Origin of the sequence: Pelotalea chapellei, assembly GCF_018531195.1 — a bacterium.
GTDB classification, from domain to species: Bacteria; Desulfobacterota; Desulfuromonadia; order Geobacterales; family Pseudopelobacteraceae; genus Pelotalea; species Pelotalea chapellei.
The window spans coordinates 1-115,343 of sequence record NZ_JAHDYS010000003.1; the positions used below are offsets into that span (position 1 = coordinate 1).

The following is a 115,343-nucleotide window of genomic DNA, read 5'->3' on the forward strand; positions in this document are numbered from 1 at the left end:
AAGCCCAGAGGGCAGTCGTGCTGCCATGTCCCGTGCACCGTTGTTAAGGAAAACCATACCCTCTACCTCTGAATATACAAGGGTTAGGGAGAGGGGGAAATATGCAGCCGTCTACCTCTCCACCGGCCAGTACTTCGGAAGCTGCTCCAGAACATTCCCTGCAAACTGCTGAAGTTTGGCTGCCGCGTTAGTAACCTGATCATCAGGGACCTGCATTGAAAGCTGCACAAAAGCTCCATCATTCCTGTTGCGGAGCAACCGGCCCCTGATGCGTTCGATGTTCTGTCCAACTCCGGTGGACAAGACTTTGGTTCCCGACGTCTGATACCAATGCAGCATCACGGTGTTGAGCCCGTCGCGACGCGCCTGCACATAATTGACCTTGTCAGCCGTGGTCTGATTGGAATGGGGAATCATCACGGTACGCGTGTCAACAATAGCCCAGCCTGCTCCTGGAAGGCAGGCATAGGGGTTATGACCGGTGCGCCCCCCTTTGGCCGTGCCGTAATATCCGACATACAGACTAAGGGGAGTACCGGCATCAGCCCGGTAGTGACGGTAAATGGAGATATCCGCGTTCAGTTCCCGGGTCACCTCTTCCGGAAAACGATCTTCAATCGCATGATAACCGGCCAGATTCAGCGGCAAACGCTCCAGCCCGGTTTGTACGACCGCAGGTTCTGGACGGGCAAAGACCAGACCCACAAGGGCAATGGTCGTGAGCAACATAATGACCGAGGCCAGAAAACTTTTACGGGAGATCATTGGCTTCCCCCTTGTTCAGAAAATGGAACAGACTGAAAAGCAGTGCGAATCCGAATATGAAAATGACGATTCCGGAAAATTCATGCAAAAACCCCTTGGCGACCTTGTCCCCAAAATAATGTGCCAGCACACCGGTACCGGTAACCCGCACGATATTCGCAGCAATGGCGATGGGAATTGCCGCCAGGATGAGCGAAATCTTGCGCCACCATCCCTTGCGGGACATAAAACAGAACACCAGGCTGATCATGGTCAGTGACACTATTGATCTGATGCCGCTGCAGGCTTCCGCCACCTCCAGCTGGGTCTGTACGAAATAAAGCATATTCCCCTCCCGATATACCGGTATGGCGCACTGGGAAATCAGCTTTTCCGAGATATGAGTGGCCATGAGCTGCAGCCTGCCTGAAACAAGGCTCAACAGCGAATAGGGAATAGGCACCATGAACAGCAGAATGCCGAGCGGGAAGGCCAGGAGCCTGACCTTTTTACCCCCCAGGCAGAACCAGGCAAGGCCTGACAAAGAGGCAACCATGGCCAGGCGTGCTGGAAAAGCAAGTCCCCCTGCGCTGCTCACCACGTATGTCAGCAAACTGGCTGCAAGCAATGCCCCGCCAAAGGGAGAACTGACGGTAGGAGTCTCATGCAGAAGTTCCCTTTGCTGCCAGACCAAAAACAGCGAGATGAACGGCACCAGAAAGGCGTGGGAGTTATCGGAATTGGCAATCCAATCCCTGACAAGTTCAGGAAAGAGCGGAGCAAAAGCAGCACACCATAGGATGATCAACAACAGGATTTTCAAGAGATCCTCCGTCGACATGGGGTCAGTAACTGTTCTTCCGTGAATGAGATGGCTGATCAATGTCGTATCGCGCGTGGACACATGGGAGTGAAGCGGCAGGGAGACAACCCGTGCAGCTGTTTCCGTGGCCACCGGATAGCTGCATTCTCCATCGAACTGGTCGGCCAGCTCTGGAATCCGGTCGATCGATTCAGGATATCCCCCAGATATACCCAACCCGAGTTCATCGCTTCTGCTGACGATCATCGCCTTTGTCTCCGCATCCTTTGCCAGAACAGGATACCTGAGCAGGTCCGGAACTTCGGCAGTGGAGGAGGAAATCAGCGGAATGTCCTCTTCAATAAAATCCTGAATTTTACGCCGCCTCATCTGCTTAAGTCCGGCAATCCTGGACTGCCACCCAGAAGCAAGTCCTGCCTGAAGCCACGACAGCCTGGCCAGCGAAAAACCGGTATCGAATTCGGTCCGGCCTATTTTCAAAAACGGCAGGGATCTGGGCAGCCAGTAGAACCACGGGTTAGTCAGCACCATCAAGGCAACTGCGTACAAAGCAAGTTTCAAACACCCTGCAGCATCATATGCTTGTGTTTCTGCCATCTGCCGAGCGATGGCTCTTCCAATCGGTTCGTTATCCGTCAGGATGACGCCCCCTTCTACCGTTGAGAAGCATTTGCCCCTCCCCAGACTGAACAGCCCCACATCACCGGATGTACCAAGTTTTGTTCCGTTCCATTCATTTCCCATGGCCTGGGCGGCATCTTCGATAACGAAAACTCCGCTCTGCCGCGCCATGTCTCGTACCTTGTTCACATCTGCCGGCACGCCATAAAGATGTGTAGGAACAACCGCCAGGAGCCGTTCGTTATTCATGAGCCTCTGAAGGTGATCATGATCGAAGTCAAAGGTCCCTGGCGCAAGATCGCACAGCCTTACCTTGAAACCAGCCCGCACAATTGCCGATGGAACCGAATAACAGGTGTAAGCGGGGATCAGTACCTCGTCCCTGCCGGGCTGGAGATCGTGGAGCGCCCTCAGGATCAGCACCATGGCTGTTTTCCCTGAAGAGACAGCACAACAATGACTTACCCGGAAATATTCCCGTAGCTCCGACTCAAAGCGGTCTACAGCGCCTTCCCCTTGAAAGATTGCAAAGAGTCCCCTGAGCAGGTCCCGAACGCCGAGCGCTACTGCAACTGGTGGAAGGGTCCTGCCGATACGCGGAAGACTGATATGGGATGTCGAATGAAATTGTGATTGCAATACTGGCAATAGAATCTTCCAGGGAGTCCCGACAGGCTCCATAGGTGGAGTTGATCAATTGCAGAAGTATTTCACGTTTGATGCCACACTGGTAAATCGTTGGTTATCAGATATTTAGATGGATTCAGAGGGACTGGAGCATGTTACAGCAGATGATTCGTAAGCGGATGCAGGTCAGTAAAATGCTGAACTGACAGGGATGTGGAGTGATGTTAAGAATTTTACGAAGTTAGATTTGTGGCTAATTCAATTAACTCTTTTCATATTTCAAGAAAAAGAAGCCAAATTTTCTTCGAACAGATGATGCCAGATTCCCAGTGAATCGAGCAGCAATTCATCCTTGAAAGGTTTTTTTGAGCAGAAGGAAATCAACTTTTTCAGTTTTCTTTTGGCGTATGGAAGTATTCCAATAAAATTTTTCTTATCCAGATTCCAGGGTTTTTCACTCCCTATGTAATGAATCACTTTAACAGGCCGCCTACCCCCTTTAATTGCATAACCAAACTGTCGGTACCTATCCAGGTGGCAGTGGAACATGTTGTAGCCATGGTCGAGATGCAATTCCTGGCAGCCATCCCAATCCGGATAATATGCCTGAAGAAAATCCTGATCTCCCCCTTTCTCCACATTCTCTATCTTTCCAACCTTCCCCAGCATGTCACGGTAAAGTTCACATGAGGGTTCAATAACCATCAAACCGGAGTTCAGCCCGGTCCAGTGGCGATATTCCGGGAGCATTCCCCCTGCGTTTACCGCAGACATGTGCGGCTTATCAAACAACTCGTCGATGTTTTTTACAATCAGCATATCCGCATCAAGAAAGACAATTTTGTCATACTGGGTCTGGCTGAAAATATCCAGTTTTGAGTAGGTGAAGGCCCAATGATCGTCTTTTGCTATGGCTGTCGGATTTTCAATGGTGCACTGCATCAGCTTGTACTCGATGCCGCAGTTGCTGAGCACCTTCCGTGATTCTTCGGATACCGAGTCGCTGATCAGGAGCAGAAAAGGATAGTCGGTACCGGTGCGCATCAGGGAATGATAGAGCACCATAATCCCATCCAGGTAACTGTCGGTCGATAACACCGAGATGTAGCAGCAATTTCGTTGTACAGAATTATCTACTGAAATCAGGCATGGTTGAGGGTACATGATGATCTCCGAAAAGCGTGCAGTCCCACCCTCTCACTTGAAGGAAAGTGCTGCAGGCGAATTAGGTATCTGTTGAGAAACTCAGGTTGTTCAAAAATAGTCAGATCGTCGCACCCGGAGAACGCCCCGCGGAGGCAGCCCCCTCTCTATCTCTCCCCCGCTGGGGGAGAGCATGCCTTGTCCTCTCCCTGTGGGAGAGGGATTGGGTGAGGGCAGCAGCGCTACGTCGCACAAGGTGGCTTTCGAGGACGGCGGCGAGATGGCTGTTTTTCAACAACCTGTTAGATCACGGAATGTTCTTCACAATCGCCGGTCCCAAAATCTTTGTCACCGGCACAGGCAACTGCTGCCAGAGTTTTACCGCCATCCGATATTTCGGGTTGGAGGGATTGAGCTCAGGCAACTGTTGTCCATCCTTGAGCAGGTATTGCCAGTAGAGCGGTACCGGTTTCGCACCCCATTGTTTCTTGAAACAAAAGGTACCCTCCCCCGGAGTTGACCTGCCGAAGTCGAATCTTTGTGCCCCCTGGGCTATGGCAAATTTGATCGCCTCCCAGTAGAGCAGATTGTTGGGACATTTATTCTTGTAGTCGCTGATCGAGGATGCCCAGGGCACCTCCAGAACATCCCTGTACCAGGTCATCAGACCCGCAGCTATCGTTATGCCGTCACATTTGACAATAATGATACGGGTCGTATCACGAAAGGTTTCCAGGATGGTCTGAAAGAAATTCCTGCCATATACAGGGGTTCCGAGATCTCTCATGTTGCGGCAGAACACTTCGTAAAACTGGTCCAAAAGCTCGCTGCCGCCAATCTCTGTTGTCAGACCGCTTTTTTCAGCCTTGCGAACCTGGTTGCGAACCTTGCTGTCCAAAGCCTTCCATTGATTATCTGCTGTTTCATGTAGATCAAGGACCATGCTGACCTTGTGCTGCTTTGTTTCGGCATCCATTGAGCATTCCGTGTGGCGGAACTCAGCAAAATCCGCATGCTGCCCGGCCATAAGCAAACGTGACTCTGCTACCAGAAGGCCAGTCGCATCTTCATTATCACTAAGCATACCGCCATAATTGAAAAAGGGCAGTGAGATCATGAAATTTCCGAAAAGCCTGCTTTTCATGTGAACAAGGGGCAGAATTCCGCAAATCTCGTTGTCACCTTTCATGGCAGCCAGATAGTAGGTCTTGTGGCCGAAACTTTTCTCGATAACCTCCCGCCAACCATAGAGGTGATAATTACTGCTCGCCTTTTGTGAGGTAACAAAGGAATCCCAGGCAGATCCATCCTTGTCGTAACCTTGTACGCGTATCTTCATTGTGATCATCCATCCTGCCGCAACCCGCCAGCCTTCATCACAATGGGGGGAAGCAGCGGCATTTTCAGAAATTCAGGCCCGAACGCAACCTGTTAAGCACACGGGCCATGAAAGACGGCACGCATGACTTGAAAAGTTCCAGATAAAGTTCGCTGTGGTACGGAAAGGTGCGAATCAGGGAGGCAGCCTTGCGGCGGGCAAGAGTGTGGTGACCCTGCTGACGGTAATGATGGGGCAGCGAGCGGCGGAGTTGATCCAGCCGTCCTCGAACCAGGTCGGCTTCCGCTCCCGACCCTTGAAGAAGCGTGTGTTCCTCCACAAGCAACTCAAACATGCGAATCATGGATTCGGTCATCTCCACATGATTCTTGCTGAGGCTGCCGGAGCGCCAGCGATACATTGCCAGAGGCTCAGGTATGTACCCCACGGCATAACCATTCAGGGCGGCTCGGATCCAGTGCAGGTAGTCTTCGGATTGATGAAAGCGGGTATCGAACCCGCCGGATCTGTCATGGCAGCTGCGACGTTCCAATACCGTAGGCACCTGAATTGCGCATCCTTTGAGCAATGCTTTGAGACAGTGCCCGCTGACTGCCGCATTTTGCCGAAGCTGGTACCAATTTGGCTGTATGGGGTTGTCCTGCTCATCAATAATGTACAGGTCACTGTGCACCAGGCCACACTCCGGATGCAGGTCAAGGAATGCCACCTGCTGCTCGAGCTTGCCCGGACACCACATGTCATCCGCATCCAGATAGGCGATAAACTCTCCATTAGACCTGGAAATACCGAGGTTGCGTGCTGCCGATGGCCCCGCGTTGGACTGGGACAGGTACGTGACCTTGCCTTTCCAGCGCTCAAGCAGGGCCGCCGTTTCATCCGTTGAACCGTCATCCACAACTATTATCTCGAGATCGCTATAGGTCTGATCCACAACTGACTGAAGAGCGCGCTCTATGAAAGATGCACAGTTGAATGTGGGTGTGATTACCGAAACACGTGGCATAACGATTCTCCGGAGTGGCTACTTCAGATCTGGAGTCAGTCGAGCTGCAAACAGGCTCTGCTTGAACTTTCTCAGTTTCTCGAACAGCCAGTCCGGCATTGAGAAGATGCAGAAATAAAGGATATCTTTCGGACAGTACGGATATTTTTGAAGAGCCTCCAGCATCAGGCTTTTTGCCTTGCTGCGGTTGGTGGCCGAAAAATAATATTTGTAGGCAAAACGCTTCAAAGTGTTGTGGATGTTGAAATTAAAAGCTTTGCAGAAATCCTGGTCAGACAGGCGGGCTTCCTTGATATGCTGGTAGATCAGCTTGTTAAAAACGTAGAAATTGGCTTTGAGATGTTTGTCAAGGTTCTGGGAAATGCCTGTGCCTCGGACCCGGTAGCTGAACAGACTTCCCTCACAGAAAAGCACTTCACCGTTGCATGCTATCCGCAGCCAGAGATCATAATCCTCACAGGAAATGCACTCCCTGCTTTCATCAAAGTAGCCGACGCGTGAGAATATTTCGCGACGTATCAAAGTGCCTGAGGGAGAATTGATCCGGTTGCTCTTCAAAAAATCCAGATACACCGAACCGCTGGGGAACTCCCGGGGGCCCTGATTGGGAATCAATGCTCCCTCTTCATCAACCAGCTCCGGGTATGAATACACCAGGGCGCACTCCGGATGTGCCTGCAGCAGCCTGACTTGTTCAGCCGTTTTGGTGGGATGCCAGAGATCATCGTCATCAAGGAGAGCAATGACATCTCCACGGGCAATACGGATCCCATGATTTCTGGCTGCCGCCGGGCCACCGTTTTCCTGCCGTACATATTTAACTTTGGGAGCATAGGGGGCCACGATGGAGCGTATGTCCTCCCGAGAACCATCATCGACCACGATTATTTCCAGCAGTTCGTAAGTCTGGGCCAAGGCCGATTCAACTGCCTGGGCCAGGTAACGGGTTCCGTTGTAGGTCGCGATTACTGCAGATACTGTCAGCATAGCCGTCCTTTCTAGCCTCTTAAGTGTTGTCTCTTCAGCTGTTCAGTGTTTTGAACAGCCTCGTCCGGGTCTGGCTGGCCAAGGTGCCCTTGAAAAGGTTGATCCAGAAATAGGGATGCCATGATATGAACAATCTGAAGACTGCCCTGAACCACACAGGAAGCGCCCCTTTCTGATCCGGTGCCCCACCCTTGCCCCTGAGCGCTGCCCAGACCCCTTCAAGGCATGCATTAAAAATTGGCTTTTCCTCTTGATCGTAAAAATATTTCAGATGTCCAATCATCACGCTCAAGTAATGCCAGAACATCACCATTCGTCTGAATCCGCTGAGGTGGTCCTTCCAGAGGAAATAGACGTTGCGCGTCATCAGAAAGACATGGAAAGGAGAACGTTTTCCGGATGTCTGTGATTCCTTGTGCAGAATGTGCGCATGCATCAGGACTCTGGTTTTAAAGCCGGCCTGGAGAGCACGCAGGGAATAGTCGAAATCTTCCTGGTAGGCAAAATACCGCGCCTTCAGGAAACCTATTTTTTCGATAACACTCTTTCTGACAAACAGCGCAGTGCCGTACAGGATCAGAAGCCGCTGCATCTGTGGATCATCCAGCTGACAGGGATCTGTTACCGGATTGATTTCAAAGTTGGCAAAGTCAGGGTAAGCACCGATATACTGGACCTTCTCCGGATCATCGTAGTACCGCACCAGCGGGCTGATCAGACCGACTTCGGGAGATGATTCAGCCTCAGCGACCAGTTTTCCCAGTACATCAGGATCGACAACCGTATCGTTATTAAGCAGCCAGACATAATCGGCCCCGTGCTGCAAAGCGTGGTACATGCCAACATTGTTGCCCCCTGTGTACCCGAAGTTCTGGTTGTTTTCGATCAGCAGCACCCACGGAAAAGCACGCCGGATGGTTTCGACCGAACCATCGGAGGAACCGTTGTCAACGACGATAATTTCATAATCCGGATAGCTCAATCGTGAGAGAGACTCCAGGCATTCAATTGTGTGGGCAACACCGTTCCAGTTAAGGACAATGATGAAGACCCGCGGCATGGCTGCTGTTTCCTTCATTGTGTTCTGCATGCCGAGAGACCGGTTCGGATTCTTCGGTTGATGTAGCCATTCATGAATGCCAGCTTCTCCCTGATTTTCATCTTTTTCGCCGGAATGCGGGATATCCGCTCCACAGCATCAAGCATGCTTTGTCCCACCTGCGCTGAGGTGTACCGCTCTTCAATGGTCTGAACAGCATTACGGCGGATATCGGCATGCAGATGCGGATTTTCGAGCAGTTCGATCACAGCATTCGCAAAGGCTTGGGGAGACTCGGCAACCAATATGTTTTTCCCATTGGTCAACCCCATCCCTTGAACCCCGACAGGTGTGGAAACCACCGGCACCCCGTGTGCCATTGCCTCGCCAATTTTGCCTTTCATGCCGGCTCCGAACCTAAGTGGTGCTATGGAAATATGGCTGCGATGTAGATATGGGGTTGTCTCGGGTACATACCCTGTGACAGTGATGTAGTCATTTGCCAGGGACCTGATCCGGGGAGGAGGGTTGCTGCCGACAATGGTAAGCGTAATTTCCGGCTTCCTTTGCCTGATCAACGGCAATATGTCTTCGCAGAAGTGCAGCATTGCATCCACATTCGGTTCATGAAGAAAGCCTCCGACGAAAATGAGTGTGTCCGGTATAAAAGGATCATCGCACAGGCAGATCTGGTGGATGTTTGACACAATTTCACAGTTTATTTTGGGATCAACTGTGCGAAGTGAGGCGGCATCATCCGCGGTAACCGTAATGACGGCATCTGCTCCGCGATACATGGCCAGTTCCCGCTCCCTGGTACTCAGATACTCCTCATTATCCTCCGGAGCTCCCGACAGCTCATGCTTCAGCTTGAGCCTCAGGAAATGCACATCCACCGAATCGATCACCACCCGGCACTCCGGTTGAAGTATCCGTATCCGATCCAGGTAATATTCCGCGATCATATAAAACTCAAGTATCGCCAACTTGAATATTTCATTCCTCAACAGTCGCTTGAGAGACAGTTCTTCAATAAAAACTTTAATGCCGAGCTGTTCAAGTGCGGCAATGTGGCCCGAGTCACCCGCTCCAACTCCCTTGGCAAAAAAATAGAGTTCATACTTCTTCGCCAGTATCCCGAGCATGGCAAAGAGACGGACATCGCCGGAGTTCATGTCAGGCCGTGGCACAGTTGGTGAAATGATCAGAATCTTTTCCCGTATCTCTTCTGGTTGGATACTATTCAAGTGCTTTCTCCCTGCCCCTGCCCGATGTCATTGGAGCAAGTGATCTGTGGTATTTGACCCTGCCGTTGATAAAGCCGAGCGTTTTGCACATAAACATCTCGTCAAGAAAAATGTTCTGCTTGCGCCGCATCGTGTCTTTTGCAAATCCGACTACGGTTGTGAAGGCATCTTTGACCATATAGTACGGGACCCCCATCAGGTTGCGATGCGGGTAATGCCCCATCTGAATTCCCTCCAGTTCGCCTGCATCAAACATCCATTTACGAAAATAATTCTTCTGCATCCTGTTTTCATTGATGCAGTGCTGCACCACGATCTCAGGCAGGTAGTAGACCCCTTCGCCCTGTATGATCAGATTCCGGATCAGCTCAATCTCTTCATTCCCGTAAAGCTTGCCCCCGGTTCGGCCGAGAGAGACATCGAACAGGCCATATTTTTTGAACATGGATTTTCTGATGATCAGGTTGGCGCCCCACAGCATCGGCTCGGTCATCCGCTTCTTTCGGTCTCCCAGATCCAGCAAGGCCAGGTAAGGATGCAGCTCAGGCGTCAGCCATGGCGGGCATCTTTTTCCCCACCGCGGAACAATGCGGCCACCGGCACAGGAGATACCCTCATCCTGGAACGCGCCGTGTATTTTGATCAGCCAATTCCAGTCAACAAGTACATCGTCATCTGTAAAGGCAAGGACATCTCCCTCTGCCGCCTCTATGGCGGTATTCAGTGCATATGACTTTCCCTGCCGCCCTTCGAAGAGATACCTGATGTTCCCCTCAGGACCGTTAATGAAGTTTTCAACAACCCCTCTGGTGTCGTCACTGGAGTTGTTATCCACCACAAGTAGTTCACATTCGCAGGATGCACGCGGAATGAGTGCAGCAAGACGCTCCATGGTTTTTTCAAGACTTGCGCATCGATTGTAGGTGCAGATAATGATGCTTATTTTCATGGCAATCCTTGTCCCCAGGATTATGAAGCTGTTGGAAAACTCAGGTTGTTCAAAAATAGTCAGATCGTCGTCCCCGGAGGATGCCCCGCGGAGGCAGCCCCCTCTCTATCTCTCCCCCGCTGGGGGAGAGCATGCCTTGTCCTCTCCCTGTGGGAGAGGGATTGGGTGAGGGCAGCAGCGCTACGCCGCACAAGGTGGTATTCGAGGACGGCGGCGAGGTGGCTGTTTTTCAACAACCTTTTATTCGAAGATCTCGTCTCTGATGGTTTCCAGGTACCCCATCCCGAATTTAAGATCAGGTTCCAGATAATTTCCTTCCGCCCACTCATTCCATGACTTGATAAAAACGAGCCGGTGATCCATTGGCCGTGCCTGAACGTGCCGTATGGAATTTTTCAATGGAATTCTGAACAGATCCGGAGTGGAGCCATGAAGTACCATGCCGTTTACTCCGCTTCTCGGAGTGTTGTCCCAGTTGGGAAGAATGCAGGGATACTCCTGGAAGTCATAGGTGTCCTTGTACATCCAGGCCGAAAGTACTTTTTCATAGTGATGGATGGTGGGCCTGCCGGTTATATGCTGATACTTTCTTTTCAACCGGTTAACTGTCTCAAACCTGGAACGATCATCCAGTCTCAACAAAGGCAAGCGGTCCTTGGGTGTCGAAGCATCAAATCCGATTTCTCTTGGGTCCCAGCCGGTTTCCCTCGACATTGCCACGAGGTAGAGCCCCTTGAGTCCTGCCTCATGGGCCAGCTCCCGCCAAAAATCGGTCAACATCAGGATGTCCGGGATGTTGGTCGGGTCGTAGATCATAAACAGCGGCTTTCCATCAACAGTTGCGTACCTGCTGTCCGAGAAGGCTTTCAAGAGCGTGAAGAAATGCGCCCGATGATCTTCAAGCCCTGGATAGACCTGTTCAATCAGGGTCCGCCCCGGGGCTCCTGCCCAGATCCCGGTCCAGGAATGGTTTGCCCAGCAGAGACAGAATGGAAAATCAGGTTCCCCGGACGCAAGTACCTCATTGAACGGCCTTTCCAGAATCCTCTTGCCGCCGAACCAGTAATGGTAGTAGCAGAACGCTTCTATTCCATGTTCACGAGCCATTTCCGCCTGGGCGGCCCGTGTGTCCGGCACGCGCAGATCGTAATAGCCGAGATCAGCCGGAACATGCGGTTGGTAATGTCCCCGGAACATCGGTTTCGCCCTGCCGACGTTAGTCCACTCGGTGAATCCCTTGCCCCACCAGGCATCGTTTTCAACTGTTGGATGAAATTGCGGTAGATAAAAGGCTATCAGGCGTGCTTTTTTCTGCTTTCGCTTCATTTTTCCATGGGGCATTTTGTACTGACTCCATTACAAAAAGTGGCGGCACCATGACGAACCGTGGTCCACGATCTGCGGACCAGCTTGGCCATGCCAATCAGATAAGAAACACAGGTGTCTGAAACAAGTTTCCAGGTAGGCAGTTCCCCTCGTTTCCTCCCCCGCGAGCCATGACGGAGAAGGCACAGAAAAAGTTTGCAATCGATCTTTGGTGACAGCCCCAAAGATCGTGCCAGGCGAAAAGTGCTCACCAGGGGATCCTCATTGATCAGCGCGGAAAACGCTGTCCAGTAACCGGAATAAACAGGGTCTACATGTTCCTGCTCATGCAGCGAACGTACGCGATGAACATCGGGAAGCTTTTTCTGGATGTCGGCAAGATAACGCGCCCAGCCTGTTCCACAGTGATGGGAACGGACGGATCGGGAAAATCTTTCTCCACACTTAAGACGCTCTTCCCGGTTATTCAGCAGCAGGTGAATGCGCTCCAGATATGTTGATATGTCAGCTGCCCTCTCGAACAGATCCATTGCAATACCGTCTGTTGTGAACGGAGGAGGACAGGCGACCGGCGGCAGAATGCACGGCAGACCTGCCAGCGCCGCCTCGAGGCACGCTGTGGTCGAACCGAAGGGGAAACCCTCCAGGTAAAGGTCTGCGGCCTGGAAAAACACCGGCATGGCTATATCCCGCTGCTTTTCAACCAGTATGAAACGCCCCCCCGAATGTTTCCGAAGTTCCTCCCAATGGGCATTATCCTGAGGACCGACAACCACCAGAAATGCATGTTGGTCAGCCTCAAGTACGGACCGCATCAACTGGATGAAATTCGCACCTTCAAGCGGAGTATATTTGTTGCCTATTCCCACACTCAGCATCACCGGAGCATCCAGCGGAATATTGAGCGAATCTCTGAACTTGCGGGCTTCTTCCGCCTTCTGTGCCAGGCTGACATACGGCTCTGAAAGAGGAAGAGGAAGATGCATGATTTTGGACACACTACGGTGTCTGACGGTCCATTCGTCTTCCTTTTGTGAAACCCGGCAATCCAGGACCACATCCGCCACCGAAACACCTACCCAGAAAATGTGGGCTGCATGGTTGACCAGCAGCACAGGCGGCCCGCCTGCCTGCGCTAGAGCAACAGTCGGCGTGATATCCCAGGGATGGGTATGCAGCACGACCACATCGGCATTATTCATCACGAGATCCCGCAGCATCCCGGCCTTGGCGGTTATGGTCTGATTACCGTCTATTTCATGTATTTCGCCATTACGGGAGCGGGTTAATTCAGACAACAAAGAGGGTACCGGCACGGTCTGTGACAAAAGTGCGATACTGTGGGCATTCTGCTGCGGATCGTGCTGAATCCACCTTTTAAGCATGGCACTGTGACCCCCGTCCTCGCGGACCTCTGTGAGCACATGTAACCACCTTCTTGGTAGACCCGCCTTGAAAACTCTCTCTGGCGTTTCCAATTCAGCACCAATTTCCACAAGCTGCTTTTCAAGTTCCGGAGAAACCAGGGGAACACACTCGCAGGCCATTACGCGGGCCGAGAGTTGATACCATTGCAATGCATCCTCAATGCGCCCGCGCCTTCTGCAGCGTGCTGCATTACGCATGCACCACGTGGCAACAGCACCATTGATTTTCAGCCGTTCTTCAGCAAAACGCATTAACTCTCCCGGTCAGTACCGCTGGGCCACACGCAGCATATCTACAGGACCATTTCCACGTATCATGCCAAAATAAATTATCTGTACTTTCAGACACTTAAGTTTGAAAGCCATTCTTTGGCGAGGTAAAAATTTTAAAGGCTCGGATTAGTGATTTGAGGAAAAAACCATGAGTAATGGCAGGGATAAGGCAGTTCGCAAAAATGTTACCGGTGTTACTTTTAAAACTATGAGTCTTTCGATGACTCGCTTCAGGTTTCTTGGCGGGGGCATGCAGAAAGTATCTGTCAGAAGCGGGGAATTTATCAGCAATCTGGCCCGGCTCTTCGTTGAGCCGGGCCTTTCTTTTTAACGAGTTCCCAGCGGAATGAACTTCACATCAACCCAGTAGTTGGAGCTGTTTAAGCTCCGATCAGGAAAAACGCTGTCTGAACCATAGGCAAAAACGCCGTTGCCACCTGGTGCGCCATCGGTTAAAGCGTGCAGCGGAGGATTATCTACCCCTTTGCCGGCGAAATAGAACCGGTCCCTGCTGTAATGTCCCATATTTGTGTGATAGGAGGCGACATAGACAGTGTTGGCAGCAATCGGCACTGGTGAGGCAAAGGTGACCTCCTGCCAGCCCGAGGGGAATTCATTGGTGAAAGTGGAACGGGCCAGCAGTTGACCGGTGTTGCTCCACAGGCTACCGGTGTGAGTTCCCATATTAATGGGAGCTTTATAAAAACGGATGCCGCTGATATACCCCTCCTTCTCCGAAAAGAATTTCACTCCCACCTCTATCGGTTTGTCCTTTCCGGCATCGAGCTCGCCGGGAATAGCGGTTGCTGCCCAGATGGTGGAGGAGGAACCTGTCTGCACCGGAATGGTAATTATCACCGTGGCACTCTTGGCGGCCGACACGTTGCCGGCCGCATCTTTTGCCCAGGCATAGAGTATTTTGCTTCCGGGAGAGCCAAAGGTGTAGGAGACGGGGGCTGTAGCAGACCATCCGCCGGCGGATGGAAGAGGAGCAGTGGATGATTCTGTGACCAGGTAAGCGGTAACGCCGGTGTTATCTACGGCAGTCAGAGTCGTAACCGGTACGCTCAATACTGCAGAATTAACGGGAACTGCAAAGGAGGTCACTACGGGAGCAGTTGTATCAGCGGATGTGGTCGTTGCGCTGAAAACCACATCAACCCAATAGTTGCTGTCATTCCATCCGTTTATTGGAAAACTGCCGGGAGGGCCGTAAGCATACACGCCATTTGCTCCTGACCCACCGCTCGGCAGCGCATGCAGCGGCGGAGAATCCTTGCCGCTGCCGGTGAAATAGTTCAGGTCGTAGCTGTAATGCCCGTTTGCCGCATGGTAGGAGGCGATATAAATGGTATTGGCAGTAACCGCCACCGGGGTGGCGAAATCAGCCTGCTGCCAACCTACAGCAGTCTCATTAGTGAAGCTGGCAGTGCCGAGCAGTGTACCGTTGCTGCTCCAAAGACGGGCAGAATGTGGACCGATGTTTGTTGCTGATTTGTAGAAACGGATCCCGCTGATGCTCCCACTGGAATCTGCACGGAATTTAACCCCCAGTTCTACCGGGCTGTCGGGCCCGTCATCAAGAACAGCCGGGACAGATGTGGCAGGCCATAGTGTCGACCCGCTTGCAGGTAACGCAATCGCCTGCACTGTCAGATTGATGCCGGATATGATTCCGTCATAACTGGCGTAAATGACCGCGGTGCCGGGGGTGATTGCCGTGACGAGGCCGGAGCTGCTCACACTGGCCACTTCTGGCCCTGAAGATGTCCAGACTGCATTTGTGATAGTCCTGATACTGCCATCGGCGAAGGTGCCCCGTATCGTCATCTGCTGACTCTTCCCGACAGTGAGAACGATATTTTCCGGTGCCGGTGCCAGGGAAACGATTTTCAACGGCGCAGGGCGTTTGATAACGACAGTTGTGCCGCCGTCGTGGCGCACCCGCAGCACCTTTGATTCAGGATCGAACGTCCAGCCCGCCTGATCGAGCTCTTGGCGCTGTTGAAGTGTCCCGCCGTCAAGGGTCACGGAAAGCGGGGTGAAATTGATTACCAGTGTCTCCGTGGAAGCACTGTCGGCAGTTGTGTAGGTAATCCCTGAAACCTCATATGCAATGGAGCGGATCAGGGATGTAGTCTTTACCAGGTGGTTCTCCCCTTTCGGCGCCCATTCAGGAACAGCTCCAAGACTGGTCATGAAATGGCGAACGTAGTCGCCGTAACCGTCGGTGAACCACTGGTTGTTGACTTCCGGGCCATCGATAACCACACCATCCGGCCGGGCCATGTAGGTGGACCAGTTGAGTGCGCGGTATGCTTTATCCCTGGCCTGGAGATCTCCGGTTGCAGAGTACAGAAGAGCATTGACCGAAGCGTAGCGTGAGGTGTGGCTGCCCATGGGGTGATGAAAGATCATCTGCTCGGAAATGCTGTTGGCGCCATAGGCCGGCTCAGCAAACATCTGTTCCACCCAGGCGATCAGGTCCCGGACGTGGTGTTCCCAGTCGGCATCATACTCCGGATGTTCCAGAAGATAGCGCGCCGTCATCATGGCGCTGTACTGGTCGAAATTTCTGTTATCCGGCTGGATGGGATCATCCTCGAAATAGTTTGACCAGATATTATTCTGCATCGGGAAATTCATCATCCAGTTCCAGGCGCTGTCCCTGGCGCTTTGGTAGGCGGCGGTGTTACCGAGTCCGAGTTTGATCAACCCGTCGAACAGCCTGATTGGACCGATGACATTGGCGTTATAATTCTCGCGCACTTCCCCGGTCTGGGCATAGACCCGGTGGGGCCAGGGAGAGGTATCGGCAGTAGCGGGGCGGATATTGCGGGCAAGTGCATCGGCGGCACGGATTGCCGCATCACGAAAATCGGCATTGCCGTCAAAGCGGTAAAGCTGCAGCCAGGCAAACCCAAGTTCACCCACCTTATCCGGCTGAATAACTCCCTGGCCGTCCCCCTGGCCGGTGACATTGCCGTAGGCGGCACCCCGGTAGACCAGGGAACCGGCATCGCCGCTAGCGTAGGGAACATTCGGCCAGACCCAGCCGTCGGGGGTCATGCCGTTTTGAAGATGGGCTGTTGCAACATCACGGGCAATGTTCATCGGTCCAATGTTCCCGGAATAGCCGTAATATTTGAGGGCCGATTCGATGAGCATGCCATACAGCCCCGCGGGATTATGGGGCCAGGGATACGGCTGCTGGGTATCCGGAAGCAGGTAACTGTAACTGTAGTAACACGGCTTTCCGTTGCTGGCCGTGGGAACCCGGTTAAGCAGGTAATCCCAGGCCAGATCCATCACATGGCCATATGCCTGTCCAGGCTCTTTGGTCCAGGGGATAATCTTACCGCTTGCATCAAGTACGACCGCATGGCCGTTGAGTACATCTGCCTTGGCCTGTGGCGCATTTCCCGCACATGCCGTGAACAGCCCGAAGATTACTATTAATACTGTCATCATTTTGCGCATGTTTCCTCCCTTAACCTTACCGGCTAAAACCGGTGCCTGCAGCCGCTCTCCCGGGGAAAACGGGCATGTAAGTGGGCATCATTTTTTTATCCGCTGCCAGCTCAGATCCTGTCGGCAGCCATGGTGTACGGTGCGGGTACCATACGGGCCATTCCCACCGTTGCGGTGGTTGTGGTGGTACCGGTAACCCCGTTCAGAGTGGCCGACACAATGCTTATGCCTGGAGCATGGGCTGTGACAAGACCTGTGCTGGTGACGGTAGCGATGCCAGGCTCGGAGGAGTTCCATGACACCTGATCGCTGACGTCTTTCGTGCTGCCATCGGAATAGGTAGCCGTGACGCTGAACTGCTGGCTGGTGCCGACTGCTATCCTCTGCCTGTCCGGTACCACCTTTATTGCCGTCAGTACCGGTTCAGCTGCCTGCGGAGCGCCGGTGAACGATGAACCGCCAAAGATCATCTGACCTGTTTCACTGAAAACCACATCTACCCAGTAATTGGATTGGTTCCAGCCCTGATTGGGAAAGGTGCTGCCCGATCCATAGGCGTACACGCCGTTTGAGCCGGAAATACCATCGGCCAGAGCATGCAGCGGAGGAGTGTCCGTTCCCCTGCCCTTGAAGTAATTGGAGGTAACGCTGTAATGCCCGCCATTGCAGTGGTAGGAGGCCACGTAAACCGTATTGGCCGCTATGGCCACCGGAGCAGGGAAATTTACCTGCTGCCATCCTGAAGATGATTCTCCGTTATAGGTTGCTGTTGCCAGGCGGGTACCATCGCCTGACCAGAGATTGGCGACATGGGTGCCGGTGTTTGCAGCAGACTTGTAGAAGCGTATTCCGGTGATGTAGCCTGACTTATCGGAGCGGAATTTGAACCCCAGTTCCACTGGATCGTCAGGACCGTCATCAATCGTGGCCGGTACAGTGGTATCGGGCCATATACTCGTGGCACTACTGGTGGCAAAACCGGCTGTTGTAAAGCTCCAGACCGTGGAACTGCCAAGGCTGTTACCGGCAAGGTCTCTCACTTCTCCGGTTATGGTGACGGTATATGTGCTTCCGGCGGCGAGGGGAGAGGACGGACTAAGGATCGCGGTATTGGTTGAGCTGATGTACTCCACCGTTGCCGTTACAATGGCAGAGGACGGACCGCGCAGAACAAAGGAATTTCCATGAATGGTCGCCGGATTCATGGGTTTGGTGAAAGTTGCAGTGACTCCTGAAGACAGCTCTACATCACGTGCGTCCCTTGGTGGCGTTACGTCACTGATTTGAGGAGATGCGGTGTCTGAAGAATAATTAAGCTGATAACTTCCGTTAGCTGCAGCAAAACTGGCGTACTGTATTCCTTTGACCACAGCTATGGAAAAGGGAACCGAAGAACCGGATCTGGTTACGCTGGTCACGGTCCGGCCAAAGGGTACAGGAGCCATGGCGGTAAGTCCGGTGGCACCGTTTGCCGCATTGATGGTAAATCCGAGTGTGTTTCCGTTCCAGGTTATGCCGTCGAATGTGGAGTCGTTGCGACCGTTGATCCATGTGAGAAGCTGGCGACTGGATATAACCGGGATCCCGCGATTGCGGGCTGAATCGATGACCGCATCCGAAACGCTGGACGCATCCACATCCGTGTGTGCGTTGACCACAAAAGCACCGTAGAAACCATCCGGCCCCAATGCCCTGTCAAGCAGGGCATCCACAGTAAACGGATAACTCTGCCCCGATTCATCGGTCATCTGACTGGCCGCCTGGTACACGTCGATCATGGTACCGTCTGTATCGGCAAAACGCATGGGCATGCCCGAACCGGTAAAGAAGCCGGGATTGTTGGCAATCCATTGGGACGGCCAGTAATAATAACTCGTATCCAGCCTGATACCATGAGCCTGCTCAACGTAGGCTTGTGACACATAATCGCTCCAGGCAATGCAATGAGTTCTGTTGGTGACAGGAGAAGGCAGGCCAGGGTACTTTGCACTGAAGCCGGCAAGCTGATTAGTGTAGAAGGAACTCAGGGAGGACGGAGTCCAGTTGGCACAGTTGCTGTTAACATGCAGCCCGATCTCGAAACCGGAGTTATTGAGTGCCGAAGCCTGTGAGATTGTCATGGGGTTGGTGTTAAAAACATATGAAGTTCCCCGGATGCATTCCCAGTTATCGACCGAACATCCGGGCGTACTAATGGACTGATACGAATTGAATCTGCCCCTGGTCCCTCCCCAGGTAGTATCGCCATGGTCATCGCCGGTCATGATCACCGCTGCCGGGAGACTTCGTGGCAGATACCAGAAGCGGGGGAGCGGTTTCTTGGTCATATTCATCTGAATCATGAGATTGGCCAGCAGACGCTGCTGCTCATCGGCCTGGGGAATGGCAACCTTGCCCAGATCGATCCAGTTGGGCTGTGGGTCGAAACTCGCGGGACCATAGAAAAGATCGTCGGAGCGTATTACTGCATCCCCGTCCCTCTCCTGCCCGGCCCAGGCCGGATTGCCCTGGCGGGTGTAGACAACGGAGCTGGCAAGATCATAGGTGAACGCCGCCGCCTGCCCGCCGTTTGTACCCACGCTATGCAATGTCACCGCTGGATTGGAGGTTGCCGATGACGCCGAAGAATAAATGGTTGCCACGCTGGCTGCACCGTTCAGACCATACAGGTCTGCCCTGCCGTGGTACTGCATTGTCTGTCCGGTAATTCCGGCACCCGGTGCGGCGGAAGTATTCACCAGTAGATACCCATTGGAAATGATTGACGCCTGATCGATCAGTCCAAGCAGCGATGCCAGCTTTTTATCGGGACGCATGGCAATCAGCTGCCCTCCTCCGTTGACCCAGGTGGTAAACAGGTTCACCTGGGAAGCAGTCAGCGTCATCTCGCCCAGAATAACCAGATCATGACCAGCAAGCGTGGCTGACGACACGGAGGATATATCGACCTGGTTAAATGCATTGAATCCTTCAGTTCTCAGAATTTCCGCATAGTATCCGCTGAAAGGATTACTGGCGGACGAAATCAACAGTATAGTTCCACTTGAGGGCGGGGCGCTAACCGTCACCGGGGCGCTCTTGCCAGCAGATACATTGCCTGCCGCATCCCTGGCCCAGGCGTACAGGATCTTGTTGCCCGGGCTGCTAAAAATGTACGAGGTCGGCACATTAACCGACCAGTCGCTGCTTGACGCAGAAGGTTGAGTAGAGGATTCGGTTACCATATAGCCGGTAACCGCGATGTTATCGGATGCAGTAAGGGCGGAGATCGCAACCGCGATGGTTGGCGACGATGCAGGCAGCGTGAAGGTTGTGACTGTCGGCGCCAGGGTATCGCCGCCCCCCGTGCCTGCATCGAAGACAACATCGACCCAGTAGTTTTTCCCTACTCCGCTGGTTGGAAAACTGCCGGCAGGACCATAGGCAAACACGCCGTTGGCACCGGAGACACCGTCGGCCAATGCGTGCAGCGGCGGATTATCGGTCCCCTGTCCGCTGAAGTAGTTGTAATTGTAACTGAAGTGACCTGTCGAAGTATGGTAGGAGGCCACATAAACCGTATTGGCGCCGATTGCTACAGGTGAAGGAAAATCAGCCTGCTGCCAGCCGGAGGCAGTTTCATTCGAAAAATTTGCAGTCGCCAGCAGTGTGCCGCCGGCACTCCAGAGCCGGGCAGTATGGGTTCCACTGTTGGCCGCTGCTTTATAGAAGCGGATGCCGCTGATGCTGCCGCTGGAATCGGAGCGGAATTTTACACCCAGTTCCACCGGATTGTCGGGACCGGAATCGATATTGGATGGGACAGTTGTGGAAGGCCAGATGGAGGCACCGGCGGGAGTGACACCGGAAGGGGTGAAGGCCACGTCCACCCAATAGTTGGTGCCATTCCACCCGCCGGATGGAAAGGTGCCCGCGGGGCCGTAAGCGAATACTCCGTTGACACCGGAGTCACCATTTGCCAAAGCATGCAATGGAGCATTATCAACTCCGCTGCCGTTGAAAAAACCGGGGCTGTAGCTGTAGTGACCGTTGGAAGTATGGTAGGAGGCGATGTAGACTGTGTTGGCGCTTACTGCCACTGGTGCGGAAAAATCCGCCTGCTGCCAGCCGCTTGCGGTTTCAGTTGCAGAGTTGGCCGTGGCCAGCAGATTTCCACTGGCGTTCCAGAGCCGGACTGTATGGGAGCCGCTGTTGGCTGCGGATTTGTAAAAGCGGATGCCGCTGATAGTGCCGCTGGAATCGGAACGGAATTTCACCCCGACTTCCACCGGGATGTCGGCGCCGGCGTCAACCACCGCCGGAACCGCACTGGATGGCCAGATGGTAGCTCCGCTAACGCCGCCTCCGGAAGAAGAGGCGGTAAATGCCACATCCACCCAGTAATTAGTTCCTTTCCAGCCATTAACCGGGAAGGTGCCGGCTGAACCGTAGGCAAACACACCATTGACACCGGAAACGCCATCAGCCAAGGCATGCAGCGGAGGATTATCCACCCCGCTGCTGCTGAAATAGTTTGAGCTATAGCTGTAATGACCATTCGAGGTGTGGTAGGAGGCGGTGTAGACCGAATTGGCATTAATTGCCACGGGAGCGGAAAAATCTGCCTGCTGCCAGCCGGAAGCAGTTTCATTTGCGGAACTGGCAGTGGCCAGCAGAGTTCCGCTGGCGTTCCAGAGCCGAACCGTATGAGTGCCGCTGTTACCTGCGGCTTTATAGAAACGGATGCCACTGATAGTGCCGCTGGAATCGGAACGGAATTTGACTCCCACTTCAACCGGATCGTCGACACCCCCGTCAACAACGGCCGGAACCGCGGTGGACGGCCAGATGTTTGCTCCACCAGTGCCGCCGCCACCTCCGGAAGAAGATGCGGTAAATGCCACATCAACCCAGTAATTGGTGCCTTGCCAGCCATTAACCGGGAAAGTACCGGAAGGTCCATAGGCAAACACACCATTGACGCCGGAAATGCTGTCTGCAGGAGCATGCAGCGGCGGATTATCAACTCCGCCGCCGTTGAAGTAATTCGAGTTGTAGCTGTAGTGACCGTTGGTAGTGTGGTAGGAGGCGATGTAGACCGTATTGGCGCTGACTTGTACAGGGGGATTGATCTCAGCCTGCTGCCAGCCGCTTGCGGTCTCACTGACTGAGTTGGCCGTAGCCAGCAAAGTACCGCTGGCGCTCCAGAGCCGCACAATATGAGGACCACTGTTGGCTGCCGATTTGTAGAAACGGATTGCGCTGATGGTGCCGCCGGAATCTGATCTGAATTTGACTCCCAATTCCACCGGACTGTCGGCTCCGGCGTCTGTTACAGCTGGTATGGTGGTGGATGGCCAGATTGACGCACCAAAACCTTCCGGAGGACTTATGGTTGTTAAACCTGTAACAATGGATAACGCAGTAACTATCTGTTTCACGACCATTTTCAGCCTTGCCATGTATGCTCCTTAGTTGAAACACTGATGGTTTCACTTATGAAATAACCCTCCCCTTTGTTAAGAGGAGGGTTTGATGGTATGACACTGCACATAGCTTGGTTACATCTACGGCACAAACTCCACATCCCTGAAGTAGTTGGTGTTTTTCCAGACGTTGGTTGGCATGTCTCCCATAACATCGCTCCACACGCCAGCGCCTGTTGGCGCATACAGATGACCATTCACTATCGGGGCATCAAAACCGTTAGTTTCTGCGGCATAATTCTGGTCGCTGCTGTTTGACACCGCCACTATGTAATCGGTATTGGCAGAAATCTGCAGCGGTGCCGGAAGTGTAAAACTTTTCCATCCCGCACTGCCTGCAGCAAAATCCCAGGCAAAGGGACCAGCCACGACTGCGCCATCCTGAACCCTCCAGATACGTACGGTGTGGTTACCTCCTTCGAATGCATCGGTAAAGATTTTTACCCTGGTTATCTGACCACTGACATCAGCACTGAATCTGGTACCCAGTTCGTACATCTGATCATTTTCATATGTTGAAGGTGTCTGGCTGGTGAAAATTGATCCATTCTGCTGTGGCGTAACACCCGCCTCATAGGCAATCTGCTGAAACATCGATCTGGCTGCACGGTAGCGATCCTGGGCCGCAGTTCGACTGGTAGTGAAAAAGGAGCTCCAGGCACCTCCCGGAGAGGTTCTCTGCAGCAGGCCATCCATCCAGCTGACATAGAATTCAGCATCAGCCACGCTGGCCCGCACCGGTTGATTGGCCACTGATACAAAAACAGCACCAGTGTGCACATAGTGCCCTTCACTCCCCATCCTGCGTGCTGCCAGCCAACCACTTTTCGGGAAATTAACAGTCGCGTTCAAGCTATTCGGAGCGCCTGGTGCCACTGTGGCCTGCTTGGAAGCGATCACGACACCGTTATGGACCAATTCAATGGCACCACTCAGACTCTGACCTGCTGTCCATTGCACTGATACCTGCACGCTTGCAGGGCCTGCCAACTTGATTTCATCCCCAGGTCCGGCACTGCCGTTTACCATGAAATCCAGAAACTCGTTGTGTCCATTCCGCGAGACTACCGTCCTTCCTTTCGCGATTCCCTCAATCCAAGACCGGTAGCTCAATTCTCCCACAGGCTTGACATAGGTCAGCAGAGCTCCCAGCGGTTTGCTTTCGGTGTCGTTGCAGGGATAATCGGTACCGGCTGCCAATCCCGGCCTGAACCCGCAGTTGAGCAGCCGGTAATAGGCCTGCATTGCGCAGTCCGGGCACATGAAAGAGTAGCTGGAACTGACATCCATCACATCTTCGGATATGAAATCGCTTTCTCCGAGAGCAACTTCCACCGGGTATTCGACGGGAGTGCAGCAGTTCAAGGTATCGGGCAAGCCATTGTTATTCAGATACTGCATGTGCGCAAAGCCGGCGATGCCGTTTTGCTGATGGGCCCAGTTGAAGACGGGATAGGTGTATTCCTCCCAGATCTGATGAGCCTCGGACAGCCCCAGAGCAACAACATGCCCACCAAGGGCCTGGTGAGAAGAGCCCTGGTAATTTGCATCCCAGTGCCATTCGGTGTCCCAGTGAATTATCCGCCCGGGAGCGGACGATGGATCATCAGAACCGTTGATCCTTGGCAGGTCCTCCGGAGCAATCTTGACCTCGGCATTGCCACTGTCAGCGAGCAACGAAATAACGGAAAGATTGTGAGGAGCCATCCCTGGCAAAAAATCATCAAGGGTTTCCGGGGGGCCACCGCAACTGCGGTGAACATGCATGTCGCCCGTGTACCAGCCCGGCGGCTCAATCCCTGTAAAAGGAGTGCCTGAACCACCCGGGGAGAACAGCACATCCACCCAGTAATTGGTGCCATTCCATCCACCTGCCGGAAAGCTGCCCGCCGGACCATAGGCAAACACACCGTTCGCACCTGACACGCCGTCTGCCGGAGCATGGAGCGGCGGATTGTCAGCTCCGGATCCGGAAAAATAATTTTTGGTGTAACTGTAGTGACCTGTATCGGTATGGTAGGAGGCGATATACACACTATTGGCGTTGATCGCTATCGGTGTGGGAAAATCAGCTTGCTGCCACCCGGATGCGGTCTCATTTGCAAAGGTTGCAGTGGCCAGCAGACCACCGCTGCTGTTCCAGAGCCGTGCCGTGTGAGGACCATTGTTGGCCGGGGATTTGTAAAAGCGGATGCTGCTGATGGTGCCGTTCGTATCAGCTCTGAATTTCACCCCCAGCTCTACAGGGCTGTCTGCTCCTGCATCAATGTTGTCCGGGAGGGCAGTGTATGGCCAGATGGAAGTGCCGCTTGCGCCCGCAGCATATACGACATCAACCCAATAATTTGAACTTTTCCATCCGGAAGCCGGAAAGGTGCCGGCCGGACCGTAGGCATACACCCCGTTTGCACCGGAAATGCCATCCTGCAGCGCATGAAGCGGCGGACTATCCACCCCTGTCCCTGAAAAGTAATCATAATCGTAACTGTAATGGCCAGTAGCAGTATGGTAAGAGGCGATGTAAACCGTGCTGGCAGTGACCGCCACTGGTGCAGGAAAATTGGCCTGTTGCCAGCCGGAAGCTGTTTCACTTGCAAACGTCGCAGTGGCCAGAAGCTGTCCGCTGCTGCTCCACAAGCGCGCCGTATGAGGGCCGTTGTTGGCTGCTGATTTGAAGAAGCGAATTGCGCTGATGCTGCCATCAGAATCGGCACGGAATTTAACACCCAACTCCACCGGGCTGTCACCTCCTGCATCAACGTTAGCCGGTAAGGATGTAGAGGGCCAAATTGATGCAGCATGTACATCCAGCGGCGCCAGGATCACAATGCAGGTTACGATTGATAATATTAACTGTTTTAGTATCCCATACAGGGTTTCCATTAAAAATCCTCCCTTTTTAATCAGCTATTTGTAATCTAAATCATGAACCATAACTTGAATCATTCGTCAGCCGTTCAATACTCAGGTTGTTCAAAAATAATCAGATCGTCGCAACCGGAGAACGCCCCGCGGAGGCATGCAGTGGCGAGATGACCATGGCCGTTAGCAACACTGACAAGAAAACGCATACTCTCTGGCTTCTTTAGTTATTCTCCTCCAAGGGGTAAAGCAACATCCATACCAAGCTCTATAGTCATAAATTACAGCTATTTACAGTTTCAGATCAGATCTGAAAGTAAAGTATTTTTTAATTCAGTGAATATTTTTTTGTTTTGGGAATTATTTTGCATTAAAAAATAACGCCCGCCATCTTACTCAGAGAGAGGAAAACGACGGGCGTGAAGTAACAAGCTGGAAGAGATATTGCGACTGACTTTGAAGTAACGAAAAATCTTCAACAGGTCCACCTGAAGTTACTGATGAAACTCCAGGCGGACCGTCTGCTTCACCCACGATCCATACTGCTCTGATTCTCGATTTTCCATGCAGGCACAATATGAGCCACTCCATCTGTAGCCTGGCTGCTGGTGCTGCCGGTTATTCCATCCAGTGTCGCCGAAATGTTGCACATACCGGCTCCATGGGCGGTCACCAAGCCGGAACTGCCCACTGTGGCAATCTCAGGTGCCGAAGAGCTCCATGAAACCTGCTTGGTGATGTCTTTCGTGGTACCATTTGAATACGTTGCCATTGCTGTAAACTGCTGGCTCGTACCTACGGCTATGCGCTGGTTGCTCGGTTGAACTGTGATCATGGCAAGTACCGGTGCGGCTGACTGAGATGCATTATCCACCACAGCACCGTTGATCGCCTGCGGGGACGATGTGTCGCTGAAAACCACATCTACCCAATAGTTGGTTCCATTCCAGCTCTGATTGGGGAAGTTGCTGCCCGAGCCATAGGCAAACACTCCATTTCCTCCGGAAGCACCATCCGGCAGCGCATGCAGCGGTGGAGAATCAACTCCGCCTCCATTGAAATAACCGTAATTATAGCTGTAGTGCCCGGAATCGGTATGGTAGGAGGCTGTATAGATCGCATTAGCCGTTATCGCCACCGGAGGCTGAAAATTGACCTGCTGCCATCCGGTAGAGGATTCGCTGCTAAAGGTTGCTGTTGCGATCCGGGTGCCGTCGGCGGCCCATAGATTGCCAGTATGGATACCGGTGTTGGCGGCAGATTTGTAAAAACGCAAGCCGGTGATGTAGCCATTCCTGTCGGAGCGGAATTTCACTCCGAGCTCCACTGGGTCATCAGGTCCTGCGTCCACTACTGCCGGTACGGCGGAGGCTGGCCATATTGTCCAGGGACCAGTGGATACAGCGGCAGTTGTAAAGTTCCAGGTGGTAGCACTTCCCAGACTGTTACCGGCAAGGTCCTTTACCGCGCCGCTGATTGTAACTGTGTATATGGCTCCATTGGCAAGGGAAGCTGACGGTGTCAGGATAGCAGTCCTGGTTACGGTGTTGTAAACAACCGATGCAGGTACAATCGCAGAGGAGGAATTGCGGAGGACAAAGGAACTCCCCGTAATGGTGGCTGGATCAACAGGCTCGCTGAAGATCGCAATTATCTTATCTGACGGATTGACATCTCTTGAGTCGCGAGCCGGAGTAACGCTGGTTACACCGGGAGGTATGATGTCTGCAGCATAAGTTACCTGGTAAGCTCCGCCTGTTGTGGCAAAACGAGCGTAATGCACCCCTTTGATCACTGCCATTGAAAAGGATACGGGAGAGCCGTTCCTGGTCACGCTGGTCACTGATTTGCCTTCAGGAACCGGGGCCATTGCAGTGAGGCCTGTGGCGCCTGTGCCTGCATTTACTGAGAAACCGAGTGTGGTTCCGTTCCAGGCCAGGGAAGTAAAGGTTGAGGAATTGCGGCCGTTAAGCCAGGCGAGAAGCTGCTTTGCCGATATCACCGGAACTCCCCGCTGCAGGGCCGACTGGATAACTGAATCGGACACGCTGGAAGTATCAAAATCCGTATGGGCATTGACCACGAAAGCGCCAAAGTACCCCTCAGGCCCCACTGCCCTGTCCAGCAGTGCATTTACAGTAAAGGGATAGATCTGTCCCGATTCGTCTGTCATCTGGGTAGTTGCCTGATATACATCTATGATCGTACCGGATGCATCGGTAAAACGCATGGGCATGCCGGAACCGGTAAAGAAACCGGGATAACTGGCCATCCAATGGGGGGGCCAGTAGTAATAAGTGGTATCCAGTGTTATTCCGTTGGTTTTTTCTACAGTGGCTTGTGTGGTGTAATCACTCCAGGCAATACAATGGGTCCTGTTCGTCACAGGCTTGGGCAAAGAAGGAAATCTTGCGCTGAAGCCTGCAAGTTGACTGGAGTAAAAATTAGCAAGCGACGTGGGGGTCCAGTTGGCACAGTCGGTACTGACATGCAGGGCGACTTCAAAGCCGGCGTTATTGAATGCTGTGGCCTGTGAGCTGGTTATGGTGTTGGTGGTGTACAGATAGGAGGTACCCCGGATGCAGTCCCAGTTGTCCACGGAACAGCCGGGTGAGCTCATATTCTGGTACTGGGTGAACCTTGCAGCAGTGCCTCCGTAACCATTACCGTGATCATCCCCGGTCATGACAACGACAGCCGGCAGGTTTCGCGGCAGATACCAGAAACGGGGAACAAGCTGTGAGATCATATTCATCCGAATTATAAGGTTAGCCAGCAGGCGCTGCTGCTCATCAGCCTGAGGGATGGTTACTTTCGTCAGGTCGATCCAATCTAGTTGGGGATCGAAGGTGGCTGCTCCATAAAACATGTCATCGGACCGCAATACAGGCTCTCCGTCCCTCTCCTGCCCTGCCCAGGCCGGGTTTCCTTGACGAGTGTAAATAACCGACCGGGCCAGGTCATAGGTAAAAGCCGCAGCCAGACCGCCGTTGGAACCTACGGTATTCAAGGTGACAGCCGGATTCGAAGTGGCTGAAGAAGCCGAAGAATAGAGGGTTGCCAGACTGGACGCACCGTTAAGACCATAGAGATCGGCCGGACCGTGATACTGCATGGTTTGGGAAAAAATTCCCTTTCCCGGAGCCGCAGCAGGATCCACCAGAAGATAACCGTTAGAAAGGCTTGCTGACTGATCGTTCAGCCCAAGCAGAGCGGCAAGTTTCTTGTCCGGTCGCATGGCGATCAGTTTGCCTCCTCCGTTGACCCATGTGCTGAGCATGGTCACCTGGGAAGCGGTAAGGGTCATTTCACCGAGGATCACCAGGTCGTAGGCTGCAAGCACTCCGGCTGATACCGAAGCGATGTCGTTCTGGTCAAAAGCATTCAGCCCTTCCGTTTGCAAAATTTCACCATAGTAGTTACTGAACGGATTAGTGGCGGAAGAGATAATCAGGATCGGTAATTTAGCCGTAATAACTGTCACCGGAGCACTTTTGGCGATGGATATGTTGCCGGCGACATCCTTGGCCCAGGCATAGAGGGTCTTGCTGCCCGGGGTGGCAACCGTGTAGGAAGTTGGGGGGGTAGTTGACCACCTGCTGTCCGATGCCAGAGGGACAGTGGATGTCTCGGTGACCAGGTAACCGGTCACAGCCGTATTGTCAGTGGCGGTCAGTGCGGTGATCGCAACGCTCAGGCTGGAAGATGTTGCCGGAATGGTAAAGGTGTTCACCACCGGCGCAACGGTATCGCCGGTTGTCGATGCGGTAAAGACAACGTCAACCCAGTAGTTGGTCCCAAACCAGCCGCTGGATGGAAAACTGCCGGACGGGCCGTAGGTAAAGACGCCATTCACCCCGGAAACGCCGTCAGCCGGGGCGTGCAGCGGCGGAGCATCCCTGCCCGTCCCGCTGAAATAGTTCTGGTTGAAGCTGTAATGGCCATTGGCGGTATGGTAGGAGGCGACGTAGACCGTGTTGGCGGTAATTGTGACAGGTGCCGGGAAGTCGGCCTGCTGCCAGCCTGATGCGGTCTCGCTTGCGGAACCGGCTGTGGCCAGAAGGGCACCGCTGGCGCTCCAGAGCCTGACTGTGTGGCTGCCATTGTTGGCGGCAGCTTTGTAAAAGCGGATGCCGCTGATGGTGCCGCCGGAATCGGAGCGGAATTTCACCCCGATTTCAACCGGGTCGTCAGGTCCGCCGTCAACAGTAGCCGGCACGGTGGTTGATGGCCAGAGGGTTGAGCCTGTCAATACCGGAATGGTCACTGTCACCGTGGCACTCCTGGCGGTGGAAACATTGCCGGCAGCATCCTTGGCCCAGGCGTACAGGGTCTTGCTGCCCTGGGTGGTAAACGTGTAGGAAACAGGGGCAGTAGCCGACCACCTGCTGTCCGACGCCAGGGGCGCTGTGGATGTCTCGGTGACCAGGTAACCGGTCACAGCCGTATTGTCAGTTGCTGTCAGTGCGGTGATTGGAACATTCAGCGTGGAAGATGTTGTCGGAATGGTGAAGGTATTTACCACCGGCGCAATAGTATCGCCGGTTGAAATTGTTACTGTCACCGTGGCACTCCTGGCGGTGGAAACATTGCCGGCAGCATCCTTGGCCCAGGCGTACAGGGTCTTGCTGCCCTGGGTGGTAAACGTGTAGGAAACAGGGGCCGTAGCCGACCACCTGCTGTCCGACGCCAGGGGCGCTGTGGATGTCTCGGTGACCAGGTAACCGGTCACAGCCGTATTGTCAGTGGCGGTCAAGGTGGTGATCGCAACGCTTAAGCTGGAAGATGTTGCCGGAATGGTAAAGGTGTTCACCACCGGCGCAACGGTATCGCCGGTTGATGATGCGGTAAAGACAACGTCAACCCAGTAGTTGGACCCAAACCATCCGGTTGTTGGGAAACTGCCTGGAGGACCGTAAGTATAGACGCCGTTAGCACCAGAAACACCGTCAGCCGGGGCATGCAGCGGCGGAGCATCCCTGCCCGTCCCGCTGAAATAGTTCTGGTTGAAGCTGTAATGGCCATTGGCGGTATGGTAGGAGGCGACGTAGACCGTGTTGGCGGTAATTGTGACAGGTGCCGGGAAGTCGGCCTGCTGCCAGCCTGATGCAGTCTCGCTTGCGGAACCGGCTGTGGCCAGCAGGGTACCGCTGGCGCTCCAGAGTCGGGCTGTATGAGTGCCGTTATTGGCACTTGCTTTATAAAAGCGAATGCCGCTGATGGTGCCGCCGGAATCGGAGCGGAATTTCACCCCGATTTCAACCGGGTCGTCAGCCCCGCCGTCAACAGTAGCCGGCACGGTGGTTGATGGCCAGAGGGTTGATCCTGTCGATACCGGAATGGTCACTGTCACCGTGGCACTCCTGGCGGTGGAAACATTGCCGGCGGCATCCTTGGCCCAGGCGTACAGAGTCTTGCTGCCCTGGGTGCTAAACGTGTAGGAAACAGGGGCAGTAGCCGACCACCTGCTGTCCGACGCCAGGGGCGCTGTGGATGTCTCGGTGACAAGGTAACCGGTCACAGCCGTATTGTCAGTGGCTGTCAGAGCGGTGATCGCAACGTTTAAGCTAGTGGATGTTGCCGGAATGGTAAAGGTGTTCACAACCGGCGCAACGGTATCGCCGGTTGGTGATGCGGTAAATACAACGTCAACCCAGTAGTTGGACCCCAGCCATCCGGTTATTGGGAAACTGCCTGGAGGACCGTAAGTATAGACGCCGTTAGCACCGGAAACACCGTCAGCCGGGGCATGCAGCGGCGGAGCATCTCGGCCCGTCCCGCTGAAATAGTTTTGGGTGAAGCTGTAATGGCCATTGGCGGTATGGTAGGAGGCGACGTAGACCGTGTTGGCGGTGATTGTGACAGGGGTAGTAAAGTTTGCCTGCTGCCAGCCTGATGCAGTCTCGCCGGCAGGGCTTGCCGTGGCCAGCAGGGTACCGCTGGCGCTCCAGAGCCGGGCTGTATGAGTGCCGTTATTGGCACTTGCTTTATAAAAGCGAATGCCGCTGATAGTGCCGCCGGAATCGGAGCGGAATTTCACCCCGATTTCGACCGGATCGTCAGGTCCGCCGTCAACAGTAGCCGGCACGGTAGTTGGTGGCCAGATTGAAGCGGCACGTAGATCCAAAGGTGCCACGATTGCCATACATGTTATGACAAATAATGCTGTTACTACCTGTTTCAGTGTCATGCTGTTGCTTTTCATGCAAGCTCCTTCCTTGAATCACCCGGATGCAGGTTTTTTAACCTGCTTAAGTCATTCCGCCTGCTCAGCAACATCCATTCCAACATTTTATTTCAATAATTAGTAATACTTATAAAAATTTATCTTTCTTAGAGGTAAATAATTTTTTAACTTTGGAAATATTTTTGGACTTTTAGTGGGGTTTTACAGGCTAGCCTGTGGCAGGTTGATACTGATCAGGCTGGATTTTGACTCCATCTGCAGTGATTTCCTTAAGCACCCGCGCCGGGCTTCCGGCGGCAATGACCTGTTCCGGAATGTCTTTAAGAACAGCCGATCCAAGCCCCACCAGGCTCCCCGCTCCGATGGAAACATGCTCCCGCATCCTTGATCCCGATCCGATATAGCATCCTTTTCCCATATTTACAGATCCTGACACGGATACATTTGAACCGATGCAGCAGTAATCGCCTATGACGCTGTCATGGGAGATAACCGTATTGGGCAATATTACACAGTGATTACCGACAGTTACGTTGCTGCTGATGAACACGTTGGGCATGATGATGCAGTTGAAACCAATCCTGCAATCAGGGGGCAATTGCACGGAAGGATGAATGATCGTAGCAAACCTGCTTTCATCGACCGGCAGGCCGGTTATGACCTCTGCTCGCTTTGCATAGCTCGTAGGACTGCCTGGCACTGCCAGCAGAAAAGCATCCGGCTCGACCCCCAGCATCTCCCTGCCACCCACAACCGTAATGCCGCAACACTCCTTGCCGTGGTTTAATTTATTATCGTCCAGAAACCCGATTACATCCCACGCTTCTTCCTGTTGCTGTTCATTGATTGCCAGAACCGACAGCAGAGCTTCGCGGGAATTCCCCCCGTATGGGAAAAGAAACAATTTTTTGGACATGTGCCGCTCCTTTTATGATTTCTTCCACCTGGTCTTCCTTCATGCCATTGAACATGGGAAGCATGATCACGTCATCCCGCGCTTTTTCAGCTTCAGGTTGTGAAACAGAGCCTGCATAGGGTGGTTCCTGATGTGCATTCATAATCCCGCGGCGGCTGGCGATTCCCCGATCAAGCAGCTGCTGCATGAGACCATCCCTGCTCACCGGACTGTGGGCAAGCACTCTGACCGGATAACTCTGCCAGTTTGTCCTGCAGTCGGAAGTATCCTGAAGCGGTTGCAGCCAGGGGATTGCCCGCATCCTGTCGCGGTACCAGTCGGCAATCTGCCGTCGTTCTTCCACGAAAGAGGGCAGCTTCTTAAGCTGTTCAATACCTATTGCTGCCTGCAGGTCAGTCATCCTGTAGTTGAAGCCGGTGGTGACATACTCTTCAAAAACAACTTGCTGTGCACTGTGCCGCACCGTATCGGGGATGCTCATGCCGTGCTGCCTCAGAAGCCGCAGCTGCCGGTCGTATTCGGGATTACGCGTGGTAATCATTCCGCCATCGCCAATGGCTACTATCTTGCGCGGATGAAAAGAAAAACAGGCCAGGTCGCCATGGGGACGGCCGATTCTTTCCCATCCATCGCGTGTCCTGATCTCGGAACCAGCGGCGCAGGCTGCATCCTCCACCACAGGCAGGCCGAAGGCGGCGGCGATCTCCGTTATGGCAGCAATGTCGCAGGGCATGCCCATCTGGTGCACAGGCATGATGGCAGCAACACGTCCTGCTCTAGCAGGTTGTTGAAAAACAGCCATCTCGCCGCCATCCTCGAAAGCCACCTTGTGCGACGTAGCGCTGCTACGCCTCCGCGGGGCAGTCTCCGGTTGCGACGATCTGACTATTTTTGAACAACCCGAGTTTTTCAGATTACTGGTAGGTTTTTTGCCGCTCTCATCAGGATAGAAGGCACGCAGAGGAGATTCACCTACTGCAAGTCGGGCCGCATTGCGGTAGTACAACACTCCGTCGCGACTCTCACACTCTTCTGTCAGACATTTGCGCAGAAGTCCTGGAGACATGTTGTAGGTCATGGGATCAATGTCGATGAAAACCGGTTCGGCAAAGCAGTAACGAATGGAATTTGCCGTAGCGATGAACGAGTGGCTGACAGTGATCACAACGTCACCAGGTTTTACGCCGGCAACGAGCAGCGCCAGGTGCAGAGCCGTTGTACAGCTTGAAACGGCACATGCATGGGGTGCGCCGACGTAAGCGGCAAAGGCTGCTTCGAATTCAGCCACCTTTGGCCCCTGGGTCAGCCAGCCGGACATGATCACTTCCCTTGCTGCCGCTGCCTCCTCTTCACCGAGGAGTGGTTTTGCTATGGGAATCATTTTTGTACCACCTCACCATTTCATTTCTTCTCTCATCAGGAAAGACAGGAACATCAACAGGTTGTTGAAAAACGTGATGAGGAAGGTCAGATGCAAGGCGTACGGAACGGAGCAGGCGAGGCATAACTGGTAGTTAGCCGAGCTTGCGAGTACCGCGCAACGCAGCAGATGGCCTCCGCAGTAGTTTTTCAACAGCCTGTTAGACAGCGCTTGGGATTGTGCTCATTATTTCATTGGCCAATACCGCTTGAGCCGGCATGGCAGCGGCGGCCCGGACCTCTTTCCGCCATTCAATCAGCCCTCGCAATCCATCCTCAACACCGACTTTGGCCTTGAATCCCAAAACATCCCGCGCCTTGCGTATGTCGGCCAAACGTCGCGGAACCGGATTAACGGCACGTTCCGGCAGGAATTCGGGCTGAAGGTCGGAGCCCATCACTCTCAAAAGAGTCTGCAGCAGTCCCAGCAGGCTTGTTTCCGTACCGCTGGCCACATTGAAGACTTCATCCGTGATGTCTGATTGCATGGCCAACATGATCGCATCGATCACATCGTCAATGTAAACCATGTCCATGGTCTGCAAGCCATCCCCGAAAATGGCCGGACGCTCTCCAGCCTCGATACGATCAAGCCAGCGGATGATCACTTCAGTGTATTTGCCGTCGATATCCATGCGGGGGCCATAGACATTGAAAAAGCGCAATGCTGCATACTTGAGTCCGTACATTTCGGCAAATGAACGCACCATCCCCTCACCGGCTATTTTTGCTGCTCCGTAATAGGTGCGGTTGTTGTAAGGGTGGTGAGTTTCACTGGTGGGAAAACTGTCTGCCATGCCATAGATCGAGGCGGAGGAAGCATACACCAGCCTGCCCACATTCTGCTCCACCACGGTCTGCAGCACATTATGGGTGCCGGTCATCATGACTTCCATGGCTTCGCGGGGATTCTCGGCGCAAGCTGTGATTCTGATGGCCGCCATGTGAAAGAGGCCATCAATTCCCTTTGCCAGCTTCATCAGCAGGTTTGAATCGCGAATATCTCCTTTTACAAGCTGAACGCGCGGATCTTGCACAACATTGAAGATATTATGCATGCTGCCCCGCACGAAATTATCCAGAAGCACGATTCTCGCCGCTCCCCCGGCCAGAAGCCGGTCGGCAATGTGAGATCCCATGAGACCGGCACCACCTGTTATAAGAAAGCTGCTTCCACGTATCTGCATGCTGTCTCCTTTGTTCTCCGTGGCAATAGGGCGAAGCACGATAATGCCGTGCTATCGCCCCTACAAAAAACGGTATACCTTCGTGGTTAAAGCTTTCGGTTCTATGCAGCTGCCACAGCACCTATCATCGGTACATCCTGCTTGGCTTCAACCTTGGCAGGAGCTTTGTGTGATGCATCCACCAGCATCTCGTGGGAAATTTTACGCACCGCTTCCACGACAACATCCTGCTGGGCCACGCTCATTTCGGCAAACATCGGCAAAGAGAGCACTTCATGGGCAGCAGCTTCCGCCTGGGGGAAATCTCCGGCACTGTAGCCAAGATCGGCATAGGCCGGCTGGAGATGAACAGGTATCGGGTAATGGATTCCCGACTGGACACCGCTTTCGGTCAATGCCTGCTGAAAAGCTTCACGGCGGGGTACCCGGATGGCGTAGATGTGATAGACATGCCGATTGAAGGAAGATTCCACCGGAGTAGCTATGCCACTGTTCACCAGCAGCTCGTCATAACGCCTGGCGTGGGCGCGGCGTGCCAGAGTCCAGGCTTCCAGGTGGCGCAGCTTGACCCTCAGGATAGCGCCCTGCATGCCCTCCATGCGATAGTTGTACCCCTTCATGGTATGACGGTATTTGTTCTCGGCTCCCCAGTCGCGCAGCATCCGGATGGTGTCGGCATATTTCTTTTCGTTGGTGGTCACCATGCCACCCTCGCCATAGGCACCGAGGTTTTTGCCCGGATAGAAGCTGAAACAGCCAAAGTTGCCGATCCCCCCTACCCTGCGCCCCTTATACTCAGCGCCATGGGCCTGACAGGCATCTTCAATCACTACAAGTTTGTGACGTCTGGCGATATCCACGATCGGATCCATGTCTGCTGCCTGTCCATGGATATGGACCGGCAGAATTGCCTTGGTAGCCGGCGTGATGGCAGCTTCGATTCTGGTCACATCAATAGTCAGTGATTTCGGATCAATGTCCACGAAAACCGGTTTGGCGCCTGTGTACACTATCGCAGCAACTGTGGCCACAAAGGTAAATGGAGTGGTAATGACCTCATCCCCCGGGCCGACTCCCGCTGCAAGCAGCGCAAGGTGAAGTGCGCTGGTGCCGGTGTTCACTGCGATCCCATGGTCTGTCTCCTGATAGGCGGCAAATTCTTTCTCAAATTCAGCCACTTCGCTGCCGAGAACAAAGGAGCAGCTTTCAAGCACCTTGTTCACCACAGGCAGAATCTCGGCCTTGATCGATTGATACTGGGCCTTCAGATTGAGAAAGGGGACCGGCCGCAGGTTTTCCTCCGATGAGGCACCGGTTACGCTGCGCACAAAGCGGGCCGGCACTCCAGCTACCACGGCATTGTCAGGAACATCTTTGGTAACAACACTGCCTGCACCGACTATGGCGTTTTCTCCGATGGTGACGCCGCAGAGCACTGTGGTACTCGTACCGATGGAGGCGCCTCTTTTAACCAGGGTTGGAATGCATTCCCAGTCCGCTTCGGTCTGCAGGCCGCCATTTGCAGTGGCGCGAGGGTATTTGTCATTGATGAAGGAAACGTTGTGGCCGACGAAAACATCATCCTCGATGGTCACCCCTTCGCAGATGAAGGTATGGCTCGATACTTTCACATTTCTGCCGATCTTCGCCTTTTTCTGCACTTCCACAAAAGCGCCGATCCTGGAATTGTCGCCAACCTCGCATTCGTAGAGGTTTACGAAATCCGCCATCCTCGTGTTCTCTCCCAACTTCACGTTCCTGATGCTTTGTTTGGTGTAATCACTCACAGTTTGATCTCCTTTCCCCGATGTTTTATAGACATCTCCGAAGCCTCAAGTATTCTGACGACATTCAGGCCGCTGTTTCCATCCGTTATGCAGCGGCGTCCTGTCTGTACGCAGTCGATAAACTCACCAGCCATGAGACGCAAGGCCTCGGTCTGATCCAACCGCGGGGCCCACATGTCGCCCAGGCGGTATGAAACCCGGGCATCATGGACTCCTTCGGTGGTATCGATATCGACCCCACGGTCGTAGATTTTTATTTTTTCGCTGACTTCCATATCATCGTAATGAATCGTTTTTTTGCTGCCGCCAACCAGCATGGTGCGCACCTTGACCGGTGAAAGCCAGTTGTTGTGAAAGTGGGCAATCATCCCGCTATTGTAATAGACAGTAAGATAGGCCACGTTCTCATGCCCGTTTCCCACATGGCAGGCACCGGTAGCACAGACACTGACCGGACGTTCCTTGACCAGGTGTTCCAGGATCGCGATATCGTGGGGAGCCAGATCCCAGAGCACGTTGACATCCCGCTGGAACAGTCCCAGATTGATGCGCACCGAATCCAGATAATAGATTTCCCCCAACTCCCCCTGGTCCACCACCTCCTTCATTTTGCGCACTGCACCGGTATAGATGAAGGTGTGATCGATCATGTAGGTAAGCTTGTTTTTTGTTGCCAGCTCTACCAGTTTTTCTGCCTCTGCGGTGGATGAAGTGGCTGGTTTCTCCAGCAATACGTGCTTGCCGTGTTCAAACGCCTTACGAGCAAACTCATAGTGGGTTGCCACGGGAGTGGCGATGACAACAGCATCGACAGAAGGGTCCTTGAGCACATCGTCATAGCAGCTGGTGGTTCTCATGGATGGATATTTGGAGGAGACCTGCTTAAGGCGCTCCGGGTTCATGTCACAGCAGGTCACCACTGATGCCTTGCCTGACTCCTGAATATTCCTGACGAGATTGGGTCCCCAGTAACCGTACCCTGCAACAGCGACTTTAATCATGGCAGCAGACCTCCTGTGATGAACCTGGATTTATTTTTAGCAGTCCCGTGGGCACGGACCACTCCGCATCTTCATGAAAAACCCCGAAATGGGTGCTGAAGAGATGATGCCGGACATGAAAACGTAGCCCCTTCTGAAAACAGTATGGACGCTGGAAATCCTTGTCCCACACCAGGACGTGGACTTCATAGGCTTCGGACACGAGTTTGAGCGGTGGCGTAATGACTTCAAGGATGCCTTCCCCGGAAAGAGTTGGGATTGAATACCCGTCCAGGGCGGTGCTGTAATTGCAGCAGGCGACATCATCCGACCTGATCAGAGCAACCACGAAATTGGGATTGTGAATGACCTGCGGTGTTGTGTAATGCAGGCGAATCCGCATTCTTTCGCCGAAATCGAAAATGGCCCTCTCTTTACCAGATTCATCGAACAGTTCCACATCCGTGATGCTGATCGACACATCACCTTCCGACGAAGAAGAACTGCTCGTCGAACTTCCCTCTTTCTCGAATTGCGGAATAACCTCTTCCGGAGATCCATCGGTCAGCAGTTTCCCGTGGGAAAGGTAAAGGACCCTGTTGCAGAGCGCCTTGACGCTGAACATGTTGTGCGAAACCAGCAATATTGTTGAGCCGCTCTTTTGCAGCTCCTCGGCGTAGTTGGTGCATTTCCTTTGAAACTGCAGGTCACCAACGGACAGCACTTCGTCTATGATCAGAATTTCAGGGCGCAGATGAGCAGATACGGCAAATGCCAGGCGAACGTACATCCCACTGGAATAACGCTTGACCGGTGTATCGATGAATTCCTCTATTTCTGCAAAATCCACGATCGCATCAAACAGCCGGTGGATCTCTTCCCGTTTCATACCGATGATGGCGCCGTTAAGAAAGATGTTCTCCCTTCCGGTTAGTTCCGGATGAAAGCCGGTGCCAACCTCCAGCAGGGAACCCACGCGACCGTAAATCCTAACTCTGCCTGAGGTCGGTTCCGTGATGCGGGAGAGGATCTTGAGCAGCGTACTTTTACCTGCCCCATTGTGCCCGATTATGCCGAGCGCCTCTCCCTTTCTGGCTTCAAAGGAGATATCCTGAAGTGCCCAGAAATCTTTTTCCTTCTCGCGCCGATCTCGACGGAACGGAGATTTCAAGGTCTCCGCAAGCTGGTGATACAGCGTGTCATGGCGATGGCTGCCAGGTGTTATTGTGTACCGCTTGGAAAGTTTTTCCGCCTGAATGGCAATATCACTCATGCTGTCTCCATTAATGTGTTACTTGAAGTAAGCTGTATTAAGTAACCTGATTAAATCAATTTTCCGCCAAACACTAATATGACAGCTCCTCCCCCCAGCGGGGGGAGGTTGGGAGGGGGGCGGTGGAGTTTTCAGTCTTTTCCCTCTCCCTGACCCTCCCCCGCTGGGGGAGGGGATCTGTGTAAAATGATTATCCTTAGATAAGATCGGCAAATGTCTGTTCAGATTTTTTAAAGTACACAATACCGCCGAACAACAGGAGCACCACTACTATCGAACTGACCGCCATAACAGCCACATCCGGGAACGCCTTCCCCAACAGCGCCCACCTGAACCCTTCGATCACGCCAACCAGCGGATTCAACCCATACAGCAGCTGCCACTTCTGCGGCACCATGCTGACGGGATAGGCGATAGGAGATCCGTACATCCAGATCTGAATGATGAAAGGCATGATGCTGCCCACATCCCGATACTTGACGTTTAAGGCCGCAAACCAGAGTCCCACTGCAAGCGCTGTCATAATGGCCAATACGATGAAAAACGGCAGTGCCAGCATGCCCCAGGTGGGCGTAATCCTGTACCAGGCCATCAGTACCAGCAGAACCGCAAAGGAGAAAATGAGGTCAACCACCGGTGCAATCGCAGCGGAGAGCGGGATCAGCAGGCGGGGGAAATAGATTTTTGTAACCAGGTTGGTGCTGCCGACAACGCTGCCGGAGGTACGTGCCAGCGCTTGGGAGAAATAGGTCCAGGGCAAAAGAGCGGTAAACGCAAAGACAGGATAAGGTATGCCTTCAGAAGGAAAACGGGCGAGATTCCCGAAGATCACCGTAAAAATTATCATGGTGATCAGAGGCTGCAAGATAACCCAGCCGGCACCGATAGCGGTCTGCTTGTACCTGGTGAGAACATCCCTCCACACCAGAAAGTACAGCAGCTCCCGATGCTGCCACACCGCAAACAGATCCAGATGCAACAGCCCTTTGGTTGGCTGAATGTCAACCATTGGGATACTTCCTCTGTTTTCTTGCATCAACTCCATTTAATCACCTCTTGAGCAGTTTTTTGCTTCAAAAATCCCGCACCGACCTGATCCTCCGGTACGCACGCAGGGCGAATGTCGGCAAGTACATCCCTCACGGAACCGAAATGAAGCCTTTCCAGCAGATGGTGGATCTTGTGCTCCATTCCTTGCAGATTCAGGTAGTGCCTGAACCGTGATTTTAGCCCGGAGCGAATGCGCGGTTGGGATGGGTCGATCTCCCATGGGTGGAAGTACACCACCACCGGTTGTTGCTCCCGGAGATTGATCCGCTGGATGGCCTCCCTGATCAAAGCTACCGGGAACAGCCGCAGGTATCCACCACCGGCAATCGGCACCCTGGGCCGCCAGCCCCCCAGCTCAAGCAGAAACGTTGAAATGGGGAATTCCTTGATAGCTCCTGCCATGGTTTTGATCTCATGGGGAAAGCGTTTCCCCCCGGGTATGCCGTAAATGTCGTGATTGATCGGGAATATGCTGGAATCGTAGGAAAACCCCTCCTCCACCAGGATATCCAGAGCCCAGAGGGACCTGGCTGTTATGGAGTAGCTGGGGGCGCGGTACCCGCGGACAGCTTCCCCGCAGATATCTTCCAACACCCTCTTGGCCGTAAAGATATCTCTGCGAAACTGCTGTGGAGTAAGGCGGTACACCAGCTGATGCATATGACTGTGGCAGGCGATTTCATGACCGCGTGCATGAATCTCCCGCACCAGACGCGGACAGCGCTGGGCTACCCAGCCAAGAACAAAAAAGGTGGCTTTGACTGAAAAGCCGTCAAGAATATCGAGAATCCGTTCCGTATTATGTTCCACCCTCAAGGGGTAGGAATCCCAGTCGCCATAAGCAACCTGCCGCTCAAAAGCGGTCACATGGAAGTAATCTTCAACATCTATGGTCAGTGCATTTATCATGGGCACCTCAAAATTGTTTGGTAACCAGCAGCGTCACCCGGTTCACCCGTCGATTGTCCGCATCGTTGGCAGGCGAGTAGGAATTCACATGGATATGCGAAAGTCCGACAGTCAGCTTTTCCGCCAGCAGGTAACTCAGGCCGTAGTCTAAAAGGAGGAGGCGGGTGTAGGTATCCAGCAGCTTGTCTTCATACTTTTCCGCCGTAAAAGCCAATGCACCGGTCAGGCGGTCGGTGAACTGATATGTGCCTTTCACGGCTGCCCCATACTTGATTGTCTCCAACCTGTCGGTATCTGCTTTTGTAAATTCGGAATAGTAAAGGGAAAGACCCAACAGGCCTGTTTGCAGACGTTTTTCAACCTTGCCGGCGACAAAGGTCTCCTGACTGATATTATGCAGCGGATCATCGTCATACCTGACTCCGGTTGTCACGGTGGCAGCAACATTTCCAAAATCATGGGTAGCGCCGGCATCCCAGAACAGGCCGTTCAGCCGCCGCCCACTGTCATAGTTTGTCCAGGTGTGACCCATCTGGGCAAACAGGTAGGATTTTTCCAGGTATTCGTACCTGAATCCTCCTGCTGCCTGATGCTGGTTGAAATCCTCGAGTTTGGACAGTTCGCGGGTAAAGGTGTATTCCGCCGTCAGGCTCCAGCGGGCAGACAGCTCGTGTCGTGCCTCCAGAAAACCAACATGATCAGTTTTATCTACCGCGGACGATTGGGAATAACGGGTGTCGATAAATCGGTACCCAGTGGTCAATGTGGTCCTTTGTCCCGGGCGAAACTCAAAATACGGGGCTGCGGTTATCAGGTTTCGATCGGTCTGGTCCAGGGTCAGACTTTCCCGTGTGACATCCCGGGTCACGTTAAGTGAGGATCGCTGGTAACTTTCACTTGCTTCAATGTAGAAAAAGTTGTCCACCACCGTCAGGTTTCCCTTTGCCGCCAGATCGTGGGTCAAGTCGTTCTTGCGTTTGTTCCTGGCGTAATAGCGGTAGTCAAGCACGTACCCCAGATCCGCCATGAGGTTCGGCGCCTTGTATTGCGCAGCTACGCCGGGAAGCAGTCGGGTGATAAATTCCGAGACATGGTTGTCTTTGGTTTCATGCACATTGTCCGTAAATTCCTCACCAACCGTAAGGGAAGGAATTATCTTGAAATCAGCACCCTGTGCACTGCCTGCGACAGCACATATGCCTAATGTGACTACAGCCTTCTGTAATCTGGACATGGTGGCCTTTCCTGAAGCGTCAATTTAAAATTCACTGCATTGCACCCTCCCCCAACCCCTCCTTTAGGCCCGCGGGTCCATCAAAGGGAGGGGAGCTTAAAATCCCTCTCCCCTCGTGGGAGAGGGTGGCCGAAGGCCGGGAGAGGGGCAAATTCGGCACCTTCACCCATTCCCCATCAGCGGGATATATTTGTGCAGTCTCTGCAGGATCGATCCGGTCTTTTCCTGGTGGGATTTTAAGGATTGTTCCAGCGAGGCGATTTTGGCTGTCATTTCCTCGAACATCTTCTGGTTGAATATTTCCGAGTCCTTACCCATCGTATCGAGACGTTCGTTGATGTTGCTCAAAGCCGATGCAAAACCAGGAGTTTCTCCGGAAGGTGCAGCACGCTCCGGAGTTGTCTCTCCACCCCAGAAGTGATTATCAAAATCCAGATCACCGATTATGTCCTTCACCAGAGCCACATCAATGATGGTGGTCTCTTCGGCAAAGGCCGCCAGCAGGATGAAATCACAGATTATGTTGATCAAACGCGGAATGCCTCTGCTGTAGGTGTAGATGATGGTCATTGTTTCAGGAGAGAAGCTGACGGCATTGCGGCCGCCTGCCTTTTCCATGCGGTGCATGATGTACAGCTCTGTTTCAAGCTGGGTGAGGGGCTGAATATGACAGTTGATGCTGATGCGCTGACGCAGCTGGATCAGCTCCGGTGAAGCCAGCGTCTTACGAAGCTCCGGTTGGCCGACCAGAATGATCTGCAGGAGCTTGGCACTGTCGGTTTCCAGATTGGACAGCATCCTGATCTCTTCCAGAATGTCCTGGGACAGGTTCTGTGCCTCATCGATAATCAGCACCGGCCTGTTACCCTTCATGTACTGCTCAATCAGGAATGTGTTCAGGTCCCGCAGCATGGTGATCTTGTTCTTGTCCTGAACCGGCAGGCCAAAATCGTCATTGATCATTGCTATCAGTTGTTCGGAATTGATTCTGGTGTTGAAGATCTTGGAGAGAACGACATTGCCGAGATGTTTTTTGATAAGATTTCGAATAATTGTTGTTTTTCCCGACCCGACTTCACCGGAAAGAAGGATGAAACCGGCCCGTTCACGAATGCCATAATCAAGATAGGACAGCGCCTTCTTGTGCGATCTGCTCATGAAGAGGAAGTCAGGATCAGGCAGCAGATCAAAAGGCTTTCTTGTTAGATTAAAAAAGGACTCGTACATGCTTTACCTCGGAATCATGGATTGGCGTAGCTCTGCCGGTAATAGAGATGGCTGTCGCTGTGGTATTTGGCCGCCTCGTTGTACACGACGCCAAGGAGAGAGGTCCCTTTCAGGCAATCCATTGTTTCCGATATTTTCTTCAGCGACACCTCCCCTTCTTTCACGACCAGCACGACGCCATCCACCACACTGCTCAGGGAGCGCGTCTCTGCAAACGGCAGGACCGGCGGAGTATCTATAATGATGTAACGATCGGGATACCGGTTCTTCAGTTCCAGGAAGAATTCCTTGACCCGCTGGGAGGAAAAGACTTCTGCTGGATTGCGCACTTCGCGCCCGGCTGTCAGAAGGGAAAGTTTCCCGATTCCGGTTCGAATGATCGCATCCTTGACGTCAACACCATCCAGCAGGCATTCCGTAAGTCCGACCTTGTTCTCTATCCCCAGATACGTATGTATTGATGGTTTCCTGAGATCAGCGTCCACCAGCAGAACAGTATGATCAAATTCCTGCGCCATGCTGAGAGCAAGATTGAGAGCCGTGATGCTCTTCCCCTCGCTACCGATGGAACTGGTCACCATCAACATGTTGCTGAAGCTGTCGCTTTTGGTGAGCCTTACTATTGCTGATTTCAGCTTGCGGTATTCTTCTGCTGCCGGCGTATTGAGATCACCTGCCGAAACAAGCAGCTGGTTGGTCACCTTCAATGCTGCGCCGGCAACGGGCGGAGGTACATGTTGCATGTGGGGCTTTTTCTTTTCGTCTGCCATCGGAAACATGCTGTTGCGCAGCTTTTCCGCTTTTTCAAGGGCTTCTTCAATTCTGCTCATGGGATATCCTCTCAACTATCACAATGATTATTTTAAGGTCAGGTTCTTCATGTGACTCAGACCTTGCTTGATCGATGCGGCATCCAGAGGTACAAATGAAAGGTCACGCATCAGCTCAAAGGGGAGTGTCGCCAGAATGCAGAGAAAGTAGGCGCCGGCTGCAATGTAAAATCTGCGGTCGCGCCTGCGCTGCAACTCGATCTCCTGGAGGTTTTCTATCGTCGGCACTACGGCAAGAATACGAACTCCGAGCGATTTAAGGGTATCGAGACTGCGCACCGAGCGATCCATACGATCCCATAGAATCAGCAGCGCCAGACTGCCGAAGAGACCGCCTGCAATTCCTAAAAGGATCAACCGTATCCGTGGCTGGCTGATCGGTTTAATCGGAATAACTGCCGGATCAACGATTCTGAAGGTATTCGATTTATCCTGCACCTCCATCTGCTTTGAAACCTCGGACTGCCCGTGCCTGGCTATCAGCTGTTCATAGAGGTTCTTCTGACCGTTCTTTTCGCGTTCCATTTCCTCAAGCTTGGTCCTGGCAGCCGGAATGCTCCTCAATATCCCCTGTTTCTGGGCAATCAGGCGCTGCTGATTCCGCTCTGTGTCACGCAGCGAATTCAGTTCCATCCTGATCCGTTCCTGCTCAATTGATGGATTTGCTGCCATTTCGGCTCGAACCTTGCCTGATTTCATCTGCTCTCTGACCGAAGCGATTTCATTTTGAACTCCCACCAACTCAGGGTGCTGATCGGTGTAAACCAGACTGAGATCCTGCTGCTTACGCAGCAGTCCGCTCAGCTTTACCTGCAGCGGATCGTTCTTCCTGGACAGGGTCAACATGCTTTCCAGTTCACGACGCTTGATACTCGCCTCGTTCAGCTTTTCCTGTGCATCACTGATATCGCGCAGTACTCCTTCTTCACTTTGTCCAAGAATCCCACCCTGGGATCTTCTGAAATTGTTTGAAACAGCTTCTGATTCTTCCAGTTTTTGTTTGAGCGTTGCTATCTGTTCCCCGATAAAACGGGTTGCACCGTAGGACTCTTCTCGCTTTGACGAAGTGTTGTCCTCTATGTAGCGTCGCACGAGGGTATTGACGTAATCACGCGCAAGACGGGGATCGGTGTGGGAGAAGGAGATAATGAACAATCCTTCTTTATCCTTGAGTTTGACGTCAGTCATGCTCTGGAACGCCTTGACCATGTTTTCCACCTGGTTAGGATCGTTCTTGTTGATGTTCAGGTCCAGATCGTCAAAAACCTTGAGCAGAAGGGTTCTGCTTTTTATGGAATAGGACAGGACCCTGATACGTTCTTCAATTGAAGGAGTAACGGCAATACCCTTGACAAGATCGCTGATTACGCTCTTTTCAATAAAAACCGTGCTCTCCGCCTGATACCGCTCGGGCTGCAGATAACTGAAAATAACCACTGCGGTCATGATCACCAGGGCAGTTATAACGAAGAGATATTTTTTCTTAACGACAAGCTGAAGATATTTCCTGTAATCAAAATCTGAAGATTCATTCATGCGACACCCCGCTCGAATTTTTAAAAAATGCGGTCATACCAATGACAACATCTCTTCTATTCAGAACATACTTTCCTTGACCACAACATAATCGCTGGGCTGCAACTTGATATTCTGAGTCAGGTCGCCGTCGCTCCAAAGATCCTTGGCCTTCACCGGAATGATGACATCCTTGCCGTTTTCCTTGCGATATATGGTGGTGTTATTCTGCTTGGCAAATTTGTTGAATCCGCCAGCTTCCAACACAGCTTCCATGACGGTCATCCCTTCGCGGTACTCGATATACCTGGGGGCATTGACCGCTCCCAGCACGTACACGCTCTTGTCTCCCAGCAGCGGAAAATAAATTGAATCATGGGATTCAATGACGATATCCTCACTGGTGTCCCCACCTATGAACAGTTTGTGGAAGTTGACTTTGACCATCTTTCCCTCACGCATCACGTAGGCGCGCTTGAGATCAGCCGACCTGACATCGCCTATGGAACAGAGCAGCTGAAGCAGAGTGGTGCGCCGGGTCAAGTCGTACACCCCGGATTTGACCCCGCCGCCGAACACATACACCTTGCTGTTGGTAATTTCCCTGACACTCACGGTTACGTTGGGAGACTTGACCAGTTGTCTAAGCTTGTCAGCGAGAGACTTCTGCAGTTGCGGGGGGGTCTGACCATTGGCTTTGACATCTCCGAGACCGGGGATAGTTATCTTGCCGTCAGGACGGACTTTGGCTGATAAATTGAGTTCCTTGACCCCCCATACAAAAATATCCAGAACATCCCCCTCCCCGATTACGTAGTCGGCGGCCCGGACAAGACCGGGAAAAAGAATAATTCCAACCAGCACAGCCAATAATGTTCTTCTCATACCTTTCTCCTTTGCGCGTTCCATGGTTCGTGATGATGATTGGATTGTCGTTTTAACGTGCACCCCGTCTGAACAGAACAACCTGGATTGTTTCCAGAATGATCATCAAATCAAAGGCCAGGGATATATTCTTGATGTAGTAGAGGTCGTAACGCAGCTTTTCAACGGCATCTTCCACGGAAGCGCCGTAGGGATACCTCACCTGGGCCCATCCGGTGACCCCGGGTTTCACGAAATGTCGTTCCGAATAATACGGAATACGTTCTTTGAGCTTTTCTACGAATTCGGGACGTTCGGGACGAGGACCAACCATGCTCATATCGCCTGAAAGCACGTTGATGAATTGCGGTAGCTCATCGATTCGGCACTTGCGGAAGAAGGCTCCCAGGCGAGTAATGCGGGTATCATTCTTTTGTGCCCACACTGCACCGGTTCCGTTCTCGGCATCGGCTCTCATTGTTCTGAACTTGTACAGAAAGAAGTGCTTCTCTTTCTCGCCGACACGTTCCTGCCGATAGAAGACGGGACCAGCTGAATCAAGCTTTATGGCAAGCGCGATCAAGGGAAGAAATGGAAGGGTCAAGATGATGCCGATGAGAGCACAGATCAGATCCATGGCACGTTTCCCCCCCCTGAGCCATGAGCTGACCTTGAAACCGTCGGAAAAGATGATCCAGCTGGGGTTGATCCCCTCTAAAAAGAGCTTGCCGGTCACCTTTTCGTAAAATGATGGTGCATCGATCACTTCTACCCCGCTGAGTTTGCACGCCATTACCTCGTGAAAAGGAAACACACCGCGTCGTTCCGAGAGCGACACCACGATCTTGTCCGCTTTTTGCTGCCTGACTGTTTCATACAGCCCCCCCTTGTTTTCCAGAACCGTTCCGACAGGAACCTGTGAAGCTTCGTTAGAACAATTGACATACCCTGAGAGCACGTAATTTTCGTCTGTCGAGGGAATAATCGCTCCCACATGATCCGCCAGGGGTCCAACACCAAGGATCAGTATCCGTCTGGCAAAACCCTTGAAGTTCACATAATGGCGGTACAAAAAGTGGCAGATGAACTGAAGCATGCCAAAGATTACCAGGGAGACTGCGAGGATGCCGCTGCCCTGGCTCCCGGCTGGCAGCGTATAGGTGAACAGGGCCAGAACATAGGCGGAGAGACCAAGGGAAAAGGCTATCTTAATAGCCATGTCACTGGCGAACATCTCATTGTGGTTTCTGTAGAACTCAACCAGAAATGAAGAAAAGACCACAATCGTAATGTAGACAACAATCACTCCATAGCCCAAGCCACGCACGTCTCCAATGGTCGGTATGGTCCGGTTTCGAATGAGCAGTGCCACCGGCAGTGAAAGCAGTGCGGATACAATGTCGCCCATAACCAGTAGAATCATTCTCTTGTGTAATTCCACATTGCTCCTCGTTACATACTTTTTGAAAAGTGATCAGTTCAATTCAGTCAGCAGATACCTGGCTTGCCTGGCATCAGAGAAATCTTGGGCATCCAAAGCCTTATGCAGCCGTAAAACGGCCTGACTCTTTTCACCTGCAGCCTTATGGGCCAGAGCGAGATGATAATTTATGGCAGGATCTCCAGGCTTGATCGATTCAGCTTTAACAAGTATCCGGACCGCCTCCTGGTGATTGCCGTTTTTCAGGTGTGCATACCCGAGGGTATCCAGAATCCCCGGGTTTCCTGGCTCCAGGGCTGCTGCTCGAGTGGCCAGCCGTAAAGCTTCATTCCGGGTGCCATAGCCTTGGGCGTAGAGATAGGCCAGATTATTCATGGCCAGGGCATAATCCCCCGAGAGCGTTATGGCCGAACGGTAGTTGTGAATTGCCTCCCGGAACTTGCCCTGCTGTTCGTACACAGTGCCCTGGCTATACCAGGCGGGTGCAAAATTAGGGAACTTCTGCAATGCATCGGCACTGATTTTCAAGGCCTGGTTGTAATCCTTTGTTTTGGCGTGCAACGCCACCAGCATGAGGTACACCTGGGGATCATTTCCGTTACGTAAGATTTCTTTTTTCAATTCAGTGACTGCAAGATCGATTTTCCCCTGCTCCTGGTAAACAGAAGCCAGCAACAGGTATCCACGTGAGCCATCGGGCCGGAGATTTATTGCCCGCTGAGCCTGGTTAACGGCCTCCTGCAGCTTTTTGGTAGCCACCAGTACGTGTATCCTCAGCGCCAGACCATTCTCAGGTGCCAATGATTCAAGGTCTTCAATGGTTTTTAAAGCTTGTTTGTACTGCTGTGTTTTCAATTGAAGCCGCGCCTTGTTTTCTATGATTTCCGGAGAACGTGGAATAAAAGAGGTCGCTTCCTGCAGGACCGCAAGAGCCTTTTCAAACCTGCCGCCATTCTCAAAGTGTCGAGCCAGTTCCAGATATGCAGAGGGTTTGTGGGTATTACTCACCTTGAGATACCAGGCGTCCGCCTCGGCTTCACGTCCGGTGGCTTCAAGCAAGGCCGCCATATCAAGCATGGCCTTGATGTTGTCCGGTTGCTTGACCAGAACATCCCGGTATTCCTTCAGAGCCAAATCTGAATCTCCATTGCCGGAATGGTAAACTGCCAGAGCAAAGTACGGATCAACCGACCTGGGATTGCGTGCTTTTGCCTTTTGCAGAAAGCAGATCGCTTCTTTCGGTTTTTTCTGAGCGAATCTGACCTTGGCCATGGCTGAATAGAGTCCTGCATCATCCGGTTTTCCTCTCAACCCTTCACTCAAGGTATCAAAAGCTTTAGCGGCATCGTTCTTTTGCATATAAAAGGATGCCAGAATAAGCCGTGTATTGAGCAGTTCGGGGGCGACCCTGATTGCCGTCACAAGATCGGTTTCCACTTCGGAGGTCTTTCCCTGGCTTAAATGAACAATTCCTTTTTTGAGATAGGTATCTATAAGTGTGGGATCACAGGACGCTGCCCTGTTCAGCTCTTTCATTCCCTGTTCATACATACCCTTGGCCAGGTAGGCACTGCCCAGAAGGTTATGGGCCATGGCATTGCCGACATCCTTTTCCAGAAGCTTGTTCAACTCAGCGATGGCATCATCGTAGCGTTTCAGCTTCAAGAGCAGCATGCTGCTTAACAAGCGGGCCTGGTGAAATGTGGGGACCGCATCAAGTACCAGCCTGAATTGACTGAGAGCATTTTCAGGTTCCTTGTTGGCATAAAGGCTGAGACCAAGAAGGTAATGACCGCTGGCAGTCGGAAGCAGTTTGTTGGCCGCCTGAAATGCGGTTATCGATTCTTTGTATTTCTTGTTGCGATACAGGATGATGCCTTTAAGACGCTGCCCCTCCGAGTTTCTTGGAAAATTCTTCAAAAGCTCGGCTGCCGTGGACTCTGCGCAGGGCACATCACCTAATTCCAGGCAGAGAAGACCTGCCCTGTATGGCGCAACCGGATCTGCATGATTCAGACTTTCCAGTTTTCTGTAGATGGCCAACGCCTGTTTTTTTCTACCCGCCGACAGTTCCATCTCAGCCAACAAATTATGAGCCTGTTCATTTTTGGGATTCGACGAAATCACATCCCCAAGTAATGCCTCTCCCTGATCAATTTTTCCTTGGGCTGCATAGAGCTCCGCCAGTCTGAGAGTGGCTGAAACTTTCCCATGTTGTTTCAAAAGCGCACGGACAAGAAATCCTTCCGATTCGCGGGGCATTTTCTTCAGCCCATAAGCGACTCCCATGGCTTCGAGGGCCTCTGCAGATTCAGGCTGAAATTCGAGGTACTTCTTAGCCTCTGCGATGGCAAGATCCGGCTTGTTGGAAGTGTTGTAAAGCTGAGCCAGTTCGAGCCAAAGATCATTGCGGGTAGGGTTGAGCCTTTTTATTTTCTGCAGTTCCTTCTCAGCCAGGTCAGGTTTCCCTGCCGCCATAAATGCCCGCGCCAGTTGGTGTCTCGCGTCAACCAGGTTCTGGTCTTTGCTCAACGCATTCCTGAACAGTACGATGGCTCCCGTGGGATTGTTTTTATGCAACTGTCTGACCCCGTCCGCATACAATTCAGGGCCTGTCTTTTCTGTGCAGCCGGATAGGCACCACAGCATCAGCAGCACTATGATCAATATTTTATGCACGCCAGACCCTCCGCCATCTGTTCAAAAAAAGCAGAACGTAAGTCCAGGTATAACCACAAAGCGTGCCAGCCGCACCATTGCTGGTTTCTAGCGAATTATCAGTTCCTTACAAGGGAAACGCCACATTGATAGCTTGTTAAAATTTGAGAGGGTTCAGTGGTTACGGTGTCGGAAAGCTGTAATTGAGGGGGTTTTAGGACAGGTGTAAAAATATGACTGGTGTTAATTGTATTGCCCCGCATCGATCTTAAATGGATGACTGCAAGATCACGGGATGTAAATAATCCTAACCATCCGTCGGCACGACTTACACTTTTACCGGATATCACAACTGTAAACTTTATTAAAACAATACTTTAGACCTTGGCATACCAGTTGCTCACACAGTCATGTGTCCCGAATGGTACCACTGCAATCGGTTCCACTACAGTACTGAGGCACCAGTATCAATGTACAAAGGAGATTTCTATGAAATATGCCTGCTCCATACTGCTCTGTTTATTTATGCTTGCAGCTTATTCTCTCTTCGATGCACATGCATATTCGGTATTGGAGGATAAGCTAGACACGACAAGAACACAAAATTCTCCTGCAGGGGGGGAAACAAAATTCGAAGTACCTTTCTTCAATGAGCTGTTCGATCCGGTTAATTCGGCACCGACACCATACAGGCTTCAGGTGGCTTCACACGGCATGCAGGTCGAATTTGCAGAAAAAGCTCTTCTCTCTGTTCTTAGCAGAGCCAATGAGTGGCCTCGGCAATCAAAGACTCACGGCAGCAGCCTTAACCTGTCGGATTTTTTTTCAAACTCCCAGCTTGGTGAAACCCCGGATGCAGTAACGATTGCCTATGATCCTTCCATGAGACTCAGGCAGTTCTCAGAACAGTACCCCAAGAACGGTCTGCTCTCCCCATCCTCCAGCAACACACCTGCTCCAGTGCCTGAACCTGCCACTCTTATGCTCCTGGGCTTTGCTCTCAGCGGCATGGCATTGTGGGCCAGAAAACGAAAATAGGCAGATTGAGGTTGAGGTTGAGTTCAAGGAACTTCCTCAATCTCAATCTCAACCTCAACCTCATCACAAATTGTGAATGATGGGGCACATTGAAAAAGGCCTCTGCCGGACTTAGGCGACTAAGTCCGGCAGGGATCTGGGGAATGCCGTTTTTTTGTCAGATCGCCCATTGGTTCCAATCCAGCTTAGGAGTCTGTCGGACTTAGGAAGTCGTAGCGAAAATTCGGCTGGGGGAGGACAGATTTTGGCGATTTTGCAGGTCAATAGTTGTTCTATTGACCAAGTAAGCGACGAAATATGGTCCGTCCAGATTGATTTGCAGTAGTTTTACCCTAAGTCCGACAGGCTCCTGGCACTACCTCTATGAAACCAGTGAGGAAAATATGAAAGATACTGAAAGCCATAGCAATAAACACGCTCTGGAGCGCATACCTCTGTTTTCATGCCTTGCAAATGATGAGCAGGAAAAACTGATTCAAATTATTTCTGAGAAACAATACAAAAAGAATTCCATCATTTTGATGGAAGATGACTCAAAAAATTACATGTATGTCATTTTTTCCGGAAAGATAAAGGTTGTACGGGTTAATCCGGACGGGAAGGAACAGATTCTGGTAATACGCAAACGCGGAGATTTTTTCGGTGAGATGACTCTTTTGGATGGCAAGGCACAACCTGCGACAATCGTGGCCATGGAAGATGCGGTTGTGGGATTGATTTCCAAAATAGACTTTGAAAAGTATTTCATGCAGAACGAACATGTACTGAAGCAGATCATTTCCCTGCTCTGCGAGCGACTCAGGGAGTCATGGACCATGCTGAAGGTTCTGAGCCTGAGCGATGCTGAAACGAGGGTGCGTGCTGTACTATCTCACATCAGCTCGGTGTACGGCATCAAGGACTTGAGGGGAATAGTCATTCCATTCAAGCTCACTCACAAGGAAATAGCCGATCACTCCTCGCTTACCCGTGAAACGGTGAGTCGACTCCTCTCACGACTGAGCCAGTCCGGCGAAATAGAAATCATGGACAACAAGCACATCCTGCTGACTTCACACTTCATACGGCCATACTAATATTCAACCATATCAATTAAAAACGGCAATTAGCACCACAGAGTCACGGAGAACACAGAGAATTCAGGACTTATTGTTTGTAATCTGAAACAGGAAGGTGAGCTGTTCAGTGTCCTCTGTGGTGAAATGCCTTTCTTAGGAAGCTGTTGAAATATTCAGGTTGTTCAAAAATGGTCAGATCGTCGCCCCCGGAAAAAGTCCCGCGGAGGCCCCTCACCCGGCCTTGGCCACCCTCTCCCATAAAGGGAGAGGGAACTGAATGCCCTCCCCTTTTTTGGGAGAGGGATAGGGAGGGGGCCAGCGCTACGCCGCACAAGGTGGCTTTCGAGGACGGCGGCGAGATGGCTGTTTTTCAACAACCTTTTAGGGTTAAATCAACCCTTTTTCCCGCATGTAACATACCTGCCTTCTCACCTGCGGTATCTCCATTTCCAGTGATTGAACCAGATCGTTGATGCCATCATTGCAGTTCATGCTGGCGCTCTCTAACAGGCCGGCACATATGTGGGTTATTTTCCTCAGTCCCAGGTTTTTACTTCCCCCCTGAAGGTGATGAGCTTTTTCGTACAGTTTGCCGAAATCGCTGCAAGCCACCGCTGCACGCAGTGCAGGCATGTTTTCCTCAGCACTCTTCAGAAAAGGCTCAAGTACGACCGGGACCAGGTCCTTGCCTGTCTTCCTGAACATATGCACAAGTTTCTGCAGCCTTTCGGAATCGAAGACGTCATCTTCCATGCACCCTTTCACTGCATCAGACTGAGGATGAGTTTCCGGACCAGTGGGTTCCTGGTTGGGAAAAACCCACTGCTGCAACTTCGCTTGCAAATCATGTGATCGGATCGGCTTGCTCAGGTAGTCATCCATGCCTGCGGCCAGGCACTTTTCCCGGTATCCTTTAATGGCATTTGCTGTGAGTGCAACGATGACAGTGTGCCTGTTTTCGCCTTCCATCCGCCGGATCTCTGCAGTTGCCTCAAATCCGCTCATGTCCGGCATATTGCAGTCCATAAACACAATGTCATAGGTCTGCTTGCAGATTCTCTTAACCGCTTCACGACCGCTTGAAACAAGATCCGTCCTGCAGCCCATGTAGTTCAGCATCGTTTCAGCCACAAGCTGACTGGCCGGATTGTCTTCTGCCACAAGCACATGAGGTTCTCTGGGTGGATCAGGTTGATCCTGCACCCTGGCAATCCCGGGAGTAACTAGAATTGCTCCAGTGTTTTTCTCGGTCTTCAGGGAAGCCTTTATCACTGCTTCCGTGATCTGCTGCATATAGAGCGGCTTTGCGATCTCTCCACAAAAAAACGATTGGATGCACTGAAGTTCGTTTCCGTAATCCCGGCAAGGTGGCTTGAGCAGCACTAGCCTGGTAGAAGCAATGCTGCTATCCTTTTTTATTGTTTTCCCCAGGGTTACTCCATCCAGATCCGGAAGCGTGTAGTCGATCAGGGCGACACTGAAAGGATCATTATACAGCTGGGCACTTCTCAGCATTTCAAGCGCTGTTTCACCGGATGTTGCCAAACTGCAGCGCAGCCCCATGAATGCCAGATATTTAGCCAGGACAAGCCGGTTCTGCATGATGTCGTCAACGATCAGAACGCGCATACCCGCAAGATTCGAGACATAAGGCACCGGTTCGACCCGGTATGACAGATCCAGGGGCAATGTCAGAGTAAACCAGAATGTGGTTCCTTTTCCGAGCGTGCTTTTAACCCCTATCGTGCCACCCATCATTTCAACCAGACTCTTGCAGATCGCCAGCCCAAGGCCGGTTCCTCCGGCGGTACGTACAGAGATGGTATCTACCTGGTAAAACTTCTGGAACAGCAGAGGCAGCTTGTCTTCTGCAATCCCGCAGCCCGTATCGCTGACCCGAATGGTAAAAGCAGCCCCGGTTTCAATGATTTCCTGACACTCCACACTGATTACCACGCAACCTTGTGTCGTAAATTTCATGGCATTGCCGACAAGATTTACCAAAACCTGCCGGATGCGTCCCGCGTCACCTTTCAGATGAGTCGGGATATCAGGGGCGCAGTTTACTATCAGCTCCGGTTGGTCTGCGTCCATTTTAGGTGCAAGAAGGCTCGCCACATCCTCGCACAGTTCACGCAAGTCGAAAGGAACCGGCTTCAACTCGATCTTGCCCGATTCCACTTTAGAGAAATCCAGAATATCATTGATTATCTCAAGCAGAGTGTTGGCGGAATTAAGTATCCCGAATGCAAAGATACGCTGTTGTTCGGACAGTTCAGTCTTTAGCAGCAGATCGGACATGCCAACGACACTATTCATCGGGGTACGTATTTCATGGCTCATGGTTGCCAGGAAATCGCTCTTGGCACGGTTTGCGGTTTCAGCCTGCTGGTATGCTTCGATTAGTTCGTGGGATTGCTGAACGATGTGATCCCGGGATTTTTCCAATTCTTGCGTGTGACGCGCAATTTCCGCCTGGGCCCGTTTCTGTTCCGTGATGTCCCGCACAATGGCGATTACCTCATCAGCTGAGCTTCGCACTGAGCGCAATTCAAGATAGCGCCGTCCACCCCTTATGGAGAGTTCGAAACAAAGCTGCACATCATCTGAATTTAGCCATTGCCTAAGAGTGTCCTGAGTGGCTCCATCGACTCCGAGTGAGAGAATGTCCCAGATGCTGCGACCTATCATCAAATCAGGTAGAAAGAAAAAATCTTCGGTGGGGGGTCTGTGGCAATCGAGGATGGTTCCATCACATTGGCATCGGATGATCAGATCAGGAATCGCCTTGAGCAGAGCGAGATTTTTCTGTTCGCTCTGCCGTACGGCCTGTTCCATCTGTTTCAGAATCCGTTCCTGATTCTGTTTGTAGATGGCCATTTCCAGGCAGTGTTTGAGATCGCTGAGGCGAATCGGTTTTTCGAGATAAGCAAAGGTGTTGGTTGATTTGGCACGGGAGAAGGTAGCTTCATCACCATGAGCCGTTGTATAGACAATGGCTGCGTCAAGGCTGGATCTGATGCGCTCGGCAGCCATGATACCGTCAATGCTACCCTTGAGGGTGACATCCATCAGGATCAGATCAGGATGTACGGCGGCTGCTGTTTCCACGGCTTCTTCACCATTATCGGCAGTAGCGACAACGTCATATCCCAAACCAGCAAGCAATTTGCACAGCTTATCTGCTATGGCTGTCTCATCCTCAACAACCATAATCCTGGACCTGCGATTCACGACTTCTCCTTCCCTGGTGCCATGTAACACTTTTGTCTTCGCATCACATGTCGACAGCAGGGCCTACGAAATATACATGGTACTAGGAGGCTGTTGAAATACTCTGGTTGTTCAAAAATAGTCAGATCGTCGCCCCCGGAAAAAGTCCCGCGGAGGCCAGCCCTCTCTCTATCTCTCCCCCAGAGGGGGAGAGCATGCTTTGTCCTCTCCCTTTGGGAGAGGGATTGGGTGAGGGTCTGCAGCGCTACGCCGCACAAGGTGGCTTTCGAGGACGGCGGCGAGATGGCTGTTTTTCAACAACCTTCTAGGGCGGTTATTTTTTCATACCCTCCGGCATGCACGTGGTCGGTTCTTCCCATCCCGTTGCAGAACAATACTCCATGAAAATCTTGCAGTCTTTCCCGGTCTTGGAACAGGTCCAGATCTGGGAGGCTGTGCAATAGTAACAGGGTGGCAGAGGAGCTCCTGTGGCCAGACTGACTTCACTCTGCAGCTTCCAGTATTCGATGGCAAAGGACAATGTGGTGATTTTCTGCTGGGCTGGAATGTTCAAGGTCTGTCTCCAATCTCGGTGGGGTGCGAATCACACTCAACTGTTCAAAGTGGATTCTCTCAGCGTTCGGAGATCAGATACATCACGAATTGTGCCAGCGAGAACAAAAAAATCTCGTCGATAAATCCACACCTTGAAAAGCTTCCATTAAAACAGTAAGACCCGATTACTGACATCGGGACACGAGCAGGTCAGGTTAAAAACGTGAAACAGGTGAAAGTTGTTCAGTTCTCCAGGGTGGTTATTATTTTTACCTGTGCCGATTTCTTTACACATGCAGGTCATGCCGGATTACTGAGACGTTTGCTGAGAGTCTGTCTGGCGATCCCCAGCAGCATTGCTGCAGATCTTTGATTACCACTGGTCAGATTCATGGCAGATGAAATCAGATAGTCTTCAACTTCTTTTATGGTTGGAAAACGCCCGAAAAACTCATAGATGGATTCATCCAGCTCCTTGCTGGGCTGTGGCAAAGCTACATCCAGAGAGGTGTTGACATTGGCGAACAGGCCGGCAAAACTTTCCAGCGTCAACAACCCCGTGGAATACCTGGCAACGGCATCAAAAACCATGGCGTGGAGTTCTCGTACATTTCCATCAAACTGATAGGTTGAAAGCAGCGCCACCACTTCCCTGGAAGGGACCGGTTTTGGTTTGTTAAGCGATTTTGAAGCCTTTTCAAGGAAGTGATCCAGCAGAATAGGAATATCCTCCCGGCGTTCGCTTAGCGGCGGGATATGAATATGATGTGCACAGAGACGATAGTAGAGGTCTTTTCGAAACTTGTTACTGGCGATCAATTTGGTCAGATCCTGGTTAGTGGCAACAAGCAGCCTTGCATCGGTTCTTTTGATGATATCCGAACCTACGGGGTAAAATTCATTTTCCTGAATCAGTCGTAACAGCTTGACCTGGGACATTTCATTGAGATCACCGATCTCATCGAGAAACAAGGTTCCGCCGGCAGCCGTACTGATGAGACCCTCGCGCGCCTGATCGGCTCCGGTGAATGCCCCCCGTTTGTGACCGAAAAGAGTATCGGAAAACATATTGTCATCAAGCCCGGCTGCATTGACCGTGACAAACGCTCCTCTTTTGCCGCTGAGCTCTCCAATGGCCCTGGCAATCAGTTCTTTGCCGACACCTGTTTCACCGGTTATCAGAACCGGTTGATCCGATTTGGCGATTACCTCGATATATTGAAAAATCGCCCGCATCTTTTTGCTGGTTGTAACCATGGATTCGAAGGCGGAAGGGTATTCCAGGCGATCGTTAAGCAGATACTCACGCAGGTTACGGTTCTCAGTGCTGAGTTCATTTACCTGCAGCGCCTTTTCCACACTCAGCAGCAGCCGTTCCACATCCATCGGCTTTGTAATGTAATCGGTTGCTCCGGCTTTTATGCATCTGACTGCGGTATCAAGATCATCGTTCGATGTCATGACAATTACAGGAAGATGGGGAAAGTCCCGGATCAGCACCGGCAGCAGTTCCATTCCCGACACATGCGGCATTACCAGATCGAGGATAATCAGAGAGACTGGATTGGACTCAAGGAAATGTACAAGTTTTCTGCTGTCAGAAAGAGTAACAACATTACTTATTCCTTCACTTTCAAGTGCTGTCATGCTTACTTCAAGCACAACAGGGTCGTCATCCACCAGAAGAATCGGCAGTTGAAAATTAATCTTTGTTTTCATGGTAAGTGCCTTTCTTCAATAGCAATATATAGAAAATACATTCTGCAAAACCAGGCTGCATGGCAGTCCGGGCGACACAATTCTAACAGTATAGTTGGTATTTTCGACTTATCAAGCAGAGGCCTTCTTTTTTTAGGAAAGATCAAAAACAAAAAGCGAACAATCTAGAAGAAGAACAGATGAAAGTACTTTCTTGTTGTTAAAATGACTTGATTTATGTATTCGAATCATGTTTACTCACTTGAAATTTAATAAAAGGAGGGAATGTGATGGCAACTCTTGTAGAATTAACTGCTAACATTGTAGCTTCCCATGCTGCAAGCAACGGACTGTCCAGTGATGAACTGATTCTTGAAATCAACAAAGTATACTCCACCCTGAAAAAGCTGGAGACCGATGGAACAGTAGTTGAAACCGGCAGCGCTCCAACAGTACCTGTCATTTCCCTGAAGAAAGCTTTTCAGCCCGATCAGGTAACCTGCATGATCTGCGGAAAAAGTGGGTTCAAAACTTTAACTCGACATCTCAAGCAGGCCCATGAGCTCAAGCCTGGCCAATATCGCAAACAGTTTAATATCCCCGGCACTCAGTCGCTTACCGCAAAAAACTATTCCGAAGCACGTCGCAAAGCTGCCAACGAAAACAATCTGGCCGCCAATCTGGAAAAAGCCCGTGCAGCTCGTAAAGCCCCCAAGGCAGCAAAAATGAAGGCTGTCAAAACAGCGCCGGTCGAGGAGAATGTAGCACCCGTAAAATCAGCAAAATCGGCAAAACCAGCAAAAGTGACCAAGGCCCCAAAATCCAGGGCCGCTAAAGCATAAGAATTCCCCATACGTCAGCCACAAAAAAACCGCCCTTGGAGGCGGTTTTTTTGTCTTGGCTGGCTCTTAATAATTCCTAAAAAAAGCATTTGAAACACGGTGCAACGGAGCAACGGAGTAAATCAGAGAATAGTATGTTTGTTGAAAAATCTTTTTTCCTGAACTCACCTTTTAGGTGAATGATCTGTTCGATGTAAGATTTTGATTTCTCTGTTGCTCAGTTGCTCCGTGTTATTCCAACTGCAGTATATGAGATTATCCCCGCATTGCCGTCAGACGCCGGGAGATCAGGGCGAATTCATCAAGGGAGAGCGTTTCACCACGACGCCTTCCGTCAATTCCACATTCCTCCAGCAACGCTTCAATCCCCATGTCAGCAGACAGATCCGCGCTTTTCAGGCAATTTGCAAGTGTCTTCCTACGCATGGCAAAGGCACCCTTGACAACTCTCCGGAATATTTGTTCATCACCCACCTCTGCACGCGGAGTGGCAAGTGGCACGAAACTCAATACTGCCGAATCGATTTTTGGACGCGGATGAAAGCAGCCGGGGGGCACGATGAACTCCCGGCGGATGTCGAAATTCAGCCCGAGCAAGACTGTGGTCACGCCATAATTGGAGCAATCAGGGGGGGCTACCAGACGATCTCCCACCTCTTTCTGAAGCATCAGCACCATGCGCGACAATCTGCCACGCACCTCTTCCAGCCTGAACAATACTTCAGTGGAAATATTGTAGGGCAGATTGGCGATGACCTTCCAGCGTGCCGGTCCCTGGCCCAGAAGAGCCGAGAGGTCCACTGCCAGAATGTCCCCGTCGACAACTGTCACCTGCGAGTTATCGGCATAGGACCGGGTTAAATTTTCAGCCAGGGCATGATCGTACTCCACAAGCAGCAGCCTTTCGGCACGGCGCGCCAGACGCTCGGTCAGGGCACCACGGCCGGGACCAATTTCCAGAACCTGATCTTCCGGTTGCAGAGCAGCACTTTCGATGATCTTCCCAATAACATTCTGGTCGACCAAAAAGTTCTGACCAAGGGATTTGAGTGGGCGCCGCAAAGTTTTCAAAATTTCTCCTGATTATTCAAAATTGCCGTGACGGCGAGATGGCTGGTTTTCAACAATCTTTTAAATGTGATCCATGTTCCAGGTTGCTGTCACATCCAAAGCACTGTCAGAAGCTTTATCGTTCTCAAGATAAAAGTTACCGGCAACAGCCAGCATAGCGGCGTTATCGCCGCACAGGGCCGGTTTGGGAATGTGCAGTTCGATACCGAGTTTGGCGGCCATCGAGGCCATGCGTTGACGCAATCCGCTGTTGCAGGCAACTCCCCCAGCGACTACGAGGCGCTTGACTCCGGTTTGCGCCAGAGCCAGTGAAGTTTTATGGACCAGTACATCACAGACAGCCTCCTGGAACGAAGCGCACAGGTCGTTAGCTTCGGGACCGGGAATGGCCACCGGATGTTTGGAAAGATGCTGCAGCATGGCAGTTTTTAAACCGCTGAAGCTGAAATTGAGGGTGCCATCGTTCATCAAAGGCCGCGGCAGACGCACTGCGGCAGGATTGCCTTCGCGGGCCATGGCATCGATGCGCACGCCACCGGGATATTCAAGCCCCATGATCTTTGCTGATTTATCAAAAGCCTCTCCGGCTGCATCGTCAACCGTTCTTCCCATGGTGCGGTATCGGCCGAATCCCTCCACCAGATAGATATGTGTGTGACCGCCGGAAACAACCAGGGCAAGAAAAGGAAATTCCACCGGCTTTTCCAGGAAGCAGGCGAAAATATGCCCCTCAATATGGTGAATGCCGACAAAGGGAATTTTGCGGGCGCTGGCAATCGCCTTGGCGGTGGAAAAACCGACCAGCAGCGCACCTGACAACCCAGGTCCGCGTGTCACTGCGATCCCTTCGATGTCCGCCAGAGTCACTTTCACCGCTTCCAACGCCTGGCTGATGACCGGCGAGATCATCTCCAGATGTTTGCGGGAAGCGATTTCCGGCACAACCCCCCCATACTCGGCATGGATAGCGATCTGGGAAGAGACGATCGAGGAAAGGATTCGACGACCGTCAGCTACCACCGCAGCAGCGGTTTCATCGCAGGATGTTTCTATTGCAAGTACAAGCATGGGTTCCAGGTAAGATTAAGGTTGAGGTTGAGAAAAAAATAGGGTCGGACATGTCCGATTTGCCAGACCTGTCCGACCCGTCTGAAGCCAAAATCGCTTTTTACAGCAGATTCGCGGCCAGTTCGGCCAGTTCCGAGCGTTCCCCTTTGGTCAGGGTCACATGTGCGGCGATTTTTTCTCCCCTGAACTTTTCCACCAGGTACGAGAGACCGTTGCTGGAAGAATCCACATAAGGATTGTCAATCTGATAGGGGTCGCCGGTGAGAATGATCTTGGTTCCGTCCCCTACCCTGGTAACAATGGTCTTTATCTCGTGGGGGGACAGGTTCTGGGCCTCATCCACAATCAGGTACTGATTGGGAATGGAACGGCCGCGGATGTAGGTCAGCGGCTCGATATCCAGAAGCCCCATGGCCATCAGCTCCTTGTAACCCTTACTGTGGCGCTTTTCCGATTCATGACCGGAAATAAGCAGTTCCACATTGTCAAAGATCGGCTGCATCCAGGGAGTCAGTTTTTCCTCGATGTCACCGGGCAGAAAACCGAGATCCTTGCCCATGGGGAAAACCGGGCGGGAAACCAGCAAACGGTTATAGACGCTCTCTTCGGCAACCTTGTGCAAACCTGCGGCGATGGCAAGCAGGGTTTTGCCGGTGCCCGCCTTACCTACCAGGGTCACCAGCTTGATGGAATCATCCATCAGTACATCCAGGGCAAAGGATTGTTCACGGTTGCGGGGGTACAGGCTCCAGATTCCTTCCTTGGGAACCTTCCGGACCGGTACGATATGACCGCTGAGAGCGTCGTAGCGGCAGATAGCTGTATGGGAAGGATTGCCGGCGTCTTCGATGGTGAGGAACTCGTTTGGAGAAATGCCTTCGGGAGCATTCAGCCACCCCTGTCCGTAAAACCGGTCGATCTCCTCAGCCGACAGTTGAATGGTGCGCGTACCGGAATAGAGATCCTGGATATCGATCTTGTCGGATTCGTAATCTTCTGCAGTCAGCCCGATCACATCGGCCTTGATGCGCAGATTGGTATCCTTGGTGACGAATACCATCGGAATGTCCGGCGTTCTTTCACGCACATCCATGGCTACAGCAAGGATGCGGTTGTCGCCGCTGTCCACCCGCAAATCCACCGGCAACAGTTTGAGCGATTTTTCGGTAAACATCTCGACACAGAGTATGCCCTGTCCAGGCAGCTTGACGCCGCTGGCAAGGGAACCTTTTTCCCGCATGGTGTCAAGGATGCGCGAGATCTGGCGAGCATTACGCCCGGTCTCGTTCATGTCCTTTTTGAAACGGTCTATCTCTTCAATGACCGTAATAGGAATGATGATGTTGTTTTCATGGAATTTGAAAAGGGCCTGGGGATCGTGCAGCAGTACGTTGGTGTCCAGAATGAAGTTTTTCACGATTAACCTTTCTGCCATGGGAATATTGCTTGGAATAAGTGCCTGTTACTCGGTGTGATCAGCGTTCAACTATGGTTACGGTCAATCCTTCCTGTTTGCCGAGAATCTTCAACCAGACGGGACGATTGCGATATAAGGCATCCAGAACAACCTCTCCCTCCTTGTTTATGGCTGCCAACACGCTTTCAGGGGAATCATTGACTGTGAAATAGGTGTAAATCCCGGTTTTATACAACTGATCTTTGGTGAAAGGGCGCTCGGGCGCCATGGAGCAGGAGACACAGACCAGCAGAATCAGCATGAATAATGTCACATTTTTCATAATGGATAGTATTAATCCCCTACCAGTATCAAAAGTTAACACCTCCCCCCAGCGGGGGGAGGTTGGGAGGGGGGAGTAGCTGAATTCACAGTTTTTCCCCCTCCCTGACCCTCCCCCGCTGGGGGAGGGGATGCATTGAAACGGGAGATTGGTTCTATTCACATTTTTCATTGCATGGCTCCCCAACAGGATTAGCTTAGCTATCGACCGGCACGGCTACATTTTACAACGGCATCACAGAAAATAGCAATCTCATCGCGTGTGGTGAACCAGCCGGGGCTGAGACGTACCGTCCCCGCTGGGAATGTACCCAGGGTGCGATGGGCCAACGGGGCACAATGCAGGCCGGCCCGCACCGCGATATCAAATTCCTGATCAAGCGCAAAGGCCAGGGCCGAGGAATCGATTCCTTCTACAGTGAAAGAGAGCACACCGGTATGCCGTGAGGAATCTGCCGGTCCCAGAAGGGTAAGCGAAGAAATGGACGCCAGACCTTCTGCAGCATACTGTACCAGCGAGCGCTCCTTCTCCCCAATGGTTGAAACTCCCTGTGAGAGAACAAACTCGATTCCCTTTTGCAGTCCGGCAATTCCCGGCACATTGTGAGTACCCGCCTCAAAACCTTCAGGTATCGATTCAGGCTGCTCCTCCAGAGTTGAGTTGGTCCCCGTTCCGCCGGCTATAAGCGGCTTGAGACGAACCTGAGGGGCAGCGTACAGGAAACCGGTTCCCTGGGGACCCATCAGCCCCTTGTGACCAGGTGCAGCTAACAGATCAATCCCCATGGCAACCGCATCAAGGGGCACACATCCGGCGGACTGGGCAGCATCAACGAGGAACAGGGCACCAGCCTCCCGGGCAACAGCGGCAATCTCCACAAGCGACTGGATCGTGCCGGAGACATTGGAAACATGTCCAACGGCAATCATCCTGGTGTTCGGCCGCAGGCTGCGTCGTATGTCATTCGGGTCCACACATCCGTCGCTGCCGGCAGAGACGATTGTCAGTTCCACACCCTGCTTCCGGACGGCATACAGTGGGCGCAGCAGGGAATTATGCTCCATCGATGTGGTGATGACATGGTCGCCCGCTGAAACCGTTCCCCGCACCGCAATATTCAGCGCTTCGGTCGCACTGTGGGTAAAAATCACCCGCGAGGAATCGGGAATCGACAGCAGGGCTGCCACTGACTCGCGGGCCTGATACACCAGGCGCCCGGCCTCCAGAGAGCGACGGTGACCTGCCCGCCCTGCAGAGGCACCCACCTCGCACATGGCATTCATTACCGCCTGATAGACAGGTTCCGGCTTGGGAAATGATGTTGCTGCGTTGTCAAGATAAATGGACATGGAGACCTTTTTAACAGGTTGTTGAAAAACAAACATCTCGCCGCAGTCCTCGAAAACCGCCTTGTGACTTCGGCCTGCGACCTCACCCTTCGGACGCCTTCGCGGTCCACTTTCACAGGTGAAAGTGTGCGGCGGATGTTGGGTGACGCCTCCGCGGGGTTTTCTCCGGGTGCGACGATCTAACTATTTTTGAACCACCTGAATTTCAACAAACGTTCATGGAAGTACCGGCTTTTCTGTCAACCACGGTAATGAGATAACCTGTCCGGAAAGCTTGGACAACAGTGTCGTCTCATCCGCGCTTCCCCACCAGTTAAGAACTGCATTGAGGTTCTCCTGGCCCGACACAACCAGATTGAAGCCGCCATTGCCGCTGAAAGATGAGCCCCAGATGACACTCTTGCCATCCTCAGCCCTGACGCCATCTCGCAGATTGTCAGCGAACAGGGTGCGATTGATTCTAAGGCGAGCACCACTCAACTGCAAACCAGCCTCGCGGTTGCGCAGGAAGCGGCTCAACAGCAGCTGACCTTCGCCCCCTTTCACCAGGGCACCGATGCTGTTTCCTGAGAACTCGCAGGAAGTAAATCTAAGGCGACAGTCTTCAACCTGAATTCCCTGTTCGTTATCTCGTAATGCCAGCGAAACAAGTACCAGGGAAGCATCTACCCCGTTCATACCACGCCGGTTGTTGAAAACAAGACCATCCCGCAGGTCAATTTCACTGTCGCGAATATCAAGACCTGTTTCAGATTCGCTGACCGAGATCTCGGACAGATGTGCAGTACTGTCTTTAAGTGCCATGCCGACCGTACTGCGGGTAATGACAATCCCTTTACCCGTCAGTGTCGAGAAACGGGAGTCGATTCCCGTTTCCGCTCCTTCGATATGAACCTGGTCGAATTGATTACGCTTCTCGGTGGAAAGCAGCAGGATGCCGCCCCAGTCGCCGTGTGCACTATCCGATAGATTGGGGCCGAAAAATATCGGCCGCTCGGCACTGCCGGTAGCCTGGATCCGCCCCATGACCACCAGTCGAGGCGACTGACGCAGAATGGCTGATTTCATAAAACGGACCACAGTACCTGGTTCGATGCGCACGGTCGCCTGGGGAGCAATCACGACATAGCCCCTGATCAGAACAGTGCCGCGCCATGTAACATCTTCCGTAAGTGTGGAGTTTTCATAACTGAGGTCAGCCTGGGAAACAGCAGCCCTGCGCTCCTGAGCCGCGGGTGGGACCACGGGGGTAGAGCAATAGGCATTTGGCACAGATATGAAAATCTGCAGCAGCGCCAAAAACAAAATGACTTTTATTGGTTCAACACATAAAAAACGCTTCTTCACCAGTCATACTCCTGTTCTTTGAACCATTGCTTCTTATCACACTTGCTTAGTACTGTAAATCATTGTGCCGCCAAATAACAACATAACCTGGTCCTGAACAAGACTTATCAGACAGCTTTTCTTGTGCTTTCAGCGGGTTAGGTCTGGCTAAAAATAACTGATTGACACCACATACATGTTGTGGTTTATTTCCTCCCGCGCTACCAAATATAGTGGTTGTCATATCAAAACCCCCTTCGAGCGCAATCTACCGATTTGACAGCATTTTTAATCTACAGGAGTCAACAATGAAAAAAGAAACATCTCCCGCCAGTATTCCGGATCTCTCAAAAAATGCCCTGACTGTCCTTGAAAAACGCTATCTCCGCCGTGACGTTAAGGGGAAGAGTCTGGAAACTCCGGCAGACATGTTTCGCAGGGTGGCTGAAACTATTGCGGCTCCGGATGCTGTATTCGATAAAAAAGCAGATCTGAAAAGTCTGGCAGATACATTCTATGACATGATGACCAGCTTCGAGTTCCTGCCCAACTCTCCTACCCTGATGAATGCAGGACGCGAACTGGGTCAGCTTTCCGCCTGCTTCGTCCTGCCGGTCGGCGATTCCATGGAAGAAATCTTCGATGCAGTCAAATACACCGCTCTGATCCACAAGTCAGGCGGCGGCACCGGTTTCTCCTTTTCCCGTCTGCGTCCGGCAAATGATGTGGTCAGCTCCACCACCGGCATCTCCAGTGGTCCGCTTTCATTCATGCGCGTGTTCGACATGGCCACGGAAACCATCAAGCAGGGTGGAACGCGCCGCGGCGCAAACATGGGCATCCTGAGAATCGATCATCCCGATGTCATGAATTTCATCATGTGCAAGGCCGATCAGAAGCATCTCAACAACTTCAATATTTCGGTCGGACTGACCGAGAAATTCATGCAGGCAGTGGAAAACGATGAGGAATACGACCTGCTTAATCCCCGTGACGGCAAACAGTGCGGCACCCTCAATGCACGCAAGGTGTTCCAGCGCATCGTCAAGCAGGCCTGGGAGAACGGCGAGCCTGGCATCATCTTCCTTGATCGGCTCAATCGCGACAACCCCACTCCCCACATCGGCGAGATAGAATCAACCAATCCATGTGGCGAACAACCGCTGCTCCCGTACGAATCCTGCAACCTGGGTTCACTCAATCTGGGTAAATTTGTCAAGGATGGCTCCATCGATTGGAAAAAAATGAAGGAAACCGTGGTTAATGCGGTTCACTTCCTGGATAACGTGATCGAGGCCAACAACTATCCGCTGCAGCAGATTCACGACATGACCCACGCCAACAGAAAGATCGGTCTGGGTGTCATGGGTTGGGCAGATATGCTGATCCTGCTCGGCATTCCCTACAGCTCGCCAGAGGCAGTCAAACTTGGCAAAAAGGTGATGAAATTCATCAATGAAGAAGGACATCTCGCCTCTCAGGAACTGGCCAAGAAGCGCGGTTCCTTCCCCAACTATAAAGGCTCCATCTTCGACAAGAAGGGAGCAACTCCGATGCGTAACGCCACGGTAACGACCATCGCGCCGACCGGCACCATTTCCATCATTGCCAATTCCTCCTCCGGCGTTGAGCCTCTCTTTGCCGTGTCCTACATCCGTACGGTCATGGACAAGAACGTGATGGTTGAGGTCAACCCTTACTTTGAACAGGTTGCCAAAGAGCGTGGGTTCTACTCCGAAGAGCTGATGAAGAAAATTGCCGAACACGGCACAGTGGCCGACATCCCCGAGATCCCTCTCGATGTGCGCAACGTTTTTGTTACTGCCCATGACATTACACCCAACGACCACATCCAGATGCAGTCGGCATTCCAGCTCTATACCGACAATGCGGTTTCCAAAACCGTCAACTTCCCCAACACTGCCACCATCGAAGATGTGGAAAACGCCTACATGCTGGCCTACCAGACCGGCTGCAAGGGTGTCACCATCTACCGTGACGGCTCCCGCGATGAGCAGGTGCTTTCCACCTCTAAAAAGGAAGAAGCCCCACTTGAACCCGTTTCAGCTGAAGACGAGCGCAACGCTATCAAGCGCGAGCGTCCCAAGGCGCTGCGGGGATGGACATACCAGATGCAGACCGGCTGCGGACCGTTGTATATCACGGTCAATGAAGACAAGAACGGGCTCTTTGAACTCTTCACCACCATGGGCAAAGCGGGTGGCTGTGCGGCATCCCAGAGCGAGGCCATCGGACGCATGGTCTCCCTGGCATGGCGCAGCGGCGTGCAGGCGCGCCAGGTCATCAAGCAGCTGCTCGGCATCTCCTGCCACTGCCCCTCCGGCTTTGGTGAAAACCGCGTGCTTTCCTGCGCCGACGCAGTAGCCAAGGCCATCCAGTCACACCTGATCGCCGGCGGTTACGACACCAACGCCGAAACCGCGCGCCAGGAGCGCGGCGCCTGCCCAGAGTGCGGCGGCATCGTTGAGCATGAGGGTGGGTGTTCGGTCTGCCACGTCTGCGGCTATTCTGAGTGTGCTTAACAATCCGTTAGTCTGCTAAAGTAAAACATCAAAAAGGCCCTCCCAAGTAACTAATGGGCGGGTCTTTTGTGTTTAAATATAACTACTGAAGGCTGTCTCGCGCAGAGGCGCAGAGGCGCAGAGTAACGCAGAGAAAGACATTAAAACAAAACGTTTAGCCTCAAGAAACTTCCTCGAAAAGGCCGGATTTATGAATTAAAGTCAACAGCATTAGGCTTTTACGGTTTTGTCTTGAAAATCGTAAAGTAATCGTGAGGCTGAAAAAAGTTTTGGCCTTAAAAGATTTGTCGTCCTCTCCGCGTTCTCTGCGACTTGCCTGGAGGCACCTACTTTTGGCCGCGCGAAATAATTTTAAGACTCTAAGCTTTTGCCTCACGAAACTTCCTCGAAAAAGCCGGATTTAAAATCTTCTTCTCGCGCAGAGTCGCTGAGGAACGCAGAGATAAAGACAAGAGGCTTTCATTCGGTATTAAGCCTTACCAAAAAAAAATTGTGTTTCTCTCTGCGTATTCTGCGAGCTTGCCTGAAGGCACCTACTTTTGGCTGCATGAAAAGTTTGTACGGTTTTAGCCTTGAAAATCGTGAGGTAATCGTGAGGCTGAAAAAGATTTTAGCCTTAGAAGATGCCGTCCTCTCAGCGTTCTCTGCGACTTGCCTGGAGGCACCTACTTTTGGCCGCGCGAAATAATTTTAAGACTCGAAGCTTTTGCCTCACGAAACTTCCTCGAAAAAGCCGGATTTAAAATCTTCTTCTCGCGCAGAGTCGCTGAGGAACGCAGAGATAAAGACAAGAGGCTTTCATTCGGTATTAAGCCTTACCAAAAAAAAATTGTGTTTCTCTCTGCGTATTCTGCGAGCTTGCCTGAAGGCACCTACTTTTGGCTGCATGAAAAGTTTGTACGGTTTTAGCCTTGAAAATCGTGAAGTAATCGTGAAGCTGAAAAAAAGATTTAGTCTTAAAATATTTGTCGTCCTCTCAGCGTTCTCTGCGACTTGCCTGGAGGCACCTACTTTTGGCCGCGTGAGATGGTGTTATAGATCTTTGCAGGGCTTTATCATTAGATAATGAAGCTGAAAAAGGTTTCAGCCTTCCGTAACCTCGTCTATACTCCCCGCCATGCCCTTGCCCGCTTTTATCCTGATCATCATCTCCGCAATAATGCATGCCATCTGGAACATGCTGGTCAAAAAAAGCCGCCACAAAACCGTTTTCATCTGGTGGATGTTCATAGCCTCCGGCGGCCTCTTTACAGCAGCCCTTCCCTTTTCCCCGGAATCGTTCAGTGTGCCGGAACGGCATACTCTGCTGATGATCACCATTGGTGCAGCCTGTTTCGTGCTCTACCATCTCTTCAACGGCCGTGCCTACAGGGGGGGCGACCTATCGATCGTTTATCCCCTGAGCCAGACTTCCATGGTCTACGTCCCCATCTGGGGCATACTCCTGCTTGGGGAACGTTTGAGCCTGCCGGGAGTGCTCGGCATCATGCTGGTGATATTCGGAACGTTTACCGTGCAGTTGCAGCGCATCACACTCAATGAACTGGCACGCCCCTTCCGCGACCTGCGCAATCCCTCTGTACGGGCAGCGCTGGCAGCAGGGTTCATCTATTCAATAGGCTCGATAGCTGAAAAAACCGGCGTCAAAAACTACTCCCCATGGTATTTCACCTTTTTGCTTGTGCTCATGATGCTGATGATGATGAGCGCCAACCTGCTGCGCCCGAAATATCGCAGGTACATCATGGAGGAATGGCGCGAACACTGGCGCCTGATCCTGTGCAGCGGACCAATCATGATGGCATCGTTTCTCACCTTCCGCTATGGCCTTAACATGGCGCAGGTCAGCTACGCAGTTCCGGTGCGGCAGGTCAGCATTCTTGTAGGGGTTCTGATCGGGACAATGTTATTGAACGAGTCGTATGGGAGGATCAGGCTGATTGCATCGCTGATAATCTTGGCGGGTGCGGCATTGATACGATTCGGGTAGGTAAGAACAGTCTCGCGCAGAGCCGCAGAGGAACGCAGAGAAAGGCATAAAACAAATTAAGGTTAGCCTCACGAAAAATCCTCGAAAAAGCCGGATTAAAAGAATTAAGGACAATAAGATCGGAAAGCTTGTACGGTTTTGCCTTGAAAATCGTGAGGTAATCGTGAGGCTAAAAAAATTTGCCTTACCCAAAAGAATTTTGATTTCTCTCCGCGTCCTCTGCGACTTGCCTAGAGGCACCTACTTTTGGCCGCGTGAGATGCTTTTAAAACCTGAAACTTTTAGCCTCGCGAAACTTCCTCGAAAAAGCCGGATTAAAAACTTTTTCTCGCGCAGAGCCGCAGAGGAATGCAGAGAAAACATTCTTAACAAAAACTTACCAGACTTACTCCTAAGCTTTTCGTTTCTCTCAGCGTCCTCTGCGACTCCGCGTGAGATAGTTTTAGGTTGTGGATTTAAAATCGTGAAGTAATCGTGAGGCTAAAGAAGGTTAAAGCCTGGGTTAATCTACTTCCTTATTTACCGCGAGGTTTCTGCGGTACCGGTTGTTCCGTGTTTCCCGCTGGCTTCTTAAACTTTTCTGCTTTTTTTGATTTATCCAGAGCAGCTTTAGAGAATGTCACTGTATCCGTCTTTGCCTGCACAACAGATTGCTGAGCAAGGTGGGTAGCAGTTGCCATCGACTGGTGCTGAGTCTGAGGAGTCACATGATCCATCTCACGCATGCTTGTTGCCAGGTTGCTACCTGAAACTCCATTTACCATGACATGTCCCCCTTTTGGTTTACATATCTTATCGTCTGCTGCAGGTATTTCTGTACTGGAAAGAGATCAGGCACCTAATTCTGCCTGCGAAAGATTCACTAAGACCTGAAGCTTTTTGCCTCTCGAAACTTCCTCGAAAAAGCCGGATTAAAAACTTTTTCTCGCGCAGAGCCGCAGAGGAACGCAGAGAAAACATTCTTAACAAAAACTTACCAGTCTTACTCCTAAGCTTTTCGTTTCTCTCAGCGTCCTCTGCGACTCCGCGTGAGATAGATTTAGGTTGTGGATTTAAAATCGTGAAGTAATCGTGAGGCTAAAAAAGGTTAGCCTTAAAATTTGTGGTCCTCTCCGCGTCCTCTGCGACTTGCCTAGAGGCACCTACTTTTGGCCGCGTGAAATGCTTTTTTTCCTCATCTGCTAAAGCCAATATCAGCAATCACCGGCAGATGGTCCGAGCCTATATCCGGCCCGACCTCGCATACCTTCGGAACCAGCCCTTTGCCTGCCAGCACATGATCAATCCTGGCACCGAAGCTGAATCCTTTTACCGAGACCCGCTGAGTAATGCCATAGCCCCTGCCGACTTTATCAAAAGCGTTGGCAAGATCTCCCCACACAGTCCGGTAGATCACGCTTTCCACCGGCGTATTGAAATCACCTGCCACGACTATCGGTCCCGGGAAGGCATCCACAACAACGCGCACCATGGCATAACAGATTTCGTTGCCAACCTCACCGTCGGCGGGCCAAGCACCGTCTTGCATCGAACAATTTTTACAAACGATAACTCAAGCTGCAGCAGCATGACTCTTATCTTGTGTCAATAATCAGGCGCGCCAGATCTGTCACAAAAAATAACATCTTTGTGATTATAGTTACTGAAATTTACCTTTGATGTATCTATTCTGCATTTGATTCGGAAACCCAGATAAAAAGGAAATACATATGTTTCAAATCCTGTTCATACTAATTGCAACCATTTTACCTGGACTAGCCTGGTGCGCCACAGAATTTACCGTAACAGTCAAAAGTTCCGGTGGCGATTTTAAAGGATTATCAGCGGCATACTCTGCTCTTGCCAATGACTTGACCGCGACCAATATTAAAGTTTTTTCAACTTATAATTCTTCAACCACAACAATTGCTGCAGGAGATTATGTTACCGGTCAAGCTTCTGCAGCAACAGGTATATGCGTAAAAGTCAATGCGGCAAAAAATCAAATATTAATAAAGTCCATTAAAGGAACCTTTCTAAATGGTGAAACGGTCCAGAAAACAGGGGATGTAACAAAAAAAATCACTCTTTCAAGCTCCGGTGATTCTCCAATTATTGGGTTTGCTCTTTTTGACCTCAATGATACATCCGCAGTTGGAGGTAATTACACAACATCATCAAACAACTATATCAAAATATATACTACTGGATCAGGGAGACACAATGGAGTATGGGACGACACAAAATATATACTGACCACCAGCTCTACAAATTTATATCTGACAGCTAGTAACATTGTCATTGATGGTCTTCAAATCTATAACACCAACACCACCTTAAATTATAGGTATGGGATTAGATTAGAGCCCAAAGGCACTAATTCAACTATAACAATAAAAAACTGCATAATAAAAGGATCCACTTCAAACATATCAGCCAATAATAAGGGTATTTTTGAAAACAACAGCAACAGCATGATGGTATTAAATATATACAACAACATAATTTACGACTTTGTCGGCACATCAGCGGCGGGAATCGAGACCGCCGGTTCCGGAGGTTTGAAGACAGTCAATATTTTCAACAACACGATCGCCGGGTGTACAACCGGCATAAACAAAATTCAGGGAAACCTTCTAGCCAAGAACAACCTGCTTACCGGCAATCAGAAAGCGGCGGCCGGAATCTTCGCCTCAGGTACTAATTACAACGCAACAAACCTGCCATCAATGGGATATAGTGTCACCGGCGCGGGTAATGCGAACGATAGAGTAGCACAGGCTTTTTTGTTCAGAGCTGCAAAAGATTATCATCTCTCTGCAACTGATATAGGAGCCAAAGACCGTGGCAACAACCTGGAAACAGCTTTCAAAACAGATGCAGAAGGGGAAACAAGAAGCATACCATGGGATATCGGCGCAGATGAATTTGTTCCAAAAACAACCATACCTTCAATACCTTCAATACCTTCAACAACAGAAGTCACACCTCCAGTGGTAACGACTTTTTCCCTACCGTCCATATACAACCGGCTGACAGTGCCGATCACGACTTTTACGGCAACTGACAATATGGAAGTGGTTGCCTATCTGGTATCGGAATCAGCAACACAGCCGGTGCCGGCAGACTCCCACTGGTCCTCCACGCTACCTACCAGCTTCACATTCAGTTCTACAGGCAATAAGGCTCTTTACGCCTGGGCAAAAGATGCAGCCAATAACATTTCCAAAGGGATATCCGCAACTGTTCGCCTGGTATCGGCAGACACTCCCTTTGTTTTTACTGAAAGCTCATTGAGAAAAATCAGGCCACACACTCCTCAGGGAAACGCCACCTCGATTTCGATATCATCCGCAAAAAATGGGTACGCATCCGCACAGGTTGTCTTATCCGCCATTGCCGAGACACTGGCAGACGTCGATGTTTCCGCGTCCATAGACGGCATTGATACGACCGTCTACCGTGTCGATAACATGCACGTGGTGACCCCGTCTCACATGCTCGGTGATACCGGCGAATGGCCTGACATATTATTGCCGAAAGTGGATACCTATTACGGCGAGAAAAGGAATACCTTCCCCTTCACTCTCAGCAACATATCCAGGGCCTATCCACTGATGAAATCGTTGCCGGCCCATTCATACGGCACCTGGAGAGATGGTAAGTGGTACTCCAATGTAACCCCAGCATCCGATTATGTTTATCCCTACACTGGAGCTGAGACAAATGGTGGGGGATCCGCGAATTACAACGTCGGCACCGGCACTGTCGTCACCAGCGGAACATATACCGGAACCGCCAATGCACGATATATCGTGGTAATTGATGGCGCCGGGGCAGTCGGGACAGCTACCTTCAAATGGAGTAGAGACAACGGCAAAACATGGCAAAGAACTGCTGTAACCACATCGGCAGCTCCCGTTCTGTTGGAAAATGGGATCAGCGTCGCCTTTTCGGGTAATGGAATTGTCGGAGATTTTGCAGTCAACGATGAATGGCTTTTTTATGCCGGATCGGCCAGAAACCAGGCGATCTGGCTAGACATGTATGTCCCTTCAAATACAACTATTGGTGCGCACATTGGAACAATAACTGTCTCAGCGTCCGGCAAAAACGATGTGGTTATTCCCGTAACCATCAATGTGTATGACTTTACGCTGCCGGAAGCCTCATCATTAACAAATTTTTTCGGCGGCGCAGCCGAGGGAACCGATGGGCATGGAATCTCCTATACAGAACCTCTGGACAAGGTCTATGTGGCGGCCGGTTTGAACCACCGCATTAATATGGGGGACTTCCTGACCGCAGATAGTGGCGGAGGCAATGGATTTTCATGTGCTACCTATAACGAAACAACCGGAGCCATGACCTTTTATGCCCCTTCCGTCACCTCGTTCGACAATGTCATGGGTGCTTACCTGGATGGCACCGGTTCCACCTATACGCCGAGCGGTATCCCTTTTAAGGGTAAGCTCAAGGTTATAACCGAGCCGTCTTTTTCATTTGGTGCATGCCCTGCAACGGATACGGCCAAAAGGTTGAAAGCTGCCAGGCAACTCATGGTTCAGCACCTCAAGGAGAAGGGCTGGTTCGACCGGCTCTACATCTATCTTGCAGACGAACCTTCCGGTGCCGCCGCCTGGGACAGCATAAAGTCGAAGGGACAGGCATGGCGCAATGCAGCACCGGATGTGCCCCTGTTTGTAACAACAACACTACGTAATGCAGAGGCCAATGCCGCTACCGGATTCATCGACGTGTATGTGCCAGGGTCGATTAGTGAGATTTCTCCGCTGCTGACAGAGTTGAGTTCCTGGTACTTCCCGCGCTCAAATTACAATGCCTTCCTTGCCGCCCCTGCCCCCCCGAAGCATGACGTGTGGTCATACGCGGCCTGCATAGAGGCAGGAGCGTGTGGCGATGTGGGTGGATCATATTATGTAGGCTGGCCCAACTATGCTATGGACAGTTCCGCAATTCAAAACCTCATGCGCACCTGGTTTGACAGGTATTATGATTATCGCGGAGAGCTCTACTATGCGGTTAATTACAGTTATTACCGTTTCAAAAAGAATGGCATAGATCCTTATGCAACCAACTACTGGTTCGGGGTCAATGGTGACGGAACGCTTTTCTACCCAGGCACCCCCGCGAGAATTGGCGGTACTACGCATATCCCCATTGAATCCCTGCGCTTGAAGCTTATCCGGAAAAGTTTTGAAGACTACGAGCTGATGCACAAGCTCGATGCGCTGGGCAAAAGTTCGTTCGTAAATTCAACGTTGGCACCGCTGATAACCGATGCGCAGCGTATTACAAATGATCCGTCTGCAATCGAGACGGCAAGGATAAAGATGTTGGAGGAAATAGTGAGATAGGAATCTCACCTATATCAGATATCGCGTTTTATGATTATTTAGGGGAAGTGAAAATAGAAATGAATTTAGAGGTGTCTCTGACCTGCACAGCATGAGAGACACCACTAAATATTAGTGCGATAACTCAACTCAACCACTGGGGAACTTTGGTGTGTCAACTACAATGGTCATTCATCCACTGTCAACAGCAGAATAGCCCTTTTAATTTCTTCAACATGATGTTTCAGTGAATACTGTGACCAGACATCTTGATGTGCAGCCAATCCATTTTTTTTTCTTAATTCCAAACTTTTCACCAAGTTAATCATGGTCTTTTCAAATTGTTCCGGCGTGTAGGTAAAAAAACCAGTATCACCATCTTTTACAACAAGCTTTTCAGATTCAGTGGGATATATTACTACCGGCAAAGCAGCTCCCATGTAGGCCATTACCTTATTGGCATCCTTGCAGCGCTGCATATTTGAAGTATCTCGCCAGCGAAATGCTATATCAACTTCAGCAAGTTCATCCTCCCAAGTATTACGATCCCATAGACGATACTCAATAAAATTTTCAGTTCCGATTGAATCACTAGAAAAAACAATCCTGCAACCATACTGCTCCTTCAACCTCTTCAGAATTGGCAAAATTGGAGCGTTTTGCGTTTGATTGGCAGTGACTCCCGTCCAATATATGATTGGAGCGTCTTTGGGTCTGTCGTGTTCCTGAAATTTAAACTCATTGCTGTCATTGTAAAGCTGGCGCTGAAGAAAGAAAGGCTTTATTCCGGCTTCTGCGACTATATGATCTAAAACAGGTGACGCGACGAAGCAGAGGTCAAATAATGCCAACTGGCGTCGTATTTTCGTTTCATGCGTAAAATAATAAATCCTTTTCAACACCTTCTTGAAGGGATTCAGCTCATACACACTTGGATAAAGAAACATATCCTGATAATCAAGAATCAGTTTTTTCCCTTGACGCTTCAATTCTCTTAAAATTTCATGAGAAGGATAATACTTTATAAAAATCAGCACATCAAATTGTTGCAACTCTTCAAGGTTGAATGGTTCCCCTTTGAAATGACCTGTAGCAAATCTAGAGTCTTGTGCCATAACTGCAGAAACCTTTTCACCTGACTGATGAAAAGAATTCATGTGAGTGATTGGCCCAAAACCAACCTTGATACTCTCTGAATTAGTTTCCACGAGCAAACAGTTCATCGTAATACCCCAGCAGTTTTTTACCCAAAGCGTCCCAACTGTATTTCTCTTCAGCCAGAGATCTGGCATTAGTGCCAAGTTTTCTGCGGAGTTCTTCGTTTTCTAAAAGTGTAGTCACTGCATGGGCAAATGATTCTGGATCATCGGCAATTAATAAATGTTCACCGTCGACACATTCAATACCTTCACAGCCAAGAGTCGTGGAAACAACCGCCTTTCCCATGGAAAATCCCTCCAGCACCTTCAAACGCGTACCACCACCTACTTTCAACGGAACTATACAGACGGCAGCCTTTTCGACAAATGGGCGTACGTCTGGAACAGTCCCAGTAACAATCACACCGGTTTCCTGGGTGGCAACGCGATCCATCAGCTTGGGCAAGGGATCTTTACCCACTATTGTTACAGTAACACTAGGATGACTTTTGCGAATAAGCGGGAGGATTTCATCCAGAAAATAATCTACCCCTCCTATATTTGGCTTCCAATCCATAGAACCAACAAAAACAAGCGACTCACCTTCTTCGTGTTCGCCTGGTTGAAAAAAATCGATATCAACACCATTTTCAAGAGTCTGGATATTATCATCTGCACCAAGTGAGAGAAAGGTCTGCCGATCTTCTTCGGACACAGCAAGGACTAAATTGCTTTTTCGGACGACATCCATTTCGAACTTTTCAAACCGCTTATAATTCCAGTTCAACAGACTTTTTTTTGAAAGGCTGGTTTCAGCTGTAGCATAACGGCCAGCAATTTGAGATTCCACATTGTGGGCATCGAGCACGAAGCAAGACTTCCCTGGAGGAACCATGGGGGACATGTGCAGATGCTCGCAATGAATAACATCGATTTTTTTCAAGGCCAGTGAAGTCAGTGCAGAAATCATCGCCTTGTTGTGATATTTGGCGACAGTGAGAGGTAATCCGCTGAGCATTGCCCTGCAGATGGCTGTAAAATTAAGTTTCTTATCAATATCTGGATTAAACACCGGGACCAATGTGATACCCAGATTCCGAAAATGTGAAAAGTGTGCCTGTTCCTCCGAATCTCCATAATAGGTGACTAGAGTGACTTGATGTACTTGATTGAGCGTACGTAACAAGTGATAAGCACGGATTTTTGCGCCGGTGTTCAGGGGCCAACAAAGCCGTGCGGCGACAATGAGGATATTCATTTTTATCAATCTAGTCCTTTTTAATAAATAAAAAGCTACTTGCAGTACTACTTCAGTATGATCTGATCTATTTGATCGAGCACGTCACCACTAGCTGAAATATCAAATTTTCTAGCAAAATGGTATTCACCTGTCATTAATCGGAAGGTCTTTGACTGTTAACTGTCCAACCAATCAGTGCAATTGCTTTTCGTTGCTATAGAAGGTAATAAAATAACAAACTTTTCAGTACAGTCGCCTGATGTTTAAAATGTTTAAACTAATTACATATCACCTTTGAATCACTTCTTTCCCATCATGATTATTTTTGCCAGTTCTTTTCTTGCCTGTTCCCACGCTTCCGGATTTATTGGCCAACTTATATCGGCATGAACATATGATGGGTCTTTGGGGTCAGTAACACCAACCTCCCACATAGTTTTTGGTATCATTCTTTGTACAATGGCCTTGACAGCGCTAGGGTCAACTTTCTCAGCCATCGTCAGATAATCAACATCTTGGAGGCCTCTGCGCCACTGTTTCAATCGCAGACTGACAATAGGACCTGACAACCCATAACTATCGCTGACAAAATGAGAATCGGTGCCTGGATAAAAAAGAACTCCATCTCCATTGTTATACCCAGATCCGGTCTCACCGTATTTCGGGTGGAGCTTTTCATCTTTGCGCCCAAACGTCTGCGCCTGAGCAAATACATTTGTCTCAAATGATGAGGTTGATGAATTCTTATACTGCGTTGATTCCCAGTAAAACCATCTTTGAGCTTTATGTTTAAATTGGGACCACGCATTGACCCGTAGAGCGACACCTTCATCTTCAATAGCAAATGAACCATTCATGGGACGCGTGCCATTGTATCCCCAGTAGGTTTTCCCAGCTTTTCCAAAGGTGTCAATAAAAGGCCGCCACTTGGCCTCGTCACCCCAACCCACAAATCCGATATCAGTAGAAGGCATGCTGGCAGCGATTTTCATGACATTCGAAGTAACCAACGTTTTCAAATTTTTCCCTGGTCCAGGGTTATTTTTAATCCACGATGCCCATCCCTCAACCTTGTGAAAATCCTTTGCCTGAGGTTCGTCCAGCAGGTACAGAAAATGCTCAGTATTGGGGAAATGCACTTCAAACCACTCCGCCCATTTATCCGTATTAGTCCTCATGTCGGCTTCACTGTCTGGTGACCAGCGCTTGCTGCGCCATGCCCCGTAAGTACCAATGGAGTATATATCACTTGGTTCACCGACACCTGGGCCGTCATACCCGAATTTTTTGGTGAACAGGTCTCCAGAAAAAACCGGAATCCATCGTTGCATCTTCCAGTGTTTTTTGTTTAAAGGATCAAGACCATCATTCACAAGTGATACCTTGTGACGATGCGCTGCAAGGTGATGCATGTTCCAGACTTTTTGCATTACTGCTCGCTTTTCAGGTGTTGCACCACCGGAATCATCCCAGCGCACTCCGGTATACCGGTAATTTATATTCGGTTCGCTGATATACATCATGGTTTTGGCCGATGGTTTATCCGGAAGAGCAAATGGCAGGACCTCAAGTTCGACAGGTACACCAATGGTATTTTTATCGGACTCGGATATCTGAATGGTACCCTTGTAGATTCCCGGGGTTGCCCTTTTGGGTATATAGATATCAATCCAAATGCTCTGGTTGTTTCCTTTCTTGATGGAAAAGCTGTTCACCGCCTCTATCGGCACGGCAATATCGGGGTAAAACTTGTTGGCATCCGGTCTATCGGCAAAAGCACCTTTGGATGTGCCTTTTGGCAAGTTGTAGGGCAACTGGAATCGCTTGGGAACATGTCGTTCATCATAGGTAGGATCATAACTCAGACGAGAAAGCCCCTTGATTTGCAGGTAGCGAACATAAAACAACTCGATATTTCTGCCCACATAATTAAACACTTCATCTTTAGCAACTTTTCTGGAGGTGATTCTGGAATTGTCAGAGCCTCTCAGCACATCAAACGACACATTGATTTCCCTGGCATCCGTCAAGGCCGATTCCAGTACAAGGTTTAAAGACACAACCTCATTCTGTGCTCCGAACTGTTTGGCAGATTTACCATTCCAGTTCAGGTTCTCAACTTTTATGCCGCGAGAAACCCGCAACTCATCCCGAGTCACCTTATCTCCTCCGTCATTTGCCCAAACAGCAGTGAGATGTGAGCCCGGAAGAGGCTGAATGTTAGCTGGAAGAACAACCTCCTGATGAGCAGCTCGATGTTGATTCAGGCTGGAAAAACCAACATATAAAACAAGGCAGAGCAACAGACCGCTGCCCCAAACCATGATCTTATGTTCACTGGAATACCGACCAATTAGCATTTTACCCCAAGACAAGAATTAATGAGGGTTATGAATTGCTGCCCTACTATAGCAGGTTGATACCTGTCTCTAGCTAACAAGCACTGTTGCTGTAACTGTTGATAGTGAGGTTTATCCCTAAGCAGACGAATAACTGCTTGAGCGAAAGAGGCACTGGTTAGGTTTTTGATAAGAATACCGTTTTTACCTTGGTCAAGAATTTCCGGCATACCGCATAAATCCGAAGCCACCACCGGCAGACCGCAGGCAATGGCTTCTTTAAGAACATTCGGGAAAGCATCATAACGGGCCGGATGAACAAGCAGCTCTGAAGTCAGGTAATAACGTTGAAGTTCCTGAGCGGACAATGAACCTACATAATGAATCGCCGGATCACTGAGCACTACTCCCGGCGGAAGTTTCCCCCCGGCAATTATTAGTTCAATATTGGGGACGTTCTCTTTAATCAGTGGGAATGCTTCAAGGAGTAGATCTCCACCTTTGAGTTTGAAATCAGTACTAACAAACAGCAGTTGCCTTTTCCTGGGTAACAAAGCTTCTTCGGAATTGGGAAATGGTAGTTTGCAGGCCGTAGGTATGACGCTAACGTTGGCAGGTCTGACACCATAGTCGTTTACCATCGATCCTTTGGTCACGTTGCTATAGGTTACTACCTGGGTAACAGCATTGTAAAAATCTCGTTCAAGACGATACCAATCATTCTTGATGGTTTCAAAATTATCAGGAAGCCAGTCAGTGCAATGTGCTTCAACCATTGCCATGGTCTGGTCATGATAGGAAAGATAGGGAACACCCTTTACATCTAAAGGTCCGAACATTGCCCCTATCTGCAATATAACATCTGGATTACGCGGTAGATCATCAAGTGCTTTTTGAAAAAGCCTTGTACGTTTTATGAATGCTCTCGGCGTTCTGCCATACTTTTCCTGGGCGGTATAAAACCTAGTGCCCCAGCGATATCTGGTGTAGGAGACGGTACTTGCCAAAAGGAGTACATCATGCAGCGACCAGCGAGGCAACCTTACAATCTGCACATCGAACTGGGATGACAGTTGATTGTACAGCCAGTGTTTGCTTGGGCCCTGGGTTTGTTGATTGGAGGCCCACATATCGAGTACGGCAATTGATGCTTTTTTTAGTGACATTGTTTTTCTGCCATTCCTGAATCTGAAAATACACTTTCAACCATCTCCGCAAACTTTGCCTGATAATGCGCCTCGGAAAAGCAGGTCTCTACTCGCTTCCGACCTGCCTCACCCATGGATCGTCTCATTTCGTAATCGGAAAGAAGCAACCGCATCTTTCGCTCAAGATCGGGTATATTTTCGCTCTCGAAAAGAAGTCCGGTGACGCCGTCATCCACAACTTCAGGAATACCACCCACCCTGGCTGCCACAGCTGCTTTACCCGATGCCATTGCTTCAAGCAAAACCCGTCCCATCGCTTCACTACGCGATGGAAGCACAAAAAATTTACATTCTTTGAAATAGCGATGGATTTCATCGTAAAAAACTGGCTTCAAAAATTCTATCCGATCGCATAAAGAGGCTTGTTGACGGTATTTTTCTAAATCGATCCGGTTGTGTCCCATGATCAGCAAGCGACAACCAGGGAAGTCTTGGCTTAAGTTCAGAAAGGCGGTAATCAAAAGATCGACACCCTTGATGTGAAATGGGTGCCCAGCGAAAAAAATATAATCCTTATCTTCCGAGGAGGGTAAAAATAGGGAGATCGGAACATAATCATGGAAACAAAAAACAGGTACATAATGAATTAACGGCTGCACTTCATCCACAAGCGTAGTATTAATACACTTGATACCATCAGCATTTCGCAGCACCCACTTGATGGTCAGCTGGTAAAGAAATTTACGCAATCTGTCGACGATCCCACTCTGTTTCAGGAAACCTGCCTCTAAAAGATGTCCGTTTATTTCAACTAGTAGTTTAGCTTTAGTTATTTTTTTGATCAGTACGCCTATGATTCCTAATGTAAGAGGATCGTGGCTAATGATGAGATCAAACTGTCTATCACGGTAAAGAGCAATCCCGCTACGCACAACTTCAACTATATTTTTAAGCTTCTGCAACACACTATATTTCATGGGCAGAGCTAACGCATGAAGAACGAATCCACCCAAAGTGAGACCATCAAATTCACTAGATGTTCGGCAGAGGATATACCCTGAATATTTATCCGATATAAACTGGTACTTGCCACTGAAATTGGGAAGATCAGGACGGTAGCATGGGGGTACCAACATCAGTAGTTTTCTTCTTTGGGGTGACATTCAAACAGCCTGCCTTGTCTTACCAAACTGAGTAATGAAAATATCTCTCAAATCATTTACGATACGTCTATTCATAAGCAATACTGCAATAGAATATGAGAGTAAGCACACAAATATTTTGAAGAGCAATGAATACAAAGATACAGTTTGGAACAGAGAGGCGGTTAGCAAAACAGGGATTGTCATCACAATAGCGGAGATAAGTGGAACACTAAAAAGAGCAAAAAATTTCTTCCAAGAAATACCTATATAGAGAAGAAAGCCTCTCAGGTAGCCCATCACAATCAAGGGATAAGCTATACCCCATGCAGCCAGTACACCTGTGAGGCCGGCATGTTTTCCTCCCGTGAAAAGAGCAACAGACATGACAACAGCAACAAGTGAAGTAAAAACCAGTTGAGCCCGTGATTTTCCGCGTGAGCGGTACATCATGCTGATACGGTTCTCCAGGTACTTAAAAACAGCAATAAGAGCAAACAGCTGAAGCGGCAGGATCATCAACTCCCATTTGGAACCGAGCACAACATGAACCAGATCCTGTGCTGTAAGGATAATCATTAAGAAAATTGGCGTAAGTATGAATAACTCCTTTTCCATAATGCTCATAAAATAGCTTTTCGTCTTCTGAGGATCATCCTGAATTCTGCTGAATACAGGGAAAAAAACCTGGTTAAAGATGGATAGCAGTTTCTCGAACGGTTTATCTGCGAGAGTCTGCGCAAATGAATAAGATCCCAACGTCATTTTCCCAAGCATCTTACCGACTATGAACTGATCAATATTGCGATTAGTGCAATACAGAATATTAGTTCCAGTAATTCCTGCACCAAAAACCAACATTTCTTTGAGCCTGTCAAAATTCACAACTTTCCCGGGTAATCTTCTTTCATATGCAAACGACCATATAAAAACGATGACATTCTGCAGCAGATACTGTGCGGCAAGGGTCCAGACTCCGAATCCTGCCATTGCCAAACCCAATGCCCCTAATGAAGTTATAATTCTTGAGCCGCCATCCATCTTGGCCAATTCAGTGAATTTCATCTCTCGAATCATAAGATTGCGTTGAACCGATTTTGCAGCGTTAACAAGAAAGTTCGGACTCAAAAACTGGATGATCCCGATTAGACGATCCTCCTTAAAATAAGCTGCAACGGCAGGGGCCAACAGAATGGTCAGCAAGGTCATTGCTGCACCAAGAAGAATTGAGATAGTGTAAAGTCCGCGTATATCCTGTGGATCAAGATCTTTTTTTTGGATGATAGCTGTACCAATACCAAACTCATTTACATATTCAGCGAAACCGATATAAATTCCGGCCAGCGCGATCAAACCGTAATCGGACGGGTTCAGAATCCTGGCTACCACAATGGTTGAGAGCCAGGTTGCCGCCTGGCTCAGCAGACTGGCACCGCCCAGCCAGAATATACCCTTTATAATGCGGTCTTTCATGCGGAGAGCCGCAAAAGACAACGCAAGGGAGATTTCATTGAAGCGGAAAGAATCTTGTTATAGGCATTTACCATCGACTCCTGCGAATGATGCTGTAGTACCCTATTACGGGCCGACTGACCCAAAGTTTTTCTTGTAACGGGATTTTCAAGCGAACCAAAAGCGCCTGCAATGGCTTCCGGAGACTGCTCTTGGACCAGTATCCCTGTATCGTCATTTACCACAGCAGCAAGGGAACCGACATCGGTGGACACAACCGGCAACTCTGCGGACATTGCCTCAAGCACTGCCAAGGGAAGTCCTTCATTGACAGAGGTCAGAGCAAAGATGTCAAACATACAGAGATACTCATCAACATTGCCTTGTGCACCGGCAAAAACAACCTGATCTGAAATACCTGCATTTTGCGCGAAGTGTTTAAGCTCACCTGACAAACTGCCATCCCCCACGATAACAAGGCGGGCTTTCCCATTGCTCCTAAAGTACTGTGCAAATGCCGTCAGCAGCAGGTTGAGCTGTTTTACCGGCTCAAGGCGACAGCAGGTGCCGATTACCAAACAATCCTGGTCATATCCATGTTGACTTCGCATCGACAGCCGTATTTCATTTCGTTTCTGGAAGCATTCTGTGTCTACTCCGTTTGGAATCGCTATGCATGGAACATCGCTGCCAAGACCCTGCCTGAATTCTGCGACCAGTTCTTCCGACACAACCACAAAGCTGGAGACGAAAAGCAAAAGTCGCCGCAAAATCGGCAGATAACGTAAACCATCACTATAAAAATGATAATCATGTTCCACATGAATCAACGGTGTTCCAGTTAAAAGGGCAGCAGGAACGGCATGAAAAAGCTGACGAAAATGATGAGTGATCAGAGCAGAAACTTTATGCTGTCTCAGGCTCGGAATAATTTTGAGCATGGTTGAAAAACTTGCACCAGCGGAGCAATCAAAAGAAGCAGCACCTATGTGCGATTCAACAAGCCTCTGGCGAAGATGCCCCTCACTCGACATAGTCCAGAAGGAACATTTCCATTTTTTTTTGGAAAGGCCCTTAGCCAAGCTTTCAGCCAGTACTTCGGATCCGCCGATTTTGAAGGAATGTACGAATTGAACTACATGCCTCATGGCTGGACTATCCCTCCCGGCTCAAAAGAAGCTGATAATGGCTCAGATGTTCGCTGACCCAGCGTTCTTCTGTGAATTCAGTCAGTATCCTTTCCCTGGCAGCAATACCCATCTTTATTCGCGCATCCTCAGCTCCAATAAGCATATGTAGGGCAGCCACACATGCCTGGACATCACCTTTGGGGAACAATATCCCTGTAGTATTATTAACCACGACATCGGGCACCCCGCCGACACTGGATGCGATCACCGGCAGACCATGAGACATTGCCTCCAGGGCGGCCATTGGGGTACCCTCCCAATCGGACGTCAGCACAAACAAATCGAGCATGCTGTAAAACTCATCCATGCCGGTCAAAAACCCAACAAACCGGAATGAATCATTCAAACCAAGCCGTGCGGCACGAGCAAGCAGTTCATCTTTCAGTTCTCCGTCACCCGCAAGCAAAAAAATAGCATTGTTGCTGTTTGACTCAGATGCATACCTGCTGATTGAATCCAAAAAAAGGGGTATATTTTTCTGAGCGGTCAACCGGCTGGCATTGCCAATCCAACAGGTCTTGTGTTTGGGAATATTATTACGATGACTGAAAGCAGCCCGTAAGTCATTCCGATTGGCAAGTTGCTTTTTGATAAAGGGCAAATTGTTCCGAATGATGCTTACTTTCCTGTTCAGGAAAGGAACTTTGTTGATAGTTGACACTATTTCCCGGGAACAACCTATAATTCCGTCAGATCCAATCATACCGACCATACTAAGAAGATGATGCACCAGATATTTACAATCAAATGGTATTTTCAACCCATGAAGGGTACAGGTTACCAGGAGCCCTGGGCAATGAAGATATTTCAGAATCAGCGCATATGACAGCGATTTGTGGCAATGTGCGTGAATGATATTGATATCATCCTCTTGAATATAGGCGGCCAGTTCTTTACACGTGGAATTTGAAAAAAAAGCATCGGTCTGCAGTATCCTTGTCGGCATGGCATAGCTGGAAAGATGCTGCATGAGATCTTTCTGTTTGTCCTGATCTGTCCGGCTTTCAAGCACGAGATACAGTTTTGCGGCAATTGAAGAATTTAGTGCTCTGACCAGTGAAAAAGCAACTTTTTCCCTTCCTCCAAATGCGCCGGAAAATGTGAGGTGTGCTACCCGCATCATGCTGAACCAGTCGCAACAACTTGAGCGTTATTTATTCTTGATTTGGCAAGACTTAGTCCGAGGAAAAAGTAAAAAAGATAAGCAAAGGCCCAAGAAAGGAACATTCCGCCCACAACATAGGCGTACATGGCGACTTCGATGCCAAAGGAGTATTTATCGGGGTTCTTTCGGGCGAGAACTATCATCTTCCATATAACCCAGAGATGTGCCAGTAGGCCGATCACTCCCAACTCCACACCGATCTGGATGAACGAATTATGGGCTGCACTCCATTTCCCGCCTTCGTGGGTCTGTCCTTCGGCGGTAATAAAGGCCCCCACACCTGAACCGAACAATGGATGCTGTACGATCATCTTGCTGGTCCGTTGCCATATCTGAACACGCCCTTCCTGTGCCGTCTGATTATAATCGGTATCCAGATCTGACACAGTCATGAGGCGTTCGAGCTGATCTCCGGCTGCATAATAGAAGATGCCGCCAACAGTTACAGCGACAATTGCTCCTTGAAAAAAACGTCGCCATCCTTTTTTGATCAAAACAGCCAGCACAACTGCGACCAGCGCCAAAAGTCCACCTCGCGACCCGGTTTTGGGTATCACATACAGGGAAAGCAGCATAGTGGCCAGCAAGAAATGCTTCAGGATTCCGGACTCCTCCTCCCACAGGTAGAACATTACCGGTAGGCACATGACCAAGAGCAGTGCGAAATCGTTGGCGTCATAGGTGCCACTTGCAGATATCCGGCCAGCTTCAACAATACGCGGATTAACGACTGCAGCAACTGACAAGGCCAGCGCACTCAAGGACAACCCCAGGCAGATCTTGCGAAGATGTGCTTCTTTGTAAAGGACCATTACCATCAGATATACAAACAAGAGCAGCTTTGAGTAAAAAGAGAAAAAAAAATCAAATGATTTTCCCTGCCAAACACTTCCAGGTATGGACAGAACCGACAGCACGGCAATAATCGCAATATATTTGGCTTGAGGATAAATAAATAAAGGTTGTTTAGGTTGTTCTTCCTTGTTTGCGAAAATATAAAGTACCAGTACTAGAATTACAGCGACTTTACCAATTGACAGCATAGCAAGACCAGGAATCAGCTCCTGAATCCTCCCGACGTAAATCAACACGAGGACAACTATCAAATTAACCAGAGAATTTAGAGACACAGTTTCAAACCTTCACTTTTGTTGAATCCCAGGTTGATTCACATCCACCAGTTAACCATCGCCACAGCCCCATCACCGCCGCAACATTCATCATCATAAAGAAATAGATCAGGTTCACCAACCGCAGCCTGCGGCTTACCGGCAAGAGATAGCCACAAAGGCAGAGCAGATAGAACAGAGCTTGGGCGGCATTTGCACACAAATAGATCCCCTCCCCTACGGCCAACCCAGAAAATAGCAGTATCACCAAGGCAAACGGCACCAAGAGACGAAAAAGCTTATGGGAAACGAAGCGTAACCAGTAGGGATTCACCCACGGCAGCAGCAGGCCCGGTACGAATCCGATCATCTGCCAGTTTCCGGCCAAGGTACGCACCTTGCGCCTCCATTCCTGGGAAACATCTTTGGAGACCACATCATAAGCCACCGCACGGTGATCAAAAACGGTGCGAAAACCCTGTAGGACGATGTTCATCGGTGTCAGCACGTCATCCAGCAGGGTCCAGGGCGACAAAGGGCTGTACAGTTCCCGTCGAATAGCGTAAATGGCGCCTGTCGCACCGATCACCGATCCGGTGGCGCTTTCCGTTTTTCGGATCCATTTTTCGTATTTCCAGTAGGCTCCCATCTCAACCTGAATAGAGCTGGCATCATCCTGTAAGAAAACCAACTCTCCACTCACACAGCCAACTAAAGGATCTGCAAAATTTGATGTCAGCTGACGAATGACATCAGGATCAAATGTCTGGCGACAGTCTGTAAAAACAATAATCTCACCTGTGGCAATGGCCACCCCTGAATTCAATGCAATTGCCTTCCCATACCTAAGTGATAGATCTAATACTTTAACCTGGTGAGAATGCAAAGTCCGCACGGCTTCCACCGTCCCATCTGTCGAACCATCAGATGCAACAATGATTTCCAGCTTGTCGGCTGGATAATCCTGCTCCAGGACATTCCTTATGCGTTTAGCAATGTTCTGTTCCTCATTGCATGCAGCAATAATGACTGACACTGTAAGATCTTTAGCTTCTTTCAAATTGGGACGGGATCTGATTGCTTTCAGAAAGAACAGCCAGAACGGATATCCGATGTAGGTGTAGAGAATGATTGCAAGGCTTAGCCAGAAAATGAATTTCATTTTGTTTTTTGGTCCCTTATTAAACCGTCTGCTAAAACGTCTTCTTCAAATCAATAACAGCCCGATTAACCTGACGGTCGCCCTCAGCTCCCCCCAGGTAGGTCACGTAGGTGTAATTCAGGCCGAGGGAGATATCGTAATTGAAGAGATAACTCAGGCCGGCGGTGCCGGTGACGCGATAATCAGGTTCCGTTGCCAGCTCTCCACCATAATGATCGCAGACTCCCCCAACAACCAGGTTGAGGCCCTGAAGGAGTTCATACTGACCGGTACCCCCGAAGGTCAGCACACGATCACCTGTGCTGCGCACGGTTTGGGTCTGGGTATTTTCAAATTCGGTATAGCTGGCGGAGACTCCAAGCGCGCCACGCTTGAAAGCCTTATCCAACTTTGCGCTGTAAACTGTGGATTTGGTGGAAAGGCCCTGGGGATCTTCCGTCAGTTGCACTCCGGTACTGAGTGTGGCAATTGCAATGCCGAGATCATGGGTCAGGCCGGCATTCCAGGTCAGATAACTTACGTTGCGGCCGGTGTCGAAACTCTGCCAGGTGTTTCCGGCCTGGGCGAAAAGGGACGATTTCTCGGCATAGGCGTAACGAAAACCTGCAACGGCCTCGTGCTTGCGATAGACGGTATCATCTGCCTTGACAGAGTCAAAAACGTAATTGGCTGTTAGAATCAGTTTCTCGGAGAGTTCATGACTTAGATCGAAAAATCCGGCGTGATCACGCTTTTCGATTCCTTCCCCCCAGTAGCGCACATCTATGTAGCGATAACCGGTCTTGACCGTGGTCTTCTGGCCTGGTCGAAACAGCAGATAAGGTGAAACCGTGGCGATGTTCTGATCGGTCTGATTAAGAAACAGGCTGTTCTGGTACGTGGCATCCCGGGTAATGTCGGTGGATACCCGGCGATAGGTATCACTCACATCAACATGCAGCAGGTTCTCTACCAATTTGATCGTGCCATGCAGACCGGCATCGTGAGTCAACTCCTCTGAATGGCTGTTCCGCTCATAACGCCGGTAATCGAAACTGTAGGCCATGTCCCAGTTCCAGAACGGAGCCTGGTATTTTGAGGTGAGACCTGGCCGAATATGGGTGATGTACTCACTACGCTTGTTGGTGACCGATTCAAAGATATTGTCGTTAAACTCTGCGCCCAGCGAGAGGAAGGGCTTGAATTCCAGCTCTGCGGCACTGACCGGAATTGCGGCACACCAGAGAAAGGCGGCGGCGCCAAGCAGGCTGATTGTCTTTTGCATGTGTGCCTCCTTTATCGGCGGTGAAACGGACTTAAATACTTTCTCGCATCTCCGCTTGAACGCTTCCCTGGGACGTAGCGACTCCATCCCGCATCAATGCCACATCCTTCTCAATGGTTTCGATACGGCGGGAGATGTTCAGCAGGAGCGAACGGGTCTCCTGGGAAAGAGTCAGCACCTCGTGGGCTGGAGAATGAAATCCACCTACCGGATGTTCCTTGGCCTCCTCGGCTGTGGACCAGTAATGGTTCTCGAAATCCAGATCCCCGATGACCTCACGCACCATCTCTTCAGGGATTTCCCGCATCTCCTCGGCAAATGCAGAAAGCATGAGGAAATCGCAGAGGATATTGATCAGTCGGGGAATGCCTCGGCTGTACTGGTAGATGATATCCAGGGTTTCCGGCGGAAACTTGACCGCAGCACCGTTGCCGGCAACTTCCAGGCGATGGCTGATGTACTGTTCCGTCTCCAGGCGATTAAGGGGTGAGATCGTACAATTGATGCTGATCCGCTGGCGCAGCTGCAGCAGCCCCGGTGCTGCCAGGATAGTGCGCAGTTCCGGCTGTCCCACCAGGATAATCTGCAACAGCTTGCTGTCCGCCATCTCCAGGTTGGAGAGCATGCGGATCTCTTCCAACTGTTCAGGGGCAAGGTTCTGGGCTTCGTCAATGATCAGGATCGGCTGGTTGCCGGCGGCATATTGTTCCACCAGAAAGGTGTTCAGTTCGCGAATCAGGGTGACCTTGTCCTTGCCTTCCACGACCAGCCCGAAATCCTCGTTAATCATGGTCAGCAGCTGTTCGGTAGTAGCACGGGTATTGAAAACCTTGGCAAGTACGACATGGTCATAATGCTTGCCGAGCAAGTCGCGGATCAGGGTGGTCTTGCCGGAACCGACATCCCCGGTTAAAAGAATGAACCCTGCCCGCTCGCGAATGCCATAATCCAGGAAGGTAAGCGCCTTTTTGTGGGATTTGCTGAAGAAAATAAAGCGGGGATCAGGAAGAAGTTCGAAGGGTTTTACCCGCAGATTAAAATATGATTCGTACATGCTGCTGACTCCCATAATATAAAAACCACTGCTTACGCAAATAAGCTCCAAAACCGACGCACACAAAGGCACAAAGACACAGAGGTTCAATCACAGCAATGATTACGTACTTTTTTAAAATTCAGCATCTCCGTGCCTTTGTGCCTTTGTGTGAAAATGCTGTTTTTATCAGGGCGGCTGTCGCGGTTATGCTCCTGTACCCGCATAGCTGTGATAGTTGTAGGCGGAGTGATAGCGCTCCAGGTTGTGGGCAATATTGGCGTCATTGTAGACCACTCCCAGGATGTTGGTTCCCTTCAGGGTCTCAATCGCATCCCGTACATTAGTCTGGGTGGCCAGCTCTTCCTTGATGACAAATATGATCCCATCCACCAGATGAGCCAGGGAGCGTGTTTCGGCAAAAGGAAGCAGAGGTGGTGCATCAAAGATTATGTAGCGATCGTTGTAGCGGTGTTTGATCTCTTCCAGCATGCTCTTCATGCGGTGGGACGAGAACAGCTCACCCGGATTGCTTATTTCACGACCCGCAGTAACCACGGAAAGCCGCCCGATGCCGGTAGGGATAATGGCATCTCCAAGGTCTGCTTCACCCAACAGACATTCCGAAAGCCCGACCTTTCGCTCAATGTTCAGGTAGCGGTGTACGGATGGCCTGCGCAGGTCGGCATCTACCAGCAGCACAGTGTGATCGAACTCCTGGGCAAGGCTTATCCCAAGGTTCAAGGCAGTTATGCTCTTGCCTTCACCCGGAATGGCGCTGGTAATCATTATGGTATTTTTGAATGGTTCGCCATAGGTCATTTTGACCAGCACAGCCTTCAGCTTGCGGTACTCTTCTGCAGTAGGCGAATATGGATCATTCAGGGTCACCAGCAGCGGGTTATCGGAAAAAACCGTCTGCTTCACCTGCGGCATGGCAATGGGCGCGTGATGTATGGTGTGAGATGTGTCGAATTGGGCTGGGCGGATAGTATCCGGGGTCGTAACCTCACCCTTGCGTACCTGTGCTGCCCGTTCCATTGCTTTTTCAATTCTGCTCATAGTTCCTCTCTTCTGACTTCTACTTACTAGTGCGCTGTAACATCTAACCCCTCCCTAACCCTCCCACTCCAGGGGAGGGAACACGCTCCTCCCCCAAGCGGGGGGAGGTTGGGAGGGAGAAGCTCTGGTGCGAAAACAAGAGTTACATGGCACTAGAACAAACGCTCAAAAATTGAACCGGCTACTTCAAAACCATCCCCAGCAGCTTATCCACATAAGTCAGCCCCATCAGCTCCATGAGCGGAAAACAGAGCAGAAACAGCATGTACATCCCGGCCGCTGAAAAGAGGCGCACGGTGCGGCGGCGCTGCAGATCCACCTGCTGCTGGTCGTGGATGCGAGGGACAACTGCCAGAAGCGGCAGGTTGAGTCCTTTGACAAAATCAACATCCTTTACCGTGCCGTTCATCTGTTCCAGCAGCATCAGGGCGCCGAAACCGGCGCCAATGCCGCCGATGATGCCCATCAACATGATATTAAGGCGGTTGGGGCTGGCTGGTTTAACCGGCTGCACAGCAGGATCAACGATGCGAAAAGTGGTGGATTTATCCTGAACTTCCATCTGCTTGGAAACTTCGGACTGCCCGTGTCTGGCAAAGAGCTGGTCGTAGATATTTTTCTGATTGGCCTTCTCCAGCTCCAGCTTTTCGAGACCAGCCTTGGCTGATGGAAGATTTTTCAATAACGATTCGTTAGTGGCTATGTAACGCCGCAGACTTTGCTCACTGACCTTGATGGCTGCGATTTCCGATTCGATTTTACCCATTTCCTGCGGATCAGTACCAAGGTTGTCGCCGTTTCTGCTCTTCATCTGTTCTTTGGCAGTTTCAATATCATTTTTAATCTTTATGACCTCTGGGTAGCTGTCAGTATATTCAACGCGCAGCTCATCCAGACGTTTCTGCAGTCCAGAAACCTTGGCCAGCAGAGGATCACTGGTCTTGCGGACATTGCGGCGCCGCGCCTCCAATTGGTTGCGCTGCAGTTCCAGGTCGTACAATTTTTGGCGGGATGTGTTGATATCCTCGAACAGAGATGCCTCGTTAACAGCAATCACCCCACCCTTGTCGCGCCTGTAATCATTGACCTGCTGTTCCGCCTTTTCCAGTTTGGTCTTGAAATTATCGATCTGCTCTGAAAGAAATTTTGTGGCGTCATAGGATTCGCCCCGTTTGGAGGAGGTATTTTCCTCAATGTAGAGCCGCACCAGAGTGTTGACATAATCTCTGGCAATTTTAGGATTTTTATCAACATAGGAGATAGTGAAGAGATTCTTGTCCTTGACCTTGACTGTTGTGTTCTGTTGCAGCTTCTGGATAATTTCTTCCGTTGAGGTGCCCTTGGTGAGGTTCATGTCCAGATTTTCAGCGACTCTGGTGAGCAAGGTGCGGCTGGTAATGGCATAGGTAAGTACCTTGATCGTATCTTCCATGGAGGGGGTTACGGTAATCCCCTTGACCAATTCGCTGATCACATTCTTTTCAATGAAGACCGTGCTGCTTGCCTCATATTTCTTGGGAAGCAGATAACTGACAATAATCACACTGGTCATGACCAGTAAAGAAATGGCAACAAAGATTTCCTTGCGCCTGACGATCAGCTGCAAATATTTTTTGTACTCGAATTGTGCTGCTGGCTGTTGCATTAATTTCCCCTTGAATCTAAAAATCAGAGACTGAAAATCAGGGGATCAGGGACTGGTGGTTTATGCTGTTAATCCCAGGTCCCACGTCCCCGCCTTCCCGGTCCCCGCCTTAAAACAAACTTTCCTTAACAACAATGTAGTCACCCGCCTTAAGAACTACATTCTGAGTGAGATCCCCATCTTTAAGCAGCTTCTTGGCCTTGATCTCCAATGTCTCGCCATCTTTATCGTCCTTGCGCCGGATCATGACTCCATTCTGGTCAGCGAATTTAGTGAAGCCGCCTGACTCCAGGATCGCCTCCATCACCCGCATTCCGTCTCGATATTCAATTGCCTTGGGAGCATTAACCGCGCCGAGAACATAGACACTTTTGTCGAGCAATAGCGGAATGAACAACGAATCCCCTGATTCCAGCAGCAGATCTTCACTGGTATCGCCGCTGATGAACAGGCTGTGAAAATTTTCTTTTACTTTTTTGCCGCCTCGCAAAAGATAGGCGCGTTTGAGATCAGCTGCTTTGACCTCGCCTATGGTACAGAGCAGTTGTAGCAGGGTCGAACGCTGGTGAAGTTCAAACACTCCCGATTTTATGCCACCGCCGAAGATATAGACCTTGCTGTTGGTGATCAGATTTACGGTTACGGTGACAATCGGGTTCTTGACCAGTTCCTTCAGGCGTATCGCCAGGGCTGCCTGTAGATCAGTGGGTGTCAGGCCGCTTGCCTTTACATCACCCAAACCGGGAACTGTAATTTTTCCGTCAGGACGGACCTTCACCGGGAAGGTCAGCTCCTTGACCCCCCACACGGCAATATCTAGTCCATCTCCTTCGCCGATCACATAATCGCCCCCCATGGACGACAGGGGAAACATCAACAGAATAAATAACAATAACAATGTGTTGCGTATCATCTGTACTCCTTTGCAGATAAATACCTCCTCCCCTTTCAAGGGGAGCCGGGAGGACCCAGTGGGCCTAAAGGGGATGGGACCAGTTTGGCCGTAGGGGCGGTTTCAAACCCGTCCTTACCCGGAATGCCGCCCTTATCTCGCACCCTTGCCAAACACAACAACCTTGATAGTCTCGAAGAAAATCAACAGGTCCAGAACAACGGAATAATGCTTGATGTAATAAAGGTCATAGCGAAGTTTTTCCACCGCATCATGAACCGAGGCTCCATAGGGATATCTGACCTGAGCCCAGCCGGTTACGCCCGGTTTTATAAAGTGTCGCTTCGAGTAATAAGGAATGAGCTTTTTCAGGTTCTCAACGAACTCCGGCCGCTCAGGCCTGGGTCCAATGAAACTCATATCCCCTTTGAGCACATTGAAGAGCTGTGGAATTTCATCGATACGCGTGTCACGTAAAAAAGCCCCCACCCGGGTTACCCTTGGATCATTCTTTTCCGCCCATACCGCCCCGCTTGCCTTCTCCGCATCCTGTCCCATTGTTCTAAACTTGTACAACCTGAACAGTTTCTCCCGATTGCCCACCCGCACCTGACTGAAGAAGAGAGGTCCCCTGGAGTCGAGCTTGATTGCCAGCGCAATGAACGGCAGGAATGATGCGGTCAACAGCAGCCCTATTATCGACAGCACAATGTCGCTCAGGCGCTTGAAGAGTGCCAGCAGAGAGGTTCGTCGAAAGCCGCTGGAAAAGATAATCCAGCTGGGAGTGATCTGTTCAAGCATGAGGCTGCCGGTAACGCGCTCATAAAAGGAGGGAGCGTCCATAATTTCAATACCGTTCAACTTGCAGCGCAATACATCCCGCAGCGGAAAGATACCTCTGCGCTCGGAAAGCGCCACAACGATCAGGTCTGCCCTGCCTGCTATCGCAGATGCCAGCAAGTCTTCCGATGTGCTCACAATCGCTTCGGGCGGAAGAGGCGAAAATCCTTCGTCACCCTCTCTGACATGGTCATTATCACCACTACAGCTGGCATACCCTGCTACGCAGTAGAAATTCCCACGCGAAGCTGCCAGTTGGCCCATCTGCTGTGCCAGCGCGCCTGTCCCGAGGATGATTATCCGTTCCGAAAAACGTGGATGATGACGGCATTCCAGGTAGATGACATGCCACAGAAACTGGAACAGGGCGAACAACGCAATGGAAATGGCCAGAATACCGCGGCCGAGCATGACGGATGGATTCAGGTAATAAATCATGGAGAGCAGGAAGAATGACGTAAAGCTCCCCAGCAGGATATTGACTATTATCTCGCTCTTTCTGGTGTTTTTGCCGATATCGTACACATCCATAAACTGGGATGCAAAAACAGCTACGACCGCAAAAATGGAAGCATTCAGCAAACCATGTAGAGTGTGGAGTTCGAGGAGCACCTCAGCGATGCCCAGTCGAATCAGACCGGCGGAATAGAAGGCGAGGAATGCCAGTAGCAAATCGGAAAATATGAATAGAGCAAGTTTATGAATCATGACAAATCGCAAGTCTTGCATCCGCTATCCCAAGAAACCTTCCTGGGTAGCTGCAGATAGCACAAAATCATTTTTTCACTTCAGCCAGCATAGCTTTTGCTGCAGCCGCTTCGGGAAAGCTGCCAATCATCAGCGCCTTCTGCAGAGTCTGCGCGGCTTTTGACGCCTCACCAGATTCTTTGTAAACAAGTGCCAGATGGTAGGCAACGGATGGATTGTTCGGCAGCAGCTTTACAGCCTGTTCCAATACTTTTTTTGCATCGTCCTTGCGGCCGTTTTTAAGCAGCACGTAGCCGAGAGTATCCATGATCCCGGCATTACCTGGATCCTGCCTGAAAGCGGTAACTGCAAAGCGCAGCGCTTCCTCCTTATTTCCCCAGCCATCAGCATACAAATATGCAAGATTGTTGAGCGCCGGTACGTACGAAGGTGTTTTTTCCAAAACCTCACGATATTTTGTGATCGCTTCCTTCTTCTTTCCCGATGAATCCAGCAGAGCCCCCTGGGCGAAGAGAGCTGGTACAAAATCGGATTTTTTGCGTAACGCATCGGCATAGCTGGTCATGGCAAGATCTCGTTCATTGCGCAACTCATGAATGCGCCCCTCGGTAAGCAGGGCCTGGACGTTGAGCGGGTCCACACGAAGCCCTTTTTTCACTTCAGCAAGAGCACTGGTGTAATCCTTCTGACTCTCATAGATAGAAGCGAGTACGAGGTATCCGCGAGCCGACGAGGGGTATTTCGCTATGATTCTGCGTGCCTGTTCAAGTGCCTTGGCGGGTGCGTTCATCAGTACATAGGTGTTGATCTTGAGTGCCACGCCGGCGTCCGGATTAGCTGTATCAATATCGTCAAACACCTTGAGCGCCTCTTTGTATTTTTTTTCGCCAACCAGAATCCTGCCTTTCATTTCCATGGCGGTCACATTGCGGCCATCACTCTTGATGGATTCATCCAACACTTTGAGAGCCTTGTCGGTCTCTTTCTGCTTCGCATGATATGCGGCCAGTGCAAGAACAGCCGCAGGCTTGCCGGTATCATGTGCTTTGCGATAGTAGGCGAGCGCGTCGCTCTGCTTCCCCTTCACCTCATACAACCCGGCAATTGCGAGCATGGCCTGGACATTCGCAGGATCATTGCGCAGCAGGGTTGCATATTCATCGATGGCTTTATCGTAGTTGCCTGAAGCGGCGTAGAATGTGGCAAGGTTCTGATACGATGCGGGGAAAACAGGATCAAGCTGCTTGGCTTTCTGCAGGTTTTTGATTCCCTCGTCACGCTTATTGTCAGAAAACAGTACTGCAGCAATACTGTTGTAAAGAGGCGCGTCGCTCTTCTTGCCGGTCAAGCCGGCCCTCAGCAATGAAAGTGCCTTGGCTGTCTTGCCGCCGCGCTGATAATAGGAGGCCAGCAGCAACCGGCTGCTGAGGGCATCAGGAGCAGCCTGGACAGCCGTGGCAAGTTCTGCTTCACCTTCGTTGTTCTTGCCTCTGCTGAAGTAAAAGTAGCCTTTCTTCAAATAGGCATCCACAACCTTGGGGTCCAATTTGGTTGCGCGATTAAGCTCATGCATGCCTTCATCGAACATCCCTTTGGCCATGTAAGCATTGCCAAGGAGATTGTGAGCCAGGGCATCCTGGCTGTTCTGTTCCAGCACCCGATTGATCTCGGTAATGGCATCATCGATACGCTTCTGAGTCAAAAGAACGGTTGCGGTCATGATTCGTGCCTGGCGTGATGTGGGAACATTATCGAGGATCTTGCGAAACTGACTCAGAGCGCTTTCCAACTCACCACGGTTGTAGTAGCAGAGGCCGAGGAAATAGAATCCTTCCAATGAGGGAGCATATTTGTTGGCAGTAAGCAGGGAATTGATCGCATCGGCATATTCCTTACGATGGAATTTGACAAGCCCTTTCAGACGATGGCCATCACCCTTGGCGGGATAGCTCTTAATCAAGCCATCGGCAACGGATTCAGCCTTGTCGAGTTCTTCTTTTTCCAGAAGAATCAAACCGAGTTTATAGGCGGCAAAAGTCTCTGACTGGTTGATCTCCAGCAATTTACGGTAAAGCTCCTGGGCTTTATCCGTGTTGCCCAATCCTTTCTCAAGCTCAGCCAGCATGTAATAAGCTTTTTTTCCTTGTGGATCAGCCTGGATAACGGCCTGGAGCAGTGACTGCGCTTTTTGCGGCGCACCTGCAGCCACATATACGGAAGCCAGTTCCAGCTTTGCAGAAGAAAGTTTTGGATTGGCTGCCAAAGCCTGCTGCAGATAAGCCTCTGCTTCGGAATACTGTTTTTTCGCTGCGCTGGATACACCCAGCAACTCCAAGCCTTCGGCATTTCCTGGATGCTTTGCCAGATACTGTTCCGCTAGTTTGAATGCCTCGTCCCCCTTCTGGTTGGCAATTGCAAGCTTGGATAGTTCAAGCAGCACGCTATCCAGCGAGGGGTTCTGTTTCAAAACCTTGGTGAATTCACGCTCTGCCTGGTCCCGCTTACCCATGGCAGCATACGCTTTGGCCAGCTGAAGGCGAGCATCACTATAGTTTTCATCCTTCTCAAGAGCGCTTTTAAAGAGCACCACAGCGCCACCGGGATTCCCCTCTTTCAGCAGCTTTATTCCTTCAGCCTGCAGGTCTTCCTTGGTTTTTCTGCTGCAGCCTGCAGTCGCCAAAAGCAGTACCAGCATAATTAATGTAATTTTTTTCATTTAAACCCCCAGGGTTCATTATGTGCCAAGAATCTTCTCGCAGTTGAAGAAAATAATTTTTTTCGATTCTTAAAAAGGCGTGGATAATAACAACTCCTTTTCTTCTTATCAAGGAATAATTAGCTCAATCCCACTAAATATTCAGGCAAAACACAGAGTGAAATATTTATTTTTAATTAAAGAACAAGTAGACGATTATAAAATATTCCTTAGAGAGCTGTTGCAGATTTTATTATTTTAAGATAGCATCGCATCCCATGTTACCTTCACCCAGCGCATATGCAGCCAGAGCCCGTTATCTCCCTTTCGCCTTTTTCATGGCCTTCATTGGAATCGATGAAGTACTCCGCCATTTAGCGGAGCAAGGACTCTTCACCCTCAGCGCCACAACACTCTATTATTCTTATCCAATCAAAACATTAGCGGTTGCCGCCCTTCTTTTTCATTACCGCAAACAATACACTGAGCTATCACTGAAAGATCTGGCTAACTACCGCTCCACAATAGCCTCATGCCTGCTTGGGCTGTTGGTATTCATTCTCTGGATTAACATGGATTGGTCGTTTTCTGGAACAGGATCCCCCCAAGGCTTCAATCCGACACTCTTTCCGAACCTGAGCCTGCAGTTGGGAATGACCGCCTTCAGAATTGCCGGTGCTGTATTACTGGTGCCGCTCATGGAAGAATTGTTTTGGCGCTCCTTCCTGATCCGCTACATCATTGACAATGATTTTGAAAAGCAGCCGCTCGGCTCCTTCACCTGGGCATCATTCATGATCACCGTAATCCTGTTTGGCCTTGAACATCATTTCATCCTGGCCGGCATCACCGCCGGTGTGCTCTATTCACTTCTGCTCTATCGCACCCGCAGTATCGCCCAATGCATTCTCTCTCACGCTGTTACCAATTTGGCCCTTGCCATATATGTCCTCTACACCGACAAGTGGTATTTCTGGTAACTCCTCCGTTAAATTGCTGTCGATTTTCTTTACACTAATGCCCATCCACACAGTTGTTTACTTATAAATACTTGATTTAAAATAGTTATTTGTTTTGGCACAAAGGGTGCTAATCCGTTATATGACGAGACTTTATTGGAGATCAATTATGAAAAAAACGGTTACACTACTGGCAGCAATCCTTATGCTGGCAGGCACGGCTCAGGCCACCATGCTTACTGATGTGGTGCAGTTTGATAACTTTTCTATTACAAGCTCAAGTCCCCAGAATGACTTCTATTATGGAGGGGGGGCGGTGAACAGACTTGGGAAAAAGGGAGATTTTGTGCGATGGAATCATGAAATAACCCTTCCTGATACAGTCAAGGCGATAATTAGAGCAACACTTGTAATTAGTCTCAAAGACAATGAAAAAGATATCTTTGCCAAGGAGTGGGCCACAGCGACAATTAATAACAAGGAATGGAAAATCGGTGAAGTTGACACCGGCAAGTACTTCTACGAGTTCGATATCAATAATCTTACAGATTACAGTCTTACCGTTTTCCTTAAATCCAATGGAGGCGATTTTTTCATCGAAAAATCCAAGTTAACTGTTGAGTATGAACCGGTCGCAGTATCAGGCGCCACCCCTTCTACGGCGGTACCGGAACCAAGCACTGCAATGCTGTTGGGATCAAGCCTGCTGGGCTTGGGCGGTTTCTTTGGCTGGAAGCGCAGAAAAGGCTGATCTAGCCGCATTCTTCATCATTTAAGGCTGTGAAGAACAACAATTGGAATTGAGGATGATGGCATGAAAAAAATATTACTTTCACCTTTGTCGCAATCGGTTTTGCTGTATCAACTGCTCATGCATTAACTGTTATAACCGTTAATGATAACATTGCTGATAATACCCTGATTACAGCAGGGAAAACTTTGACTGGGAGCTTTGATATCAATCCAGCTGTTCCCACTGGAAATGATTTTACCCTTCCATATGTTATCTCCAGTGCGAGTGCAACCATAAAGCTGAGTGACGATCTTGACAAATTAACACTTCAAAATTCTATAACCGGCAACTACGAATGGAATAATCAATATGTTGGAAATTTTAAACAGTATATAAGGCTGACGACCAACTGGTTTATAAATGCAATGGAAAGCGTTTCATTAAATATTTCAGGTGTAATCTCTACCGACGGAACGAGCTGGTATGATTTAGGCCTTACATCTGGCAACGTGACTTATGATAACGCAGGCGGTAGAGAAAAAATTAAATATTACACGCAAATTGCAACTGGTGAGCATGGTTACAGGGGTGATGTCTACCTGACGCAGATTTTTAATCCGGCTCAGATTAGCGACCTGTCTAACGATGGCATCATCAACTTCAGCCTGACTGGCACTCAGGGTGATCTCACCTATGTATCAGGCTCCCTGACTGCAAATCTCATCCCGAATCCAGCTGTATCTTCCGTTCCCGAACCAGGCACGATGGTGATGCTTGGTGCCGGCATGTTTATTTTGGCTATCTGCGGAAAAAGGCGCCTGTTTAAAAGCTAGATTAGATAATTTAGTGGGTAGAATTAACAAACGAGGGTGCTGCTTCGGCAGAGCCCTCTTTTTATTAGCTTGCCATCTAAATGAATGTTTTTTTTCAATTTATTTTTAATGTAATTTGCTTTTCCAAATTAAGATTCATGTTATAGTGCTGCAATGTTTTACGTCGCCCTCCGCATCCTGCTGTACGACAAGATACGCTCCCTGATAACGCTACTGGGAGTGGTGTTCGCCGTGGGCCTGATCTTTAATCAGCTCGGTATCTTTCTAGGCCTGATGGAAACCTCATCCGTCATCATTGACCACACTCCCGGTGATATCTGGGTGACCTCCAAAAACAGCAAAAACTTTGATTTCTCCCAACCCTTTCCCGAATACATTTACAATCAAACCATCGCTGACCCTGAAATCCTTTCCGCTGAAAAACTCATTGTGGCCTGGGGCATCATTCGGCAAAAAGAAGGGGGTACCGAACAGGTTGAGGTTGTCGGCTTCAATCCCGACACAGGTGTTGGAGGGCCTTGGGATATGCTGGCAGGGGACACTCGTTATCTCAAGAACGGTAATTTCGCCATCGTTGATGAATCTGCAATGAAAAGACTCGGCAAAATTCAGGTGGGAGAGTACCGGGATGTTCTTTTTCATCGGCTTCAAATTGTAGGTATATCTCGAGGGGTTAAATCATTTACCACGGCACCGATCCTCTTTACCTCCTTTGAGTTGGCACAACGACTGGTCACATATATGGGATCAGACAGCACAGTTTTTGTGGTTGCCAAGATAAAGCCGGGTGCATCGGTTGATCAGGTGATCGCCCGCCTGCAGCAACGCCTCAAGGGTGTCGATGTATTCACTGCAGCTGATTTCAGCATGAAAACTCGCAAGTACTGGGCCATTGAAACCGGAGTCGGGTTTTCTTTCATGCTGACAATAGTGATAAGTTTCCTGGTTGGAATGCTGATCGTTGGCCAGACGATTTACAATTCCACCATGGAGCACATCAAGGAATTCGGAACCCTGAAGGCGCTCGGAGCCAGCAATAGTGACATATACCGGATCATTTTTTCTCAGGCCATTATAAATGCAATGCTCGGCTACATTTTCAGCCTGATAATAACGGTTTCAACGGTGAAGCTATATGAAGCGGGCGGCATGGTCATGGTGGTACGCGGCTGGGTAAATTTCCTTGTACTCGGGCTCACCCTGCTGATGTGCCTTGGAGCTGCTTTCGTCTCTGTCCGCCGAATCAAAAGCATTGATCCTGCCATACTATTTCGGGGGTAATGTGTCACAAGCCATTGTCACAACAGCTCTGAGCAAAGTATATCGGGAGGGAAAGATTGAAGTCACTGCCTTGGCAAGCATAGATGTGGCTTTAATGGAAGGTGAGGTTGTGGGCCTGTTCGGCCCTTCCGGCAGCGGAAAAACTACTTTGCTTTCCATCCTGGGCTGTATTTTGCGTCCAACCTCCGGTTCACTTGGCATCTATGGCCATGAAACCAGCATTTTGTCTGAGAAGGATCTTCCAGATATTCGAAGGCGCTTCATCTCTTTCATCTTCCAGGGATTCAACCTCTTCCCCGCTCTTACTGCCTATGAAAATGTGATACTCGGTCTGAAGATGAAAGGCATCACCGGCAGCGATGCTACTCAAAGAGCTACCAGGATTATGGCTGAAGTCGGTCTCGCTGACAGAATGAAATTCCTCCCCCGTGACCTGAGTGGCGGACAGCGGCAGCGCGTAGCAGTTGCCAGGGCCTTGGCAGCGGATTCTCCCATTATTCTGGCTGATGAACCTACAGGCAACCTGGACCACAGTAACGGAAGAAAGGTCATGGAACTGCTCAGAGAAATGGCCTCCAGCCAGCAACGATGCGTAATAGTAGCTACTCATGACAATCGCATTGAAGATCTGTTTGATCGAGTGCTGTACATGGAAGATGGTAGTATTTTACGAGAAAAGCGGGGTTAAGCATGAAAAGCGGACGCTTTGGCATAATCATGATCGGAGTGCTGATGCTCGCAGCGGCGCTGCTTGCATTGCTCGGGCCGAAGCTGGTGGAGAAACCTGCATCAAAACCTCCCGCTCCGGCAAATGTCGGTCAATCAGGAGGCGTCACTGCCAGAGGTGTACTTGAGTCAGCAGAGGATGTTGAACTGAGCAGCCAAATCAAGGGAATCATCAGCCGGGTTGTAGTAGAGGAAGGAGCAGAGGTTGTAAAAGGACAGCTTCTACTGGAATTTGAACATGACAAGCTTGAGGCACAGCGACGGCAGGTCCTTTCCGGACTGGCCGCGGCTCAGGCGCGTTACAAGGAAGCGTATACCGGCTATCGCAACGAGGACCTTCAGATAGTCGGCAGCAGTAAAGACCGTGCCCAGGCAATATACAATCAGGCCCAGGACGAGTACGAACGACAGCGTCGCCTGTTCGCTAAGGGAGCTACCACCCAGGTTGAACTGAACCGTGCCACGGAAAGATTGAAAGTGGCTGAGGGGGACCTGGCCGGTGCCGACGCCAACCTGGCTAAGCATAGAACCGGCGTGAGAAGTGAAACACGCGAGCAGGCCGCAGCGGATGTAGAGCGGGCACGTGCGGATCTTCAGTATATTGACAGCATCATGAAGGACTATCGCATATTTGCGCCCATTTCAGGCATCGTTACAGAAAGACATAAAAATCGCGGCGAAGGTACTGATATTGGTAGCCCCCTCTTTCATCTCGTAAACCCTGCAAAATTACGAATACGGGCCGAACTTGAAGAAACAGAACTGGGAAAAGTCAAGGAGGGCCAGGCAGTTGAGGTAACCACCGAAGCTTTCCGTGGCAAGGTTTACCACGGCAGGGTAAGTAAAATTTTTCCGGTAATACACAAGAAGACCCAAAAAAGCTTCGATCCCATTGCCTCATTTGACATTAATACGCAAAAGATTCATATCGATCTTAATGACTATAGCGGACTGAGGAACGGTGTAACTGTTACCGTCCGCTTCCTGTGACCGCCATGCGACTACTGCCCTTGACAGTTTTGCTAGTGGCATTGGGGACCCCTCTGACCGGCTTTGGTGCGACTATTTCCCAAGAGGAGTGTATTCGTCAGGCTGTATCACTAAACAGCGGCCTGCAATCTTTTGCCGCAACTTCTGCGGTGGCAGCTGAAGAAATAAACATCTCTAGATCGGCACTTTTGCCGGCACTCAATCTAAGAAGTTTCTTTACACTTAGGGACAAGGCCGATCATTTGCTGATTGATGCCAACGTCTTTGGTCCTGGGTTTCCCTCTCAAAAAACTTCTATATCTACCGGTAGTACCGACTCGTATGGTATCCAGCTGAGTCTGCGCCAACCGCTCTTTACCGGAGGAGCACTTATCGCTGCACATCAGAAAGCTGGCCATGAATCAGCTGCTGCTGCTCATAACTATTCGCGACAGACCACTCTCCTCATTTTCCAAATCAAAAAAACCTACAATGAAGCACTGATTGCCGATGGCCGCATTCAGGCCGCAGAAAAGGCTGTACTTGCCGCCAAGGAGCGGCTGCAGGTTGCTATGGCACGTCAGGACGAGGGCTATGTGCAACGGGACGAGGTACTCCGCCTTGAAGCACATCTGGCGATGGCGCAAGCTGTATTGCTAAAAAATCGCAACCGCTCCCATCAAGTACGAAGCAGATTGAGACAGCTGGTCGGTCTGAAGCCCGGAGCGGAAATTGAGGTAACGGGCCGACCGGCAATCCTGAAGCTGGACGTTTCACTACAGGATTTAATTCAAGGATTGGAACGTCGAGATGATATCAACAGCTCCAGGGAAAAGGCAGCAGCTGCAGAGGCAGACATCACAATAGCCCGCAGTGGTTTTCTGCCGCAGGTTTTTCTGGAAGGAAGTTATTTGCGCCAAAAGGAGACCAGTATTACCCGTCCAGCGATATGGTCCCTGAGCGTGCAGGCGGAGTGGTCGTTGTTCGAGTGGGGTCGCACCCGTTCATCTGTAAGCAGGGCAGTCGCCCAACACAGCAGCAGGAACCTTGCCTTAGAAGAACTGAAGGGGCAGGCCCGACTTGAAATTGAAGAAGCCTGGAGGGATATGCTTGAACTTCAAAGCTTGGTTACTGCCAACGAAAAAATGGTAAAGGCTGAAGAAGCGACCCTCGCGCGTACAATTGTCAATTGGTCAGAAGGTTCCGCTCGAGTGGATGATGTGGTGTCCAGTGAAGCTGTCGTCTGGGAGGCATATGACCGCTACTGCCAGAGTGCAGCTTCGTTAAATAGTGCTTTTGCGGCGCTTGAAGCAGCAACCTCTGGCGACGTGTCACGTTGGACCACCCAGGAAAACCTCTACCGTCCAAATTTTGAGGACTATGCTTTACTCATAAAAAGGGGCGGTGCAACGGTTCCAGACGCATCTACATCCTCCGAAAAACCACACAATGCTGACATAATAACTGGAACTGAAACAATTCCAAAAAGGAGCGACCATGGAGCGCGATAGTTTTGTGGCCGATGCCTTTTCACGCAACCTTGGACTGCTCAGCGAAAGTGATCAGCAACTACTGTTGAATGCGCGTATAGCTGTAGCTGGCGCCGGTGGAGTCGGTGGCCTGCATTTGCTGACTTTGGCTCGCTTAGGAGTAGGCAAATTCACCATTGCCGATTTCGACACATTTGACACGGTAAATATCAACCGGCAGTACGGCGCCTTCATCAGCACCCTGGACAAGCACAAGGGTGAAGTAATGCAGACCATGGTGCGGGATATCAATCCTTTTGTTGATGTGCGCCTGTTTCCTGATGGGGTTACACTTCAGAATCTAGATACTTTTCTGGATGGTGTGGATATTTATGTGGATGGAATAGATTTTTTTGAAATTGACATCCGCCGTGCAATTTTCAAACGCTGCCGCGAAAAGGGCATTCCTGCCCTAACTTCGGCGCCACTGGGCTTCGGCGCCACACTGCAGGTTTTCATGCCCAAAAGCATGTCTTTTGATGAATATTTTGCCATTCACGACGGCATGGACCAGGCAAAAAAAGTAGCGGCTTTTGCAGCTGGACTGGCACCCCACCCCTACCACATCAAGTATCTGGATCTTTCGAAGGTGGATATGGCCCGTAAAAAAGGACCTGCCCTTGCATTGGCATGTACCCAGGCATCGACCCTTATAGCCACCGAAACTATCAAAATCCTCACAGGTAAAGGCATAGTACGACCAGCCCCAGGCTATTTGCAGATCGACCTGTTACGCAACAAATATACCCAAGGCTATCTTTGGTTAGGCGGTCGAAATCCTTTGCAAGTAGTGAAACGCTGGATAATCCTTAAAAAGGTGCGTTCGGCCGAGCAAGCAGAGCCTTCTGTAAGGCAATAGACTTCAGGTGTTCTTCGTTCGAGGAGAGGCTCATGTTACAGAACTCACATCACCAAGACCAGTTCATCAAACTGATTGGTCTCTCCTCTTTCCTTGAGCAGCAGGCTAGCCTGGACGAAAGCCTGGATGAGATTGTAGCTAAGTCGGCGAACATCCTTAATATCAAGAATTGCTCTATTATGCTCTTCAGGGAAGATGATATGGGTGATGGAATGAGCCTGCGAATATTCGCCAAGTTCGGCGAATTTCCTCCCAAAGCCGCAACCGAAGCGGTCAAAGTAAACAAAGGGATCGCCGGCAAAGTCGCAGCAACTGCCCAACCTCTGCTGATACAGGATATTGAGAGATCTGAATACTTTCCTCTTGCACGCACTCCGGAATCACCAAACAAAAGCTTCATCTGCGTACCGATAATTATATCCGGCAAGGTAATTGGAGTTCTGAACGTCAGCAACCCGGTTGATAACCGCTGCTTTGACTACAACGATCTGAATCTGTCGGTTTTCGTTACACTGCTGATTGGTCGGTCCGTTCAGGTGATTCAGCTGCAGAACCTGCTCAAATCAAGGTTTGCTCAGATGGCAATCATTCAAGAGACTGGAGCCGTGATGGACAGTGTCCTGGATACAGAGAATTACGATGCTGACATGCTGGTCAAGATGCTGTCGAAATCATTCTATCGTGAGATGACCAAGGCGGGGTTCACCAAAAACCACATTATCAAGGCAGCTACCGAAATCATCTCTCAACTGCATGAAAGCCTGGCGCGGCATGATAAGCGGGTTAAGCGGGAAACGGATCCGGATCTATAACTGGGAGGGGGCGATGAAAGATTACATTCAAAAGATCATTTCTGCCGGAATAATGGCTCCTTCCGGCGACAACTGCCAACCATGGCGCTTTGAACAGGATGGCAACAGGATCGATCTTTTTAATGTGCCCGAACGGGACACCTCACTCTACAACTACAAACAACGTGCTTCTCTAATTGCCCATGGCGCCTGCATAGAAAACATGCTCATCTCGGCTCGTAAACATAGTTGTCGTGCCGAGCTGAAATACTTTCCGATGCCCGAAAATGAGCAGCATATTGCACGTCTGAATTTCACTCCTGGGGAAGCAGAAGAAGATCCGTTCTTTACAGCCATCTCTGCAAGAACCATAAACAGGAAGCCTTATAAAGGAGGTAAATTACCAGCGAAAGCTATCGATAACATACACCAGGCTGCAACCGGTGCCGGTATTTCAGGGTGTTCCCTCAAATTACTTGAGAACAGCGCAAAAGATGCCGCTGCCGACATTGTGGCTTTGAGTGATCGCCTGGTCTTTGAAAACCCTTTACTGCACCGCTTTCTTTTTGACCACATCAGATGGAATCCGGAAGAAGCAGAGCGCACCAGAGATGGACTTGATATCCGTACTCTCGAACTCGCGCCGGCTGATCGAATGCTGTTCCCATTGCTCAAGAACTATGACCTGGTCAGGTTTATCAGGATGTTCGGAGCGACCAGAGTAATAGCCGCCAACGCCAGGAAGCTGATGCGATCGTCCTCGGCAGCCGGAATAATTACCATTGCAGACACCTCACCTGAAAACTGGCTGAACGCAGGACGTATGCTGGAAAGGATATGGCTGGAGGCGACCAGACAGGGGTTGGCTTTTCATCTAATGACAGGAATTACGTTGCTGGTTCAGCGGGAAACCACGCAGGGACTCGACAACAGTAATCTTTCCCTAGTAAAAAAGGCCAGGATCCTGCTGTCAAAAGCGTCAGGCTCAGAGCTTCCGTTAGCCCTGCTTTTCAGGATTGGCACCTGTGATCAGCCAACGGTCAGATCGCTACGTTTTAAGATGAAAGTTTAAATACAGGGGATGGTTAGTGCGAGGAGGGTAGATAAAAAAAGGAGAGGCAAGTGCCCCTCCTTTTCCTGTAGGTAATTTACTTACTACTTTTTCTGCGGGAAAAGATTGCGAGACCAAAGAGGCCTGCACCGAGCAGAACCATTGTGCCCGGCTCAGGAACTGCTGTATTGAATTGTCCACCGCTGTTGAATGTCAGTTGGGCAGAATCGGCACTGATAATTGTCTGGCTACGCAGCAGGTTATTGGTATTGGCTAGACCGAAAGCCGCGGGAACGGTGGCAAAATCAACGCCTCCGGCAGAAAACACGCCTGGAGCAATAGAAGTAAACAGCCCTGTCAGGTCGGAAGTACCGTTGATACCGGCTCCGCCTAAAGGAAGTCCGTTATTGTGGCCGCCGGATGGCGCCTGCAGACTCAAAGATGCCAGCAGCGTTGCACCATTGCCCGGGTTGGTATCTGCATCGAGATACATCTTTATGGTTCCAACACCAGGAGTAAACTTATAATCAAATGCAGTGCCGGTTACATTGTAAACAGAACCGGTCAAGCCGACGATATCAATATAGAGAAATTTACCGGCCAAGCTCATATTCTGGGGAGTGTTTGATTCGTCAAAGTAGGAGTTGAAGAAAAATTTACCGCTTTCGGTGAAGGTATCACCATTTGCCAGAGTAAAGGGTGAGTTGAAATGCTGAACAACCGACGACTGCCCACCAATGTTCATGTAATCGATGTTGGTATACGTACCTGCACCATAAGCGCTGAGGTCCAGCGTCCAGTTGTTGGCAACAGTTAAAGCGTGGGCAGCACCCGAAAGTGCCAAGGTCATGCTTGCAGCGGCGATGAAAGTGGTGATTTTTTTCATTTTTGTCTCCTTGTTCATTCGATTGAATTTAATTTCTACATATAAATTGATTATTTAATCTATTGCAATACATATGCCAACCACTAAGTTATTGATTTATATGTAATTTAAAAAGATATATTTTTAATTTTTAAATTATGGAAAATTTATCGACACCAATCTTTGTTCTATTTTTGTGCCACATCAAGAAGGTGTAAAAAAGGATAAAAAAGCAATTGTTAAAAATATTTTTTTATGCTTACATGCTCATCATTAATTTAAGTTGATAACCGAAAATACTAAACCACCTGTGAAGGTGGGACGGAAAGCCTACAGGGTCTCAATGAGACAGCCGGGATGCCGAAATATCACAGCGATATCCGGTCCCGGCTTTTTTGTATGCATCAATCATCCTGACCGGGAGCTGAAATGTTCTATTACAAGAGAATACCAAGGACCGACGAGCGCATCCATGAGGTTTATATGCTGCGTTACAAGGTGTACTGCGATGAATGGAAATTTGAGAACCCGGAAGATCATCCAGGTGGTGTAGAAATAGATGAATATGATGAGCATTCTTCTCATTTTGCAGTCATCCGAAAGGATAGTGATGAGATGATCGGCACCACCCGGATCATTTTTTGTTCTGACAGGGGTTTTCCACTTGAAGGGCATGCTGAGATAGATCAGGGAGCTCTTGAGGGGATCGATCGGGAACTTGTTGGAGAGGTTTCGCGGTTGGCAGTCAGCAAAGACTATCGCCGTCGCTATGTTGACAAGGTTATGTTCGAGTTCAGGGAATATGACGAAAATTATGAAAGACAGACGAAGGCCGAGAGACGCAAGGTGGATCAGGAGATTGTCCTTAACCTGTACAGCTGCATTTACAGGGAATGCATTGAGAAAAAGATGACACATTTGATAGCTGTCATGGCCGACGGTCTCTATCTGCTGCTGAAGAGGATCGGCATTGTCTTCAGCAAAATCGGACCCAGCATCGACTACCACGGACCCCGCACACCCTACATCTGCTGCATTGATACAACGATGCAGCATTTACAAAAAAAACATCCTGAAATTTATAAGCGTTTTACTTCCATGGAACCGTGAACACGCACCTTTAAATCTTTTTTCTAACGTATTTCAGAATGGTTATTTTTTTAGCGATATAATTAATTACATTATTTTCACAAGAGAAAACCATGCAAACATTTACCACAATTTTTCATCCCACCGATAATCGCATGCGCGACATCTATGGCCTGCGATACAAGGTGTACTGTGAAGAACGCAGATTTGAGAATCCAAGCGATTTTCCCGATGGTATAGAGACAGATGGATATGATGAAAATGCGGTGCATTTCGCAACTTTTCGAAATAACAAGATTATCGGCACAGCACGTATTATCCTTAATACGGGTGGTGGATTTCCACTTGAAAAACATGCCTGGATCGATGCCGATATCTTTAACCAAATAAACAGGGACAATATCGGTGAAATCTCACGTCTCGCATTCAGCAAGGACTACCGCAAGCATCTTCCCCACAGACTTACTCCTGATTATCACAATTTATCTGCGCCCTTGGAAAAAATGCATTCTGCAGAAACACGGTATTTCGAATCTATGACAATGATTAGGCTCTATAGAAGTATTTTTATAGAGTGCCGGAGAAAAAACCTTACCCATCTGATTGCAATAATGGCAGATGGCCTATGCCGCCTTCTCAATAAAAACGGTATCATATTCACCCCTATAGGCCCCCCAGTCCATTACCACGGAGTCCGTAAACCCTGCATCTGCAACATAGAACGTACCATGCATTTATTAAAAAAAAATCATCCTGCAATCTATTCTCAAATCGTCTCTTGATCCTCTTCTCCCTTCCATAATTCGGTTTTTACAACACCAACTGTAAAGAATGTTTACAGTTTCCCTTCTTCTCCTGATGTCTTTAACAATAAAATTTAGAAATTAAAGTACGTTATACATTGGCACTTCGCTTGCTCTTTTATGAAAAGAAAATGATTTTAATCATTTAAAGCTATTTTTCATCGAGGAGAAAAAACATGAGAAAACTGTTGGGGATTGTGGCAGGGACTGTGCTAGCACTGGCAACAAATGCTTCAGCAATCACAATCGGCTCAGACGGTACCTGTATTGATTCGCATAACGCTAATTACCGTGATAGCGAATTGGAAACTGTATCGATGACCGATTTCGGAACCGGAGCTACAATGTCGCTGCTTCTTGAAATGGCAGCCTTTGCAGACACTAACAGCTTTGGAATTTACGGCTATACCACCTCAGGCACAACGGTTGTTCCCGCAGCTAAACTTGAAATTTTCAAAGGAAGTGACAGTCCCGTCATCTCGACAACGCTTACATTTGATTCAGCAAAAGGAACAATCACCAACAGCTCCACAGGGCAAACTGCTGCCATTGGTACATCATTCGGTTTTTACATCACAACGCCAGAAAATTTTACTTTCTATACCCAGCAGGAGCTTAATCAGGATGGAAAGGATCATTTCAAAATATTTGACACACGAAGTGACACCATAAGCCTGCTTGGTTCCAGTTTGGTTCTTGCCATAGAAGATCTGTTTGGACTAGGAGACGCAGATTACAACGATATGGTAGTTGGTATGAAAGGAGCAGCACCAGTGCCTGAGCCAGGTACAATGGTTTTGCTTGGAACAGCTCTTTTGGGATTGGCTATCTACGGGAAACGAAAAATTAGTACAAAAATGGCTAAAAAACTTTAGCTGGCTAAATAAAAATGCAGAGCTCCAAAATGAGCCCTGTTTCTTTAGACCGGACGTTCTTCATGTGTTATGCAGCTCAACATGCGGTAAGTTTCTCCCATTACCACAGTTTGGTCACTACACTTTCTCTCTACTATACTTCTCAATGAGTCGAATGCCTTTACATCTATCTGGCTCACTTGAAAACCATACCCGAGATCTCCCTGCCTTACAACCTTGGCGCTAAATTTAAAGGAAGCGTTGAGGGTGTGATACACCGTTATCTGAACGGATCCATTCAAGGGTATTTCACTTTCAGTTTTTATGTACATCCCGCTCAAACTAAGGTTGTCGATGTTCCCGAATATGATGTGATCATCATACCGTATTGAAGCTCCTTCAGAATACCCTACCCTGGTAAAATTTCTTTTATTCATGGGCACCCGACCTGGAAAAATAAATATTAAAACCTACAGGTATATTAACAGTCCCGCCACAGGCAGCAAAAAGTATACCATAGCTAAAGCAACTGATTTAGGTGAATAAATACGTACAGCCCCATCTTTAGATCCTTTATGTAAACATCTTCGACATTAGAATTGTTAAAATATCCTACGGGTTTCGGAAAAATATGAATAAAGAATTACGAACGTTTTTTGTAGCTATGACATTTTTTTATTTGACAACTCATTAGTCCTTTGATAAATAAACGGATCTGTTTACACGCTGTCGAGACAGCTCGATACGCTTTGCAAGGGGTTGTAGCTCAGTCGGTTAGAGTGCCAGCCTGTCACGCTGGAAGTCGCGGGTTCGAGCCCCGTCAACCCCGCCATAAATAAAAAAGGTACCTGTTTCGACAGGTACCTTTTTTTATGAAGCTTAACAGTTCGAAAACGCTCACTTCTCCTTTTCCCGCTTCACCCGAAACGTTGCCTTGAATGTGGCAGCCTTTATGCCCTCCTCAGTTATCACTTCAACCCCACCAACAATATCCCGTTCTCTGGTTTCAATAACCCGTGCCTCTGCCCTGACAGTACCCCAACGCACCGGTGCGTGAAAAATTAACCCCATTTCAATGGTGGCAAAAAGCGATCCCTCGGGAAGAATTGTTTTTATTGCCATGGCCAAAGCGGTGTCGGCTAGTGATACCACGGCACCGCCATGCATAAGCCCGCCCCCCTGGCAAAGAGCTGCTTTGAAAGGCATGGTCAGCACTGCCTGCCCATTGCCAGCCTGCTCAATACGCATCCCCAGATATTCCTCAAAAGGTGCAACGGCGATCCATTCCGGAAGCGCAAAAGGAAGTTGTGCATCTTTGACCATTAGCTGGTCATAGATATTTTCATACATATTGATCCTTTCTATTTTGACGTACTAGCCAGTATCACCGGAAACTCGGGATAGTAATAAAACCTCAACCTGCCATCACCACCAAACAAAAGTTAGAATCAATTTAGGTGTCATCAAGCCGCGCCCTTTACCAATTCTATAAATAAATTAATTATTATGTTTTAGTTTGAAAACACTTCCAACAAATACCAATCTTAAATCTAACATTGTTGTAAATTTTATAGCGAAATTACTTGACAGATTCCCATGGTTACCCTGAAATACAGTACCCTATAAACGATAAATACAGGGAATGTCACCCTAAACACTTCACATCACCTGATACTTTTGAATAAAAAGTTGTTTAAACTAATTGCTGATTCCCATTTAATCAGCCCATCTTGCAATGAACCTTAACCCTATCCAAACTGTGATAACATGAAAAAATCTCCAGTTCGACAGATCAGTATCAAGGCGAAGGTAAGCCTGACTGTGCTGGCAACAGTGGCGATCCTGATTTTTATCCTCTCAGGATCGCTCTTCTTTTATTTTCGCTCCCTATTGAAGGAGAGCATACTTCTCCAACAATACAGATTTGTTACGGAACTTGCCACGCATCTCGACGGCAACATTAAACTGGCTGAAGAACAGCTTCGCCTTGCAGCTGCCAGCATAAACAGCAAAAACATCAAAAACCAGCAGGAACTGAATAATATCCTGATTCAAAAAAACGCACTGCGATATATTTTTGATGCTGGATTTCTTGTTATTGGAACGGACGGACGGGTCCTCACCGAAAGCGTCGATAATCCGAAACTGGTCGGTCAGGACTTGGGATACCGCGATTACGTCAAGGAATGCCTCCGCACCGGCAAAACTCTGATGTCACAACCGATTCGCCCTAAAACTCGCCCCCAGAAACCCATGATTGCCATGGTGACGCCGATCCATGATGATGCAGGCGGAATAATCGGTTTATTTGCCGGGTATTTCGCTCTGGGACACGACAATTTTCTTACTGAACTCTCATCGAGCAGCCTGGAAAAAGGATATCTCTATATTCTAGACAGTCGCATTATTGTTATGCACGACGATCCTTCCAGGGTCATGGAAGTGGTTGCCAAGGGACAGAATCACGGTATCGATCTGGTTGAGAAAGGTTTTGAAGGTTCACTGGAGATAGTAAACTCAAAGGGTATCAATCTCCTCAGCTCATTCAAGCGGGTAGGAAATACCCGCTGGATCCTAGCAGGCAATACCCCCGCAGATGTTGCTTTCAGCCCTCTCAAGCGGCTGGCTTATATTTCAGTTGTGCTCACACTGATTGGAATCTTTGTTTCCATGATTCTTGTCTGGTATGTCATTCATCGCCTGACTCGCCCCATCCAATACTTAACCAACCATTTGAACCAGACTGTGCATGATAATACCGCTTGGACCCCCATTGAACTGGTTACCGGAGACGAACTGGAACATTTGGCCCAGGCTTACAACAGCATGATGCAGCAAGTACATGAGGCGCAGCGGGACCTTATACGTGAAAAGGATTTCTACAACGGTATCATCGAGAATGCAGCTGCTCCCATGTTTGTCCTTGCTCCTGACCACACCATCATTTCCTGGAACAATGCCATGGCCAAACTGACCGGGTTGAATTCGTCTCAGATGAAAGGCACCAAAAACCAGTGGATCCCCTTTTATAGCCAGATGCGCCCGGTGCTGGCCGACCTGATGATCGACAATACCGTTGAAAAGGTAGCGGAACTTTATACCCGCTTCGAATCTTCGCCACTTG

83 protein-coding genes, 1 tRNA gene and 1 riboswitch (1 of these 85 running past the window's edge) are annotated in these 115,343 nt (G+C 50.2%); of the genes, 22 read left to right on the forward strand and 62 right to left on the reverse strand.

Annotated features, from left to right (window positions below):
- Positions 1–111 precede the first annotated feature (111 nt).
- From KJB30_RS03485 to KJB30_RS03540, 11 genes are all read right to left on the reverse strand, one after another.
- Positions 112–765: an exosortase C-terminal domain/associated protein EpsI gene (locus KJB30_RS03485; RefSeq protein WP_214296558.1), complete on the reverse strand. Its 654-nt coding sequence runs from the start codon at positions 763–765 to the stop codon at positions 112–114.
- Entirely contained in the window at positions 752–2,836 is a 2,085-nt protein-coding gene (gene xrtA, locus KJB30_RS17945) for an exosortase A (RefSeq protein ID WP_246545480.1), read from the reverse strand. Before xrtA ends, KJB30_RS03485 begins: the two co-directional genes overlap by 14 nt.
- Positions 2,837–3,094: 258 nt before the next feature.
- Positions 3,095–3,979 carry a glycosyltransferase gene (locus KJB30_RS03500; protein ID WP_214296559.1) on the reverse strand — a complete coding sequence of 295 codons (885 nt, stop codon included), beginning with the start codon at positions 3,977–3,979 and terminating at the stop codon, positions 3,095–3,097.
- 286 nt (positions 3,980–4,265) lie between these two features.
- Positions 4,266–5,297 carry a FemAB family XrtA/PEP-CTERM system-associated protein gene (locus KJB30_RS03505; RefSeq protein ID WP_214296560.1) on the reverse strand — a complete coding sequence of 344 codons (1,032 nt, stop codon included), beginning with the start codon at positions 5,295–5,297 and terminating at the stop codon, positions 4,266–4,268.
- A gap of 64 nt (positions 5,298–5,361) precedes the next feature.
- Complete coding sequence (locus KJB30_RS03510; protein WP_214296561.1) at positions 5,362–6,303, reverse strand: glycosyltransferase family 2 protein; 942 nt, start codon at positions 6,301–6,303, stop codon at positions 5,362–5,364.
- Between the two features lie 18 nt (positions 6,304–6,321).
- Positions 6,322–7,290: a glycosyltransferase family 2 protein gene (locus tag KJB30_RS03515; RefSeq protein ID WP_214296562.1), complete on the reverse strand. Its 969-nt coding sequence runs from the start codon at positions 7,288–7,290 to the stop codon at positions 6,322–6,324.
- A 34-nt stretch (positions 7,291–7,324) separates the two neighbouring features.
- On the reverse strand, positions 7,325–8,368 hold the full coding sequence (locus KJB30_RS03520; RefSeq protein WP_246545481.1) for a glycosyltransferase family 2 protein: 1,044 nt from the start codon (positions 8,366–8,368) through the stop codon (positions 7,325–7,327).
- Positions 8,365–9,576: a glycosyltransferase gene (locus KJB30_RS03525; protein WP_214296563.1), complete on the reverse strand. Its 1,212-nt coding sequence runs from the start codon at positions 9,574–9,576 to the stop codon at positions 8,365–8,367. Before KJB30_RS03525 ends, KJB30_RS03520 begins: the two co-directional genes overlap by 4 nt.
- On the reverse strand, positions 9,569–10,525 hold the full coding sequence (locus KJB30_RS03530) for a glycosyltransferase (protein ID WP_214296564.1): 957 nt from the start codon (positions 10,523–10,525) through the stop codon (positions 9,569–9,571). Before KJB30_RS03530 ends, KJB30_RS03525 begins: the two co-directional genes overlap by 8 nt.
- Positions 10,526–10,765: 240 nt before the next feature.
- The gene (locus tag KJB30_RS03535) at positions 10,766–11,866 is read right to left on the reverse strand and encodes a glycosyltransferase WbsX family protein (protein WP_246545482.1); all 1,101 of its coding nucleotides are present in this window, start codon (positions 11,864–11,866) and stop codon (positions 10,766–10,768) included.
- Positions 11,848–13,530 (reverse strand): glycosyltransferase family protein, encoded by a 1,683-nt coding sequence (locus KJB30_RS03540; protein WP_214296565.1) that lies wholly within the window; start codon positions 13,528–13,530, stop codon positions 11,848–11,850. The genes KJB30_RS03535 and KJB30_RS03540 overlap by 19 nt, the downstream gene beginning before the upstream one ends.
- A 169-nt stretch (positions 13,531–13,699) precedes the next feature.
- On the opposite strand from KJB30_RS03540, the gene KJB30_RS03545 reads away from it, so the two are divergent.
- A complete protein-coding gene (locus KJB30_RS03545) occupies positions 13,700–13,882 on the forward strand; it encodes a hypothetical protein (RefSeq protein ID WP_214296566.1) in 183 nt (60 codons plus the stop codon).
- Here the strand turns inward: KJB30_RS03545 and KJB30_RS03550 are convergent.
- From KJB30_RS03550 to prsT (KJB30_RS03645), 19 genes are all read right to left on the reverse strand, one after another.
- Positions 13,879–17,031 carry a DUF4082 domain-containing protein gene (locus tag KJB30_RS03550; protein ID WP_214296567.1) on the reverse strand — a complete coding sequence of 1,051 codons (3,153 nt, stop codon included), beginning with the start codon at positions 17,029–17,031 and terminating at the stop codon, positions 13,879–13,881. The two genes, KJB30_RS03545 and KJB30_RS03550, sit on opposite strands and share 4 nt — an antisense overlap.
- 101 nt (positions 17,032–17,132) lie before the next feature.
- On the reverse strand, positions 17,133–22,463 hold the full coding sequence (locus KJB30_RS03555) for a DUF4082 domain-containing protein (RefSeq protein ID WP_214296568.1): 5,331 nt from the start codon (positions 22,461–22,463) through the stop codon (positions 17,133–17,135).
- 105 nt (positions 22,464–22,568) lie between these two features.
- Positions 22,569–25,370, reverse strand: coding sequence for a DUF4082 domain-containing protein (locus tag KJB30_RS03560; RefSeq protein ID WP_214296569.1), 2,802 nt, complete (start codon positions 25,368–25,370; stop codon positions 22,569–22,571).
- A gap of 505 nt (positions 25,371–25,875) precedes the next feature.
- Positions 25,876–31,554, reverse strand: a complete 5,679-nt coding sequence (locus tag KJB30_RS03565; protein ID WP_214296570.1) for a DUF4082 domain-containing protein — start codon at positions 31,552–31,554, stop codon at positions 25,876–25,878.
- A 190-nt stretch (positions 31,555–31,744) separates the two neighbouring features.
- A complete protein-coding gene (locus KJB30_RS03570) occupies positions 31,745–32,452 on the reverse strand; it encodes an acetyltransferase (RefSeq protein WP_214296571.1) in 708 nt (235 codons plus the stop codon).
- Positions 32,376–33,833 (reverse strand): DegT/DnrJ/EryC1/StrS family aminotransferase, encoded by a 1,458-nt coding sequence (locus tag KJB30_RS03575; protein ID WP_214296572.1) that lies wholly within the window; start codon positions 33,831–33,833, stop codon positions 32,376–32,378. Before KJB30_RS03575 ends, KJB30_RS03570 begins: the two co-directional genes overlap by 77 nt.
- A 199-nt stretch (positions 33,834–34,032) precedes the next feature.
- On the reverse strand, positions 34,033–35,058 hold the full coding sequence (locus KJB30_RS03580; protein WP_214296573.1) for an SDR family NAD(P)-dependent oxidoreductase: 1,026 nt from the start codon (positions 35,056–35,058) through the stop codon (positions 34,033–34,035).
- 101 nt (positions 35,059–35,159) lie between these two features.
- A complete protein-coding gene (locus tag KJB30_RS03585; RefSeq protein ID WP_496198522.1) occupies positions 35,160–36,845 on the reverse strand; it encodes an aminotransferase class I/II-fold pyridoxal phosphate-dependent enzyme in 1,686 nt (561 codons plus the stop codon).
- Positions 36,842–37,846, reverse strand: a complete 1,005-nt coding sequence (locus KJB30_RS03595) for a Gfo/Idh/MocA family protein (RefSeq protein ID WP_214296574.1) — start codon at positions 37,844–37,846, stop codon at positions 36,842–36,844. The genes KJB30_RS03585 and KJB30_RS03595 overlap by 4 nt, the downstream gene beginning before the upstream one ends.
- Positions 37,839–39,098: an ABC transporter ATP-binding protein gene (locus KJB30_RS03600; protein WP_214296575.1), complete on the reverse strand. Its 1,260-nt coding sequence runs from the start codon at positions 39,096–39,098 to the stop codon at positions 37,839–37,841. The genes KJB30_RS03595 and KJB30_RS03600 overlap by 8 nt, the downstream gene beginning before the upstream one ends.
- A gap of 196 nt (positions 39,099–39,294) precedes the next feature.
- Positions 39,295–40,107 carry an ABC transporter permease gene (locus tag KJB30_RS03605; protein ID WP_246545483.1) on the reverse strand — a complete coding sequence of 271 codons (813 nt, stop codon included), beginning with the start codon at positions 40,105–40,107 and terminating at the stop codon, positions 39,295–39,297.
- 26 nt (positions 40,108–40,133) lie between these two features.
- Entirely contained in the window at positions 40,134–41,057 is a 924-nt protein-coding gene (locus KJB30_RS03610) for an XrtA system polysaccharide deacetylase (protein ID WP_214296577.1), read from the reverse strand.
- A gap of 7 nt (positions 41,058–41,064) precedes the next feature.
- On the reverse strand, positions 41,065–42,291 hold the full coding sequence (locus KJB30_RS03615; RefSeq protein ID WP_214296578.1) for a TIGR03016 family PEP-CTERM system-associated outer membrane protein: 1,227 nt from the start codon (positions 42,289–42,291) through the stop codon (positions 41,065–41,067).
- 162 nt (positions 42,292–42,453) lie between these two features.
- Positions 42,454–43,518 carry an XrtA/PEP-CTERM system-associated ATPase gene (locus KJB30_RS03620; RefSeq protein WP_214296579.1) on the reverse strand — a complete coding sequence of 355 codons (1,065 nt, stop codon included), beginning with the start codon at positions 43,516–43,518 and terminating at the stop codon, positions 42,454–42,456.
- Positions 43,519–43,532: 14 nt separating this feature from the next.
- The gene (locus tag KJB30_RS03625; RefSeq protein ID WP_214296580.1) at positions 43,533–44,348 is read right to left on the reverse strand and encodes an XrtA-associated tyrosine autokinase; all 816 of its coding nucleotides are present in this window, start codon (positions 44,346–44,348) and stop codon (positions 43,533–43,535) included.
- A gap of 27 nt (positions 44,349–44,375) precedes the next feature.
- Entirely contained in the window at positions 44,376–45,884 is a 1,509-nt protein-coding gene (locus KJB30_RS03630; protein ID WP_214296581.1) for an XrtA system polysaccharide chain length determinant, read from the reverse strand.
- A 60-nt stretch (positions 45,885–45,944) separates the two neighbouring features.
- Complete coding sequence (locus KJB30_RS03635) at positions 45,945–46,748, reverse strand: polysaccharide biosynthesis/export family protein (RefSeq protein WP_214296582.1); 804 nt, start codon at positions 46,746–46,748, stop codon at positions 45,945–45,947.
- A gap of 52 nt (positions 46,749–46,800) precedes the next feature.
- The gene (locus KJB30_RS03640; RefSeq protein WP_367618920.1) at positions 46,801–48,168 is read right to left on the reverse strand and encodes a TIGR03013 family XrtA/PEP-CTERM system glycosyltransferase; all 1,368 of its coding nucleotides are present in this window, start codon (positions 48,166–48,168) and stop codon (positions 46,801–46,803) included.
- 33 nt (positions 48,169–48,201) lie between these two features.
- Positions 48,202–50,847: an XrtA/PEP-CTERM system TPR-repeat protein PrsT gene (gene prsT / locus KJB30_RS03645; protein WP_214296583.1), complete on the reverse strand. Its 2,646-nt coding sequence runs from the start codon at positions 50,845–50,847 to the stop codon at positions 48,202–48,204.
- A gap of 468 nt (positions 50,848–51,315) precedes the next feature.
- On the opposite strand from prsT (KJB30_RS03645), the gene KJB30_RS03650 reads away from it, so the two are divergent.
- Complete coding sequence (locus tag KJB30_RS03650) at positions 51,316–51,864, forward strand: PEP-CTERM sorting domain-containing protein (protein ID WP_214296584.1); 549 nt, start codon at positions 51,316–51,318, stop codon at positions 51,862–51,864.
- Between the two features lie 383 nt (positions 51,865–52,247).
- The gene (locus KJB30_RS03655; protein WP_214296585.1) at positions 52,248–52,940 is read left to right on the forward strand and encodes a Crp/Fnr family transcriptional regulator; all 693 of its coding nucleotides are present in this window, start codon (positions 52,248–52,250) and stop codon (positions 52,938–52,940) included.
- Positions 52,941–53,309: 369 nt separating this feature from the next.
- Here KJB30_RS03655 and KJB30_RS03660 read toward each other — a convergent pair whose 3' ends face one another.
- The 3 genes from KJB30_RS03660 to KJB30_RS03670 form a co-directional block, all read right to left on the reverse strand.
- Positions 53,310–56,156, reverse strand: a complete 2,847-nt coding sequence (locus tag KJB30_RS03660; RefSeq protein ID WP_214296586.1) for a hybrid sensor histidine kinase/response regulator — start codon at positions 56,154–56,156, stop codon at positions 53,310–53,312.
- A 313-nt stretch (positions 56,157–56,469) separates the two neighbouring features.
- The gene (locus KJB30_RS03665; protein ID WP_214296587.1) at positions 56,470–56,709 is read right to left on the reverse strand and encodes a hypothetical protein; all 240 of its coding nucleotides are present in this window, start codon (positions 56,707–56,709) and stop codon (positions 56,470–56,472) included.
- Between the two features lie 281 nt (positions 56,710–56,990).
- Positions 56,991–58,409, reverse strand: a complete 1,419-nt coding sequence (locus KJB30_RS03670; protein WP_214296588.1) for a sigma-54-dependent transcriptional regulator — start codon at positions 58,407–58,409, stop codon at positions 56,991–56,993.
- A 269-nt stretch (positions 58,410–58,678) separates the two neighbouring features.
- Here KJB30_RS03670 and KJB30_RS03675 point away from each other — a divergent pair, with 269 nt between their 5' ends.
- Positions 58,679–59,230: a Ros/MucR family transcriptional regulator gene (locus KJB30_RS03675; protein WP_246545484.1), complete on the forward strand. Its 552-nt coding sequence runs from the start codon at positions 58,679–58,681 to the stop codon at positions 59,228–59,230.
- 255 nt (positions 59,231–59,485) lie between these two features.
- Here the strand turns inward: KJB30_RS03675 and rsmA are convergent, their stop codons facing one another.
- From rsmA to KJB30_RS03710, 7 genes are all read right to left on the reverse strand, one after another.
- The gene (gene rsmA, locus KJB30_RS03680) at positions 59,486–60,304 is read right to left on the reverse strand and encodes a 16S rRNA (adenine(1518)-N(6)/adenine(1519)-N(6))-dimethyltransferase RsmA (RefSeq protein WP_496198524.1); all 819 of its coding nucleotides are present in this window, start codon (positions 60,302–60,304) and stop codon (positions 59,486–59,488) included.
- A 57-nt stretch (positions 60,305–60,361) separates the two neighbouring features.
- Entirely contained in the window at positions 60,362–61,369 is a 1,008-nt protein-coding gene (gene tsaD / locus KJB30_RS03685; protein ID WP_214296591.1) for a tRNA (adenosine(37)-N6)-threonylcarbamoyltransferase complex transferase subunit TsaD, read from the reverse strand.
- A gap of 100 nt (positions 61,370–61,469) precedes the next feature.
- On the reverse strand, positions 61,470–62,789 hold the full coding sequence (locus KJB30_RS03690) for a PhoH family protein (RefSeq protein WP_496198525.1): 1,320 nt from the start codon (positions 62,787–62,789) through the stop codon (positions 61,470–61,472).
- A gap of 55 nt (positions 62,790–62,844) precedes the next feature.
- Positions 62,845–63,087 carry a hypothetical protein gene (locus KJB30_RS03695; RefSeq protein WP_246545485.1) on the reverse strand — a complete coding sequence of 81 codons (243 nt, stop codon included), beginning with the start codon at positions 63,085–63,087 and terminating at the stop codon, positions 62,845–62,847.
- A 221-nt stretch (positions 63,088–63,308) separates the two neighbouring features.
- Positions 63,309–64,457 carry an aminotransferase class V-fold PLP-dependent enzyme gene (locus KJB30_RS03700; protein WP_214296594.1) on the reverse strand — a complete coding sequence of 383 codons (1,149 nt, stop codon included), beginning with the start codon at positions 64,455–64,457 and terminating at the stop codon, positions 63,309–63,311.
- Between the two features lie 216 nt (positions 64,458–64,673).
- On the reverse strand, positions 64,674–65,804 hold the full coding sequence (locus tag KJB30_RS03705; RefSeq protein ID WP_214296595.1) for a right-handed parallel beta-helix repeat-containing protein: 1,131 nt from the start codon (positions 65,802–65,804) through the stop codon (positions 64,674–64,676).
- A 46-nt stretch (positions 65,805–65,850) separates the two neighbouring features.
- A complete protein-coding gene (locus tag KJB30_RS03710; RefSeq protein WP_214296596.1) occupies positions 65,851–66,027 on the reverse strand; it encodes a hypothetical protein in 177 nt (58 codons plus the stop codon).
- Between the two features lie 64 nt (positions 66,028–66,091).
- Between KJB30_RS03710 and KJB30_RS03715 the strand changes: the two genes are divergently transcribed.
- Positions 66,092–68,326, forward strand: a complete 2,235-nt coding sequence (locus KJB30_RS03715) for a vitamin B12-dependent ribonucleotide reductase (RefSeq protein WP_214296597.1) — start codon at positions 66,092–66,094, stop codon at positions 68,324–68,326.
- Positions 68,327–69,443: 1,117 nt separating this feature from the next.
- Positions 69,444–70,316: an EamA family transporter gene (locus KJB30_RS03720; protein ID WP_214296598.1), complete on the forward strand. Its 873-nt coding sequence runs from the start codon at positions 69,444–69,446 to the stop codon at positions 70,314–70,316.
- 515 nt (positions 70,317–70,831) lie between these two features.
- Here the strand turns inward: KJB30_RS03720 and KJB30_RS03725 are convergent.
- The gene (locus tag KJB30_RS03725) at positions 70,832–71,080 is read right to left on the reverse strand and encodes a hypothetical protein (protein ID WP_214296599.1); all 249 of its coding nucleotides are present in this window, start codon (positions 71,078–71,080) and stop codon (positions 70,832–70,834) included.
- 410 nt (positions 71,081–71,490) lie between these two features.
- On the reverse strand, positions 71,491–71,844 hold the full coding sequence (locus KJB30_RS03730; RefSeq protein ID WP_214296600.1) for an endonuclease/exonuclease/phosphatase family protein: 354 nt from the start codon (positions 71,842–71,844) through the stop codon (positions 71,491–71,493).
- A gap of 925 nt (positions 71,845–72,769) precedes the next feature.
- On the opposite strand from KJB30_RS03730, the gene KJB30_RS03735 reads away from it, so the two are divergent.
- Positions 72,770–75,673 (forward strand): DUF4091 domain-containing protein, encoded by a 2,904-nt coding sequence (locus KJB30_RS03735; protein ID WP_214296601.1) that lies wholly within the window; start codon positions 72,770–72,772, stop codon positions 75,671–75,673.
- Between the two features lie 167 nt (positions 75,674–75,840).
- Here KJB30_RS03735 and KJB30_RS03740 read toward each other — a convergent pair whose 3' ends face one another.
- From KJB30_RS03740 to prsT (KJB30_RS03820), 17 genes are all read right to left on the reverse strand, one after another.
- Positions 75,841–76,875 carry a glycosyltransferase family protein gene (locus KJB30_RS03740; RefSeq protein ID WP_214296602.1) on the reverse strand — a complete coding sequence of 345 codons (1,035 nt, stop codon included), beginning with the start codon at positions 76,873–76,875 and terminating at the stop codon, positions 75,841–75,843.
- Positions 76,850–78,049 (reverse strand): glycosyltransferase, encoded by a 1,200-nt coding sequence (locus tag KJB30_RS03745; protein ID WP_214296603.1) that lies wholly within the window; start codon positions 78,047–78,049, stop codon positions 76,850–76,852. Before KJB30_RS03745 ends, KJB30_RS03740 begins: the two co-directional genes overlap by 26 nt.
- A 281-nt stretch (positions 78,050–78,330) precedes the next feature.
- Positions 78,331–80,391 (reverse strand): glycoside hydrolase domain-containing protein, encoded by a 2,061-nt coding sequence (locus KJB30_RS03750; RefSeq protein ID WP_214296604.1) that lies wholly within the window; start codon positions 80,389–80,391, stop codon positions 78,331–78,333.
- Positions 80,385–81,536, reverse strand: coding sequence for a glycosyltransferase family 4 protein (locus tag KJB30_RS03755; protein WP_214296605.1), 1,152 nt, complete (start codon positions 81,534–81,536; stop codon positions 80,385–80,387). Before KJB30_RS03755 ends, KJB30_RS03750 begins: the two co-directional genes overlap by 7 nt.
- The gene (locus KJB30_RS03760) at positions 81,527–82,681 is read right to left on the reverse strand and encodes a glycosyltransferase family 4 protein (protein WP_214296606.1); all 1,155 of its coding nucleotides are present in this window, start codon (positions 82,679–82,681) and stop codon (positions 81,527–81,529) included. The genes KJB30_RS03755 and KJB30_RS03760 overlap by 10 nt, the downstream gene beginning before the upstream one ends.
- Positions 82,682–84,133 (reverse strand): lipopolysaccharide biosynthesis protein, encoded by a 1,452-nt coding sequence (locus tag KJB30_RS03765; protein ID WP_214296607.1) that lies wholly within the window; start codon positions 84,131–84,133, stop codon positions 82,682–82,684.
- Positions 84,130–85,260 (reverse strand): glycosyltransferase, encoded by a 1,131-nt coding sequence (locus tag KJB30_RS03770; RefSeq protein ID WP_214296608.1) that lies wholly within the window; start codon positions 85,258–85,260, stop codon positions 84,130–84,132. The genes KJB30_RS03765 and KJB30_RS03770 overlap by 4 nt, the downstream gene beginning before the upstream one ends.
- A gap of 7 nt (positions 85,261–85,267) precedes the next feature.
- Entirely contained in the window at positions 85,268–86,425 is a 1,158-nt protein-coding gene (locus KJB30_RS03775) for a glycosyltransferase family 4 protein (RefSeq protein ID WP_214296609.1), read from the reverse strand.
- Positions 86,422–87,597 carry an O-antigen ligase family protein gene (locus KJB30_RS18365; RefSeq protein WP_214296610.1) on the reverse strand — a complete coding sequence of 392 codons (1,176 nt, stop codon included), beginning with the start codon at positions 87,595–87,597 and terminating at the stop codon, positions 86,422–86,424. The genes KJB30_RS03775 and KJB30_RS18365 overlap by 4 nt, the downstream gene beginning before the upstream one ends.
- A gap of 4 nt (positions 87,598–87,601) precedes the next feature.
- Positions 87,602–88,738, reverse strand: a complete 1,137-nt coding sequence (locus KJB30_RS03785; RefSeq protein ID WP_214296611.1) for a glycosyltransferase family 2 protein — start codon at positions 88,736–88,738, stop codon at positions 87,602–87,604.
- Between the two features lie 31 nt (positions 88,739–88,769).
- Positions 88,770–90,002: a TIGR03016 family PEP-CTERM system-associated outer membrane protein gene (locus KJB30_RS03790; RefSeq protein ID WP_214296612.1), complete on the reverse strand. Its 1,233-nt coding sequence runs from the start codon at positions 90,000–90,002 to the stop codon at positions 88,770–88,772.
- A 31-nt stretch (positions 90,003–90,033) separates the two neighbouring features.
- Positions 90,034–91,056 carry an XrtA/PEP-CTERM system-associated ATPase gene (locus KJB30_RS03795; protein ID WP_214296613.1) on the reverse strand — a complete coding sequence of 341 codons (1,023 nt, stop codon included), beginning with the start codon at positions 91,054–91,056 and terminating at the stop codon, positions 90,034–90,036.
- 186 nt (positions 91,057–91,242) lie between these two features.
- Positions 91,243–92,097 carry an XrtA-associated tyrosine autokinase gene (locus tag KJB30_RS03800; RefSeq protein WP_214296614.1) on the reverse strand — a complete coding sequence of 285 codons (855 nt, stop codon included), beginning with the start codon at positions 92,095–92,097 and terminating at the stop codon, positions 91,243–91,245.
- A 181-nt stretch (positions 92,098–92,278) separates the two neighbouring features.
- Positions 92,279–93,742, reverse strand: coding sequence for an XrtA system polysaccharide chain length determinant (locus KJB30_RS03805; protein WP_214296615.1), 1,464 nt, complete (start codon positions 93,740–93,742; stop codon positions 92,279–92,281).
- A 109-nt stretch (positions 93,743–93,851) separates the two neighbouring features.
- Positions 93,852–94,655, reverse strand: a complete 804-nt coding sequence (locus KJB30_RS03810; RefSeq protein WP_214296616.1) for a polysaccharide biosynthesis/export family protein — start codon at positions 94,653–94,655, stop codon at positions 93,852–93,854.
- A gap of 132 nt (positions 94,656–94,787) precedes the next feature.
- Positions 94,788–96,203 (reverse strand): TIGR03013 family XrtA/PEP-CTERM system glycosyltransferase, encoded by a 1,416-nt coding sequence (locus tag KJB30_RS03815; RefSeq protein ID WP_246545486.1) that lies wholly within the window; start codon positions 96,201–96,203, stop codon positions 94,788–94,790.
- 46 nt (positions 96,204–96,249) lie between these two features.
- The gene (gene prsT / locus KJB30_RS03820; protein WP_214296617.1) at positions 96,250–98,898 is read right to left on the reverse strand and encodes an XrtA/PEP-CTERM system TPR-repeat protein PrsT; all 2,649 of its coding nucleotides are present in this window, start codon (positions 98,896–98,898) and stop codon (positions 96,250–96,252) included.
- A 257-nt stretch (positions 98,899–99,155) separates the two neighbouring features.
- On the opposite strand from prsT (KJB30_RS03820), the gene KJB30_RS03825 reads away from it, so the two are divergent.
- The 10 genes from KJB30_RS03825 (at position 99,156) to KJB30_RS03870 (ending at position 108,629) form a co-directional block, all read left to right on the forward strand.
- Positions 99,156–99,857 carry a CAAX prenyl protease-related protein gene (locus KJB30_RS03825; RefSeq protein ID WP_214296618.1) on the forward strand — a complete coding sequence of 234 codons (702 nt, stop codon included), beginning with the start codon at positions 99,156–99,158 and terminating at the stop codon, positions 99,855–99,857.
- A gap of 148 nt (positions 99,858–100,005) precedes the next feature.
- Entirely contained in the window at positions 100,006–100,587 is a 582-nt protein-coding gene (locus KJB30_RS03830) for a PEP-CTERM sorting domain-containing protein (protein WP_214296619.1), read from the forward strand.
- Positions 100,588–100,775: 188 nt separating this feature from the next.
- Positions 100,776–101,402, forward strand: coding sequence for a PEP-CTERM sorting domain-containing protein (locus KJB30_RS03835; RefSeq protein WP_214296620.1), 627 nt, complete (start codon positions 100,776–100,778; stop codon positions 101,400–101,402).
- 153 nt (positions 101,403–101,555) lie between these two features.
- Positions 101,556–102,683 (forward strand): ABC transporter permease, encoded by a 1,128-nt coding sequence (locus KJB30_RS03840; RefSeq protein WP_214296621.1) that lies wholly within the window; start codon positions 101,556–101,558, stop codon positions 102,681–102,683.
- Position 102,684: 1 nt separating this feature from the next.
- Positions 102,685–103,371: an ABC transporter ATP-binding protein gene (locus KJB30_RS03845; RefSeq protein WP_214296622.1), complete on the forward strand. Its 687-nt coding sequence runs from the start codon at positions 102,685–102,687 to the stop codon at positions 103,369–103,371.
- Positions 103,372–103,373: 2 nt separating this feature from the next.
- Positions 103,374–104,399: an HlyD family secretion protein gene (locus tag KJB30_RS03850; RefSeq protein ID WP_214296623.1), complete on the forward strand. Its 1,026-nt coding sequence runs from the start codon at positions 103,374–103,376 to the stop codon at positions 104,397–104,399.
- A gap of 5 nt (positions 104,400–104,404) precedes the next feature.
- Positions 104,405–105,889 carry a TolC family protein gene (locus KJB30_RS03855; RefSeq protein WP_214296624.1) on the forward strand — a complete coding sequence of 495 codons (1,485 nt, stop codon included), beginning with the start codon at positions 104,405–104,407 and terminating at the stop codon, positions 105,887–105,889.
- Positions 105,876–106,766 carry a ThiF family adenylyltransferase gene (locus KJB30_RS03860; RefSeq protein WP_214296625.1) on the forward strand — a complete coding sequence of 297 codons (891 nt, stop codon included), beginning with the start codon at positions 105,876–105,878 and terminating at the stop codon, positions 106,764–106,766. The genes KJB30_RS03855 and KJB30_RS03860 overlap by 14 nt, the downstream gene beginning before the upstream one ends.
- Before the next feature lie 32 nt (positions 106,767–106,798).
- The gene (locus KJB30_RS03865) at positions 106,799–107,578 is read left to right on the forward strand and encodes a GAF domain-containing protein (protein ID WP_214296626.1); all 780 of its coding nucleotides are present in this window, start codon (positions 106,799–106,801) and stop codon (positions 107,576–107,578) included.
- A 13-nt stretch (positions 107,579–107,591) separates the two neighbouring features.
- A complete protein-coding gene (locus tag KJB30_RS03870) occupies positions 107,592–108,629 on the forward strand; it encodes a nitroreductase family protein (protein WP_214296627.1) in 1,038 nt (345 codons plus the stop codon).
- 76 nt (positions 108,630–108,705) lie between these two features.
- On the opposite strand, the gene pepA is transcribed toward KJB30_RS03870, so the two are convergent.
- Positions 108,706–109,494, reverse strand: a complete 789-nt coding sequence (gene pepA, locus KJB30_RS03875) for a flocculation-associated PEP-CTERM protein PepA (RefSeq protein ID WP_214296628.1) — start codon at positions 109,492–109,494, stop codon at positions 108,706–108,708.
- A gap of 267 nt (positions 109,495–109,761) precedes the next feature.
- A riboswitch (cyclic di-GMP riboswitch) is annotated at positions 109,762–109,838 on the forward strand.
- A gap of 64 nt (positions 109,839–109,902) precedes the next feature.
- Between pepA and KJB30_RS03880 the strand changes: the two genes are divergently transcribed.
- The 3 genes from KJB30_RS03880 (at position 109,903) to KJB30_RS17955 (ending at position 112,240) form a co-directional block, all read left to right on the forward strand.
- The gene (locus KJB30_RS03880) at positions 109,903–110,583 is read left to right on the forward strand and encodes a PEP-CTERM/exosortase system-associated acyltransferase (protein ID WP_214296629.1); all 681 of its coding nucleotides are present in this window, start codon (positions 109,903–109,905) and stop codon (positions 110,581–110,583) included.
- A gap of 92 nt (positions 110,584–110,675) precedes the next feature.
- Positions 110,676–111,344, forward strand: a complete 669-nt coding sequence (locus KJB30_RS03885; protein WP_214296630.1) for a PEP-CTERM/exosortase system-associated acyltransferase — start codon at positions 110,676–110,678, stop codon at positions 111,342–111,344.
- Positions 111,345–111,541: 197 nt separating this feature from the next.
- Positions 111,542–112,240, forward strand: a complete 699-nt coding sequence (locus KJB30_RS17955) for a DUF4114 domain-containing protein (protein WP_246545487.1) — start codon at positions 111,542–111,544, stop codon at positions 112,238–112,240.
- Between the two features lie 44 nt (positions 112,241–112,284).
- On the opposite strand, the gene KJB30_RS18370 is transcribed toward KJB30_RS17955, so the two are convergent.
- On the reverse strand, positions 112,285–112,656 hold the full coding sequence (locus tag KJB30_RS18370; RefSeq protein WP_214296631.1) for a PilZ domain-containing protein: 372 nt from the start codon (positions 112,654–112,656) through the stop codon (positions 112,285–112,287).
- A gap of 318 nt (positions 112,657–112,974) precedes the next feature.
- On the opposite strand from KJB30_RS18370, the gene KJB30_RS03900 reads away from it, so the two are divergent.
- Positions 112,975–113,051, forward strand: a tRNA-Asp gene (locus KJB30_RS03900).
- Between the two features lie 65 nt (positions 113,052–113,116).
- On the opposite strand, the gene KJB30_RS03905 is transcribed toward KJB30_RS03900, so the two are convergent.
- Positions 113,117–113,569, reverse strand: a complete 453-nt coding sequence (locus tag KJB30_RS03905) for a PaaI family thioesterase (RefSeq protein ID WP_214296632.1) — start codon at positions 113,567–113,569, stop codon at positions 113,117–113,119.
- Positions 113,570–113,986: 417 nt separating this feature from the next.
- On the opposite strand from KJB30_RS03905, the gene KJB30_RS03910 reads away from it, so the two are divergent.
- A protein-coding gene (locus tag KJB30_RS03910; RefSeq protein WP_214296633.1) for a PAS domain S-box protein crosses the window boundary here: on the forward strand, positions 113,987–115,343 show its 5' portion. The gene runs 2,171 nt beyond the window's last position; the window shows 1,357 of its 3,528 coding nt (coding positions 1–1,357); the start codon lies at positions 113,987–113,989; its stop codon lies beyond the right edge, outside the window.

What these genes read in the sequence shown, in the direction of transcription:
- KJB30_RS03485 (WP_214296558.1), bottom strand. Translation starts at nt 765, where the DNA reads ATGATCTCCCGTAAAAGTTTTCTGGCCTCGGTCATTATGTTGCTCACG.
- KJB30_RS03500 (WP_214296559.1), bottom strand. Translation starts at nt 3,979, where the DNA reads ATGTACCCTCAACCATGCCTGATTTCAGTAGATAATTCTGTACAACGA.
- KJB30_RS03505 (WP_214296560.1), bottom strand. Translation starts at nt 5,297, where the DNA reads ATGAAGATACGCGTACAAGGTTACGACAAGGATGGATCTGCCTGGGAT.
- KJB30_RS03510 (WP_214296561.1), bottom strand. Translation starts at nt 6,303, where the DNA reads ATGCCACGTGTTTCGGTAATCACACCCACATTCAACTGTGCATCTTTC.
- KJB30_RS03515 (WP_214296562.1), bottom strand. Translation starts at nt 7,290, where the DNA reads ATGCTGACAGTATCTGCAGTAATCGCGACCTACAACGGAACCCGTTAC.
- KJB30_RS03520 (WP_246545481.1), bottom strand. Translation starts at nt 8,368, where the DNA reads ATGAAGGAAACAGCAGCCATGCCGCGGGTCTTCATCATTGTCCTTAAC.
- KJB30_RS03530 (WP_214296564.1), bottom strand. Translation starts at nt 10,525, where the DNA reads ATGAAAATAAGCATCATTATCTGCACCTACAATCGATGCGCAAGTCTT.
- KJB30_RS03535 (WP_246545482.1), bottom strand. Translation starts at nt 11,866, where the DNA reads ATGCCCCATGGAAAAATGAAGCGAAAGCAGAAAAAAGCACGCCTGATA.
- KJB30_RS03540 (WP_214296565.1), bottom strand. Translation starts at nt 13,530, where the DNA reads ATGCGTTTTGCTGAAGAACGGCTGAAAATCAATGGTGCTGTTGCCACG.
- KJB30_RS03545 (WP_214296566.1), top strand. Translation starts at nt 13,700, where the DNA reads ATGAGTAATGGCAGGGATAAGGCAGTTCGCAAAAATGTTACCGGTGTT.
- KJB30_RS03550 (WP_214296567.1), bottom strand. Translation starts at nt 17,031, where the DNA reads ATGCGCAAAATGATGACAGTATTAATAGTAATCTTCGGGCTGTTCACG.
- KJB30_RS03555 (WP_214296568.1), bottom strand. Translation starts at nt 22,463, where the DNA reads ATGGCAAGGCTGAAAATGGTCGTGAAACAGATAGTTACTGCGTTATCC.
- KJB30_RS03560 (WP_214296569.1), bottom strand. Translation starts at nt 25,370, where the DNA reads ATGGAAACCCTGTATGGGATACTAAAACAGTTAATATTATCAATCGTA.
- KJB30_RS03565 (WP_214296570.1), bottom strand. Translation starts at nt 31,554, where the DNA reads ATGAAAAGCAACAGCATGACACTGAAACAGGTAGTAACAGCATTATTT.
- KJB30_RS03570 (WP_214296571.1), bottom strand. Translation starts at nt 32,452, where the DNA reads ATGTCCAAAAAATTGTTTCTTTTCCCATACGGGGGGAATTCCCGCGAA.
- KJB30_RS03575 (WP_214296572.1), bottom strand. Translation starts at nt 33,833, where the DNA reads ATGATTCCCATAGCAAAACCACTCCTCGGTGAAGAGGAGGCAGCGGCA.
- KJB30_RS03580 (WP_214296573.1), bottom strand. Translation starts at nt 35,058, where the DNA reads ATGCAGATACGTGGAAGCAGCTTTCTTATAACAGGTGGTGCCGGTCTC.
- KJB30_RS03595 (WP_214296574.1), bottom strand. Translation starts at nt 37,846, where the DNA reads ATGATTAAAGTCGCTGTTGCAGGGTACGGTTACTGGGGACCCAATCTC.
- KJB30_RS03600 (WP_214296575.1), bottom strand. Translation starts at nt 39,098, where the DNA reads ATGAGTGATATTGCCATTCAGGCGGAAAAACTTTCCAAGCGGTACACA.
- KJB30_RS03605 (WP_246545483.1), bottom strand. Translation starts at nt 40,107, where the DNA reads ATGGTTGACATTCAGCCAACCAAAGGGCTGTTGCATCTGGATCTGTTT.
- KJB30_RS03610 (WP_214296577.1), bottom strand. Translation starts at nt 41,057, where the DNA reads ATGATAAATGCACTGACCATAGATGTTGAAGATTACTTCCATGTGACC.
- KJB30_RS03615 (WP_214296578.1), bottom strand. Translation starts at nt 42,291, where the DNA reads ATGTCCAGATTACAGAAGGCTGTAGTCACATTAGGCATATGTGCTGTC.
- KJB30_RS03620 (WP_214296579.1), bottom strand. Translation starts at nt 43,518, where the DNA reads ATGTACGAGTCCTTTTTTAATCTAACAAGAAAGCCTTTTGATCTGCTG.
- KJB30_RS03625 (WP_214296580.1), bottom strand. Translation starts at nt 44,348, where the DNA reads ATGAGCAGAATTGAAGAAGCCCTTGAAAAAGCGGAAAAGCTGCGCAAC.
- KJB30_RS03630 (WP_214296581.1), bottom strand. Translation starts at nt 45,884, where the DNA reads ATGAATGAATCTTCAGATTTTGATTACAGGAAATATCTTCAGCTTGTC.
- KJB30_RS03635 (WP_214296582.1), bottom strand. Translation starts at nt 46,748, where the DNA reads ATGAGAAGAACATTATTGGCTGTGCTGGTTGGAATTATTCTTTTTCCC.
- KJB30_RS03650 (WP_214296584.1), top strand. Translation starts at nt 51,316, where the DNA reads ATGAAATATGCCTGCTCCATACTGCTCTGTTTATTTATGCTTGCAGCT.
- KJB30_RS03655 (WP_214296585.1), top strand. Translation starts at nt 52,248, where the DNA reads ATGAAAGATACTGAAAGCCATAGCAATAAACACGCTCTGGAGCGCATA.
- KJB30_RS03670 (WP_214296588.1), bottom strand. Translation starts at nt 58,409, where the DNA reads ATGAAAACAAAGATTAATTTTCAACTGCCGATTCTTCTGGTGGATGAC.
- KJB30_RS03675 (WP_246545484.1), top strand. Translation starts at nt 58,679, where the DNA reads ATGGCAACTCTTGTAGAATTAACTGCTAACATTGTAGCTTCCCATGCT.
- tsaD (WP_214296591.1), bottom strand. Translation starts at nt 61,369, where the DNA reads ATGCTTGTACTTGCAATAGAAACATCCTGCGATGAAACCGCTGCTGCG.
- KJB30_RS03695 (WP_246545485.1), bottom strand. Translation starts at nt 63,087, where the DNA reads ATGCTGATTCTGCTGGTCTGTGTCTCCTGCTCCATGGCGCCCGAGCGC.
- KJB30_RS03700 (WP_214296594.1), bottom strand. Translation starts at nt 64,457, where the DNA reads ATGTCCATTTATCTTGACAACGCAGCAACATCATTTCCCAAGCCGGAA.
- KJB30_RS03710 (WP_214296596.1), bottom strand. Translation starts at nt 66,027, where the DNA reads ATGACAACCACTATATTTGGTAGCGCGGGAGGAAATAAACCACAACAT.
- KJB30_RS03715 (WP_214296597.1), top strand. Translation starts at nt 66,092, where the DNA reads ATGAAAAAAGAAACATCTCCCGCCAGTATTCCGGATCTCTCAAAAAAT.
- KJB30_RS03720 (WP_214296598.1), top strand. Translation starts at nt 69,444, where the DNA reads ATGCCCTTGCCCGCTTTTATCCTGATCATCATCTCCGCAATAATGCAT.
- KJB30_RS03725 (WP_214296599.1), bottom strand. Translation starts at nt 71,080, where the DNA reads ATGGTAAATGGAGTTTCAGGTAGCAACCTGGCAACAAGCATGCGTGAG.
- KJB30_RS03730 (WP_214296600.1), bottom strand. Translation starts at nt 71,844, where the DNA reads ATGCAAGACGGTGCTTGGCCCGCCGACGGTGAGGTTGGCAACGAAATC.
- KJB30_RS03735 (WP_214296601.1), top strand. Translation starts at nt 72,770, where the DNA reads ATGATGGTATTAAATATATACAACAACATAATTTACGACTTTGTCGGC.
- KJB30_RS03740 (WP_214296602.1), bottom strand. Translation starts at nt 76,875, where the DNA reads ATGAACTGTTTGCTCGTGGAAACTAATTCAGAGAGTATCAAGGTTGGT.
- KJB30_RS03745 (WP_214296603.1), bottom strand. Translation starts at nt 78,049, where the DNA reads ATGAATATCCTCATTGTCGCCGCACGGCTTTGTTGGCCCCTGAACACC.
- KJB30_RS03750 (WP_214296604.1), bottom strand. Translation starts at nt 80,391, where the DNA reads ATGCTAATTGGTCGGTATTCCAGTGAACATAAGATCATGGTTTGGGGC.
- KJB30_RS03755 (WP_214296605.1), bottom strand. Translation starts at nt 81,536, where the DNA reads ATGTCACTAAAAAAAGCATCAATTGCCGTACTCGATATGTGGGCCTCC.
- KJB30_RS03760 (WP_214296606.1), bottom strand. Translation starts at nt 82,681, where the DNA reads ATGTCACCCCAAAGAAGAAAACTACTGATGTTGGTACCCCCATGCTAC.
- KJB30_RS03765 (WP_214296607.1), bottom strand. Translation starts at nt 84,133, where the DNA reads ATGAAAGACCGCATTATAAAGGGTATATTCTGGCTGGGCGGTGCCAGT.
- KJB30_RS03770 (WP_214296608.1), bottom strand. Translation starts at nt 85,260, where the DNA reads ATGAGGCATGTAGTTCAATTCGTACATTCCTTCAAAATCGGCGGATCC.
- KJB30_RS03775 (WP_214296609.1), bottom strand. Translation starts at nt 86,425, where the DNA reads ATGATGCGGGTAGCACACCTCACATTTTCCGGCGCATTTGGAGGAAGG.
- KJB30_RS03785 (WP_214296611.1), bottom strand. Translation starts at nt 88,738, where the DNA reads ATGAAATTCATTTTCTGGCTAAGCCTTGCAATCATTCTCTACACCTAC.
- KJB30_RS03790 (WP_214296612.1), bottom strand. Translation starts at nt 90,002, where the DNA reads ATGCAAAAGACAATCAGCCTGCTTGGCGCCGCCGCCTTTCTCTGGTGT.
- KJB30_RS03795 (WP_214296613.1), bottom strand. Translation starts at nt 91,056, where the DNA reads ATGTACGAATCATATTTTAATCTGCGGGTAAAACCCTTCGAACTTCTT.
- KJB30_RS03800 (WP_214296614.1), bottom strand. Translation starts at nt 92,097, where the DNA reads ATGAGCAGAATTGAAAAAGCAATGGAACGGGCAGCACAGGTACGCAAG.
- KJB30_RS03805 (WP_214296615.1), bottom strand. Translation starts at nt 93,742, where the DNA reads ATGCAACAGCCAGCAGCACAATTCGAGTACAAAAAATATTTGCAGCTG.
- KJB30_RS03810 (WP_214296616.1), bottom strand. Translation starts at nt 94,655, where the DNA reads ATGATACGCAACACATTGTTATTGTTATTTATTCTGTTGATGTTTCCC.
- KJB30_RS03815 (WP_246545486.1), bottom strand. Translation starts at nt 96,203, where the DNA reads ATGCAAGACTTGCGATTTGTCATGATTCATAAACTTGCTCTATTCATA.
- prsT (WP_214296617.1), bottom strand. Translation starts at nt 98,898, where the DNA reads ATGAAAAAAATTACATTAATTATGCTGGTACTGCTTTTGGCGACTGCA.
- KJB30_RS03825 (WP_214296618.1), top strand. Translation starts at nt 99,156, where the DNA reads ATGTTACCTTCACCCAGCGCATATGCAGCCAGAGCCCGTTATCTCCCT.
- KJB30_RS03830 (WP_214296619.1), top strand. Translation starts at nt 100,006, where the DNA reads ATGAAAAAAACGGTTACACTACTGGCAGCAATCCTTATGCTGGCAGGC.
- KJB30_RS03840 (WP_214296621.1), top strand. Translation starts at nt 101,556, where the DNA reads ATGTTTTACGTCGCCCTCCGCATCCTGCTGTACGACAAGATACGCTCC.
- KJB30_RS03850 (WP_214296623.1), top strand. Translation starts at nt 103,374, where the DNA reads ATGAAAAGCGGACGCTTTGGCATAATCATGATCGGAGTGCTGATGCTC.
- KJB30_RS03855 (WP_214296624.1), top strand. Translation starts at nt 104,405, where the DNA reads ATGCGACTACTGCCCTTGACAGTTTTGCTAGTGGCATTGGGGACCCCT.
- KJB30_RS03860 (WP_214296625.1), top strand. Translation starts at nt 105,876, where the DNA reads ATGGAGCGCGATAGTTTTGTGGCCGATGCCTTTTCACGCAACCTTGGA.
- KJB30_RS03865 (WP_214296626.1), top strand. Translation starts at nt 106,799, where the DNA reads ATGTTACAGAACTCACATCACCAAGACCAGTTCATCAAACTGATTGGT.
- KJB30_RS03870 (WP_214296627.1), top strand. Translation starts at nt 107,592, where the DNA reads ATGAAAGATTACATTCAAAAGATCATTTCTGCCGGAATAATGGCTCCT.
- pepA (WP_214296628.1), bottom strand. Translation starts at nt 109,494, where the DNA reads ATGAAAAAAATCACCACTTTCATCGCCGCTGCAAGCATGACCTTGGCA.
- KJB30_RS03880 (WP_214296629.1), top strand. Translation starts at nt 109,903, where the DNA reads ATGTTCTATTACAAGAGAATACCAAGGACCGACGAGCGCATCCATGAG.
- KJB30_RS03885 (WP_214296630.1), top strand. Translation starts at nt 110,676, where the DNA reads ATGCAAACATTTACCACAATTTTTCATCCCACCGATAATCGCATGCGC.
- KJB30_RS17955 (WP_246545487.1), top strand. Translation starts at nt 111,542, where the DNA reads ATGAGAAAACTGTTGGGGATTGTGGCAGGGACTGTGCTAGCACTGGCA.
- KJB30_RS18370 (WP_214296631.1), bottom strand. Translation starts at nt 112,656, where the DNA reads ATGAATAAAAGAAATTTTACCAGGGTAGGGTATTCTGAAGGAGCTTCA.
- KJB30_RS03905 (WP_214296632.1), bottom strand. Translation starts at nt 113,569, where the DNA reads ATGTATGAAAATATCTATGACCAGCTAATGGTCAAAGATGCACAACTT.